Genomic DNA, 115,343 nt, shown 5'->3' on the forward strand with positions numbered 1-115,343 from the left:
GTTCCTGTTCAAATGCAATATCACTCTTAATCAGACGATCTACCAGCTGATAATCTCCGCTAATTCGATCTACTGTATATGTGGTCTTATAAAATGGATTTCCTTCTTTCTTTGGCGTTACTTTTAACTGGCTGTCTGTAACTTTTACACTCTTTACCTGATCCTTATCCAGCATTGTCACAAACCTGTCATACGATATGGTCGTCTCTGTTCCATTTCTCCATTTTGCAATAATTTGATTAAAGAAAAATGTTACAAGAATGGAAATCACAAGGAAAATTGCCAGCATTCTCGCATTCTTCTTTTTATTGTCTTTATCATTTTTATTATTTTGTTGATTATTTTCCAAGTCTCTTCCTCCTTTGATTCATAAACACCATTATATGTTTTCTGTCTTTATAAATCAATAAAACATCTCTAAACTTTTTATAATTTTTTAACGGAACACCGTATCTTTTTCATAAAATTGACTTTTCAGCACAAGATACGGATATGATATTCCCTCTTTTTGTTCCTCTTTCGTCACTCCGATCAATGTGGTGTCAATGTAGATGTGACTCTCATCCATTGTAAATTCTCTGACCTTAATTTTGTAATGCTGCCCCGGCTGCTCTCCATATCCAATCACATAATAAGTATATTCTTTGGTAGAATAAGTGAAATGAAACGCCTCTTTTTTCTCTTCCTCAATCAGCTTCCTCAGTTCCCTTGGAATCACATTCTTTTTACAGACCGCATAGGTAATTTTCTCGTGCTCTCCCTCGCGGTTTTCCCCGACACACCCCGAAAGAAGGATGCTCCAAAGCAGGCAGACGCCCAACATCACAGCAACTTTTTTCATATTCTAAATCCTGTTTTTTAAGACTATTGTATGCGTTTAAGACGAAATTAAGACATCATAGATCATCGGCTGCTTTTCAGGCTTTTCCTGCATAATATGATAATGTTTCATGAAATGCTCCTCTGCCGTCTGCATCTTTTGGAGATCATTGCCGTAAAGCCGGGCAAGAACTTCTCCTCTCTGTACAAAATCACCGACTTTTTTTCGGAGAACCAGCCCAACCGCCGGATCTATCACACTGTCTTTGGTTTCTCTTCCGCCCCCCAGCATAAGAGAGCACGTTCCCATTTCCTCTGTATCAATTTTGCCCACAAATCCCTTTGTATCGGCACATATTTCCTTCCTTTCCTTTGCCTTGGGAAGCCGTTTTAAGATGGATTCCAAATCTCCTATGACGCCCTGAGCTCTCAGAAATTCCAGAAACTTCTCCATAGCTTTTCCGCTTTGGATGACTTCCCGAACCTTTTGGATTCCAACTTCCACCCTGGTTTCCTTCGTTCCCATCATAAACATATAAGCGCCCAAAGTTTCAACAAGCTCCTGAAAGTCTTTGGGTCCGCTGCCTTTTAAAGTGTCCATCGCCTCACGGACTTCCAACGCATTCCCTATGGCGCACCCAAGAGGCTGATCCATATTGGATATCACTGCCGTCATTTGTTTTCCCGCTTTCTCTCCGATGCGTACCATTTCTTCTGCAAGCCTTCTGGCATCTGCAACCTCTTTCATAAAAGCTCCGCTTCCTGTTTTTACATCCAGAAGAACCGCATCCGAACCTGCCGCCAGCTTCTTACTCATAATACTGCTGGCAATCAGCGAGATCTGATCCACCGTCGCCGTTACATCCCGCAGAGCATACAGTCGTTTATCTGCCGGTGCCAAATCCTGCGTCTGTCCCATAATCGCAATACCAATCTCATTTACCTGATTCATAAACTGCCGTTTTGACAGTTCTGTAGAAAATCCCGGAATACTCTCAAGCTTGTCAATCGTTCCTCCGGTATGACCAAGTCCTCTGCCGGACATTTTCGCAACCGGAATATCAAGCGCTGCCACAACCGGAGCCAACACAAGAGAAGTCTTATCTCCCACGCCTCCGGTACTGTGTTTATCCACTTTCCTTCCATGAATTCCTGACAAATCCAGAATTTCTCCACTCTCTGCCATTGCCATCGTCCAATGATATGTTTCATCTCTGGATAATCCCTGAAAACAAATTGCCATTAGCATTGCAGACATCTGGTAATCCGGAATCTCTTCTTGTGTGTATTTCTCAATCATCCATGCGATCTCTTCTTTCGTCAGAGGATGCCCGTTTCTTTTTTTTAAAATCAGATCATACATCCGCATTTTCGCTCCTCCTTTGCTCGATTCTTTCTGTTCTTAGTATATCACAACACTATAAAAACCACACCGAAAAAGCTTTTGATTTTATGTATTTTTGTCCAGAAATGGTACATACTATCAAAGTTTCAAAAGAATCCATTGACAGAATTTATTTTATCTGTTAAATTAAAATAGTAATCATTCCTATTTAAGAAAAGGAGGGTATTTATGCCAGAATTAAAAGGAACAAAAACTGAAGCAAATTTAATGGCTGCATTCGCAGGGGAATCTCAGGCAAGAAACAAATATGACTTTTATGCCAGTAAAGCAAAAAGCGACGGATATGTACAATTTGCCAATATTTTTGCCGAGACTGCATTAAATGAAAAAGAACATGCTAAAATTTGGTTTAAACTGCTTCACGGAGGAAGCGTGCCATCCACCGTGGAAAACTTAAAAGATGCTGCTGCCGGAGAGAATTTTGAATGGACTGATATGTATCCTACATTCGCAAAAGAAGCGAAAGAAGAAGGATTCGATGAAATTGCCAATCTGTTTTCTATGGTTGCCGAGATCGAAAAACATCACGATGAACGTTATCAGCAGTTATCTGCAAATTTAGCCGATGATATTGTATACAAAAGAGATGTGGAAGTTGCCTGGATCTGCACAAACTGCGGACATGTTCACTATGGAAAAGAAGCTCCAAAAGAATGTCCTGTCTGTGCTCATCCACAAAAATTCTTCCAGCTGGACGGAAAAAACTATTAAAAATTTTTCCACTAAGAAAAAGGTCAGATAAGAAATCATGACCTTTTTCTTTTGCATAAAAATTACAGTTCTATTTTTGCTTCTTTTTCGGATGTTTTTTTCTAAGCAATGCCACAAAACCAACGATCACAAGGACATCTGCAACAAACAGCAATTTTCTCCGAATCCCGGAGCCTGCACTCTCCCATGTCTGATCTCCTATTTTGGATTTTCGATCCATCGCCTTTAATTTCTCTGAGTTTCTGATTTCCTCAATTGTTAAATATTTCTTCATATTCCACCTCGCATCGTAAATCTTTTGGGTTTTATAGTACATTTTATTTTGCTTATCATCAGAAGAAAAATCTTTCATTTTCCCATCGGAATTTATAAAGTACTTTAATTTTAATTTGGAAAGATCCATATTTTTTTCTAAGGGCGTCAAGGAAAGTGTTTGAAACTGATCGGTATTTACCTGATAAATTCCATTGGCAACCTGCCATGCTCCATTCTTTTTTCTGAGAGAAGCCACGACATGATCCCCTTCCTCCACCGTCTGTTTTCCGTAATATGAGGAATTATAAACAGGTTTCTTTTTCCCGGTCAGAACATATCGGTGATTTTTCTCTCTTTTCGCTATGGTTTCCGATGTGGACTCCGCAGCAATATAATCAGTAACCTTTAACACAACATAGTCGTCGGAAATATGTGAGACATTTCCAACAAACAGCACATCCTGACGAAAGTTCTCCATGATAGCCTCCGTTTTATCTTCAGCCGAAATCGAAACGCGTCCGCCCATTATAATCGCCAACAAACAAATCATCCACACAATCCTCTGCCTCATCCTTTCCACCTCCCTACTGCTTTTTTCATTATAGCGAAAAAACAGCTTCGATTTCTGACAAAAAGTCTGAAAAATTCTTACTTTTTCCTTAATGGTATATTGCATTTATTTCATTTTTATGAAGAAATTTCGTATATCACAAAAAGAGACGAATCTCCCATTGGATTCGTCTCTTTTTACAGGATCGAGCCTCCTCTTATATTTTTTTGTATTCTTCAATTACTTTTTTGGCTATTGGATTCTCTCGTTCCAGCCCGGTATATTTATAGACCGCTTCCTCAATGCCAATTTGCCTGATATCCTCCTGGAGAAGCTGAGCATTCTGGTCTCTGGGCTCTGAATAGGCAAATCCTGCCGCCATCGCTTTTGCAATGGCTGTATATTCTACCCCATGTTTTAAACACAGCTGCGCAGAACCGGTCAGACGATCTCCTTTTGACAGCTTTCGTATCGGATCATAGGCAACACGATAAATGGAATCCGGCAAAATTCCTTTTGCTGGTGCAAAATATGTCAAATTATGGAGCTCTTCTTCTGTAATAGGATACTCTTTCATTACGGCTTCGGTCAATTCACCGGCAGCCTGCCTGGTGATTTCTGCAATTTCCGGATCTGCTTCTGCTTCCGGAATGGTTTTTAATCCTTTTTGCCATCCCAGAAACGCCAGAGTTGCATGAGGACCATTTACTACAAATACTTTGATATCTTTTAACATCTCAATTTTATCCGTAACCTCCATCCATTCGACATCCTGGAAATCATTATAAATCGGTCCTTGAATCAACAGAGAATTCACTGCAACCGTATCAATCTCTGTGGATACATTACTCTGTGCATCTGTACTTCTGCGTATAATAGAATCTCTCACCGCCACGTTCTGATCAAACCATATTTGGGCTCCCTCTGATAAGAACGCCTTAAAGTCTCTTATGATTCCCGGAATCAGGTAATTTTTGTTGGTAATACATATCATCGTCAATTTTCGTTCCGGATGCACCTTATAAAACTTTTCAAAACACTGCGCCAAATACTTTCCTGCCTCGGCAAAATCCACCGGATACAGCGGAAGGACAATCACATCTGTCTCAAGAAAATCTTCCATTACAGAACATTGGGAATCACAGGTATATGCCTTAAAATTTTTTATTGTTCTGTTTTGAATCTCTTCAACTCTATGGACCTTCACATGGTAACATCCCTTTTTGTTAAGCTCCTCTGCAACCTTCGGATCCTTATCCAAAAATACCAAGTCCCATCCCGCCTGGTCAAATGTCTCTCCGACAAATCCTTTTCCTAATCTTCCTGCTCCTACAATCAACACTTTTTTCATTTCATTCTCCCATCTAAGCGAGAGAACTTTTCGTCTCTTTGATTTCATCCGTTTCATCGGTAATCATATACGTTAGATCACTGGTCTTGCAAACTACATAATTTGATACCGAACCTATTTTTTCCCTAGTAACAAGCGCTGCTGTCTGCGAGGAAACTGATAACATTTTCTGTTTCAGCTGACATTCATTCATTGCCGAATGCGTCACACCAACCTCGTCGCTGATGCTGTAAATTCCCATAAAATACAAGTCCGGATGAATGGTATCCAGCTGCTTGATTGTTTCATAGCCTAAATTCGCCATCGATGCTTTAAATAGGTTTCCGCCCAGAGTAATTACCTGAACATTCGGATAAGTTTCCAATAAATTGATAATCGGAATGCTGTTGGTAATAATGGTACAGGATATTCTCTGATCCAATTGATTGACCAGCTGGTAATTCGTTGTTCCGTCATCAATCAAAATGACAGATTCAGGTTCAATCAATGCCGCTCCTTTCTTGGCAATGCGTATTTTTTCATCCAAATCCAATTCCATTCTCTGATAAAATCTGGTTTTTGCGGGTCCGGTCTTCACTGCCCCGCTGTGAACTTTTTTCAAAAGACCTTTCTGATCTAATTCCTTAATATCTCTCCGAATCGTATCCTCAGAGACTCCGAGTCTCACACTCATTTCACTTGCTATAATCTTCTTTTCCATCGACAGGATGTCAAGAATTTTATCCTGCCGTTCTGCCTTTAGCAGCTTCATAATCGCACCTTTCCTTTCCTACTTCATCTCTCTGTGACTTCTGGAACTTTTTCCAATCTTACCCTATTTCATGATGATATTATTATAGCGAATCCATAGAAAAAGAAAAAGTGTTCTCTAAATATTCTTTAAAATATCCAAAATCTCTTTTTTATTCTGTGCATACCGCATTTTCTCAATATTTTCCTCATTTGCACAAATCAGAGCAATATTGCTTAGCATATTTAAATGCGTTCCGTCTTTTCCCGCGATTCCGATGACCACATATGCTATATTCCCTTCTCCGAAGTCCACTCCTTCCGGTACCTGCAGTACAGATAATCCGGAAGTATAAATTTCCTGATCGGAGCTCTCAATCCCATGAGGAATCGCAAGATGATTTCCGATGTACACAGAAAATCTCCGCTCTCTCTCCTGCATGTGCTCAATATATTTCGGCGTTGTATATCCAAGATCTGCCAGAACCTGTCCCGCCTGCCGGATTGCTTCCTCCTTGGTCTTAACCTTCACATTCAGACAAATATTATCTTCCGTCAGGATTGGCTTGACAAACTCTTCATGATTTTTTTCCTTCACAATCCGAAGCGCTTCATCGTAATCCGATTCTTTTAAAAAGTTTTCCACAATCAGAAATGCCTTTCCTTCCGGGTTTACACTCATTTTGGCCCGCTCCATTAATCCTTCCAGCGTAATGATCATATCCGCCTCCGGATCAATCTGTCCTGCTGCTGAATTTACAACTTTGATATCCTCAAATCCTTCTTTTCGCAGACGATTCTTCAAGACCGATGCTCCCATAGCACTGGACCCCATTCCTGAATCACATGCCACCACAATATACTTGACCCCTTCTTGAAGCGCTGTTTTGTGCGCAGATGAACGCTCTGCTTTTTTCATCTTTCCTGCTGTAGAAATTCCGGCTACAGATAAATCCGCTTCTTCCTCCGGTGATCCGATTGTTTTCAGAAGAAATGCTCCAATTAAAAATGCTGCGCAAAATCCTGCCGCAATTGCTATAAAGTTTGCCACAGCCGCATCCTTTGGCGTCATAAGCGCAATATTAATTAAACTTCCAGGAGATGGCATTCCAACCAGTCCTCCGCCTAAAATGACCAGTAGGAATAGGGATATCGCAAGACCTCCCATGGTAGCAAAAATCATAATCGGATTTGCTAAAACAAACGGGAAATATACCTCGCCAATTCCGGCAATTCCGGCAATAAACATTGCCATCGGAGCTGTTTCCTTCGCTTTTCCTCTTCCAAAGAAAGAAATAGAGCACAGCGTTCCAAGCAGCGGACCACAGTTTGAATCCAGCAAAAACATCAGGGATTTTCCTGCCTCCGAAGCCTGCGCATAGGCAATCGGTGAAATAATTCCGTGATTTACCGCATTGTTTAAAAACAAAACCTGTGCCGGACACATAAAAACTGCCAGAAGCGGAATCAGCTTCTTTGTAATTAAAAAGTTAATTCCCGCGGTGAGCACCGCAATAATTACATTTACCACCGGACCGATAATAAAATATCCCAGAATAGCCAGTGCAAATCCTAAAATTCCAAGACTGAAATTATTTACAAACATTTCAAATCCCGGCTTAATTTTTCCTTCTACAGCGCGATCAAATTTTCTTAAAAGCCAGGAGGATAACGGACCCATAATCATTGCTCCACTGAACATTGTAACATCTGATCCCACAATGACTCCCATCGTTGTAAATGCTCCGATCACACCTCCCCTCTGCCCATGAATATTATAGCCGGCTGTATATCCGATCAATATCGGCAGAAGATAATTTAAAATTGGAGATACCATCTCATTGAGCTTTTCGTTTGGTATCCATCCGGTAGGAATGAATAATGCAGCCAGAAGCCCCCATCCTACAAAGGCGCCGAGATTCGGCATAACCATGCCGCTCATATGTCCGCCGAATTTCCGGATCTTATCTAAGGTTTTTACATTTCCCATATCGCATCCTCCTATGTTTTTATTGAATCATCCATCCTATGATTTTCAGGTTTGATTATCTGGTAGATTTTGCTCCACTGATATTAATGGTTGTTCCTGATATATAGCTGGCTCTGTCTGACAGCAGATAGCAGATTAAATCCGCAACTTCATCTAATTTCCCGGCTCTTCCCATCGGAATAATTTTTTCATAGTCTGAAGACACATTGTTTGGATCCTGTCCTCTTGTATACGCCAGCGCTGCAAATGCCTCGTCATTATTCATCGGGGTTCTCTCATTGATCGAAGGTGCAACGCCGACCACCCGGATATTATATGGTCCCAGCTCTTTTGCCCACGACATCGTATAGGATAATACGGCTCCCTTCGTTCCAGAATAGCAGCTTTGTCCCTTTGAACCTGCCTGCCCTGCCTCAGATGACATATTTACAATGACGCCGCTTTTTGCCTGAATCATATGCCTTGCAACTGCCTGAGAACATAAGAACACACCTTTTTGATTTACATTTACCATAAAGTCAAAGTCTTCTTCCGTTAACTCATATTCCGGTTTTTCTCCATAATAATCTACCAGCAGTCTGGGGCGGCTCACGCCTGCATTATTTAACAATCCGTCAATCTGCCCATATCGCTCCATCACCTGAGCTACCATGGCGTCCACACTGTTCTTCTCTGCGACATTGCATTTCACAAAGAAAACTTTTTCATCCTTTGCAAATTCCGGATTTTCTGTCAGATCTGCAATTACAACGACGGCTCCATTGCTGCGAAGTGTCTTTACAACATGTTCCCCAATTCCCTGGCTTCCTCCTGTTACAATGATTACTTTTCCTGTTAAATCCATCCACTGCTTCATCACACTTCTCCTTTTCTTGTCTCGCACACTCATGCATATATTCTGCGCGTTTTTGCTTTTTATTCTTGTTATAGCCTTATAATACCAGCATAAAATTGCATTGTCAAGCGTTGTATGTGCATTTTTTTGCCTGTTTACATTTTTATTTTTCATTTCCATGCAAATACGCGCAAAGCGTTTTATACTATAGGAAAGTATGTAATATAGGAAAGTCAGAACTTTCCTAATTATAAAAAAGGTATCTCCTAAACGTTTAGGAAATACCTTCTCACTCTTTTTTATTTATATGAAATTTTTAATTCTGACGCGGCTCTGCTACTTTACAGATAAAATCTGCATGTTCGCCTGACCTTCCAGCGCTCCGTAGGTAAAGGAAATTTTGCTTCCCTCTCCTTTTTTATTCAATGCTGCCTTCACATCTTCATCCTCTACAAAAAAGGTCTGATAATCGCCGTTTGACATCTGAATCTCTACAGAATTTGAATCTGCCCATCCACTGAATGTTCCGCTTGCGCTTTTCGGCTTTGCCTTCTCGTCTTCTTTTGTGGCAGTGTCATTCTCTTTTACCGCCTCGGTTGTCGCTGTAGTCTGTTTTTCCGTCGCTACTGTGCTTGCCTCTGTCTCTTCCTGAGATGATGTATCCTCTGTGGATGCCTCGGTTGTCGCTCCGGATTCCGGACTGCTCGGGCTCTTTTTGCCGCATGCAGCCAGCGAAACAGCTCCGATTAATAATATACTTGCAATTAATAAAAATCTTTTCCTCATGATTCATACTCCTTTCTGAGATATGTTTAAGTATATCCTATTTTGCCGCCGCTGGCAAGTTGGTATCATATTCCTTTCCTTTCTCTCATATCATTAGAGGTAGAATATTGAGGAGGATATATGTTGAACGAAAAGTATCAAATGCTGTTAGACCAATATGATCTTGATGTCGATTATGTCCGGCGCGGGCGCGGCGGTCTGCTGTGTCATACCAATCGAGGCATCTATGCCCTGGCGCAGACATCACTGTCAGAAGAACGGCTACAGACCGTGGCTCAATGGACCAAAGAATTAAAAGCAGCACATTTTTCCAATGTAGATCAGTATATTTTGAACAAAAACGGCTGTTTTCTTTCTTATGATAAATATTATGAATCCTATGCTCTGAGAAAAACCTTCTCTGGAACAGAATGTGACATCCATTCCCTGAAGGATTTAAAAATTGCTGCCTCAAATCTGGGGACATTTCACCGCTGCTGTCAAAATATTGCCTTTTCATCTGAAAATCTGAGAACTTATGACTCTATTTCCGGACGATATCAGCAAAAATATTCACAGTTAAAGAGCATTGCACGTTACATACGCAGCCGCAAAAACAAAGGAACCTTTGAGTATTTATTCTTAGAACAGACAAAAGATTTCTGGGATCATGCACAACAATCCCTTACATTGCTTCAATCCTCATCGCCTTCCCAAAAAGGATGGTGCCATGGCGCTTATAATCACCATAATATCATCTTAACCGAAAGTTATCCGGCAACCATCCATTTTGAACACTTTTTTTATGGATATCCGATTTTAGATCTTTATTATTTTTTAAGAAAAGTGCTGGAGAAAAACGACTACTGCTTTGCGTACTGTGATACACTGCTTTCCAGTTATGAGAAAGAGACTTCGCTCTCCAAAGAGGATCTTCACTGTCTTTATGCCCTGCTTTTATTCCCGGAGAAATTTTGGAAAATTTCAAATCAGTACATGGGACATAAAAAACACTGGGTTTCTCCGCGCTATATTGACAAATTGGAGGAATTTGTCCATTCCAAAGACCTCCGTGCATTTTTTCTCGAAAAATATGTACAAATTTATAATGTTTTTTTATGAATTTTAAGATATAATTAAACAAAGGCATTTTTTAAATAACTTTAAGGAGGAGTAATTTATGAACTACAAAGAAACTTATCAAGAATGGCTTTCTAATCCGTATTTCGATGATGACACAAAAAATGAATTAAAAGCCATTGAACATGACGAAAACGAAATCAAAGAACGTTTTTATGCTGATCTTGCATTCGGAACCGCCGGACTGCGCGGTATCATCGGCGCAGGAATCAACCGAATGAACATTTATGTTGTCAGAAAGGCAACACAGGGTCTGGCAGATTACATTCTGGAACAGAACACAGATAAAAAACGGGTTGCCATCGCGTTTGATTCCAGACATATGTCTCCCGAATTTGCAGATGAAGCGGCACGATGTCTTGCGGCAAATGGGATTAAAGCTTATATTTTTGAATCCCTTCGTCCTACTCCTGAATTATCCTTCGCCGTAAGATTTCTGGATTGTATTGCAGGAATCAACGTTACAGCAAGCCACAATCCGCCTGCTTATAACGGATATAAAGTATACTGGGAGGACGGCGCTCAGTTCACCGATCCTCATGCCTTTGGAGTTACAGCAAAAGTAAATGCAATTACTGATATTTCTACCTGTAAAACCATGTCAAAAGAAGATGCCGTAACTGCCAGTTTATATGAAGTCATCGGAAAGGAAGTTGATGATGCTTATATCGCCGAAGTGGAAAAACAAGTTATGAATCAGGCTTCGATTGATGAGATGGCTTCCAAATTAAAGATTGTTTACACTCCTCTCCACGGTACAGGAAACCTTCCGGTTCGACGTGTTCTTGCGGATCTTGGATTCCAGCATGTCTATGTTGTACCGGAACAGGAGATGCCGGACGGTAACTTCCCAACCGTCAGCTATCCAAATCCAGAAGCAAAAGAAGCTTTTGAACTGGGTCTTGCACTGGCAAAAGAAAAGGATGCAGATCTTGTTCTCGCAACAGACCCGGATGCCGATCGTCTCGGAGTCTATGTAAAGGACGCCAAAAGCGGAGAATATATTCCTTTGACAGGAAATATGTCCGGTTCTCTTCTCTGCGAATATGTATTAAGCCAGAAGAAAGCAAAAGCCGGTTCTCTTCCGGAAGACGGAGCTGTGATCAAATCCATTGTAACAACGAATCTGGTGGATGCTGTCGCCAAGGAATACGGCGTTCAGCTCATTGAAGTTTTGACCGGATTTAAGTGGATCGGAAAAGAAATTCTCGGATTTGAACAAAACGAAAACGGTACCTATCTGTTTGGTTTAGAAGAAAGCTATGGATGTCTGATCGGAACTTATGCCAGAGATAAAGACGCCGTCTCCGCAACCGTGGCTCTCTGTGAAGCCGCAGCCTACTATGCAACTCAGGGCAAAACACTCTGGGATGTTATGATCGAAATGTATGAAAAATACGGATATTATTTAGACCGTATTACCGCCATGGACTTCCCCGGACTGGAAGGTATGGATAAGATGAAAGCTATGCTCACAAATTTCCGTGAAAATCCTCCAAAAGAAATTGCAGGGTTTAAGGTAGTAAAAGTTCGCGATTATGCCAATGATACTATTCTTGATCTTGCCAGCGGAGATACCACTCCAATCGGTCTTCCAAAATCTGATGTTCTATATTATGATCTGGAAGGAGGCTCCTGGCTGTGTGTTCGTCCATCCGGTACAGAACCAAAAATCAAATTTTACTATGGCGTAAAAGCCGACACTATGGAAGCTGCACAGACGGACAGTGATAAACTTGACGCCTGGGCAAAAGCACAAGCTTAGTTTTTCCTAATATTTTGCAGTATTTTTTGTTACAATGAGAAGAGGGTCGTGAAAGCATGGAAGCTCACGGCCCTCTTCAACTATACACTGAAATTTATTTTCCTCTCATCTTTCAGAGCAGCCCCATATCTTCCAGAGCTCCCTCTAAAAAATCCTGATTATAAGGACAATGGCTCTCTCCCAATTGGATGGACGGCTTTGTTTTTCCATGAAAATCACTTCCACAGGTAACGAGAATTCCATACTCCCGCCCTTTTTGATAAAAGTATTCTGCCGTTTCCTTCTCATGATAATTGCTAAACGCCTCTACTCCATCCATGGGCTCCTCGCGCATCATCCGATCAAAATATTCAAACTTTCCCTTCAAATTTGCCCCCGGATGGGCTAACACAGCTTTTCCGCCATATTGATGTATCTTTTTTACAATCTCCGCATAGGCAGGATATATAACTTTTGTATCACAAGGTTTCCCCTGTGAAAAATAATCCCAATAAAAATTCACGTATGGATTATCACCGCGTTTTTCCCCTGCGCGATAAGGCTTTAGGATCGGATGCTCCCGATACTCTTCCTTTGCCAGCAGAAGCTCACCAAACATTTCTCCGGTATAGACGCCATTTTCAGACAACGCATCCAGTTCTTCTTTGCTTACCTGAAATCCAAGTTTTTTCACCAGCTCAATCTTTTTCTCGGACAATTTCACTTCCTGCTCATAAATTCGATCATTGAGCTGCTGAAAATATGTCTCATCCTCCGGAATTCCATATCCGAGCATATGCAGATTTACATCCTGATAGGTGCAGTCAATTTCAATTGCCGAGATATACTGCATGCCAAGTTCCTTTGCTTTCTCTCTGCCTTCCCTGACACCTTTCACAAGATTATGATCCGCAATTGCCATAATCCGAATCCCTTTTTTATGGCACATCTCCACCAGTTCTGACGGTGAAAATTCCCCGTCATCACTGTATTGACTATGCATGTGAAGATCAATATAATTTTTCATGCTTTAAATCCTCTTGACTTCTTCCATTTTTAAATGATTTCTTCCGGCATTCACCGCCGCTTCCATCAGCCCTTCAAAAACATACGGCTACAAAAATGCACCCCCTCTTAAATGCCCTACCTCTCCGGCAAATGTTGCATTCCCCCGATGCAGTTGATGATTTAACATAATTCCACAACCGCTGTAACGCGCTTTCGGCTGATAAAGAAACACCAGACTATTTTCTTCTGTATGATATCCTACTGCCGCTAAATACACATCATTTTCCCCCACGATCTCGACGCCATAGCGTTCTTTCAGCAAAACCGTACATGTTGTCTTTGAAATTTCCGTATCTTCGGATAATCTATTTTTACTGGCTTTCTTCTCACAATAAAAATAATCTTTTATTTTTTGTACATTCATTTGTTTTAATTGATCTGCTTTCATGACGCTCCTTCCACTTTCATCGACTATCGTCAAAACAAGAATACCATAGACCGTCCATTTCTCCAACAAAAAAAGAGAAACGATGATCCTTTATGAAAATCCTTTCTCTTTTTAAGCTTGATCTCTCTAAATGAAAACTGCCGTCTCCACACCTATTATTTATTTTTTATATTTGACCTGATAAGCCCCTGTAGTACTCTTGCTTAATTTGTACACCTTTATATAGTATGTGCCCTTTTTGGCTTTTCCATAGAAGCGAATACCATTTTTAATCCTCTTAGACTTCATTCTGCTCTTACCGGACATCTGTGCCCAAATTGTTCCGGAACTTCCTAACGTTGTAATATCAATATAGGTAGAACGCTTCTTGGAAACCTTTACTTTATACCAATGTGCTTTCTTTGTACTATCTGTCGGCAGGAATGTCTGCTTTTTGTATTTCTTGCGCTTAATAGTCTTTGCTTTTTTCTTCTTTGTTCCATAGGAGCTATTCGCTGTAGAAGCTTTAAAGCGAAGCACCAGTACATTATTATCTGGACTCTTTAATGCCAGACGATAAGTTCCTGCACTTAAACCTACATATTGCCATGCATTGGAAGAGGAATATTTTTTCTTTTGTACAGTTTTCCATTGTTTTCCGCTTTTTTTCTGAACCGTATATTCTGTACCATATGGTCCCCCATAGTATGCTTCTCTTTGAAGCGCCAGTTTTGCCACACCGCGTTTCTTCACTTTAAAATACTGATAAGAAGTTCCGCGATTTCCCCCAACAACAATTCCGCTACTATTCAGATAACGTCCGTTTGCATTTGGAACGATCGCAGATGAGAATCCTGCATTTACCAAAGTATTGACATACTGTGTATATGAAGTATAGAGACGATAAGTCCCTGCTGGAACATTGGTTGCCCAAAGTTGACGCTTGTTACCAGTTCCTGTATTACTCTGTGTCACTCCGGAAATGGCTGTTCCATTTGTATTCAGCAATTTCAAAGTTGACTCAGACTGATACCCGCTGGAACTTGTAGTATAGCAATAGTATTTCACCATAACCGTTCCTGCTCTGCCAACCCGCACAGTGCCGACCGGAATAATTCCGCTATTACTAACGTAACCATATTCCCCATTTTGAGCTTTTGTATTTGTCTGGAAACTGTTAAATCTTGATATCGTATCTGCATAAACCGCATTCACTACATCGTATCCGCCTCTGGCAATCGATTTGGCTTTTTCCGACTTTACTTTCTCCAGCGAAGTGACCTGCGTTTGAACAGATGCCTTTGAGTTTTCACCACTTATCTTGTCTTTTGTACTCTTGTGCTGCGATGCCCCGACCATCGCGCCGCCCAATGCCATGGACAGTGACAATGCGGCACACAATGTCCCCTTTAAAAATCTTTTTACCATACTCTTTCTCCTTTATGATTATAAAAAGTTAATAGAAGCCTCTCATCGGTTATCAATCTTCTCCGGATACAGATCATGATTGGACAGTCGATTCCACGCAACTTCCTCCCACTTTGTTCCCGGTTTACCATAATTGCAGTACGGATCAATGGAAATACCGCCCCGCGGAGTAAATTTCCCCCAAACCTCAATATATTTCGGTTCCATCAAAGAAATAAGATCTTTCATAATAATATTTACACAATCCTCATGAAAATCTCCATGATTTCGGAAACTATATAAGTATAATTTTAGAGACTTACTCTCCACCATCCGTTCTGCCGGAACATATGAAATATAAATCGTCGCAAAATCCGGCTGTCCCGTCATAGGACAAAGACTCGTAAACTCCGGCGCATTAAATTTCACAAAATAATCATTTCCCTGATGCTTATTCTCAAACGTCTCCAGAACCTCCGGCGCATAGTCATCCGGATATTTGGTTCCCTGATTGCCCAGCAATGTAATTCCCTCTAATTCTTCATTTTTTCTGCCGCTCATGCCTTTCCTCCCGTCCAAACTCACTTATATTATACCTTATCGGACGAAGTCCGTCCAGTGCGAAGCACTATGCATTTACGCATGCCCTGCTTCTTTTTCCATCAATGTTTCATATTCTGAAATGGGCATCGGTTTTGCAAACCAATATCCCTGAATTTCATCACATCCTGCACTTCTTAAAAACTCTACCTGTTCTTGCGTTTCCACTCCTTCACATACAATACGATAGCCCAGTTCCCGAATCATATGAATCATCTGTTTTAAGAAACTGGTTCCCTTTTGACTGATGGTACAGCTGTTCATAAACCCTCGATCAATTTTAATGATATCAACCGGCAAATCTACAATGGTATTTAAAACAGAGTAGCCGCTTCCAAAATCATCCAATGCTATTTGAATGCCTTCTTTTTTTAGCTCCGAAAACATTTGCCGGATTGTTTCGTAATCCTTCACCAAAGCCGTTTCCGTCAATTCAATCTCAATAAACTTCGGATCAATCTCATATTTTTTCAGAACGGACAGATACTTCTGCACAGCTTTTGAATCTTTGGCATACAAACTGGATACATTGACAGAAATCGGAACCTGCTTTTTTCCTTTCTTTTTATTTTCAGCAAGAAATGCCGCAACCTGCTCAAAAATATAAAGATCCAAATCTAAAATCTGACCATGCTCTTCGTAAATCGAAATAAACGAGTTAGGAAACAGGAATTCCCCATCTTCTCTCTCCCATCGCACCAACGCCTCCGCTCCGGATACCGTCCCCTCGCTTAAAGAATACTTCGGCTGAAAATATACTTTAAACTGCTGCTGTTCGATGGCATGCTGCATATCATTGATAATTTTACTCTCTAAATGCTGTTGATCTCTCATTTCATCATTGTAGAATCGAATGGGAGACTTTTCATTGTTTTTAATCTGCCGTCTGGCATAATTTGCTGCATCCATTGCAAAGGATGCACTGGTACATTCCGAGGTAATATAAAAAATTCCGGCACGAACTCGCAGCGAAGCCTGCGGAAATTTCCCCTGATATTTTTCCGTAAATTTTAAAATCGCTTCTTTGATTCCTATATTCTCATACTCCACTTCTTCCGGAGAATACCTGGTCGGTTTCAACAGTAAAAACTGATCTGCCACCACTCTTGTAAAGTAAACCTCCGGCTGTCCCTCAACACTTCGTATGATATGATTACAAAATTCTTTTAAAACCTGATCTCCGATCTCATAGCCATATCGGTAATTAAAATACTTAAAGTTCTGGAAATCCATGTATAGCATTACAAATTGAGACTCTTGATTTCCGACAATCATACGCTCCGCTTCCTCATGAAATCTGTGAAACGAGATCAGTCCGGTAAGCGGATCGTGCTCTAACTGAGAGAAGGTTCCCTGATAGACATGATTCATCATTTGATTTTTTGCTAAATGTGCGGAGATAATTTTCGTAACTTCCGAAAGCTGTTTTAACTTTTCCTTTGACCAATAGCGTTTTTTGTTACATACCACATAGGAAATGGCGCCAGTATACTGTCCCTCACAGTACATTGCCGCATAAACTACCGTTTTTGCTTCCCCCTGCATTAAAAGCCTTGCCGCCTGTTCTGAGTACATTCCCATCTGGTCATGCTGCAATACCGTTGTTCCGTATTCATCATAACTATGAAATAACGTAAGAAAATCTTCCTTCTGGAACGAATCGTTTGTTTTTAACACCTCAGGTGCTCTCGGAGATCTCCACTGGTAATTTTTCCCGACTTCTTTATCTTTGACATTGGTCTGCACAATGGTAATTCGGTCCAAATAAAATCTCGCGCCAATCACCTTCATTAAAAGCTCCACAGCCACTTCAAAACTGTGAGTTTTCTCGAAAATTTCAAATGCAGTGGATACGATATCATTGCGAAAGTATCTGGCGTCAATTTCCGAACCATGAATTCCTCTTTCACCTTCTGCCAGCTCAAACTTCTGAAGATTATCACAAAAAACATAGCAATTTCTTCCTTTTTCCTTTGCCTGATATAATGCCCAATCTGCATTCTCAAACAACTGATTGTACGTATACCCTGAAATATTCTGCGGAAGATAGCAAATCCCCACACTGCATGTCATCGTATAATCATTCTCAGGAAAGCGGGCGCTGCGAATTTTATCCATTAACTTTACAATCTTGCGAACCAGCTCAATGTTCGTAATCCTTGGAAAGAAAATAACGAACTCATCTCCACCTACGCGAAGAATGATTTCTTTTTGCCCCTGAAATTCTTCCTTCATAATCTGAGCAAGTTCCCTTAAGACCTGATCCCCAAACAGATGACCATACGTATCATTTACTGATTTAAAATAATCCACATCAAGAATCACCAATCCACAGGAATCATATGGATCTTTTGAACTCAGATATTTATCAATCAGACGGCTTCCTTCTCCATGGTGATACAAGGATGTTAATGCATCTCTCTTTGCCCGGTCTTTCAATAATTCTTCTTTTTGTCTCTGGAGGGTAACATCCCTTACACTTCCAATCAGAATGTTTCTTCCCCTCTCCGGCTCTTTCATTGGAATCAGTTCCACAATCTTTCTCCGAATGCTCCCGTCTTCTTCCTGCTCGTGAATTTCAATGGGTCCCTTTAAGTTTCCCTCATATAATTCTTTCGCTTTCTGCCGGTCCTGCGGACAAATCCTGCTTTTTGAGGAAATATATGATTTTATATAATCATGTACTCTGTCTAAAACCTGCAGATTATGATCATATACAATCAGCTCATCACACTCGATGTCGTACTCAAACACCGAGATTCCAATACTTTCTAAAACCGCTGCCAGCTTTTCTAATTTTCGCTCTTTTTTCTGCAGTTGCAACATGATTTACTCCTTCATGGGCTCTTCGCTTTTTATGTTCCGGTTCCTAAGTCTTTGTTATAGTTTAATATACAATGAAATCAAGAAAAATACAAGAAAATTCCCCTTTCTGCCTGATAGCTTTCATTGACTTTTTTGCGATATCGTTTATAATAAAAAACAGAAAGAAGCATTCATTCTGAAGCCAAGAATTTTCTGAAGCCAAGATTGATCTTATATATCTTTACCTGCCCTTATTGTGAGGGTTTCTTTGGGCAGATTTTATATTGGATGATTTGGCATATTCAGAATTCTGAATGTGCTTTTTTGTAATATAGGAGATTTCTGACTTTCCTATATTACAAAACGCTTTGTTTTGATAGTGATGAGCCAAGTCCGAGCTTGCCCGAGACCTTTGCGAACATTTACAATTCCGGAAGCTGCCTTCCGGCACTTCCGGTGATTGTTTGATCAGGAAACTGCCAATAGGAGAAAAGAATGGAAACCGAAACAAGAATTGCACTCATTGGAATTTTAATTGAAGAAGAACAATCTGTGCAGCCTGTGAATCAAATCTTACATGATTACAGAAAGCACATTGTCGGACGCATGGGGATTCCTTACCGTCAAAAAGATGTGAATATTATCTCTGTCGTTTTGGATGCCCCGGCAAATATCATCAGTACATTATCTGGAAAGCTCGGAATGATTCCGGGAATTACAGTCAAATCTATGTTTACAAAGAAAAAATAAAGGAGAGTCCTATGTATCAACCAGAATCCAGCATTGCAGAGGAGTTTATCGACGATCAGGAAATCAAAGATACTCTTGCGTATGCAGATGCCAATAAAGACAACCAAAAATTAATTTTAGAAATTATTGAAAAAGCAAAGAATTTAAAAGGTCTTTCCCACAGGGAAGCCTCCGTGCTGCTTGCCTGTGAGGATCCGGATCTCATGCAGCAAGTTTTTGATCTTGCGATGAAAATTAAAGAAAAGTTTTACGGCAACCGCATTGTCATGTTTGCCCCTCTTTACCTTGCCAACTATTGCGTCAACGGATGTACTTACTGTCCATACCATTATAAGAATCAGCATATTCGACGAAAAAAATTAACTCAGGATGAAATAAAAAAAGAAGTCATTGCTTTACAGGATATGGGGCACAAGCGACTGGCTCTGGAAACCGGAGAAGACCCTGTCAATATTCCAATCGAATATGTACTGGAAAGCATTAAAACCATTTACAGCATTAAACATAAAAACGGAGCAATTCGCCGTGTCAACGTGAATATTGCCGCAACAACCGTAGAAAACTATAAGAAGCTAAAGGATGTAGGAATCGGAACTTATATTCTCTTTCAGGAAACATATCATAAAGACAATTACGAAATTCTCCATCCGACAGGACCCAAGCACGATTATGCATATCACACGGAAGCTATGGACCGCGCGATGACTGCGGGAATTGACGATGTAGGAATCGGTGTATTATTCGGTCTTGATCTGTACCGCTATGATTTTGCCGGTCTTTTGATGCACGCAGAACATCTGGAAGCAAAATTCGGAGTCGGACCTCACACCATCAGTGTTCCGAGAATCCGTCCTGCAGACGACATTAACCCGGAAGATTTTGAGAATGCCATCAATGATGATGTTTTTGAAAAGATTGTCGCTATTTTGCGCATTGCGGTTCCTTACACCGGAATCATTGTTTCCACCCGCGAGACACAGGAATCCAGAGAACGAGTTTTAAAAGTCGGAGTCTCACAGATCAGCGGAGCTTCTTCCACCAGTGTCGGCGGCTACGCCGAAAAAGAAAAACCGGAAGATAATTCTGCTCAATTTGAAAAAAATGACGAACGTACTCTGGATGAAATTATCGGATGGCTCATGGATCTGGGGCATATCCCGAGTTTCTGTACTGCCTGCTATCGGGAGGGACGAACGGGAGATCGTTTTATGAGTCTTGTAAAATCCGGGCAGATTGCCAACTGCTGCGCCCCAAATGCCTTGATGACATTAAAAGAATATCTGGAGGATTATGCCTCTGATGAAGTAAAAGAAAAAGGAGAACGGTTAATTCAAGAGGCACTTCAAAAGATTCCAAATCCTGTTGTCAAAGAAAAGGCAAAACAATATATTGAAAATATTCACGAAGGAAAACGTGATTTCAGATTCTAGGAGAAACTATGTTTGAACAGTTAAAACACCACAGACCAGCACGGATCCAACAGGAAAAAGAACGGGTGTCCGCGGTTCTGGTTCCTCTGATTTCAAAAAGCGACGGATACCATATTCTATTTGAGGTTCGTTCCCCTAAATTAAACCATCAGCCCGGTGAAATTTGTTTCCCCGGCGGTCGCATGGAGCCCGGGGAAACCTCTCTGGAAACAGCCGTTCGCGAAACAAAAGAAGAACTTCTCCTGGAGGATCGTCATGTAACGGTTTATGGTCCGATGGATTATTTCCTCTCACCTGCAGGTCTTCGGGTAGAACCCTTTCTTGGAGAACTCTCTGATTATCAGGGACAATATAGTCCTGACGAAGTATCGTCGGTCTTTACAGTTCCTCTGAATTTTTTTCTGGAAACTCCACCGGAGCTCTATTATAACTCCATTGATTTTCGCCCCGGGGAGGTTTTTCCATATAAGGATATTCCCGGAGGGAAAAATTATCCTTGGGCAAAAGGAACGTATGAAGTTGCATTTTATCGCTATCAAACGTATATTATCTGGGGAATGACTGCCAAGCTTTTATACCATAATTTAAAATATATAAAACCCGTTTCGGAAAAAAACGGTCAAGAATGACAAAACATTCTTGACCGTTTTTTTAGTTCTGAAAAGCATTGAGCACATTCGGCACCATCTGTTTTTTTCTGGACATAACGCCCGGAAGAACCGCAACTTTCCCATCGGATTCTACCTCAAACGCGCGCTCAATAATATCCTGACTTCCGTCTCCGCACATCAGAAGATGTGTGGTCTCCTCTAAAATATTCGTCAGCATAAAGAATACCATCTCCAGTCCCTGTTCTTCTCTTACGGAATCCATATAAGCAAGAATCGGTTCTTTGATGGCATCCAATTCTCCCTGATCCATGGAAGTAATCTGTCCCACACCAAAGTCGATGGTATCTGCATTAAATTTCTTGTAATCCTGATAGAATATCTCATTTGGTGTCTTTCCGCTTAAATCGCTTCCGGCACGGAACATTGCTTTGGCATGTTCCTCCACGTCAATTCCTGCAATCTGCGCAAGCTCTCTTGCCGTCTGTTCATCGATCGGAGTACAGGTTGGAGAACGGAACATTAAAGTATCTGATAAAATCGCAGAACACATCAGCCCTGCCATCTCTCTGGTAATCTCAATTCCCTGTTCACGGTACATCTGCGCAACAATCGTTCCGGTACATCCAACCGGCTGATTTCTAAAATATACCGGTGATACCGTCTCAAGGCTTCCGATTCTATGATGGTCAATGATTTCTAAAATCTCACATTCTTCCAGACCTTCCACAGCCTGCGATAATTCATTGTGATCCACGAGAATCATCTGTTTTTTATCAAATTCCAGCAAACGACGTCTGGATACAAAGCCCAGAAATTCGTGATCGCAATTTAACACCGGGAAATAACGGAAACGCTTTTTCGTCATCTCTTCTTTCACATCATCAATGTAATCATTAATGTTAAAGGAGACAATGGTATCTGTCGCCATCACATGGGAAACCGGAATAGACTGGCAGATCAAACGGCTTGCTGTAAATGTATCATACGGCGTTGTAATAATGCGGCAATTTTTTTCTTTGGCAAGCTTTAAAACTTCTTCATTTACTGCGGTATCCATACAGACAACCATACACTGAACCCCGGTTTTAATAGCCCCCAGCTGTGCTTTTCTCCGGTTTGCCACAATCACAATATCCTTCGCTGTAACAAACTCTTCCATGGTATCCACACTTGCCGCAGATACTGTGAGCTTGCCTTCACTGATGATTCCTTCCTCATCTCCGGTCTGTAAGGTGCCATCCAGAGTCTGAATCACATTTTTATACGGCGTTTTTGCCTTGGCAAGTATTTCGTTATCATAAACATCCATGGTAGCATTCATGATATCGCTGATCGCAACCAGACCGATCATCTTCTTTCCTTCCAACACAGGGAGAGACACTATTTTTTGTTTCTGCATCATATCACGGGCAGCTTTCAAAGAATCGTCTTTAGAAACTCCCGCAATGGCATTCAGATTCAGATCTGTAAGCCTCGGTCTTACATCGCTGACATAGATTGGCTCCTCTACACCAAAAGTATCCAGCACATATCTCGTCTCGCCGTTTACATTTCCGGCGCGGTATGCCTGATACCCTCCTCCTTCTGCCTCATTTTTCAGATTTGCGTAAGCCAGTGCAGAACAAATAGAATCTGTATCTGGATTACGATGTCCAATTACGTATACTGTTTTCATGATTCCTCCTTTTTTCTTGGCAGCCTTATGGTGAATGTCGTATACTCATTCCGGCTGGCTGCTTCAATCGTTCCACTATGAAGCTCAATAATCTCTCTGGCAATGGCAAGTCCAAGTCCTGCTCCGCCGGTCTCAGAAGATCGCGCCTCATCTAATCTGTAAAATTTTTCAAATAAACTGTTCAGCTGATGCTCCGGAATGGTCTTTCCTTGATTGCGAACGGAAATTTTTGCGTTGCTGCCTTCGATCACACCGTAAACCTCCACCAGCGAATTGTGATAGCAGTAAGAAACTGCATTCCGCAAAAGATTCTCAAACACACGGGCAAGCCGATCCGGATCACCGCAAATTAAAATTTTATCATCTACCTCAATCTTCCACTGAAGCCCTTTGCTTTTAAACACCGGCGCAAAGGAATCCATCACCTGCTCCAGCAGAACATAGAGGTAAAATTCTTTTTTATCCAATGTAATATTCTGAAGATTATATCTGGTAATCTCAAAAAATTCATTGATCAATTTCCCCAGGCGCTTTGCCTTCTCCAACGAAATACCTGTATATTTTGCCCGCTGCTTCGCCGATAATTCCGGACTTTCATGCAGCAGACTCAAATATGCAATAATCGATGTCAGCGGGGTCTTTAAGTCATGAGCAAGATATACAATCAAATCATTTTTGCGCTGTTCGCTTTCTTCTGCAATCCTGCGCTGTTCCTTGAGCGTCCCTTTGATCTCATTCAACTTATTTTCCAGCGGAGTCAGCTCCTGCGGCAAGGAAATCTTATCCTTCGATTCATTTAAAATCATCTGAATTCCCGATTCCACCTGTCTTAAATATGTGGTGAACTTTGACATTCCAAGATAAAAACTAAGCAAAAAAAGTCCGAAAAAACCTATCCCGACAATCAATGACTTATTTTGCCAAAAAATAAGACGATATAACCGAATCGCTTCCACTTCATCCATGCCGATTCTCTCAAATATATAGACGATGGTTTTCGCAAAAGGATCCTGCAAAACGCCATCCACAAAGATATCTAAAATGAAGTATCCGATCAAGCCGACAATAATACTGATCCCCAGAGTCTGTATCATAATTCTTATCTTTAGACTTCGATATTTACTCCTCAACTTTGTATCCAACTCCCCAAACAGTCTTAATTAATTCCTTATGCCCCATGACCTCTCCGAGCTTTTCTCTCAGATGCCGGATATGGACCATAACCGTATTATTATTGTTCTTAAAATACTTTTCCTTCCATACCTGTTCAAAAAGATTTTCCGAACTGATTACTTTTCCCCGGTTCTTTGTCAAAATCCAGAGAATGGAAAATTCCAACGGGGTCAGCGTTACTTCTTCTTCCCCATACAGGCATTGATGGGTTGCCCGATTCAAAATCAGCCCGCTGATCTCCTGTGTATCCTCCTGACTGCTGCCCGTTCCGTCATTGTATCTTATAAAACGGCGAAGCTGCGCTTTGACCCTTGCCATCAGCTCCAACGGTTCAAACGGTTTTTCAATATAGTCATCTGCCCCCAGTGTTAATCCATTAATCTTATCCATGGATGACACCTTTGCCGTAAGCATAATCACCGGAAACGTATATTGAAGACGAATTTGCTTTAAAATCTCAAATCCATCAATATCCGGAAGCATCACATCCAAAATGGCCAAATCAATACTTTCGTGTTCCACACAGGCGAGAGCATCGGTTCCATTATAAAACTTAAACACATTATAATTTTCATTTTTAAGATATAATTCAATGAAATCTGCAATTTCTTTTTCATCGTCAACTACTAACACTGTTGATTGCTTCATCTCTTCCTCCTTAGCGTTTTCCTCCGTCAATCACCAAAAACCGGGGTTCCCGCTTTTGCTGCAATTCTTTTCTTGTGTATCCCTTTTGCCCGAACACAGGCACAGTATCATAAATTCTGCGAATCAGTTGATTCCATTCCTTTTGCTCCGCTGTGGAATCTTCCGCAAGAAATTTTGTATATTCCAGAATAATATCCAAATAAGATATTCCATTTTGTATCATCAGCACAATGGATTTTACAATCATCATTGCCTGATATTTATCGTCTTCCATCTTTTCCTGAATAAATGTAAACAATTCCGGAATCCCTTCCCAGCGAATGACCCCGTTGCTCACTGCAAGTTCCTCATATTCCTCCTGCGTCAGCTCCTTCAAAGGCAGGTCTGCATTCTGATTCCACTGGTCGAACACTCTGTTTCGATCCATAACCTCACGGCTCGCCATAAACAAACGCATATCCTGCTGACTTCTGAGAAGAACTCCCGCTCTCCAAAAGATCATACGGAGCATCAAAAATTCTTCCATCTCCTGATACCGGACTTCATCCTCCGTCACCTTTTTAAAAATAGTATAACAAGCATATACGTCAAGAATTCCATATAGAAACAACATTCCGAACATAATCCGTTCCCATCTGGTATACTTTTCCATCATCGGTTTAAGTCTGCGACTTTTCAGCACAAAGAAAAATAAATCCTTTGCCTCCATATTTACCATCAGAGCATCGTCTTCTAAAGACAAAAATCCAAGATAATGGAGCTGCTGAAGCTCCCCCGGATGTAATTCTGCCGCAAACGTTTCACCTTCCATGCCCCACAGCTGAACCAATAAGCAAATCGCATCCTGCTGCACCATCTTTGCAATCAATTCCGGCATATCCACAAGCTTTTGAGCTATTTTTACCGCCATCTGCACCGGCTCGTCTTCATCCTCAAAGTCCAAAAACAGGCGCTCGCACATTACCATAAGATTCCTGGTCTGGTTGGTTGCCAATTCGTCTATATAGTTTCGATCTGAAACCAGTATCTTTGCCACTGCCGTCACCTCTTTTCCACAGGACTTTATAAACTTCTATTTTTATTATACCTTATCGGACGAAGTCCGTCCAGCCGCAAGGCTATGAATTCACGCATGCCCTGCGGGTATACCTTATCGGACGAAGTCCGCCCAACCGCAAGGCTGTGAATTCACGCATGCCCTGCTTCTGACTTTCCTGGATTGCAAAATAACTCTCGGATTGCCCCAATTCGTTCTTTTGTCATACGATATCCCATATCGTAAGTACTCTTTAACACATCAATATCTTTTTCCAGACTGTCAATCGGATACTCCGGGCGCAAAATCACAGCTTTCCCTTCCCGCTCCAGGCGCTCACAAAATGACACCGTATAATTATAATTTCTATGACGCATGCAAATCCTCTCAGATAATCTCGGATATTTCCTGCGAAATGCAATGGCAGCCGCCCGGTTGCTGGTACTTAATTTCTTTTGATAGCCTTTGGGCTGTGTCAAAACAATCAAATGTTTCTCATAGCCGTCTCTCATCGCTTTGCGAACCGGAATCGGGTCAGAAACACCTCCGTCAAAGTAAGGAATTCCATCCATATAGATCGGCGGAAAAATCAGCGGGAGCGCACAGGTTGCACGAAGCATGGTACATTTTTTATCCAGTCTGCGCCCGTTCTTATATTCAATCTGTCCTGTATATCCATTGGTCACACCTACCAGAATCTTTCCTTTATATTGATAAAAGGTATCCCAATCAAACGGATACAACTTATTGGGCATAATATTGTAGACAAAGTCCAGTCCAAACAGGCTCTTCTCCCTCCAAAGATTCCTTTTTCCAATGTATCTCGGATCATTCCGATGATTCATTAACATCTGAAGATTCCGTCCCTTTTGTTTGGATACGTAAGAAAATCCATCGCAGATTCCAGCTGATACACCGATCACATACGGAAACATTAAATCTTCCTCTAATAAAGCATCTAAAACACCTGCGCTGAAAATCGGCCGGAAGGTTCCTCCCTCTAAAATTAAACTTGGCATTCTCTTCTTCTCCTTCAGTTTTCCCTTGAAATCTTATTATATCACGTTTTTAGCATTTAAAATACCATTTCTGTCTTATTTAGTTGCGAATGTGGATTTTCAATGCTACAATGTTAGGGTAACTAAAATGGGAGCTGAAAAGGTAATATCCTTAGCTGAGAGGAAGCGAAGACTTCGACCATGGACCTGATGCGGGTAATGCCGCCGTAGGGATTTGGATGCTTTGAATTATTGAAGAGTCTCCCAAAATTTCTATTTTTGGAGGTTAAAATTATGACTTACACAACACAGATGAACGCAGCACGACAGGGAATCGTCACAAAAGAAATGGAAGCTGTGGCTTCCTATGAGGGAATGGATCCACAAGAACTTATGAAAGAAGTTGCCGCGGGAACCATTGTGATCCCTGCCAACAAAAATCACACCTGTCTGAAACCTTTTGGAATCGGGAACTCTTTAAAAACAAAGATTAATGTGAATCTTGGAACATCCAGAGATTGTCTGGACCTGGATGTAGAGATGGAAAAAGTAAAGAGTGCTGTCAACATGGGCGCCGAAGCCATTATGGACCTGTCTTCTTTCGGAGATACCCATACCTTTCGAAAAAAACTGGTGCGGGAATGCCCTGCCATTCTCGGTACGGTTCCGATTTATGATGCCATTGTATATTATAATAAAGCGTTAAAATCTATTACATCCAGAGAATGGATTGACGTCTTCCGCATGCATGCAGAGGACGGTGTGGATTTTATGACCATCCACTGCGGTATAAACCGCAATACTGCCGATCGTTTCAAAGCAATGAAACGTAAAATGAACATTGTATCTCGCGGCGGATCTTTAATTTTTGCGTGGATGGAAGCAACCGGAAATGAAAATCCGTTCTTTGAATACTATGATGAAATTCTTGATATTTGCAATGAATATGACGTTACTTTAAGCCTTGGAGATGCCTGCCGTCCGGGATGCCTTGCCGATGCCAGTGATATTTCACAGATTGAAGAACTTGTCACCTTAGGCGAACTGACTGCCCGTGCATGGAAACGCGACGTACAGGTTATGATTGAAGGACCGGGACATATGCCGATGGATCAAATTCAGGCAAATATGAAGATTCAGCAAACCATCTGCCATGGCGCTCCATTTTATGTTCTGGGACCGATTGTCACGGATGTCGCTCCAGGATATGATCACATTACATCTGCCATCGGAGGCGCAATTGCCGCTGCTTCCGGAGCAAGCTTTTTATGCTATGTAACCCCTGCCGAGCATCTCCGTCTCCCGAATGTGGAGGATGTGAAAGAAGGGATTATGGCTTCTAAAATTGCTGCCCATGCCGCAGATATTGCCAAAGGCATCAAGGGTGCAATTGACTGGGACAACCAAATGGCTGAGGCAAGACAAAAACTTGACTGGAACAGGCAATTTGAGCTGGCTCTTGATCCGGAAAAAGCAAAACGCTATCGTGCAGAGTCAACGCCCGAACGAGAAGATACTTGTACGATGTGCGGAAAGATGTGCTCTGTCCGCAATATGAACGCCGTCCTTGCCGGAGAGGACGTCGACGTTATTTAAGAAAAAATATATGAAAGAAGGTAATCATTTATGTCACATGAGAGAAGCGGATTCTCAAGCCGCATTGGATTCGTTCTTGCGACCGCAGGATCCGCCGTAGGGCTTGGAAATATATGGAGATTTCCATACCTGGCAGCCAAATACGGCGGCGGAAGTTTTCTGTTAATTTACTTAATCTTAACTTTAACGTTTGGATTTACTTTGATGATCACAGAGGTCGCTCTGGGAAGAAAGGCGGGAACCAGCGCCTTGGAGGCATTCGGACATTTCCGTAAAAAATATGCTTTTATTGGTTTTCTGACGACTTTTATCCCTTTTATCATCTTCCCTTATTACTGCGTCATCGGAGGATGGGTTACCAAATATACTTTGGTATCTCTTCAGGGCAAAATTCACGCTGCGGCTTCGGATACATTTTTTACTGAATTTATCGGGAAGTCTGCAGAGCCTATGATATTTTTAACACTCTTCCTCCTTGTCACAACCGTGATTGTTGCTTTCGGAGTCAAAAGCGGAATTGAGCGCGTCAGTACTTTTATGATGCCAATTCTCATTGTACTGCTGATTGGAGTTTCTGTTTTCTGTATTACAAGACCCGGCGCTTTGGAAGGTGTCATTTATTATTTAAAACCAAACCTAAAGGATTTTGGACCTACAACTTTCCTTGCCGCTTTAGGACAGCTTTTTTATTCCATGTCCCTGGCCATGGGTATCATGATTACATTCGGTTCTTATATGCCGAAAAATTCAGATTTAGAAAAATCTGTCACTCAGGTGGAATGCTTTGATACAGGCGTTGCCTTTCTGGCAGGTCTGATGATCGTTCCTGCAGTCTTTGTATTTTCCAACGGAGACGCCTCTATGCTTGCCAAAGGACCATCGCTGATGTTTGTCATGCTTCCAAAAGTTTTTGACAGTATGGCATTCAGCAACGGCATCGGCGCTGTCTTCTTTATTCTTGTTTTATTTGCGGCGCTGACCTCCTCCATCTCTTTGCTGGAGACACTGGTAGCAGTCGTAACAGATCGTTTCCATATGAAACGAATTACCGCATGCATCTTACTATTTGTCATCGCGCTGCTTATGGCAGTACCGTCCTCCCTTGGATTCGGTGTTTGGGGACATATTAAGATTCTCGGATTTACTTTCCTGGATTTCTTCGATTTCCTGAGCAACAGTGTTTTAATGCCGATCGCAGCATTTTTAACCTGCATCTTTGCAGCTTATATTATAAAACCGCAAATGATTATCGACGAAGTAGAAAGCTCTGGAAAATTTCATCGAAAATCCCTGTTTTTAGTAATGATTCGATACATTGCCCCAATTTGTATTCTTGCAATTCTTGCATTCTCTATTCTGGAGGGAATGGGCTTCATTACTGTATAAAGGAATCCTTCCTTCAGGATTCTGCGCCTGTGGCGGAATCTGCCAAACGGTTTTTGCCTGCCACACAAAAAGGATGGCACAAAACGAAAATGTTTTGTGTCATCCTTTATTTTTACATCATTTTCTTTTGAAGGAACTGTTCAAATTCCTCTTCTTTCCCTTTTGAAAAACAACCCTTTTTTACTAACACTGCCTGATTTGGCATCATCACCAGCGCATAGATCTCAGGAAGACTGTAAATTTTCTTCAGGTTTCGATACTCATATGCTGCCTCTGCAGATCCCTGCTTCCATTGAATGCCATCTTCTGTAAAATCAATCACACATTCCGGCAGATCTCTGCCCTCAGACTCTTTCATCTGACGCTTCATAACCTTTAGAATCACAATATAATAACTGTAAATGAGCAGTCCCCCCAGAAAGCACAGAATAAACAAGAGACTTTCTGACCATGAACTTCCAATCCCCAGACTGACTGCAAGCGCCCCTGCGGAAACAATCATCAAAATTATTCCCAAAATTCTGGTAGATCTGCAAAACACATATTTGGCATATTGTTTCATGACTTTCAAATCTATATCATAGCAGTTCTGAAATCTGATTTCATCCTTCATTCCAACGGTACCAAATTCTTTAATGAAATATCCATAATCGGCGCTGAGTGGGTCAGAGCACCGCAGGATACATAATCCACGCCAATCTCCCGAATCGCCGCAAGCCGTTCTTTTGTGACATTTCCGGAGCATTCCGTCTCGGCTCTTCCGTCAATCATCTTCACGGCTTCTCTCATAGTTTCATCATCCATATTATCCAGCATGATAATATCTGCACCTGCCTCCAACGCCTCATTCACCATCGAGAGATTCTCCGTCTCCACCTCAATTTTCCGGACAAACGGTGCATATTCTCTTGCCATATAAACAGCCTGACGAATTCCGCCGGCTGCTCCGATATGATTGTCCTTTAACATCACACCATCGGATAAATTGTAACGATGGTTGTATCCGCCTCCCACAGTCACTGCATATTTTTCAAACGGCCGCATATTCGGCGTTGTTTTTCTGGTATCTAAAAGTTTTGTTCCAGAACCCTCCAGTTCTTTGGACAGCTGACGTGTCATCGTCGCAATACCGCTCATCCTCTGAAGATAATTCAATGCGACCCGCTCCCCGGACAGCAACGCGCGGATATCTCCGGTCAGCACTCCCATCAAATCGCCTTTTTTTACTTCATCCCCGTCTTTTAAATCAGTTTCAAAAACCACCTGATCGTCCAAAAGCTGAAACACTCTCTGAAAAACTTCCAGACCGCAGATGACGCCATCTTCTTTGCAGATGAGATCCACTTTTCCTTGTTTGGACTCCGGCATCACGGCATTGGTACTTACATCTTCTCCGGTAATATCCTCTTTCAGTGCATTCATCAAGTACTCATCGACATTAATTCTCATCGTTACACCATTGATCATAAAAACTCCTGTCCTTTCTTTTAATTTCATCCAGAACTAACTTACGATTTTCTTCCTTTACCTTCTCCTGATCTCTGTCGTAGTCTCCCAGATCTGGAGAGATCCACTGAAAAGGTTCCGGATGAGCTTGGATATCCTTTGCCGCCGCCTTCGCGAACACCAACGCTTCCAGCAAAGAATTGCTTGCCAGACGATTCTTTCCGTGAACCCCATTACAGCTTGTCTCTCCTACTGCATAGAGATGATCCATAGACGTTTTGCTGTCAAGATTCACTTTAATTCCACCCATAAAATAGTGCTGAGCAGGCGTGACCGGAATCGGCTCTCTTGTCATATCATAACCTTCCTCTAAACACTGCTTATAAATATTCGGAAATCGCTGTTTCACTCTCTCTCCATCTAAATGCGTCACCGAAAGATATACATGATCGTCTCCGTCTTTCTCCATCTGCCGGCGAATTGCTGCTGTTACAACGTCTCTCGGTTTTAACTCATCGGTAAAACGATTCCCGGTTTTATCCAAAAGATACGCCCCTTCTCCACGAACCGATTCTGAGATCAGAAATCTTCTCCCGGGTTTCCTGGAATAAAAGGTCGTGGGGTGAATTTGTATATAATTTATATTTTCCAATCGAATCCCATGACGCAGACAGATTGCCAGACTGTCTGCTGTGAGATGCGGAAAGTTCGTTGAGTTTTTAAACAGTCCTCCCAATCCCCCTGTGGCAAGAACTGTATTGGAAGCCTGAATTGCATTGATGTCGCCCTGCTTGTCCTGATAAACAATTCCTTTACAGACTCCGTCTTTCTCAAGGATATCAATCATCGCACAATGCGTCATAATTTGGATATTGCCGCGCCGCTTCACCTTTTCATATAAATGGCTGGTAATTTCCCGCCCCGTCATATCTTCATGGTGCAAAATCCGAAACGTAGAATGTCCGCCTTCTCTTGTAAACTCAATTTCTCCGTCTTTCAGATCAAACTGCACGCCGTAATCTTTTAAATCCTGTATAATTTCCGGTGATTCCAGAATCATTTTTTTCACAGCATCTTTATCATTCTCATAATGACCGGCCTTCATCGTATCTTCAAAATACGCCTCATAATCCTGCTCATTCTTCAGCGCCGAAATACCGCCCTGTGCCAAAAACGAGTCACTGTCCTCCACCTCTTTTTTTGTAATCATAATAACTTTGTAATCCTGCGGAAGAAATAGGGCATGGAATAATCCGGCTGCACCGGTTCCCACAATGACTACATCTGCTGATTTCATAATCTCTTTGTCCCTTTCTTAGGCCTTCTATTCCTTTTTATCCCGCGATGCGAAGCATCTCATCCAATGCTTTTTTCGCATTCAGGCGCAGTTCTTCCGGAAGTTCTACCTGATTTTTTAAATCTCTTAGTGTATCGCGTACATTTTCCAAAGTAATTCTTTTCATATTCGGACAAAATTGACGATGTCCTACTGAATAAAAAATTTTATCCGGATTCTTTTGTTTTAATTCATAAAGAACCCCCATCTCTGTACAAATAATAAATACCTTATTCTTTGACGCAGTCGCATAGTCAATAATCCCGGACGTACTGCCCACATAATCCGCCAATGCCACCACATCCGGAGTACATTCCGGATGTACCAGAATTTCTGCTTCTTTATGTACTTCTTTTGCCTTCAAAACATTTTCTTTTGTAATACTCTTATGTACATGGCAGAATCCGTCATTATAAATAAAATTCTTTTCTGGAAGCTGGCTTCCCACATATCTTCCGAGATTCTCATCCGGCACAAAGAAAATGTTCTTCTGCGGCAGCGCTTTCACAACCTTTAATGCATTGGATGATGTCACACAGACATCGGAATGAGCTTTAATTTCCGCTGTGGAATTAATGTAACAAACCACTGCCAGATCCTCATATTCCTTTCGGACCGCTTCAATTTTCTCAACGTCTACCATATGTGCCATCGGACAGTCTGCCTTCTGATCCGGCATAATCACTGTTCGGTCAGGATTTAAAATTTTAGCGCTCTCCCCCATAAAGTTTACTCCTGCAAAGCAAATTACATCTTTCGACTCCTTCAGGGCAATCTTTGCCAGATAATAGGAATCACCTACATAATCGGCAATCGCCTGAACTTCATCATCTACATAATAATGGGCAAGCAGCACCGCATTTTTCTCGTTTTTTAGTTGCTCAATTTCTTTCTTTAAATTTTCCATCTTTCTCTCCTTGCTATTAATGTTTAATATACCACTTCAACCACTTTGATTCAAGTATTTATGCGGTTTTTTCCATGGTTTCCGAATCAGTTGTGCCCTGTGGAAATGATCAGAGACAGAGATACACAAGAACGCCCCGATCAATGTGTCTGATTTTCATTGATCGGGACGTTTTTCACAACTAGATATTTTTTTTACAAAATTCAATCAGCTCCGAAGCCGATAAATCTTCGTCTTCTCCCTCGATTGTAAACATTACTTCCGCTCCCTGATAAGCCCTCAGGGTTAACAGCTCCATCACATTCTTCGCATTGACTGTTTTTCCCTTATAAGAAACATCGATTCTGCTCTGATACATGGAGGCTTTCTGTGCCAGGATCATGGCCGGCCGCGCGTGAAGTCCTACCGACGCCCGGACAATATATTGAAATTGTCTCACCTGATTTCCCTCCTTTACTCCTCAGATTCTGTTTTGAGCCGGTCAAGTTCTTCCTTAATTTTCTGTGCAAACTGGTAGGACTGACGAAATGCATAGCTCTTGATCCGCACTGGATTGGCAATTAAAACAATCTCCGCCGGTTTCGACTTTCCCCGGACTCCAATCACAACTTTTAAGCTCTGTACCGTGCCTTCCTGCCGCTTCTTCACTTTTTCCTCCAGCTCCTCCAACGACTGTTTTGGACGTACCGCAATCTCACAGGATTCTATCGCATCCACCCCATAGAATTCCGGGAGAGCCGCTTCTTTTTTTATCATTCGATTATTGGGGAGACAGATTTTTTTCTGTGTCTCATCGACTAATAAAAAATTCCCGATCTTTCCGGTAATCTGGAATTCTTCTTCCTGCGTCTCTTCATATGCCTGACAAAGCTTTACAATTTCCGGAAGACTCTTTTTTACAATGGTTTCTGTAAAGTGCCCGCTGGCCTTTTTATAACACTCCTTACAAATATATCCATCTGCGTAGCGAAATTTATGAAACATTCCCAAGGTTTTTTTACATACATCACAAGTCTTCATTGTTCTTCCTCCCGGTATATACACTGAAGCGCCTCATACACCTTTAAATATTTTTTATATTTTTTTGCATATAAATGTACATTGTACTTTCTTGGCGCAAAAACTTCTTTAACAGAAACGGTATGCTGAATCATTTCTCCCATTGATTGTTGATTTTCACAAGCCGCTGCCAAAGCTATGCCATATCCGGCTCCTGATCCACTCTGAAGCTGGCAGACTTCGGTATCTAATACATCGGCAAGGATTTGCATCCAAACCTTATTTTGTGATCCGCCTCCGGTTACTCTAAGCTTTGTCAAGTCCTCTTTAGGAATCCGCATCACTTCCACAAGCTGTTTCACCGCAAAGGCAATTCCCTCCATCACTGCGACAGTCATATCCTTTCTTGTAACATCGGTTCCGATTCCCAAAAAAGCTCCTCGCAGCTTTGGATTTTGATAAATGGTCTTATCACCAACCAGATGGGGATAAAAAATCAGACTGCTTTCTCCCAGATGAGACAGCTCCGTTTCTCCGGCCTCCGCTGAAAAATCAGCAACATTCAATATATGTTTTATCCACCATGCAAGACTGCTTCCTGTTGATTGTACCACACCCTGTACAAGAATAAAAATATCTTTTCCATCCATAGAAAACAAGATATTCTTCCCTTTCGATGAGAAATCCATCTTCCTTCTTGGATACATAAGAACCCCCGAGGTGCCCAGCGACAATACCGGTTCGTTTCCTGCAAAACACCCTGTAGAAATTGCCGCTGCCGGATTATCTCCGGTTCCGACTAAGACTCTGACACCCTCTCTCAAATGATATCGTTTTTGCCATTCCTCCGTTACATATCCTGCTGTTTCGCAGCTTCCATGAATCTCCGGATAAATTTCTTCCGGAAATCCAAGCAGATTTCGCATCTCTTCTGACCAGGCTCCCGTTTTTAAATCACACAAGGATGATGTGGATGCCTCACAGTAATCTGTCTGTATCTGTCCGGTCAGACGAAACACAAGATAATCCGGTCCGATTAAAAATTTATGTATTTTTTCAAAATGAGCCGGTTCATTTTCTTTCAGCCAGAAAAGATTCGCCGCCGGACTTCCGGTGGAAATAATATTGGAAATATAGGAAACTTCCTGACAGTTCCCAATTTGCTGCTTTAATGCCGGAATCATATCTGCTGTTCTCGTATCGTTCCACATCAGCGCAGGGCGAACATACTTCCCATTTTGATTTAAAACAACCAGAGTGTGCATTTGGCCGGTCACCCCGATGGCTTCTACCATCTGTGGATCTATTTCTTTCAAAAGCTCTGTTAACGCCTGATCCAATCCGTTCATCCAAATTTCCGGGTCAATCTCTTTCCACCCGGACCTTGGTTCTTGTATTTCATATTCACTGCTTTTTTCACAAAAAAGTTCCCCTGTCTCCTGAATGCATGTTACTTTTACAGAAGAAGTTCCCATATCAATTCCAATATAGTATTTCATCGGCTATTCTCCAAATTTCAAAATCACTTTATAAGTATCTGATTTTGATGCGGCTGTAATTGCCTGATCAAAATCTTTATAATCATAAATCGCTTCTGTCAGAACCGTCGGATCAATCAGCCCTTTTCCAATCATTTGTACTGCCTGATGGAATGATGCAATGGTGGGACTGACTGCCCCTGTAATGGTTTTTTGATAGGAATGAACAGCCCCCATATCCACCGGCACCGGCTCATTTGGATGAATGGAGCTAAACATCACAGTTGTCCCGGTCGGCGCCGTCATTTCCACTGCCTGTCCTGCAATTGCGGGAATTGCCGTCGTATTAAACACAAACAAAGCGCCTCTTCCTTCTGTCAGATTTCTCACCGCTTTTACCGCATCCTCCTGAATCGGATCAATGACATCGTCACATCCAAGATGAAGGGCCTTCTCCCTGCGCTCTTTCAGCGGCTCGCTTAATATAACTCTCGCTCCTCTTTGCTTCAGCAGCATGACGTGCAAAAGCCCCATTATTCCGCCTCCGATGACAACCACATCATCTCCAAATTGAATGTCCGTACGGTTAATGCTGTTAATCACACAAGCCAGCGGCTCGGTAAACGCCATTTTCTCAAAAGAGGTATCCTTTGGATAAAGAAACAAATCTTCGGCTTTTGCCGCAACATATTCCCCAAATCCGCCATAGCCGGATAGTCCATCAGGATTTTGAAAAATTTTGCTTTTGGCATGTTCCTCACAAATATTTTCATCTCCGTGTTTGCAGAAAAAACATTCCTTACAGTCATCAATAATGTACTGTACCGCTTTCTGCCCCACATGAAAGCGCTCTTTGGAAACTCCGGCGCCTATCTTTTCAATGACACCTCCATACTCATGACCGCCGATTCTGGGATAGCTGTAGCTGCAGTCTCCGTTAAAATCCCTTACATCGTTGGTACAAATTCCAGATGCCCGAACTCTCAGCAAAACTTCATCTTCTCCAACCTGCGGCTGTTCTATTTCTTTTATTTCAAAATCTTTTGGCTGATTTAAAACAATTGCTTTCATAATTCCCACACTTCTTTCTTTTTTAGAAAGGGGAAGCTTCCTCGCCTCCCCTTTGTGTTCTACAGCTTAAGAATAAGCTAAAATTCCTGTAACGCCTCCCACGATTCCAATGACAATAATCAATCCGATAATCTTTAAAGAAGACCATCTCCGTTTGTTCATCAGATAGTAAACCAGCATGGTCACTGCCAAAGGAAGAAGACTCGGACAAACCTGATCTAAGAAATTTTCCTGAATACTGTAAGTTGTCGTAGAGCTTACGATTTTCAATCCGCACTCTGCTTTTACATAATTTACGACCAGACCGCCCATTACCATACATCCCATAATGGATGCGCCTTTGATCAGTTTGTTTAAGATTCCTTTCTCAAGGAAATCCATGATCGCTTCACTTCCGGCTTTATATCCAAACATAAAATTCCAGTAACTTAAGGCATAAGCAGCCGCTACAATGACAACGGCATAGAGAATTGCTCCCCAGACATTTCCGTCCCCGGAACGTGTCAGGTCAATACACACTGCCAAGAGAATCGGGATGACCACACCCTGCCAGATCGTATCTCCCATTCCTGCCAGAGGTCCCATAAGAGAGGTCTTTAAATTGGTAATAAATTCACCGGGTATTTCCTCTCCCATGGCTTTTTGTTCTTCCAGAGCCACTGCCATACCAAGAATACATGCTCCAAACTCAATATGCACATTAAAGAACTCGATTTCACGCTTCATAACTTCCTTGCGCTTCGCAGGATCTTCTTTATACAAAAATTGAATGATTGCAGAGAACATATGAGCAACTACCTGTCCCATCATTCTCTCATAGTTATAACATGTCTGCGGAAATGTCTCCCAAATGAGCCAGGCTTTGATTAAGGCGGCTTTCGGGATTAAACTTTTCTTCTTTTCTTCCATCTTAATCGTCCTCCTCGTCATCTTCATCATCATAACCTGCACCTGCTGCTGCCGGTTTTGCTGCAGAAGTTGCCTGAACATATACAATCGCCACCAAAAGCGCTATAATCCCTAACGTCAGCAACGGCAATTTTGAATACACTGCCAGCAAAAATCCCGCAAACAGAAACACTCTGGACTCTCCTTTAAAGATATACTGCAGCGTAATCGCAATTCCAAGCGCCGGCATTAAACCACCGATAATCTGGAAGACAGTCAGTACCTTACCACTTAACATATTTAAGATTCCCTGAATATAGTTTGATCCAAAATACGCTGCCAGCGCACAAGGAATTGCGGTCATGCAAAAGCACATAATCTGCGGAAGCAATACATTTGCAATCCATATCTTATTGTACTGTTCTTTCTCAATATATTTATCTGCAACGTGAACAAAGAAACAGTCAAAGGTCATACGTCCTGCCCATACCAGAGTTCCGAGAATACCAATCGGAACTGCAAGCGCCAAAGCAGTATCGGTATCCAGTCCTCCGACGATGGCATAAGCTGTTCCCAGCACACCTGCCAGGCCCATATCTGCCGGCATACTTCCTCCGGCTGACATAAATCCAAGATACACAAGGTTAATTGTTGCGCCAATCACTGCTCCCTGTACCAGATGTCCCAGAATTAAACCAGTAATCATTCCGCATACCAACGGTCTTTGCAGTGACCAAAGTCCTACAAACGGCAGGTTTCCAACGGCAAGCCAGTAAACGACTCCACATAGAATTGCCTGTACAATGGTCATTTCCATATAAATCTCCTCCTTTTATTTGTCCAAGTATCCATCCACTTCAATTACCTGTTGTTCCGGTACCAGCTGATAATAGACATGAACATTTTTTTCTCTTAAGTTTTTAATTGCTGTAATCTCATCTGGAGAACAAGCGACATTTTTGATAAACGGCGTTCTCTCTCCTCGAAGTCCCATCCCCCCCAAATTGACATCATTTAATTTCAACCCGAGGTCTGCCATTTTATCATAAGTGATTGGAGTTTTTGTAAGAATCATAACTCTCTCGTTGGGATCTTTGGAATCCCTCTGAAGAATATCCGCCCCTTTTTCTGTTCCGTATACATTGACTTTTACTCCGTTGGGAGCCAGTGCCTTGATAACACGTTTATTAAACTTATCTGCCGCCACCTCATCATCCACCACAATGATTCGATTCACGTTAAGACTCGGCGTCCAAACAGAAACAACTTCCCCGTGAATTAAACGATCATCCACTCTTGCTAACACAACATTTTTCATTCTTCGTCCTCCTCTTCCTCTTCAAATAGCTGATTTACGTACTTCACTGTGTCCGGCGCTGCTTTAAGAATTTCCCGGCAAATTTCTTCTGCGCCTTTGTCCGCATATCGTCCCATCATAACTTCCACTGCCAATGGGATGTTAATTCCCGTAATATGATGAAACTGATGATTTCTCATTAAAGAGACGACTGCGTTAAACGGACTTCCATGGAATAAATCTGTTAGAAACAAGATTTCTTCCCCGTCCGGAGTCTGCTCTACTTCCTTTTCCAGCTGCTCTGTCAAGGCTGCAACCGTCTGCTCCGGAAATAAACCATATGCCACAAAATTCTCCTGCTCTCCTACCAGCATCTGCACACTATCTAAAAGCCCTTTGGAATAACTTCCGTGAGATACCGCGATGACCTTCATTACTCTTCCTCCTTTTTTCCATCTTTTGATCTGCCATCTTTGATGTGATTTCAGTATAGCATGGGTTCTGGGGATTTTTTCATAAACATTTGCACCATCAATGCCGCATTTTCCATCAGCTGATTGCATGATTCATTACGCAATTCTTTGTGCATTTTTTCTTTGAAAATTCAAATCCAATTGCGTAAAGAACACTGCAATAAATAAAACTTCCCAACGAGAAATTCTATATATAATGAAAGCAAGCTCAGTACGTACAGACAGCAGCAAATATCCAATCACTGATTATTATGAATAAAAAGGAGGAAACGGCTTACAGCAGCCGCAACAAAAAGAAATGAAAATTGTAAATGGATTTGATTTAATGAAATACGCACAAAAACATCATTATATGCTTCCTGCATTTAATACCACCAATCTGGAAATGACTTATGCGATTGCGAAGGGATTAAACAGAGCGTCCCTACCTGGTTATATTCAGATCTCCTCTAATAACCTGAGATTATCTGATCCGGAGGCCATCGTATATTTAACCCGAAAAGCTCTGGCAGACAGCGATGTACCGATCGGGCTCCATTTGGATCACGGAAAATCTTACGAGGATGTAAAAGCATGTGTCAATGCCGGCTTTACTTCCATTATGATTGATGCCTCACATCTTCCTTTTGAAGAAAACATCGAAGAGGTCAAAAGAGCTGTAGAATATTGCCATTTCTATAACGTTCCGGTGGAGGCAGAGCTTGGATGTCTTCAGGGAAAAGAAGAAGATATTGTAAATGAAGCCGACGCGAAAACGGATCCGGATATGGTAGCTGATTTCGTGGCGCAAACCGGTTGTGATCTCCTTGCCGTTGCCGTAGGAAATGTTCATGGTCTTGATATTGAGCCGAAAGTCGATCTTGCGTTGTTGGAAAAGATCTCCAAAATCTCTCCGGTTCCTCTGGTTATGCACGGAGGCTCCGGAATCCCGTTTGATACCATAAGAAAGGCAAAGGAATTTAACTTGTTAAAGGTAAACTACGGTTCCGATCTCAGAAAAGCTTTTATTTCCACTTTCGGAGAGGCTTATGAACAGAACCACAACGAGGTGAATGTCATTGGACTAAGTCTCCAGTCTATAAAAAATGTCAGTAATAAGGCGGTGGAACTGGTATCCATCATTAATGAATAATCCCTTTTAGATATTTTCTTATATGAAAAAACATCGATTCAGTTGAATTGAACCGATGTTTTTTTCATATTTTGGCTTATGTGCCCCGCTCTTATCTTTATATGGTTTCTGTCTTATGAATTCCAGCCTCCAGAGCTTCCTTCATCAAATTCATAAAATGATCGTAACTCGGATTCTCCAAAAGCTTTTCTACCAGCATTTTATCTGCGAAAATCTTAGATATATAATCCCACAGCTGAAATGCCTGGTTATTATTTTTTCCAATATGCATCAACATCACTAAATGGACTTCATTTTTTTCCTCGTCCCATACAACCGGCTGACTTGCTACGCAGACCGAGATAAAAGTATCAGATGAAACCGCATACATTGGATGAGGCACTGCAATCTGCTTACTAAAAAAAGTACTCCCAATCTCCTCCCTTTTAAAAACCTGTGAGTGCAGTCCCTCAATCTGAAAATAATCCGAAGATTTATCGCAGAGAGTCTTTAAAATCTTTTCTTTCGTAGACACTTTGACCTGATCAAACAACTCAGGATGAAAAATATCTAAAATATCCTCAATCTTTTTAAATCCATCCAAATTCAGTTTTATATTCATATAATCATGCTGATTCGGAAATGCATCCACATACATTGCCAGCCCTTTTTCAAAGAAATCCTCTTTTTCTGTCGTCAAAAAAATCTCATATTCATCCAGCGCCTCTTCTGTGACATCCATAGCGTTCATAAAATCTACGGCTTTTACCCGATCCGAAAACCAGCGCAGAAGCGTCTGTTTTAACAACAACGTCATACTGTTTTTGAGAGACGAGATCACCAAAATTTTCACCTTATCGGATCGCTGATTTAATTCCAAAAGACTGCTGTAAAAATGAACCGCCAAAAGGGCAACTTCATCTTCTGTGACCTTCTCTCCGTACTTCTGGGATAACAGAAATCCAAAGTACGCTCCGATATCATATCCAAGAGGAAAGGTCTCTCTAATATAATCCAGCATATCATTCTTCATCTGCATATTGTACTGAAGACGGATGCTCAAAGAAACACAATGAAGCGCCAGAGTAATTCTCAGGTTAATATTATCGGTAAAATCCATACCAAAATTTTTACGAATGGATTCCAGCGATTCTGAGATAAACTCATTCATTTCCGGCGTAATTGTCTCCGAATCTCTGTTGTTCCCCTGTCCCTTCAAGTATAATGCAAAATAAAGAATTTCTTCCTCTGTAATCTTAATAAAAAAACGCCGTCCGATCTTTTCAAAGACATCCTTTGCAATGACATACTCGCCGCCCAGCTGCGCCTCTGTAATGGAAAGCTCATTGGGCTGAATATAAAATCCGTCTCCTGCACGGCAAATGGAAATATTCAAAAACAAAATGGCATTGTTAAAATCGGTATCCATAATGTGAAATTTGTGCTCCACAAACTCTTCCGTCAGAATATTTTTAATTTTTGCCAGCTGGCGCTCATCAATGTAAGACATCCCTCGTTCATTTTTTATATGGGCAAGATATAGATCCTGCTCTGCAAGACAGCGCCGTTTATTGATTTCAAATCCGTCCACCATAACCTTATTACTGCCTTTCATTAGCTCCAGATGAAACCTGTCCAAAATTTCTTCTACTTTCCGAAGGTCATTCTGCAGCGTGGATTTGGACACAAAAAATTTCTCCTCCATCTCTGAAAGAGTCACAGCCCGGTGCCGGTTCAAAAGAAGCAGCAGGATTTTGCTGATGCGGCTGGTAGGGTAATTCAGCGAAACCGTTGTATATTGCTGATACAACGAATTTACAAAAGCTGAAAATTCGTCGGAATCTTTCACCTCAATACAACTTCCTTTGGAAGCCTTTGACACAATACACGCGCAGGATTCTTCCTCTAATTCCTGTTTGATCGCCTTCATATCTCCCTGAACCGTTCTTAAACTTACACTTAACTTATCCGCAAAATACGAAGCTGTTAGATATTCCTCCGTATGATTGCAAAATTCTAATAATATTTCAATTTGACGCTGATTTAACATTCTGACTCTCCTAAAAGATATCTTTTAATGCCGGATACAACTTCCGGAATTTCTGATATTTTTTTTCATATTTTAATACCAGTTCTGGGTCTGGGTCCACAGTATCCACAACATTTATCAGCTGCTTGGCCGCCTCCCGGACATTCCGATATGCCCCGCATCCCACTGCCGCCAGCATTGCGGCTCCATATCCTGGTCCTTCTTCACTCTCAATGACATCCACCTTTAAATTCATCACATTGGCAATAATTTTCTTCCAAAGAGGGCTCTTGGCTCCTCCTCCGCAAATTTTCGTCCGCTCGATATCAATTCCGAGACTTCTGGCAACCTCCAGCGAATCTCGAAGCCCAAAGGCAACGCCTTCCAGCACTGCCTGCGTCATATCTTTTCTTGTGGTATCCATGGTCATTCCCAAAAAGACAGCTCTTGCCTTTGGATCGTTATGCGGAGAACGCTCTCCCATCAGATACGGAAGATAGAATACATCATTTTCTCCCAGCCTTTCAATTCCTTCCTGCTCTTCTTGATACTCGGCGGTTTTTAAAATTTCCTCCATCCACCATTTATTGCAGGATGCCGCGCTGAGCATACAGCCCATCAAGTGATAGTATCCATCCGCATGATCAAAAGAGTGCAGAGCATTATTTTGATCCACACCGAAGGTTGTGCTGGAAATAAAAATTGTTCCAGAAGTTCCCAGAGAAATATTGCACATCCCCTCTCCAACCGTTCCGGTTCCCACTGCGGCAGCGGCATTATCTCCGGCTCCCGCAACTACTTTTACATTTTCTGATAATCCAAGTCTCTCTGCCATCTCAGCTCTGAGAGTTCCTACCACTTCATAACTCTCGTACAGCTTTGGAAGCTGAGCTTCCCTGATCCCGCAGATTTCCAGCATCTCCTTTGACCAGCATTTATGCTCCACATCCAATAAAAGCATCCCTGAGGCATCCGAATAATCTGTGCAAAAGCTTCCCGACATCTGATATGCAAGATAATCTTTGGGCAGCATAATCTTTGCTATTTTTGCAAAGTTTTCCGGTTCCTCTTTTTTCATCCACAAAATTTTAGGAGCTGTAAATCCCGCAAATGCAATGTTTGCCGTATATTTTGATAATTGTTCTTTTCCAATGTCTTCATTGAGGTATTTTGTCTGTTCCTGTGTTCGTCCGTCATTCCATAAAATTGCCGGACGGATCACCTGATCTTTTTCATCTAATACAACCAAACCATGCATTTGACCCCCAAAGCTGATCCCGGCAATCTGACTCTTATCGCAGTCCTTCGTCAGTTCCAAAATCCCTTCGATGGTTTGTGCAAGCCAATCCTCCGGTCTCTGCTCTGACCAGCCGGGATGAGGAAACTGTAATTCATATTCTTTTGATACAATCTTATATATTTTCCCTTTCTCATCCATTAATAATAGTTTTACAGCGGACGTCCCAAGGTCTGCTCCTATGAATAACATGCAAACTCTCCTTTCTGAAACTTAAGCCCACGGGTTTTCTGTCGGATAACGTACGCCTGCCGGCTGATTATAACCAATCTCATCCACAGGAACTCCGATATATTTGAATACTTCAAACAAACTTTTTCCAAAATTTCCAAAAGCAACCGCTCCATGATGAGGGAAATTTTTTTCGATTAATACATGCCGGTAGAATCTTCCCATCTCGGGAATTGCAAATACTCCAATAGCACCAAAGGATTTTGTTGCAACCGGAAGGACCTCTCCCTGTGCAATATAAGCCCTCAGTTTACAATCCGCAGTGCTTTGAAGCCGGAAGAATGTAATATCTCCCGGAATAATATCACCTTCTAATGTCCCCTGTGTACTCTCCTCCGGCAAGGTTCGTGTCATAATCAGCTGATTCTTCATCTCACAAAAAGACAGCTTGCTTTTCGCGGTATTTCCGCAATGAAATCCCATAAAAGTATCTCTGTGCCCATAGTCATAGACGCCACGGATGCTTTCCTCATACATATCGTCCGGCACAGTATTATTAATATCTAAAAGAGTAACTGTATCATCGCTGACCGCGGTTCCGATAAACTCACTGAGTGCTCCGTAGATATCCACCTCACAGGACACCACAATTCCCTGATCGGTCAGGCGGCTGTTTACATAGCAAGGAACAAATCCAAATTGTGTTTGGAATGCCGGCCAGCATTTTCCCGCCACAGCTACATATTTTCGATAGCCCTTATGCTCTTCGATCCAGTCCTTTAATGTAAGCTCATATTGAGCCAGCTTCGGCAAAATCTGAGGCTTTTTATTTCCTTCTCCAAGCTCTGATTCCATTTCCTCAACGATCTCAGGAATTCGCGGGTCTCCCTCATGCTTTTTAAATGCCTCAAATAAATCCAACTCGGAGTTCTCTTCAATCTCCACTCCCAAATGATATAATTGCTGAATCGGAGCATTGCATGCAAGAAAATTCAGCGGACGCGGTCCGAAACTGATAATTTTTAAATTCTGCAATCCAATGACAGCTCTTGCAATCGGAACAAAGTCATGAATCATATCGGCACATTCTGATGCAGTCCCTACCGGATTCTCCGGGATATAAGCTTTTACTCCGCGCAGCTTCAGATTGTAGCTTGCATTCAGCATACCACAGTATGCATCTCCTCTTCCATCTACCAAATCATTCTGTGTCTCTTCTGCCGCTGCCAGAAACATTTTCGGTCCTTTAAAATGTTTTGCCAGAAGAGTCTCCGCAATCTCCGGACCGAAATTCCCAAGATACACGGCCAGAGCATTACATCCTGCCTGCTGAATGTCCTCCAGCGCCTGCACCATATGAAGCTCACTTTCCACGATACAAACCGGACATTCGTAAATGTCTGTTTCATTATATTGGGTCCGATAGGCTTTGACCAGCGCCTTTCTGCGTTCCACCGACAAAGCCTCCGGAAAACAATCTCTGCTGACTGCAACTACTCCAATTTTCACCTCTGGAATATTATTCATATGAATCTCCTTCCTAAAAATCTGATACACTGTTTATGATTCTATTATACTGCTTTTCCCTTTTAAACTCCATTGCTTTTTCTGTACACTGGACGGACTTCGTCCGATCAGGTATACTATTATCAGAAGTTAAACATACGGAGGTATTATTTTTAAATGAAAAAACCAGCTTTAGTCATTCTTGCTGCCGGAATGGGCAGCCGCTACGGCGGCTTAAAACAAATGGATCCTATGGACCCTATGGGGCACGCGATTATTGATTATTCCATCTACGACGCAAAACGTGCAGGCTTTGGAAAGGTTATTTTCGTCATAAAAAAATCCATCGAAAAGGACTTTCGAGAAACTGTCGGCAGCCGGGTTCCTGATGATCTGGAAATATGCTACGCATTTCAGGAGATTGACAGCCTGCCTGATGGTTTTGTTCTGCCGGAAGGCCGTATCAAGCCCTGGGGAACTGCTCATGCTGTTCTTTGTGCAAAGTCGTTTATTCAAGAACCCTTTGCTGTCATTAACGCTGACGATTACTACGGCGTTCATGCCTTCCAAACTATGGCAGATTTTCTTACCAAACCATCCGCTGACCATCCTGCGGCTTTTGCTATGGTCGGATACCACCTCGGCAACACCGTCACTGAAAACGGCTCTGTATCCAGAGGAATCTGCGAAATTGATGACAAACAGCAGCTCATCTCCATTACGGAACGGACGCATATTGAAAAAAGAGGCGATCATGCAGAATATACAGAAGATAATGGAGCCTCATGGCACACGCTCTCCTTTGAGACCTTGGTTTCTATGAATTTCTTCGGATTCCAGCCAATGATTATGGATGCGTTAGAAGCAGGATTTCCTGAATTTTTAAGAACATCTTTGCCGGAAAATCCTTTAAAATGTGAATATTTTATTCCAAGTGCAGCCAGCGATCTGGTGCATCAGGGCAAAGCTGCCATGAAAGTCCTTATCTCAAAGGATCAATGGTACGGCGTTACTTATCCCGAAGATAAGCAAAATGTCATGAACGCACTGGCACAATTTCGTTTGGACGGCGTTTATCCACAGAACTTTTAAATGCTCTGCTGGTACCATGGTTCAGCGCAGAAAAAATCCCCGGGAGATTACAATCTCCACAGGGATTTTTCTGTGATCTAGGTGTATGTATAATTCCACAGCTGTGGAATTATTTTTTAATTTTATAGACTTTGACTCCGGTTTTTCTTCCAAAGCGTTTTGTCTTTTTATGAGACTTAAAGTATACATCAATGTGCTTGCCTTTGACTCCGCCTCCGACATCTTCTGCCACGTAAGTCTTTCCGTTGATTCTTACCTTTGTTCCCAATTTAATCTTTCTCTTATCGACTGCAATGGTTCTGCCCTGCTTTGCCCTTTTACCGGAAGCTGTACGGTTTCCCCATTTCCCGCTGCATTTTCTGCATCCGCAGTATGCCGTTAATTTGTATTTTCCCAAGTACTCCACTTTCTTTGCTTTTGCATCTGTTGAAGTTGATCCGGTCATCAGGAATCCAGAAGCTGTCACCAGCATCATAATCAAGATCAGAACTTTCTTCTTCATCGCTTTCAACATAAAAACCTCTTTTCATTCTTTTACTAGTTCTTAAAATTTGAAATATTTTTGTAACATTTCTGAAATGTATGTTACAATCTTATCCCGAATTGTTTCATTTGTCAACCTTTGTACGCAAAAAAATACAACGGATTTCCAGTATTTTCCAACAACATATTTCAATTCTCTCTGCACATCGTGTGCATCCCGCAAAGCGTTTTGTGATATGAGAAAGTTAGAACTTTCCTATTATCACAAAAAAGAGAAACAGTTCTCCGGGCTGTTTCTCCATTGGTTCCAATACATATATCTGCAGTTTTTAAAGCACCTCTATAAAATTTCCATAACTCCATCCAGATAAATCTCTTCTGCGTCCTCAATCAATCCACTGTCACAGGCCTGTGTCAGTTTTGGATCAATTGGAAGTTTCCCTAATACGGGAACCTGATATTTCTCTGCAATCTCATCAATATGGCTCTCTCCAAAGACTTTGATCTCTTTTCCGCAATCCGGGCATTTTATATAGCTCATATTTTCAATCAAACCCAACACCGGAACATCCATCATCTTTGCCATATTCACTGCCTTCTCCACGATCATTCCCACCAATTCCTGAGGGGTTGCCACGACAATAATTCCATCCAGAGGAACTGATTGAAACACTGTTAAAGGCACCTCTCCGGTACCCGGAGGCATATCCACGAACATAACATCAATATCCCGCCATAATGTTTTTCCCCAGAATTGTTTTACGACATCTGACACTACCGGTCCTCGCCAGATTACCGGCTGTGTCTCTTCTTCCAGCATTAAATTCAGCGAAACCACATCAATTCCAAAATTGGTCATTGCCGGCAAAATAATCCCTTCTGAATTGCCGAGCAGCCGCTCATGGAGTCCGAATGCCTGTGGAATAGACGGTCCTGTGACATCTGCGTCCAAAATGCCCACGTGAAGTCCTTTTCTCATTGCCGCCACTGCCAGCAATGATGTTGTCATAGACTTTCCAACGCCGCCTTTTCCGCTGACAACTCCGATCACTTTTTTTACATTGCTTTCTCTATACAAAGGCTCTAAAAAATTGGTCTGTTCTTCTGTTCTGCTTCCGCAGTTTGCACTGCAGCTGCTGCAGTCATGGCTACAATCACTCATGATCTAATCCTCCATTGCTCCCATAATATTTTTTACATTTTCTGTAATATTTCCATTATAAACTGCGGAACCTGCCACAAAAATATTTGCTCCGCATTCCTTTACATGGGCGACGTTATCTGCAGAGATTCCTCCGTCCACCTGAATATCAATCTTCAATCCACGATCGGTAATCAAAGCTCTGAGATCCCGAATTTTCTGATCCATCGCCGGAATATAAGCCTGTCCTCCATATCCCGGATTTACCGTCATAATTAAGACCATATCCAACTCTTCCAAAACATAGTCTAAAACAGACAGAGGCGTTGCAGGGTTTAATGCAGCCCCAACTTTCAGACCCTTTGCCTTTACCTGCTGAATTGCCCTATGAAGATGTTTCGTTGATTCCGGATGAAGGGTAATCAAATCGGCTCCCGCCTGTGCAAATTCATCAATATACCTTCCCGGTTCCTCAATCATTAAATGTACGTCAAAAAACTTATCGCTCATCTTGCGAAGAGATTTCATGACAGGAAATCCCAAAGAAATATTCGGCACAAACATACCGTCCATGACATCAATATGAACCCATTGTGCTCCTGCATCCGCAGCTTCCTTCACATCGGCTCCCAGTTTCGCAAAATCTGCCGATAAAATCGACGGGGATAAAATATACTCCATAGCTACTCTCCTTTGTTCTTACAATTTTTCTCTAATATCCATTATAACATAGCTTATCAAAAAAGCGAGGAGAATCCTCTTTCCTCTGGATTCTCCTCACTTTTTTCTTTCTAAATGAAACGCCTATCCACGCTCAATAATCTTGGCCATCTGTTTGGCTACATTCCATGTATGATCCCCGACACGTTCAAAGTCTGTCAGCATTTCAGAAAAGATAATACATGCCTCGTCGTTGCATTCTCCCTTTGTAATTCGTTCCAAATGTTTCTCATAAAATTCTTCGGTCTTCTGATCAATAAAGTTCTCAGAATCATGCACCTTCTGAAGCCATCCCTTGGTATCCTCCGGAGCCTTGGAAATTGCCTCAAACATTTTCACACAGATCCGGCGCATTTCCTCCATTTCCTTTTTTGCGGATTCTGAAAACTGAATGTCGTTCTCCTCAATCAGCTTTGTGTAATCACAAATATTTACGGCATGGTCACCGATTCGCTCAATGTTGCTTGTCATATCCAGATAGGAACCGATATTTTTTGATACTTTTACATTGGTTTCGTGTACCATCATCTTGCTGGCAGCTCTTGAAATTTCTTTGTTCAAATAATCAATATATTCTTCTCTCTTCTCGACCTCTGCCAGCGACTTGCTCTTGCCGCTTAAAAATGCCAGGAAACTTTCATCTACATTTTGTCTTGCCATTTCCAGCATTCTCTTTATTTCATTTCTCAGACTCTCCATGTTAATGGCTGTTGTACCGATATTTGCATCTACCGTAGTATCCACGGATTTAATATATTTCAGATGCTTATGCTGCTCTTTTTCTTCTTCTTTCTCCGGAAGAATCATCGTCGCAAATTTCGCCAGATAATTTCCAAACGGAATCAACAGAATCGTTGTGGTAACGTTAAACAATGTATGCATGTTGGCAATCTGTCTGGAAATATTGCTTCCGCTGTAATCTGCCACATAGCTGCTCAGCGGCGTCAAGAGGCAGACAACTGTAAAAATCACCGTTCCGATAATATTAAATGATAAATGGATAATCGTCGTACGCTTTGCGCTTCTTTCCGTTCCAATTGCCGCCAGAATCGCTGTGATACAGGTTCCGATATTCTGTCCGAACAATACAAAAACTGCATCATGGAAACTAATCACTCCGCTTAACGCTAACGCCTGCAAGATTCCCACAGAGGCAGAGGAAGACTGAATAATTGCAGTAAAGATCATACCTGCAAAAATTCCAACCAGAGGATTGGAAAATCTCGTCATCAGATTAATAAACGGCGGGTAATCACGAAGAGGAATCATAGCGTCGCCCATCATATTCATTCCTACAAATAAAATACCCAGTCCCGCGATAATTTCACCAATAAACTGAATTCTCTCATTTTTTGCAAACATTACCAGAGCCACACCTATAAATGCAATTAACGGTGCAATTGCTCCAATATCTAAAGCAATCAACTGACCTGTAATCGTTGTACCGATATTGGCACCCATAATAATCCAGACCGCTTGATTTAATTTCATCATACCGGAATTCACAAATCCCACAACCATTACCGTGGTAGCAGACGAAGACTGAATGACTGCTGTAATAATTGCTCCTACTGCCACACCTAAAAAGCGATTGGACGTCAGTTTTTCCAGAATACTTTTCATCTTATTTCCGGCTACAGACTCCAAACCGGCACTCATCATCTGCATTCCATAGAGGAATAACGCAAGACCTCCCAACAGACCTAAAATGTTTGTACTGCTCACTCTTTCTTTCTCCTTTTGTACTTTACATGTTTTTCACTTATATTTTACAACTCTTTTATTTTAACTTATTTCTTGCCGCAGCAATGTTAAATTTATGTAAAATCTTTGCCTCTTCCATAAACCGTAAAATGAGTTTTTATATTTTTTAGTAAATAAATTGACAAATACTGTTTTTTTCAAAAATACTGCCGTACGTTGTGAACCTCACATCCATACGGCAGTATCAAAGTCTTGTTATTCCAAATTCAGTTTTTTTGTTAAAATAAATTCTGTTATAATATGATAGATTACAACTTCCACAATGGTGATCGTCAACGTTGCCCATTCATTCATATGATTCATAATCGGAATTTCCAGAATACTAAATACAATTGCCAAGGCTACATATGCTGCAAATGCAAAAATCATTCGATTTTTATTGCTGAGCTGACCAATCGCCATAGCAGCATATATGTGATAAATGGAATTTAAGAGTGCAAAGACCCCAAATACAACTCCGTAAACGGACCATTTCACAACGAAAGAATTAATCTCAATATGTTTGACTGCCGTCTGGACTGCATGCAGATCCAGTCCCTGCATTGCGATAATCAACGACACCAAAATTGTTAAAATTACAATCGTTCCCAGACTTATGAGAAAAGAACTGATCAGTTTTGATAGAATCAAACTTCTTGTCGTCACCGGAAGAGTAAACATCAGGTACCCCTCCTCCTTTAAAATTCCTTTCCAAAACCTTTGAACGATCACGATGATATTCATGGCGAAAACCGCCATCACCAACATTACAAAAATCAGTACAACAATCACAAATCCCGTCTCTCCTCCGAGAAAATGAATCGAAATAATATCCCGAAGCCTCATCTGCATGCCCCAGAGAACTCCTACCGCAAATAATGCAATCCAAAAGGGTACCATGATTTTCCCCATTGCCTTTAAATCATATTTCAGTAATTTCCTTAACATGCCTGCTCCCCTCCTTTATAAGCATCTGCGTGAAACATTTCACGGAATAATGCATCAATGGATTTTCCGCTTTCTTCTCTCAAATCATCCGCCGCAACATGTTTTAAAATCGTTCCCTCTTTTATAAAAATAACTTCATCCATAATTTTTTCAATATCTGCAATTAAATGTGTAGAAATTAAGACAGTTCCCTCTTCGTTGTAGTTATTCAATATGGTATCTAAAATAAAATCTCGTGCCGCCGGATCTACCCCCGCAATCGGTTCATCCAATAAGTAAAGCTGTGCTTTACGGTTCATTACCAAAATCAACTGTACTTTTTCCTTATTTCCCTTAGACAGCTTTTTCATTTTATCTTTTGGAGAAATTCCCAGCATCATACACATTTCTTCGGCTCTTTTTCGATCAAAATCTCCATAAAAGTCTTCAAAGAAGTCCAGCAAGTCGGATACTTTCATCCAGTCTGCAAAATACATTTTGTCCGGAAGATAGCTGATAACCCTTTTGCTGTCAATTCCCGGCTGCTTCCCCTGAATCAAAATTTCACCCTCATTGGGCTGCAGTAACCCATTGAGCAATTTCAATAATGTCGTTTTGCCTGAACCATTTGGTCCAAGAAGTCCGATAATTTTTCCCTTTCCAATCTGCAAATTAATGTCTCTCAGCGCCTCCTTTTTTCCATAAGATTTTTGTAAATGACTGCATGTAATTAAATCTTTCATAACTATTTTCCCTCCTCAATCAGCCTTACTGCATCTTGTCTGGTGTATCCCAATTCCTCTAAACTATTTAAATATTGTTTTACAATTTTTTTTGCCATCCACAGCCGGTATTCTTCTATTTTGTGTCGATCTTCCGTTACACAGCGCCCGCTGGTACGGTTTGTGGCACTGAATTCCTCCTGATCCAGAGCCTGCAGCGCTCTTTGCATTGTATTGGGATTTACCCCTGCCTCACTTGCCAGCTCCCGAACACTTGGAAGTTTTTCTCCGCTTTGATACACACCGGCAACAATTCTTAGAATCATCTGATCCTTTAGCTGAATCCAAATTGGACGACCATCATCAATTTTCCACCCCATAGCTCTCCTTTCCATTTCTATATTTGTATTATTGTATTACTTCCTTAGTACAATAATATCATAGTACATTTTTTCCCCTTTGTCAAGAAAAAAACGTTTTTCATCTTTTTTTAAAAGGAAAACTTTCCTAATATCAAAAAAAATCCCACATGAGTGCAAGCACTCTGCGGGATTTTTTTATCTGAATTTGCACGGCTCATTGCCAACGTGACTATTTGTCGGACATTTCTTTCAAGTGTGCATATTTTGCTTCTGCATTTGCTTTTGCCTGTGCAAACAGTTCTTTTGCTCTTTCCGGATTCTGACGAGACAGAGCATTGTAACGAACTTCACCCATGATGAAGTCTTCAAATTCTGTTGTAGGCGCTTTAGAATCTAAGTGGAATGGATTCTTTCCTTCTTCTGCTAATGCAGGATTGAATCTAAACAGATTCCAGTATCCAGAAGTTACTGCTTTCTTCTCTTCTGTCTGTGCAATCTTCATTCCGCCCTTGATACCGTGGTTGATACATGGAGCGTATCCGATAATCAATGATGGTCCCGGATATGCTTCCGCTTCTGCTATTGCTTTGACTGTCTGATTGTAATCAGCACCCATTGCGATCTGTGCCACATATACATAACCATAGCTCATTGCAATCGCTGCAAGATCTTTCTTCTTTGTTCCTTTACCAGCTGCCTGGAACTGTGCAATGGCACCAACGTTTGTAGCTTTGGAAGCCTGACCACCTGTGTTAGAGTAAACTTCTGTATCGAATACGAATACATTTACGTCTTCTCCGGATGCCAGTACATGGTCAACACCGCCAAATCCGATGTCGTATGCCCATCCGTCACCACCGAAGATCCACTGAGATTTCTTAGATAAGTAATCTTTCTTCGCAAGGATCTCTTTTGCTGCATCACATCCGCAAGCTTCTAATGCTGCAACTAATTTTTCTGTTGCTGCTCCGTTCTTGCTTCCGTCTGTATATGTGTCTAAGTATTCTGCTGCTGCTGCTTTCACATCTGCATTGTCTGTAGATTCAGCTAATGCTACAACTTTTTCTTTTGTCTGTTCTCTTAAAGTATTCTGTCCTGTGAACATACCTAAACCAAACTCAGCATTATCTTCAAACAATGAGTTTGCCCATGCAGGTCCCTGTCCTTTTACGTTTGTTGTGTATGGTGTTGCAGGTGCAGATCCACCCCAGATAGAAGAACATCCAGTTGCGTTTGCAATGTACATTCTGTCACCAAATAACTGAGTGATCAGTTTTGCATAAGGTGTTTCACCACAACCAGCACAAGCTCCTGAGTACTCAAGTAATGGCTGTCTGAACTGACTTCCTTTTACAGAATCTACCTTGAATTTCTCTAAGACAGCTTCTTTTGCAGGTAATTTCTGACCATAGTTAAATACTTCCTGCTGATCTCTCTGCGTATCTAAACCAGCCATTGTAAGAGCTTTTTCACCCTTCTTGCCTGGGCAGACATTGACACAAGATCCACATCCCAAACAGTCAAGAACGGTAACTGTCATAGCGAATTTGTATCCTGGCATTCCAGTCATATCCACAGTTTTTGTACCTGCCGGAGCTGCCGCCGCCTCTTCTTCTGTCATTACAACCGGACGGATTGTAGCATGTGGACATACATAAGAACAGAAGTTACACTGGATACAGTTATCTGGATTCCAAGAAGGAACGTCCACTGCTACTCCACGTTTTTCATAAGCAGATGCGCCATGAGGCATATGTCCGTCAACATATGGAAGTAAATCGCTGACTTTCAGTGCATTACCTTCCTGTCCATTGACATAATTCTGTACATTGTTGATATAGTCAACTAATTCTTTTCTTCCTTCTTTTGCTTCTACGAATAAGCTTTCTGCTTCAGCACCTGCCCACTCTGCCGGAACAGGAACTTCAACGATTGCTTTTGCACCGGCATCAATGGCATCATGGTTCATCTTAACGATGTGATCACCTTTCTTGCTGTAAGAAGCTGTCGCTGCATCTTTCATATATTTGATTGCATCTTCTTCAGGAATGATTCCTGATAATTTGAAGAATGCAGACTGAAGTACCGTATTGATACGTCCGCCAAGTCCGATTTCTTTACCAATCTTGATACCGTCAATAATATAGAATTTAATATTATGTTCTGCAAGGTAAGCTTTTACCTGTCCTGGTAAATGATCGCCAACCTCTTCCGGAGACCAGCTGCAGTTTAACAGGAACGTTCCGCCGTCTTTTAAGTCCTGAACCATATTGTATTTTGTCAAATATGGTGCACAGTGACATGCAACAAAGTCAGCCTTGTTGATTAAGTATGTAGATTTGATTGGGTCATCTCCGAAACGTAAGTGGGACATTGTAACACCACCGGATTTCTTAGAATCATAATCAAAGTATGCCTGAGCATATTTATCTGTATGGTCACCAATGATCTTGATAGAGTTCTTGTTTGCACCAACGGTACCGTCTGCTCCAAGACCCCAGAATTTACATGCTACGATGCTGTCCGGAGCTGTAACAGGTGCTTCTCCTCTTTCCAGAGACAGATTTGTCACATCATCCACAATGGATAATGTAAATTCATTTTTATCTACATTTTCAAATGTTGCAATGATATCTGCAGGAGTTGTATCTTTAGAACCTAATCCGTAGCGTCCGCCGTTGATTGTGCAGCTTTCAAATTTTGTTCCTCTTAAAGCATTCACTACATCCAAGTATAATGGCTCTCTTGCTCCAGGTTCTTTTGATCTGTCTAAAACATTGATAACTTTTGCTGTGTCAGGAATTGCTTCCACTAATTTCTCAGCAACAAATGGTCTGTAAAGACGAACTTTTACAACACCGACTTTTTTGCCCTGTTTCATTAAGTAATCAATGGTCTCGTCAATTGTTTCGCAAACAGATCCCATAGCGACGATAACGCTCTCAGCGTCTTCAGCACCATAGTAGTTGAATAATTTATAGTCTGTTCCGATCTTAGCATTTACCTGATTCATGTAATCTTCAACGATTGCAGGGAATGCATTGTAAGTTGAGTTACTAGCTTCTCTAGCCTGGAAGAAGATATCTGGATTCTGAGCTGTACCGCGAAGAACCGGATGTTCTGGATTTAATGCTTCCGCTCTGAATTTTTCAATTGCATCATAATCAACCATATCCGCAAGATCTTCATTATCCCACATTTCGATCTTCTGAATTTCATGAGAAGTTCTGAATCCATCAAAGAAATGTAATACAGGAACTCTTCCTTTAATTGTTGATAAATGAGCAACAGCTCCAAGGTCCATTACTTCCTGAACGCTTGAACTGCACAGCATAGCAAAACCAGTCTGACGACATGCATATACGTCTGAGTGGTCTCCAAAAATATTTAATGCATGAGATGCAAGTGCACGAGCAGATACATCAAATACGCACGGCATCTGTTCACCGGCAATCTTATACATATTCGGGATCATAAGCAGCAGACCCTGAGATGCTGTGTAAGTTGTTGTCAATGCACCGGCTGCCAAAGAACCGTGAACTGTTCCGGCTGCTCCTGCTTCAGACTGCATTTCAACTAATTTTACAGGATGTCCGAAAATATTTTTCTTTCCCTGTGTTGCCCACTGGTCAGTTGCTTCTGCCATTGGTGAGGATGGTGTAATCGGATAAATTGCAGCTGTCTCTGTAAATGCATAGGATACGTGTGCAGCGGCTGTGTTACCATCCATGGTTTTCATTTTTCTTGCCATGTTTCTCTTCCTCCTAAAAAATCTTGCATGACTCACATCATACATTGGTTAATCTTCTCCTGCCCTCTCAGGCATGAGAATATCACAACAACTTTTGCAAGTTGCTTAAAACATAAACAAAGCTGTATACTTACTGTATACAGCTTTATTCTACAATACTTGCACAAATTTTTAAAGGTATTTTCAAGATTTTTCGGTATTTTTTTTTGTACGTTATAAAAATAACAATCCCGCTGGAATCCCTTAAAATAGTCTGTTTTATTACTTCTTCTCTGCCGCGCTCTGATGTTCTTTAAAAGTCTTAGTAAAAACATGGGTTCCTTTTTTTGTGTTATCGGTCCGATAATAGAAGTACTCATGCTTTGACGGATTCATCGCTGCCTTAATTGCGGTGACGGACGGGCTGCAGATCGGACCGATCGGCAGCCCCTGATTTACATAGGTATTGTATGCTGATTGGACTTTCAAATCCTTATAATATACTTTTTTCGCATTATATAATCCGTCTGTCGTTGTATAGAGTACCGTCGGATCAATCTGCAGCTTCATTTTTTTTGCCAGACGATTTTCAATGACTCCTGCAATCACCGGACGTTCTTTTTCTACCTTAGCTTCCCGTTCAATCATAGATGCCATCGTAATCAGTTCCTGCATTGAACGTCTGCTCTTATTGTTCTTTTTTGCTTCTGTATATTTCTTTTCAAAATTATCCAGCATTTTCTGAATGAGCTCTTCCGGTTTTGCATTTTTGTAAATATTATAGGTATCCGGATATAAGTAACCTTCCAGTTGATATTTCATTCCTTTTTTCATGGGAAGTTTTTTCACCCAATCATTATGGTACTGATCTGTCTTCTTAACCGCCGCAAGAAATTCTTCTGCCTGAAAAATCTTCTGATCTTCCAAACGTTTTGCCATCATATTAATAGAATATCCTTCCGGAAACATCACCGTTACGGTCTTTTTTGCTTCTGCCAGTTTTCTGGCTTTCTCTGCCTGTTCCTGACGATATGCCGCATACTTTCTTCCGAAATATATGCCTCCGCCGATCACCGCAATCAATAACAGAAAAATTCCAATGATCACCGGTTTTCTGGATTTCCGATTTCTCCGGCGTCGTCTTTGCCTCCTGCGTCTGGAACGATTATCGTAATCTAAATATAAATCCATGATTTCCTCCAAAATTTCCTCATTTGATTTAACAGGTTTCAGAATCCTGCGCTTTCTGTGCGGACACAGCAGCGCCAACCCTTTCGCTTCCTGATATCCTGTTATTATACTCGGATTTTTCAGAAAGTACATCCCTTTTATTAAATTTTGTTCATAATCTTAACGCTTTTGTAACTTTTATAACAGATGTTATTCTGTACTTTTCTAATATTTTCTATTATAATCAAAATGAATTTTATTTTGGAAAGGAATGAATGATTATGGCAAATCCAATGATCACAATCACCATGGAAAATGGTGATGTAATGAAAGCAGAACTATATCCGGAAATTGCTCCGATCACTGTTGAAAACTTTGTAAATCTCGTAAAAGATGGATTTTACAATGGACTCACCTTCCATCGGGTTATTGAAGGGTTTATGATTCAGGGCGGATGCCCGTTAGGCAATGGTACCGGAGGTCCCGGACATACCATCAAGGGAGAATTCAGCGGAAACGGGGTTCCAAATCACCTCAAACATACTCCGGGAGTTCTCTCTATGGCTCGTTCTATGATGCCGGACTCCGCCGGATCTCAATTTTTTATTATGCATAAAACTTCCCCGCATCTTGACGGTCAATATGCAGCTTTTGGAAAAATTATTGAGGGAATGGACGTTGTGAATAAAATTGCGGAAACTGCAACCGATTATTCTGACAAACCATTGGAACCTCAGGTAATGAAAACTGTGACTGTGGAAGAATAAGATTCAAAAGAGAAATGAGGGCAAATCATGAGTGGTAAATTGATTTTTGTTGATGTTGATGAGACGCTGTACAGTAAAAACACAAGATCTGTTCCGGAATCTGCGGTCCATGCACTGCACCAGGCACAGCGAAACGGTCATAAAATTTTTATTAATACCGGTCGTCCTTTTGCATATTTTGAAAAAGAAATTCTTGACATCGGATTTGACGGACTTCTGTGCTGCAATGGAATCCATTTGGTGATCGGCGGCGAAACCGTCTATCACAAAACGATTCCGACGGATACCATGCATGCAATTATGAATTCCTGTAAAAAATATGGAATTTTTGGAACTATGGAAGGTGCCAAAGGCTCCTATTTCCGCAATCACGACGTTGACTTTCACCCACATTACGGGTTTATGATTCAGGCATTTGATCTGGCGCCTTACATGCCGCATGAATTTTCCTGGGACCATGCGGATGAATGTGACAAATTTATTGTATTCGGAGGAGAAGGAAGTGACATGCGCGGCTTTCTGAATGATCTTGACGCCATGGATGATATTATGGACTATGTAAGAATCGACGATACCCAGTATGAACTTTTGCTGAAACACCATGACAAAGGCACTGCCCTCATGTTTACTGCCGACTACTTTGGAACAACTGCCGAAGACTGCTATGCCTTTGGCGACAGTAACAATGATACGTCCATGTTTCAAAAGGCCGGCTGCAGCATTGCCATGGGCAATGCCTGTGAAGAACTAAAAAAACATGCCGATTATATTACGGCAGATATTGATGAAGACGGTCTTTCTCTGGGTCTGAAACATTATGGTCTTATTTGAGCGCACTTGCAAATAAACACCCCGAAACGGATATCCATCCGTTCCGGGGTGTTTTATTATGTTTACGCCCTATTATTTTCCGGCAATTACTGGATTCCCTGTTTCCAATGTTCCCCCAATCCTTTTTTTCATTCTTATACGATAGAATAAAATGGTTGCCAGGGTAGATACAATTAAGATTCCTGCAAAGACAGCCACGTCTCTTCCGATCTGGCCATCCATAGAGAGCGTATGGCGAAATGCCTCTACGGTATAGCTAAACGGCATATATTTGTGAAGGACCGTGTAAAAATGAGGCGCCATATCAAGCGGATAGGTTCCTCCGGCAGCTCCTAACTGCACAACCATAAATACCAACATCACAAAACTGCCAATTCGATTTAACAGCATCTCTCCAAAGCAGATTAACGCCATAAATGCCATCGATGCAAGTACTGCCATTCCAAAGGTTTTCCCTACATAGTTTGGCTCCAATCCATTGATTTTTATCAGAACTCCAACCATGATCAATGCCTGCAGGACAGATACCACAGCCATAACCGTAACCTTGCTGAGCCACCACTGCAAACCGCTGTGTACTTCTTCGTTTTTCTCCATCAAAGGATACATTAGCGTAAACGCCATACATGCCACAAATAATCCTACAGACATCATATACGGCGCCATCGCATGACCATTATTTTGAACATGTGAATATTCTACATTCACGGCTTTTACAGGCGCGGCAAACATTTTGTTTGTCTGATCGGTTGTCTTTACGCTATTTACCTGATCTGCACCGTCCTGCAGAGAATCTTTCAACGTCTTACTTCCGTCCTGCAGCGCAGTAATTCCATCGCCTAACGTCGCAGAGCCTGCTGCTAATTGACCGGAGCCGTCTGCGATCTGACCGGCTCCATCTGCAAGCTGTCCCGCCCCTGCGTTTAGAGTGCTGTTATTCGCCGTCAGTGTCTGGGTTCCATTTTTCAGCGACTGGGTTCCTGCATATAACTGACCGGAACCTGTTTCTAGTTTTTTACTTCCTGCGTATAACTGATTCGTTCCTGCCTGGAATTGCGGAAGCTTACTTCCAACCTGATCTATGCCGCTGTTTAGTTGTGCAGCTCCACTGTTCAGCGACTTTGAATTTCCGCTGATCTGCGTAAGTCCGCTGTCCAGTTTATCTACTCCGGCAGTATAATTCCTAATTCCAATGCTGAGTCCATTCTCTGTACTGTTAATTCCGGATTCTAAAGATTCCATTCCCGTCTGTACCTTTGCGGCTCCACCCTTTAAAATTTCCAGAGCCTGTATCATTCCCATCGTATCCTGTGTGGTGCCCTTTTGATCCAAACCTTCTTTTACCGCCTGAAGTCCTCCGTACATCTGATTAACCGCAGTTTTTCCTTTTGGAAGCACTGCATTGGAAGCAGCCGCAAGCTTCTGAACCTGCGCTTTCACTTCTTTTAATGTATCCTCGGCAGAAGCCGCAGAACGAACCTTTGTCGTCGTCGTAGTGCGGGATGCTTCCTTCGCATTTTGGTAAGTTTCATCTACATCACCTTCCACGGCAGATGCCGCGCTTTCAACCTCACCAATTTCAGATAAAAGCTTCTGTTTTTCTTCCTCAGAAAGTTTGTCAAACACAGAAGAATTCTTTAAATTTTTGATCTTCTGCTGCATCACACTGACATGCGTTTTTGCTTCCGCCGCGCTGTCCTTTGCACGTTTTCCGGCTTCATTTTCTGTGGTGGTTGTCGTTGTCGTCTTCTCAGAAGCAGAGGCAGTACCCTGCAGCGTTTGATTCAGAGACCGAATTTCTTGATTAAGTCCTTCCATTCCCTGAGTTAGTTGTTCTATTTCACTATTCTGTGGCATCGAATTGCCCAGTTGAGTGGACGTTTGATTCGCAGCCTTTAAAACTCCATCAATTCCTGCTGTTAATGACTGACTTCCTGTTTTTAACTCCTTACTTCCATCAGAAAGTGTTTTGACCCCCTGATTTAAAGCTGCATTATTCGCCTTTAAAGCTGCACTTCCGGATTTTGCCTGATCCACTCCGGCTGTATAGGCTGCAATTCCTATTTTCAAGGAAGAAGCTCCTGTCTGCAGCTGTTTTGCACCGTTTTGTAATGCACCCGTTCCGTCCTTTAATGACTTCACTCCACTTTTTAAAGACTTCGTTCCGGATGCTAACGTCTTCGCTCCCGACTTTAAATCAGATGCACCGTCATCCAACTGCGCGGCCCCGTCAGTATAGCTTTTCAATCCTACAGATAAGGTCTTTGCTCCGTTTTGGAATGTCAGGCTGCTGGATGCCAATTTTTTAAGGTTTTTCTCAATGGTATTGTTTCCATCTTTTAATTTAACAGCTCCGTCTTCTATTTTTCCTGCTCCGTCTGCAGCCTCTGAAAATCCGCTCCCGGCTTCCTTCACCTGATCAAAAACAGTTTCCGCATAAGTTTTTGTAACCTCCTCAGAAACCGTTTTTTCAATTTTTGCCATGGCACTGTCATCCATCTTTGACGCTACATAATTGGTTCCCGGATTGGTCTTATAGATCAGCTTCATCTTCTTTGGTTTCTCATCCATCAATGTAGTAGCATTTTTGGAGAAATTTTCAGGAATAGAAATGATCATATAATATTTTCCGCTTTTTAATCCTGATTCCGCTTTTTTTTCACTGACAAAATGAAAGTCCAAAGCCTTGGACTTCTTTAAATTTTTTACCAGCTCATCTCCAACTTCTAATGTTTTCCCTTCATAAGATACCTTTTGATCCCGGTTGATCACAGCCACCGGCAGCTCATCTGCATCCCCATAAGGATCCCACATAGATCCCAGAAACACAGATGTGTAAATTGCCGGAATTATCATAATTGCAATCAAAATCAAGATCATCCAGGGATTTTTTAAAATTTTCTTCCATTCTTGTTTCATACCATCAAGCTCCTTTCCCTTAATTTAATATAGAAGATCTTTCTTCCGCTGTTTTTACACACTCCGCAGAAGTCCCCCTGCCTCATATCACAATTTCTATTTAAAGACATCTGTTATCTATAAATCATTGGTTATTATATGCACTTTCAGTGCAAATGTCAACCTTAAATTGAACATTGGTCATTTTAATTCAAGACTAGACGAACTGCTTTTCCTAGAGTATGATAAAGATACTATATGAAAGGAGTGGAACTTCTTATGAAAAGTAAAAAAAGCTTAGAGCAGGGAATTTGTATTCTTTTAATCATTGCGCATGCCCCCTCCGACCAGTGTATTACCAGTGAATATTTAAGCCGGCGTCTTGGAGTCTCTGATTCCTACCTGAAAAAAATTACCAGACTTTTAGTTCTTGCCGGCCTCATTGAATCCAATTCCGGCAAAAGAGGCGGATTTACCATGCATCGAAGACCTGAGAAAATTTCTCTTTATGATATTTTTCATGCCATCGAGGGAGCCGGGCCCTTTGTAAATGCCACGGGATTGGTTGAAAAAGTATTCTATCATAATCAGACATTCGCTCAGGAAAAAGAAAAAGAAGTCCTGCAAATCTTTTATGATGCAGAACTTCTCTATAAAGAACATTTAAAATCATTTACTTTGGATCAATTTTTAGAAGATATCAGCAATTATCCAATTTAACTGATTGACATTCCCATATGCTCCATCAACTTCTGAATTTTTTCGGAATCCGCAATCTCATAATGATCTTCTAATTCCCCTTCATAAACTGCATAAGACACCTTATCTCCAACGGTTGCAGCATCTCTTCCCCATCCTTTGCAGGAGCTGTGAATTTGCTTGATCCCGGTCTCCTCCATAATCCTTTTCGCATTGGTTTCATTGATTCCGCAGCCAGCAAGAATTTCAATCTTATTTCCATAGCTTTTCTGTAATTCTCTCAAAAGCGGTATTCCCTGTTCTGCCGTCTCCTCTTGTCCGCTGGTTAAGACTCGGTCTACGCCCAGATCAATCAGCTGCTCCATTGCTTCTGCTGAATCCCGGACACAGTCAAAGGCTCTGTGAAAGACTGCCTTTCTTCCTTCTGCATGAATGCATTCAACAAATTCTCTGGTTCTGTTTTGATCTATGGTCCGATCCTCTTTTAAAAACCCAAACACAATGGCATCTGTTCCATAGGCCAACAAAAGTTTCATATCTTCCACCATCTGTTCAAACTGATAATTGGTATAACAAAATCCTGCTGCCCGGACACGCACCATAGATGCCACCTCTAAATCCGTATATTGTTTGGTCATAATCAGGCTCCCTAAAGACGGGGTCAATCCCCCCAGGCTTAACGCACTGTTTAACTCAATGCGTTTTACTCCGCACTCATAGGCAGCCATGGCATCTTCAAAACTTCCGCAGCATATTTCTAACATATTTCTATTCTCCTATCATTTTTGTATTCTATTTATTGTAACAAGTTCCCTGGAAAAAGGCAAAGCTGCGTACAGATGATAAAATAATCTGTACACAGCTTCTCTATCAACAAAATTTCATCCCTTTTGACTGCCAGGTATATTTAAAAATTAAATCCTCTTAAAGTTGCGAAGTAATCTTCCGGTGTCTCCGCGCGACGAATCATCTCTGTTGTTCCATCTTCTTTTAATAAAATTTCCGCTGATTTCAGCTTTCCGTTATAGTTATATCCCATAGCAAAACCATGAGCGCCTGTGTCATGAATGACCAGAAGATCCCCCCGATCAATCTTTGGCAGCCTGCGGTCAATGGCAAACTTATCATTATTTTCACAGAGAGAACCTGTAATATCATAAACCTGATCTGCCGGCTGATCTTCCTTTCCCATGACCGTAATATGATGATATGCTCCGTACATTGCCGGACGCATCAGATTGACCGCGCAAGCATCCACACCAATATATTCTTTATGCGTATGTTTTTCATGAATTGCCTTTGTTACAAGGTGACCGTTTGGAGCCAGCATATAACGTCCAAGCTCTGTAAAGATCTTCACATCTCCCATTCCTGCCGGAACTAAGACTTCATCAAATGCCTTGTGTACTCCCTCGCCAATTGCGGCAATATCATTTCCTTCCTGATCCGGAAGATAAGGGACTCCAACTCCCCCGGATAAATTAATAAATCCAATATGCACGTCCACTTTTTCTTTCAACTGCACCGCCAGCTCAAACAGCTGTCTAGCCAATGTCGGATAATATTCATTGGTTACCGTATTACTTGCCAGGAAAGAATGGATTCCGAATTCTTTCACTCCAAGCTCTTTCAGCCGAGCAAAAGCTTCAAACATCTGCTCTGTTGTCATTCCATATTTTGCATCTCCCGGGTTATCCATAATATCTGTACCGAGAGCAAATACCCCGCCCGGATTATAGCGGCAGGAAATGGTTTCCGGTATTCCTGCCGTTTCCTTTAGGAATTCAATATGTGTAATATCATCTAAATTAATCGTTGCGCCAAGCTGTTTTGCCAGAATAAACTCTTCTGCCGGTGTGTCATTGGAGGAAAACATAATCTCGTCACCCGAAAAACCACATTTGTCAGACATCATCAGTTCTGTCAGAGACGAACAGTCTGTTCCACAGCCTTCTTCTCTTAAAATTCTTAAAATCGTCGGGTTTGGAGTTGCTTTGACCGCAAAATATTCTTTAAATCCTTTATTCCATGAAAATGCCTTGTATAATCCTCTTGCAGTTTCCCGGATCCCCTTCTCATCATATATATGAAACGGAGTCGGGTATTTTTTTGTAATCTCATCTAACTGTTCTTTCGTTACAAATGGTTTCTTTGCCATGTTCATTCTTTCCTTTCATTTTTAATAATTGTATTTCATTGGCTAAAGCATCTTTAAACACTTCCACCAGATTCTGATTACTGGAATATAGACAAGTTGCCTCATATTGATTGGCAATCTCTCCGGTTAAAACATCGCTGGAATCGGTAATCAAACGAATCTGCCCTTTTCGGCATTCCGTTAAATAGACTGTCGCTCCGGACAGCTCGAAAGGTTCGTTGGTAATAATCACAACTTTTTTCCCTTCCCAGGTCATTTTCTCAAGATATTTCCGAAACATTTCCAGCCTTTCATTATAGATCGACACATAAGCCCTCTCTTTTGCATGAGATAACATATCAATAATTTTATCACAGATATGCTCTTCTCCTCTGATTGTCAGATACCCGCCATTATTTTTTCTCTTGGCTGGCAGCTCTGCAAGCAATGCCTTTTTTTGATTTTTCATATGCCGAATCTTATTGCTGCAAAACTCTTCTACCGGAACCGGTATATATTTTACAGTATCTTCTTCCTGCATGCAGGCAGCGCCTTTCTCTGCGAGACCTGCCAATGCGCTGTAGGCATTGGAGCGCGAAATACCGCTTAACTTTGCTGCCTCATAGCCATTCAATGCGCCCTCCAACACAAGAAGAACATAGAGATTTGCCTCATGACGGGTCAGTCCAAACTCCATCAGACGTTCCACATTATCCATAACATCACCTCGTGTTCCTATCTAGGAATACTATAGTTGAGATAAAAAAGAATGTCAAGACATTCTTGACATTCTAAGAAATTTTATCACTTCAATTCTATTCCGCTTTTCCGTCAGATCCGAATAATTTAATCTTTGTAATAACCATATCCTTGATTGCTTCTGTTCCAGGCGCTAATAATTTACGAGGATCAAATCCTTTTCCTTCCTGATCTTTTCCTGCTTCAATATAGTCACGTGTCGCCTCAGCAAATGCAATCTGGCATTCTGTATTTACATTGATTTTAGCTACTCCCAGAGAAATTGCCTTTTTAATCATATCATCCGGAATTCCTGTACCGCCATGTAATACCAACGGCATATCTCCTGTTAATTTCTGAATTGCATCTAAAGTTTCAAAGCTTAAGCCTTCCCAGTTTTCCGGATATTTTCCATGAATGTTTCCGATTCCGGCTGCAAGCATTGTAACACCAAGATCTGCAACAGCTTTACATTCCTCTGGATCTGCGCATTCACCTTTTCCAATGACTCCGTCTTCCTCTCCGCCAATGGATCCGACTTCCGCCTCGATGGACATTCCTTTTCCTCTTGTTACTTTCACAAGCTCTTTTGTTTTTTCAACATTTTCTTCAATTGGATAATGAGATCCGTCAAACATTACAGAAGAAAATCCTGCTTCGATACATTTATAACATCCTTCATAAGATCCATGATCTAAATGAAGCGCTACAGGTACGGAAATGTTCAGCTCTTCTAACATTCCATTTACCATACCTACAACAGTTTTATATCCTGTCATATATTTTCCGGCGCCTTCGGAAACACCAAGAATCACCGGAGATCTTGTCTCTTCTGCTGCTAACAAAATAGCTTTTGTCCATTCCAGGTTATTGATGTTAAACTGTCCAACTGCATAATGTCCGGCTTTCGCCTTATTTAACATTTCTTTTGCTGATACTAACATAGTTTGTCCTCCATATAATTCGTTAACTTTTTCACATCATTCTTATTATACTCTATTTAAAGGTTGGTTGCAAGATCCGGCGCAAGTGTTTTCAGAAGGTATTTTTCCGCTTCCTCGCACCAGACATTGTTGTTTGTCTGGCAAATTTTTGCAAGCTGCGCGAACATCGGCTGCTCCTCTCCCAATGCTTCAAAATCTGTAATTGCAGTCAATGGCATCTTGATATGGGGATAAATAAGCTTCTTTCCTCCAGAAAGCGTTGGAAGGTTCAAAATCGTATCCGGTGCTGCGTCAATCCCCCCAATGTGAGTAATCATGTAGGAAGGATTGATTTTGCCTGCCGCCGATAATTCTAAGGATTCCACCATATCCGCCGGCGCTCCTCCTGAAGTTCCGCAAATATGAGTTCCCTCATAATGAACATTATAGAAATTATAATTTGCCTTGAAATCATTCTCTGTGGGACCCGCAAAGAAATTCAGGCATCCATCATTTCCCAGAAGGTCATCTCCCATCTCGATCAATGCTCTGACCGGTGCAAATACAAAAACCTCATCATAGCCCTTTCCGCCATTTAACTCTTTCATTTCTTCCACTGGATTTTCCTTGTCTGCAGTGTTGATATAATGAAGCTCCACGCCGTATTTTGCCGCATCCTCCAGTGGAATTAAAGCTTTTGCGCGCTGTAATCTTTCTTCGTCGATATCTGTCACAACGATTCTCTTTGAATGATATGGCCCATGCACAGCATAATCAATTGCTCCGATTCCCATCGGTCCCGCGCATCCAAGCAGCGCTACGCTTCCGCCATCTTTCAGCCCCATCTTATGCTCATAAACATAAGGGGTTGTATGATACGTTGCATGAAAAGCTCCAATAATACAAGACATAGGTTCTGCCAGCGAAGCATTGGCAAAATAGTCGCCCTCATACGGAAGTACACAGCCCAAATCAATGGATACTTTGGGTATAATACAGTATGTTGCATTGCCGCCATAGTATTCATAGCTGTATCCGGCAGAATACCCGCTCGGCAGTCCCATTGCCGGCTGTAAAACGAATTTTTCTCCTTCACTGAATTGATCCTTTAATTTTTCTCCCACTCGAACAATATATCCGCCAAATTCATGTCCTGTAATTGTTGGATGCTCCGGACTGATATCATCCGGCACACGTTTGTGGTCTGCCCCGCGGATGGCTGCTTTATAAGTTGACAAACAAACACTATTCGATACGATCTTTACCAAAAGTTCTTCTTCCCCGAGCTCCGGTAATTCTATTTCTTTTACATATACCTGATTTTTCCCTGCTAAGACTGCCGCTGTTGACTTCATAACATTTCCTCCTGAATCATTGAATAATCATTATCCTCCTCTACCTGCATTATGCTGTCTCCATTCATAGATGTATCTAAAACCCTCTTTACATTGATGCGGTCACTTTGAACATACCAGTTTTGTGCTTCTTCTGGCGTAAAACCTCCTTTTATTTTCCGACCGATCAAACGCTCTTTGAGCATTTCCTCGTTGGAGCGAATTAAAATTGTATAATCAGCAAATTTTACCATTGATTTCCATGGCTCTTCCTTTAACAGCAGCCAATTTCCTTCAATCAAAATAATATCTTTTGAAACCTCTACGGCGTCTTCCACAACATCGTGAATTGTTCGATCATAGATCGGCCATAGGACCGTCTCCCGTCCAAGCGCTGCAAGCTTTTTTTGAAGTTTTTTCGTATCATACGTTTCCGGACACCCCTTTACCTTTTTCATCGGAACTTCTTTTCCAAAAACGATCGCACTGTGAGCGCGGATGTAAGCATCATGATAATGAAATCCATCCAGACCAATGGATTGTATCTCTGTCAATTCCTCCCGGTCTCTGGATAAATGCTCTAAAAATTGACATAACGTTGTTTTTCCAACCGCAGGCGGAGCTGCCATAAATACCACCAAACGTCTTTTCTCGGCTTTTTGCATTGCAGTCAGCTTCCGAAGCAAGGGCAGGAATATCTGTTTTATCGTATCCTCATTATATACTGCCTCCATCTCTAATCCATTGACCTTAAATAAATATTTTCTCCAATGTTTCATTGGACCTCCTTTTTCCGTTTTTGTTGCTTTTTTGTTTATGTGTTAGATTTTATGTTTTTATTTTTGTTTTGTCAAGTAATATTTTTGATTTTGTTGTTTTATTTGACTTTTTAAGTTTTTTCCATTAAACTAAATTCCAAACTGTTCAACCGGAGTCTGTCCGCTTTCTTCATCTTTGAATTCACGGCTGCTCCATAGAATATCAAATATTTTACAAAAATTGCGGAGGGAAAAATATGTCCAAACTTCTGGCAAAAGAACGTCAAAAAGAGATTATTGAATATATTCATGTTTCTGGCAGCGCTAAAATTACGGAACTTGCCGAACATTTCCATGTTACAAAAGAAACCATCCGAAGAGATCTGACCCAGCTGCAGAAAACCGGTAAAATTGAGCGAAGCCACGGCGGAGCCACATTAACATCCAGCTTTGCTCCCATTCCAATTGAATCACGAACAGATGAAAACCGCTCTCTCAAACTCGCTCTGTGCGAAAAAGCATTGGAATTCATTCCTGAGCAGGCTGTTATCTACCTGGATGCCGGAAGTACCATCCAGTGCATGGCGCAGCTTCTCAGTCAAAGAAGTGGTTATACCATCGTTACGAATTCTATCAATACCATGTATTTTTTAAATAACAACCGAAATACTGTAATTCTCACCGGAGGACAATTAAATCCCAATAATATGTCCACAGAAGGATTTCAAACGACCAATCTTATCAACAATACCAAAGTTGATATTGCCTTTTTGGGAACCAGCGGATTTGAGGGACACAATGGTCCCGCTGTTACTGAATTTACAGATGCTCAGGTAAAACAGGCAATTCTTCCTCAGGCAAAAACTGTAGTTGTCATTTCTGACAGTTCCAAGGCAAAGCAGTGCTCCATGGTTCAATATGCCAGTTGGCGGGATATTGACTATTTTATTTCTGATCAAAATCTTCCTGAAGATTCTTACCGACTGATTTCGGAATCCACAGAGCTTCTTCTTGTGAAGGAGTAACACCGTGCTCTCCGCATATCTCTAAAAGAATTTATGTAATCCAATAAGACGTATCGAAAGAAAACCTTTACTGTAATCAAAACAAAGAGGAGCAAGTCTCTCAAAAATTGAGGGACTTGCTCCTCTTTGTGAGCCGATGGATATCTGCAAAAGCATCCTTCCATATGCCTTTTTACTGTTTATGACCGATCAGGTTTCCTTCTTAGAAATTTTTTAAATACTCTGCCGCTTCCTCCTGTGTTTGAAAGGACTTGGTGCTGCCGGTAATATAATTTACGGCTTTCTCCCATTCCTGCACATCATATTGCCGGACATTTATTTTTTGAAGTGCATCACCAAGGAAATGAACCTGTGCAAAACCTCTTAAATCAGAAATAAAAGCGCACCCTGTCTGAATACGCAGTGCCTCCAATAATTCCATACTTTCTCCCTTCCTTCGCGACTAAATACGTATGAACCAGCTAAAAATAAAGATTGTTCACATGCTTATTTTCCCGGCTTTCCTTATATACAGCGACCGCTCCTCCTAAGTTTTACAGCAATCCAGTCAAGCCTCCCTACGGATGCACATAAATCCATCGTACTTTTCGCTTCAATGATCTTGCCCGATAAGGCAGACTTTAACGTTCTGACATGATATACTATCAAATATCATAATTTTCAACATATATTATCTTATCTGTTAAGAACATAAATGGAAAATATAGATATAAACGACAAAAACAGCGACCGATATTTCCTACATTTTCCTGATCCTATCCTACTTGCCATGAACCCATCGTAAAAAAGTATCCTGTGCAATGGAGAGCCTGCGGGCGGCTTCCCGAGAAGTAATTTTTTTATTTTCCCACTCCGATTTCAACTGCCAGAACAGCTCCGGCACAGGCTTTCTCGGGCGTCCAAACTGCACGCCCCGCAGCTTTGCCGCTGCAATTCCCTCCATTTGTCTTTGGTGAATATTCTCACGTTCTGTCTGAGCCACATAGGATAAAACTTGCAAGACCAAATCAGCCACAAACGTGCCTGTCAAATCATTTCCTGACTTTCTCGTATCCAGAAGAGGCATATCCAGCACAACGATATCCGCCTGCTTTTCCTTGGTAAGATTCCTCCACTGCAATAGAATTTCTTCATAATTCCGCCCCAGACGGTCAATGGATTTTACTACCAGAAGATCTCCGGGCTGAATTCTTTTCAACAGCTCCTGATATTGGGGTCTATTGAAATCTTTCCCGCTGAGTTTATCCGTATAAATGTTTTTCCTTGATACCGGAAAGGTCTGCAGCGCAATCAGCTGACGATCTTCCTTTTGTTCTCTTGTGGACACACGAACATATCCATAAATAGTACGTTTCATAAAAAACCTCCTTAAAATTGTATTGATATCATTCCCAATACAATTTTAAAGGAGGTTTCACTCACTCTACAAATTAAGTTTTCTTTGAGCTTTCCACACAGCTCCTTCCGACAAATTCTTTACAGCAGATCTCCAAGATAATCGTATCCAAACTGATACACCATCACATTGCGCAAAACTGCAAATCCAAAAAACAGCACAACGCCCGCCAGCAGCATCCAGACTCCCGGCTTCAAAAATCCAATTGATTTTCCCGTCGTTCTCTGTATGATTTTCCATATCAGACACCATAGAATCACAACGGCTCCGTAGACAACTGTGGGATTGCAAAAAAATGCCCGCTCAATCTCTAAGCACAGCATAGCCTTCACTGCACGAGTCCCGCCGCACGCCGGACAGTAAAGATGTGTTACTTCCTTAAAAAAACAGGGCATCTTCTGCCATATGCTAAAAACTTTCATTATACTGCTGTTCATAATAACTGTCATTAAATTCCTTATGAAACTCATTCTGAAATTCATCAGATAACAAGATATTGAAAATAAATATAATCATCAACAGCATCGAACCAATCACTGCAATGATACCGCAAATTAATCCAGCCAATGCCTTTTGTCCCCTGCCATCTGCATTTTTAGGAGATACAGCGAAACAGATAATAGCCGCAATTCCTGTAATAATCGCAATGGGAGAACAGCAGCAGCTAATCATCAGGACAATGGAGACAATTCCCAGAATCATTGCTGCCAGAGCCATTCCGCTGTTTGAATTTTCTTTTTTCTCATAAGGATCAAAATGATTTGCTTCCTTTTCTCCCTCCCTGCCGCACTCATATCCGGTATATGGATCATACCTTTTCTCACTCATCTCTCTTTACTCCTTTCTTTGGAAACTCATTCTTTTCCATCCGTTTCACCTTTGATATATCGTATCATTCCGGGTCCGAGGCGCTTCGTCGGTCTGGAAATAAACCCATGTTTTTGATAAAATGGCTCGCGTCCAACAGCACACATTAAATCCAACATGATCTCTGTATTTTCCTCACATATGCCCTGAACATACTGTATCAGGTCCTCAATGATTGCTCCGCCGATTCCGCAATGTTGAAATTCAGGATGTATCATAAGATCCTGAATATAGCAGACCACTGCTCCGTCTCCAACCAAACGTCCCATTCCTACAATCTGTGCATCCATATATGCGCAGACAATATAGAGACTGTGATCCAGCGCTTTCTTTGCCTGTGACCGGGACAAAGGCTTAAATCCTACCGCCTTCCTCAATTCCAAATATGTATCTGCTCCCATATGATTTGAAATTAGTGTTACCGCTTCCATTCTTCTCTTCCTTTGTTCTTCTGTCTATACTCTAATTCGGCTATCATCTTATCATGAATTTCCAAAGAAATGAACCATTATTTTGAAATTTTAAGATTTTATACATTTTCACAAACAAATCCGAGGAGTTTGCATTCTGCAGGTCGTTTTATGATATCCGAACTTGAAAACTTTTTTCCTATCATAAAAACAGAGTATACACAATTCCATCTGCCTTGCATATACTCTGCCTTCTCCCCTTTTTATCTTTGCTGTCTAATCCTGAAGCGCTTCCACATCTGTCTCTCCGGTGCGGATTCTCACAACATTCCGAACTTCATAACTGAAAATTTTTCCGTCGCCAACCTCTCCGGTAAATGCCGCCTCCTGAATTGCTTTGATGGTTCTTTTCTCCCATTCCTCAGAAGAAACAACAATCTCAAACTTAATTTTAGGACGCATCATCAGATCAACCTTCGTTCCCCGAACCACCTCTGTGAGGCCCTTTTGTGCGCCGCACCCCATAACCTGAGACACCGTAATCCCATTAACTCCGATTTTATTTAAAGCCGTCTTCACATCTTCCAGTTTTTCTTCTCTTACAATAGCATTTATTTTAATCATCATTTCTATCACCTCCGCCTTTTGATTAATCCAGACCATTAAAGCTCGGATATGCATTCTCTCCATGTTCTGCAATATCCAGACCAATCTTCTCATCTTTTTCATCCACCCTCAGCGGAGTGAATATTTTTACAGCCGCAGCACAAATCAGAGTTCCTATCACTGCAACTGCAATGGATACTGCAATTCCAATGATCTGCGCCGTAAACAGTCCGGTTTCTCCGAATGCCAGACCATTCCACTGAGCTACATCATTGACAGAGGTTAGCCCAAACAGTCCTGTGGCAATTCCACCCCAGATACCTCCTATTCCGTGGCATCCGAACGCGTCCAGTGCGTCATCAATTTTTAATTTTCCTTTGACCAATTTCACACCAAAATAGCAGATCGGGCTGACAAGAAGACCAATGATCAAAGATGCCCAAATCGGAACAAATCCGGCTCCCGGTGTGATTGCTACCAATCCGATCACCAATCCGGTGGAAGCTCCTATCAATGTAACCTTTCCCTCTGCAAAGGCTTCAATCAGCATCCATGATACCAGCCCTGCCGCCGCAGAAACAGACGTTGTCATAAACGCATGTGCTGCCAGTCCATCGGCTGCCAGAGCGCTTCCTGCATTAAATCCATACCACCCAAACCAAAGCATGGCTGCTCCGAGAAATACAAACGGAGTATTGTGCACATGGTAAGCGCCCTGATCATAGCCATGTCGTTTCCCAAGCAGCAGAGCAAGAACCAAACCGCTGACACCGGAAGTAATATGTACAACATTTCCTCCTGCAAAATCCACAGAGCCGATGGATGCCAGAAATCCTCCTTCTCCCCACACCATATGTGCCATTGGATAATAAACAATCAGCGACCATAAAATGATAAAAAGAACAATGGCCTTAAATCTCATTCTTCCAACCACAGACCCTGTGATCAAGGCCGGTGTAATCATCGCAAACATCATCTGAAAAGCCGCAAAGGCGAGATTCGGAATTGTATCCGCATAGGGACCTGCTTCCATTCCCACTCCCTGAAATCCAAACCATTTTGCTCCTCCTATGATTCCTCCATGATTTCCTCCAAAAGAAAGCGCATAGCCGAATAAAATCCACATTACAATGGAAATTCCCATAATAAATACACACTGCATCATCGTATTCCCGACATTTTTTCTTCTGACCAGACCTCCATAGAAAAAAGCAAGCCCCGGCGTCATAAAGAATACAAAAGCCGCACAAAGTAAAATAAATCCTGTATCTCCTGCGTTCATAATTCTGTCCTCCATTTCCATTATGTCATTATATTTATGTTACTCCCAAAATGAAAGATAACCTTGCTCCGCCTTGCGCGCCGATATTTGGAACATTTGGGTCTGACAGAAAATTTCCCGGTGTTTTCTGTCAGATAAAGAAAAAAAGAGGTCAAAGCAAATTTTGCTCTGACCTCTTCGTCACGTTTATCGTACCAGAAGTTTTTCCCAATTGCAAGTTCTTTTTTGTTCTTTTCCTAAGACAATTCGTTTTCCAGCATTCGATATCCGACTCCGACCTCCGTAAAAATATATTGAGGAACTGCCGGATTCTCCTCTATTTTCCGCCGAATATTCGCCATATTCACTCTTAAAATCCGGTTGTTGGTATCTGCATAAGGTCCCCATATGTTTTTTATAATAAATTCATAAGTAATGACCTTTCCGGAATTCTCCGCCAGAAGCGAAACCAATTTATATTCTATCTGCGTCAGCCGAACCTCTGTCTCTCCCAAGAACACTCTGCGTTTCTCAAAGTTGATTTTCAGCCGTCCGGCGCGGTAAACCGGCGCTCCCGTATCTGCCTCCACCGGCTGTCTCCGATGGCAAAGGGCTGTACGGATTCTTGCCAACAGCTCACGATTTCCGAATGGTTTGGTAATATAATCATCGGCTCCCGCATCTAAAGCCTTCACCTTCTCGGATTCCAGATTTCTGGCAGAAAGAATAATGATCGGAGTTACTGCCCAACTTCTGATTTCACGAAGTACTTCCATTCCGTCAATATCCGGAAGTCCCAGATCCAGCAAAATCACATCCGGGCAATAAGATTCTGCACATTGTATTCCCTGCTGACCGGTACTACATAAAATCGGCTTATATCCGCTGCTTTTTAAAATAGCAGACATAAAATTCCCAATATTCTCTTCATCTTCAATAATCAGCACCGTTGATTTTAACTCTGTCATGCGTTTTTATCCTCCGTCGCCTCATCCAATGGCAGGCTAAAATAAAATTCCGCCCCGTTCTCATAATTTCTTGCGTGAATTTCTCCCTGATGGGCCAAAACAATGGTCTTACAAATTGTGAGTCCAATGCCCATTCCTTTGCGGCTTTCATGGTCCTTTGCCCCGGCACATCCGTCAAACAAATGCGCCATTCGATCCGGTTCAATTCCATCCCCGTGATCCCGCACATAAAATACTACATTTCTGCCTTCCTGCCGAATTCTGAAATCCACCAGCTCCTTTTCTCCCGAATGGACCCATGCATTTTCCAAAAGATTCATAATCACCTGTTCAATTAAGGTCGGATCCATTGGAACCATCAGAAATTCATCGGGAATTTTTACTTCTACCTTACTCTCGGGATATCTCTTATGAAATCGATGCATCGCCTCGGCAACCACCTCCTCCAGCGGCTCCGGGACTTTTTTCACGGATGTTTCCGCGCCTTCCCCGTCATTTTGAATTCTCGTAATACTCAACAGATTTTCCACCATATTTAACAGCCAGTGGGCATCCTCCTGAATGCCCAGCACCAGCTGATCCTTTGCCTCCTCATCCAGATAATCTTTTGCTTCCAGATAAGTAGAACTGGCGCCAATCATGCCGGTCAACGGCGTGCGCAGATCATGAGAAATTGCCCGCAGCAAATTTGCCCTCATCTTTTCCTTTTCTTTGTCAATGGTCAGACGGTTAATTTCCCGATTATATTCATTCAGTTTCGCAAGCTCTTTTTCCCGGCTGACCGCCGCTTCCTTTTCCCGATTTAAGCTGGTTGTCGTCATATTGGTAATCACGGAAATCAGCAGAATACCGATAAACGTCATAGGATACCCCTCAATTAAGAAATTGAGTTTAAAGTATGGATAAGTAAATCTCCAATTAATAAACAATACGCTGAAAATCGAAGACCCGATTCCCCACCAGTATCCTTTCGTATACCTTGATATAAAGAAGGCTGCCAGCATATAAATCATGGACACATTAATCGTATGATCTGTTTGAAGAAAAAATACATGTGCAATGATGGTCGCTGAAATTAAAAGAACGATGGAAATAATCAGGTCTTTTTCCCATTGCTTCATACGTTTTAACATCACACTCCATTTGGACGAATCTGAACGTCAATCTTACACTTTGACACATGGTCCGCATTAATTGTTAAATTATAATCCACCTGCAGATCCATCTGGTTTTCCTCTTCTCTCAATTTAATTTCACTTGTATTGATTCCCATCAGCAGACTGCCAAACGGGGTGTCATAATACGAAAGATTCTCCTTCCCTTTCTCGAATACCATGTGAGAACCACTTCCGCCTTTTCTTGTTAACTCCACTGTTTTGGGGCCTATTTTCAAAATATTTTTTACAACCTCATGATCATCGGAAATTTCGTCATATAAAATATAATGCTTTCCATTTTTTAAATAATAGGCTCCGGTTGTCATCATCTCCACCGGGGTATCGGCATCTATATCCAGCTGAAGCCCCGAAATATGAATTAAAATATCTTTTGTCATAATCGTTCACTCTCTAATATTTCTCAATTTCTACCGGCTGCACCTGATCCACACGGCAAGGCAGTACTCGGTCTGCAAAGGTCATAAATTGGTCTGCCATATCGCTGACGTAATATTCATATGCCGCCGCATGCCCTTTTTCAGCCATCATATTTTGTTTCTCAAGCATCTGTTTCAGAGATTTTGCCACCTCGTAGGCAGGATTTACCAAAACCACCTGATCCCCCATAAAGTTTTGAATAGGATTCATCAGCAGCGGATAGTGGGTACATCCAAGAATCAGAGAATCAATATGATACTGCCGAAACTCTGTTAAATATCTTGATACCATATCCTCTGTGATTCGGTCGTCAATCAGACCTTCTTCCACCAGTGGAACAAACATCGGACAAGCCTTGGCCACTACCGTCACCTGAGGATCTATCTTTCTCAAATACGTTCCGTACTGACCACTTTTGATTGTGGCATTGGTACCGATAATTCCAATGTTTTTATTTTTGGTTGCCTTCATTGCCGCAACAGCTCCGGGCTGTACCATACCTACAATCGGTATCATATAATCTCTTTGAAGTTCTGACAATGCAAGCGCACTTGCTGTGTTGCAGGCAATCACAACGGCTTTTACACCTTTGCTTAAAAGAAAATTAACAATCTGCCTGGAATACCTGAGAATAGTTTCTTTGGATTTGGTTCCATACGGTACTCTCGCAGTATCTCCAAAATAGATCATGCTCTCTTCCGGAAGCTGGCGCATAATTTCCCTGGCAACGGTCAATCCGCCAATTCCGGAATCAAACACACCAATGGGTGCATTCATATTCTTCCCCCTAACGATATCTTGTCATTGCCTGTTCCACCAATGTATCAATCAGTTCCGGTGTATTTAACCCGCAGGCTTTCCAAAGCATCGGATACATGCTGATGGATGTAAATCCCGGAAGGGTATTAATTTCATTAAACACAACTCTTCCGGATGCTTCCAGAAAGAAATCCACTCTGGAGAGTCCAAATCCATCCACTGCCTGAAAGATTTTTCTTGCATCTTCCCTGATTTTTACTTTGGATTCCTCCGGCATTTCAGGATCTATCACGGTCTTTGATTCCTGATTATTATATTTGGCGTCAAAATCATAAAAATCTGCCGCCGCAAGAATTTCTCCGACACAGGTACTCTTCACCTCTTTGCGGTCTCCCAGAACCGCACATTCTACTTCCCTTCCGACGATGGTTTCCTCCACCAGAATATTGCGGTCATGCTTTACCGCCTCATATAACGCTGTCTCCAGTTCTCTACGGTTTTCTGCTTTGGAAACTCCCTTGGATGAGCCCGCACAGGATGGTTTTACAAACACCGGATAAGGGATTTCTTTTTCTACGCGGTCCATAGCCTGATCCAGATCGTCAAAATCGCTTTCTCTGATATGCACAAATCTTGCCTGATCGATTCCAAGCCGGTCCACAATTATTTTTGTATAGACTTTATCCATGGAAACAGCTGATGCCAGAACACCACATCCCACATACGGAATTTTTGATAATTCAAAAAGTCCCTGGATGGTTCCGTCCTCTCCGTTCATACCATGGAGTACCGGGAAAATCACATCGACTTTTTGAAGCTTATAGGTTCCTTCTGCCAAAATCACCAAAGAACGGGTCGTAGTATCCGGTGAAATAAACGCCTTTACTTCTCCATCTCTCCAGCTTCCGTCTTCTATATCTTTCAGTCGATCAACCAGCAGCCACTCGCCCTGTTTGGTGATCCCGACCAAAATAATATTATATTTTTCGGAATCCATATTCTGAATCACAGTTGCCGCCGACATGCAGGAAATATCATGCTCAGAAGAATCTCCTCCAAATATTACTACTACATTTTTCTTCATTCTATCATCTCCTTTATCATCACAGGATACGCCCATTATATCATAAATTTTTCAAAAATAAATCCTTGAAAGTATGGTTGATTCTTTTTATATTCTTTTTTCTCCCGGAAGGTCCATCCATAAATGGGAATTTTATAAAATTTCCGGCATATTTTCAAAGGAAGACAATCTTTGTATCGATAATGATATGCAATAAAATCCGGTTTTGTAAGAAAATTCGTCAGCAGATTTTTCATAATAAAATACGCCGGTATATGTTTCCATTCCTTCTCTTTAAAGAACTGCTCTGAAAGCTGTCCGCGAATGATCTCCGGACGATGCTTTTGAAACCAGAGCAGCGCGTACGGATGAAAACTTTCAATACAGAACAAACCCTCATAATGATCCAGAGTCTTTGCCAGCAGCCTGCAGAGATGCTGATCGCAGGTTTCCATTTTTAACTCAATTAACAGCGGAACTACCCCGTCAATTTCCCGCAGCACATCTACCAGTCTGGGAATCCTCTCGTCGGTTCCCATGAGCCGGTACCTGCTTAGCTGTGCATAGGTCAGATCACAAATATAATGCTCTGCACCGCAGGTACGTTTCAAATGGTAATCATGATGAACCACCATTACATGATCCTTCGTAAGCTGCACATCCAATTCGATTCCGTACCCAAGCTCTTTGGCTCTTTGAAATGCCGCCATTGAATTTTCGGGAATGCCATCCAGTCCATGGAATCCCCGATGTGCAAAATGTTTTACCTGCAGTACCGGATGTCTGCGTTTTTTCCCCGGATTTATCATCCCCATATACAAAAGAAACACAACAAAAAAAATCATCAAAATCATAGCTCCGGCTCTCTCCTTTTTTCTTTGACCATTTTCATCAGGTTCTCTTTTGTGTTCCACAAAGGATTCTCAAGAACTTGTTCCAGAAGCCAATGCAGCAGCTCTCCGATTTCTTTTCCCTGAGGAATCCCCTCTTCCATCAGATCTCTTCCGCTGACTTCTAAATCTTTCACAGACAAAGCATCTTTTGTCTCCAAAATTTCCAGATACAGGCGGCAGGTTTCTGAAAGAATCGCCTCTTTCTCCCGAATATGATAATCACTTTGTGCAAAGATATCCGCCTTCTGGATTTTCATCAGCTTCAAAAACAGCTCCGGTGTCAGTTCACTTACCCATCTTCTGACTGTTTTTTTGTTAATTTCCTTTATTTCTCCAAATCTGCGGTCATGCCACAAGACCAATTTTTTCACTTGCTTCACTGTCTGGTTATCAAATTTTAATCTGCGCAAAACTTTTCCCGCAATCTCTTCACCTATGACAGGATGCATTTTAAAATGGTCTTTATCCGGTCCCTGTACCCGCGCCGCAGGCTTTCCTACATCATGCAGCAGCATTGTCCACCGCAGAATATGCTCCGGCTCAATAGCTTTCATTGCTTCCACAGTGTGGATCCCCACACTGTATTTGTGATGTGGATTCCTCTGAGGTGTTTCCATCATAAGATCAAATTCCGGCAATATGATCTTTGTCACACCAAGCTTATATGCATTGATCAGCACCTCCGGATGATCTGATGTAATCAGTTTTTCCAGTTCCACCTGAATCCGCTCAGCGCTGATCTCCTTTAGAAAACGTGCCTGCCTCTCAATTGCCCGACTGGTTTCTTCTTCGATTTCAAAGCCAAGCTGCGCCTGAAATCTCAATGCACGCAGAATCCTCAGGGCATCCTCGTCAAAGCGCTGCTGTGCATCTCCAACGCATCGAATGATTCCGTTTTTCAGATCTTTTTTCCCTTCATATAAATCAATGAGTCCTTGTCCGGGATTATATGCCATGGCATTGATCGTAAAATCCCGACGAAGCAAATCTTCTTTTAATGACTTTGTAAACTGAACCTGATTGGGACGTCTATGATCTTCGTAGGTTCCGTCTACACGATATGTCGTCACTTCAAAGGGTTGATACTCCATCATCACCGTAACCGTTCCATGTTCAATTCCCGTGTCAATGGTATAAGGAAAAATTTCCTTGATATTCTGCGGCGATGCAGAAGTTGTAATATCCCAGTCCCCCGGTTTCCTGGACAGAAGACAATCTCTTACACATCCTCCCACAATATAAGCCTCAAAACCGGATTTCTCCAGTGTTTCAATAATTTTCTCTGCCTGCCTCGGCATTTCAATCCTCAATCAGATCACCTCTTTTCACAAAGAATTGCCGGAAACAACATGTCCCGGCAATTTTCTTAATATGCTTTTCCAAAATAAACCATTTTTTTAGCTGGTTTTCCGCAATGAATGCACACATCAGAAAGCTTTTCCTGTTCAAATGGCATACATCTTGTGGTAGCCGTTGTCTCATCCTTAATGGCTTCCTCACACTGTGTCTCTCCACACCACATGGCTTTTACAAAACCATCCTGTTTTTCAATATGGTCTTTAAACTCATCCCATGTCCGAGCCTCTACCGTATGGTCTTTCAAATGCTCTTTTGCTCTCTCAAGCATATCAGACTGCATCTGTTCCAGTACTTCTCCCAATTTGTTCTCGATCTCATCCAAAGAAACAACGATCTTCTCTCTTGTATCACGACGCACAATCACCGCCTGATTCTTCTCAATATCTTTCGGTCCGATCTCAATTCTCGTCGGGATTCCGCGAACCTCCTGTTCGCTGAATTTCCATCCCGGGCTCTTATCCGAATCATCAACCTTCACTTTATATGCGCCTGTCAGCTTCTGTCTGATCTCCTCCGCTTTCTCAAGAACGCCCTCTTTCTTTTGCATAATCGGAACAATCATCGTCTGCACCGGAGCAATTCTCGGCGGGAGTACAAGCCCGGAGTCGTCTCCATGAACCATAATAATCGCTCCGATAATTCTTGTTGACATTCCCCAAGAAGTCTGATGTACATATTGAAGCTTATTTTCTTTATCTGTGTACTGAATATCAAATGCTTTCGCAAATCCGTCTCCGAAATTATGGCTTGTACCGGACTGTAGCGCTTTTCCATCGTGCATCAGCGCCTCAATGGTATAGGTTGAATGTGCTCCCGCAAATTTCTCTTTCTCTGTTTTCTGTCCTTTGACCACCGGAATTGCCAGATACTGCTCGCAAAAATCTGCATACATATTTAACATTTGAACCGTACGTTCTTGTGCTTCCTCAGCCGTAGCATGTGCTGTATGCCCTTCCTGCCAATAAAATTCGGATGTTCGAAGGAACGGTCTTGTGGTCTTTTCCCATCTCACAACAGACACCCACTGATTATATAGCTTCGGCAAATCTCTATGTGACTGAATAATTTTAGAATAAAAATCGCAAAACAATGTCTCCGAAGTCGGTCTGACACAAAGCCTCTCCTGAAGCTTTTTATCTCCTCCGTGGGTAACCCATGCAACCTCCGGCGCAAACCCTTCCACGTGATCCTCCTCTTTCTTTAACAGACTTTCCGGAATAAACATCGGCATTGCCACGTTTTCCACACCGGTCTCCTTAAACATTGCATCTAATGTATTTTGTATATTCTCCCAGATGGCATATCCGTTGGGACGCAAGATCATGCATCCCCGAACACTTGAGTATTCTACAAGCTCTGCTTTCTTAACAACATCGGTATACCACTGCGCAAAATCATCTTCCATTGCAGTGATGGCTTCTACTAATTTTTTTTCTTTTGCCATTGCAAACCCTTCTCCTTTTCTATCTTCTCTGCCCCATCGGCAGCCATTCTTTATCGGATCAGACCTTTTGACCCTAATACCCTAATATTACTGTAAATATGTATATTTTTCAAGGTGTGTTTCACTGGATTGTTCTTCAATGAAAACAGGCAGATCAGATTTCCGGCATTCTGAACTGCCTGCTTTGATTTTTCTGTTTCATATTACCAATGATACTTATGCAATTGCCCTTCTTTCTGAAAATTTTGAAATCCCTGATGACGCAATACCTCATATGCGGCAATCGCCACTGAATTTGATAGATTTAACGAGCGAATATGCGGAAGCATCGGAATTCTAATACTGGTTTCCTCATAATCCAAAAGAATCTCTTCCGGTATTCCCGCACTCTCTTTTCCAAACATCAGATAGACGTCCCGATCGTTTTCATAAGCAGGATCTGAATAGACATGTTTTGCTTTTGTTGTTGCCATGTAAATTTTCGGATGTCCATTCTTTTCCAGAAAATCTTCAAAATTAACATATGTACGAACATCTAAATGATCCCAGTAATCCAGTCCTGCCCTCTTAATCATTTTTTCGCTGAGACGAAAGCCAAGGGGTTCAATCAGGTGCAGCACTGCTCCGCAGGCAACACAGGTTCTTCCGATATTGCCGGTATTGGCAGGCATCTCCGGTTCATGTAATACAATGTGAAGCATTTAATTCTCCAATCTCTTTATAAATCGTTTAAGCCTTCCCAAGGCCTCTTTCAGTTCCTCAATGGAATAGGCATACGATACTCTTAAGTATCCTTCCCCACAGGCTCCGAATGCTGTCCCCGGGACAATGGCAACCTTTTCTTCGTTTAATAATCTTGCAGCAAATTCTTCAGACGTCATTCCGAATTTTTTGATGGATGGGAAGATATAAAAAGCCCCCTCCGGTTCAAAACAGTCCAGATGCATCCGTCGGAACTCATGGACCAAAAACCTTCTCCGCTGGTTATACGCCGTCCTCATCTCCTGCACCTCTTCTTCACAGGAACGCATTGCCTCAATCGCAGCATATTGACTAGTTGTCGGAGCCGCCATAATACAGAACTGATGCACCTTTACCATCTGCTCCATCAAATCTCTCGGCGCCGCCGCATACCCCAATCTCCATCCGGTCATGGCAAACGCTTTGGAAAATCCGTTAATAACGATACAGCGGTCTTTCATTTCCGGCAGGGAAGCAATGCTCACATGTTCCCGCCCATACGTCAGTTCAGAATAAATCTCATCGGAAATGATCAAAAGATCATGTTCATGTGCAAATTCTGCAATCGGCTCCAATTCTTCTCTGGTCATAATCGCTCCGGTGGGATTATTGGGAAACGAAAAAATCACTGCTTTTGTTTTTTCCGTGACCGCCTGTTCCAATTGTTCCTTTCGCAGCTTAAATTTATCTTCCTCGCATAAGTTCACAATCACCGGAGTTCCTCCCGCCATCACAACACATGCAGCATAAGATACAAAGCAAGGCTGCACCACAATGACCTCATCTCCCGGATTCAAAATTGTGCGCATTGCCACATCAATTCCCTCACTGCCTCCAACGGTCACAAGGATTTCATGACACGGATGATAGACAAGACGATACTTTCGCTCCAGATACTCACTGATCTCATACCTTAATTCCTTTAACCCCGCATTGGAGGTATAGAAAGTTTTTCCTCTCTCCAGAGAATATATTCCTTCCTCTCGAACTCTCCACGGAGTATCAAAATCCGGTTCCCCAACGCCAAGAGAGATCGCATCCGGCATTTCGCTTACAATATCAAAAAATTTCCGAATTCCCGAAGGCTCCAGCTCCGCAACTCGATCTGATACAAACTTCCTCATTATGGCGTCACCACCTGTCTCTCATCTGTCTTTTTTGCTTCCAGCACCGTTCCGTGATCTTTATATTTTTTCAAAACAAAATGCGTGACTGTACTGACCACAGACTCCAAAGGCGCAAGCTTTGATGATGTAAACAACGAGATTTCTTTCATTGTTTTTCCTTCCAGCATAACCATAAAATCATATCCGCCGGACATCAGATACACAGCTTTTACCTCAGGGAAATTATAAATTCGCTCTGCAATCCGGTCAAAGCCCTGCCCCCGCTGAGGCGTAACTTTCACTTCAATCATTGCAGTTAATTGATCTTTGCTTGTATTTTCCCAATTAATCAGAGTATGATACCCGCAGATAATATGCTCTTTCTCCATATCTGCAATCTCATTTGCCGCTTCCTCCTCCGACACATCCAGCATCACTGCCAGATCATGAAGATCTAAACGGCTGTTTTTCTCAATTAACTTTAAAATCAATTCCCTAAGCTCTGTGTTCATACCATATCCTCCATTTATTCTGAATAAATTTTATATAATTCATCCTGTTTCGGCGCCTCCAGATTGGCAGCCTTTCCCTGACGATAAATTAATTTCTCTCTGGAATCTGTTGTATGACCAATGATCGTTGCCTTGATGCCTTCCTGTTCCAATCGTTTGACCAATTCTCTCCCGCGGTCTGTGGTCATTAGCATGGAACCGCTGGAAATCAACTGATATGGATTCAAATCATATTTTTCGCATAATTCTATTGTATGCTGGCGAATCGGAATATCTTCAATGGTAACTTCCAAACCAACTCCGGAAGCTTTTGATATTTCCCATAATGCACCGTAAATGCCGCCTTCTGTGACATCATGCATACAAGATACATATTCCCGCGCCAACAGCCCTTCCGGTACCACGGATATTTCATTCAAAAACTCCTTTGCTTCCTTTATAAAGTTTTTGGAAAACCACTGTGATAATTCTCTTTCTTTTTCACCGGCAATAATTCCGGTCCCTTCCATTCCAATATATTTGGTCAGAATGATATCCTGTCCTGGCTTCGCACCGCTTGATAAGATCAATTGATCTTCCCTTACTTTTCCAATTCCGGTGACAGACAATACGGAACGATTCACCGCATCCGTAATTTCCGTATGTCCCCCAAGAACCATAATTGACATTTTCTCACATTCCTGGTTCATCTCAGAAATGATCTGGCGAATCTGTGACTCTTTGACTGTCGGCGGAAATAACGCCGTAACCATAAGACCTATGGTCTGTGCTCCGGCAGAGGCAAGGTCATTGGCAGTGACATGCACTGCCAAACGCCCAAGATCGTTCTCCGTTCCGGTGATCGGATCCGTCGAAGTCACAAAAATTTCTCCCGGCTCCAATTTCAAGGCTGCGCAGTCCTCTCCAATTCCGGGACCAGCCAGAACCTCATCTCGGTTTACACTTAATTGTTCCAATATCACTCTCTGCAAAGCAGCTTCTGATAATTTTCCTATCTTCATTGATTCTTTCCTGTTGTTTTCTCTGTTGTTTTTGCAGATGATTTTTGGGCTGCCGTGGTTTCTTTCTTCTGCGCTGTGGTCTTCTTTTTCTCTGTTTTTTCATCTGCCGTTGTCTTTTTATCTTTTTTATCGTCTTTCTTATCATCCTTCTTTTTTGTGCCTACACGGTACACCGACGCCGTTGCCATATAAGAAGAATTATTAAATACTTTTTTCTCCACCTGTTTTCCTTTGACCTTTACAATCTTCCACAACCGGGCTGTATAGCCGGTATGTCCGGATGATTCCAAAACCTTCTGACCTTCCGGCAGCGTCGGGTCCTTAATAATCTTTTCTCCCGCACTGGCTTTTACAGATGTTGTCTCCGACATAAATTCTACCGTGCGATCCGGATCCGGATCTTCTCCATATACCGTAAATGTAATGGTTGATCCGTTGGCGGATCCTTCAATATAGATTGGAACATCATACGGATTCTTAAATTTTAAATCCTTATAGGTTCCGGCAATGGCAGCATCTGCAGATCTCGGCACATAACTAACTGTCATAGAGTGCGGATAGCGTTCTTTAATCTCTAATTCTGCACGAATTACAGCATTATACAATGTGGTAGACACCTGACAGATCCCGCCGCCGTAGCTTTGTACCGTCTGTCCGTTTTCATAAGATCCCGCCAGAGCATAGCCATTTTCTTTCGTAAACGGAGACACCGCCTCATAAACGGAAAATGTCTCACCCGGATAAACTACGCTGCCGTTGATTTTATTGGCGCCTCTTGCCACATTTACCTTTCTTCCGTAGGCGGAGCTTCCATAGTACGTAGAATATGTCCCCAGTTTGTCTTTGATTTTTTCCATATCCTTCGATGTATATTTTGCTTTTTTTCTGGTGACCGCAAGCTTTGCCTGTTTTTCCCCTGCTTCCAAAGCTTTCTTAAAATTCCGGAATGTCTGATCCATCTTTAAGTCATACCCGATTTTTTCTTTTATCACGACAAACGTTCCGTTGGAACGCTTTACACTGGCATTCTTCGGTTCAGAAATAAGGTTCTTTGTTTTCTTTTTTATTTGATTCTCAAATACTTTTTTGTCATAGGAACGATAAATATTTACCGAATGCTTTGTCTCCTTTACGTCCGAATATTTCTCAAAAATACTTCCGCTTCTTCCGATTTGATAGGCTTCCTCCACTGTCTGATCTGCGTCTGCTTTCGCTCCCAAATCTTCTATCTTAACGGAGATTTCCTCATCATCCACATAAAATTTTATCTTTTCCCGATGAATTCCTTTTATATAATCCTCAACTGCCTCTTTTGCTTCTTCTTTTGTCATTCCTCCGAGGGAAATGCCATGGCACTCCACCCCCTCAAGAATTCTTCCGTCTTTCACTGCCCCGCTTACCGATTGCGTTAGATAAACAAATCCTCCGACAATCAACACCAGAACAACCGCTGCTGCAATCCCTATTTTTTTCTTCATTAAAATCCCATCTCCTCAACTGCTACATCATAAGTGATCCGACCACTGTCGTACCAACCATCACAATAATTAAAACCAACGCCATAATTGTTACTATCAATTTTCGTTTCTTCATTTCTTCATCACCCCATAATTTCGTATAATACTGTCAATTTTTTTCGATGCCTCACTCTGAGTCATCGTATCTACATTTACGTTATCCTTTATTGTATGATATTTCATCAGTTCCTTCAAGTAGCGTTTTTGTTTTTCTGTCATCGGCCGCTCTTTTCGCACACGATATTGAAGCTGCCTCGGTAAAAATACATCCTGCTCTTGCGGAAATTCTTTTTTCATTTGTTCAAAAACCACTGCCGTCGCCAATGCGTCATCATAAGCCCTGTGGGCAGCCTGGTTTATGTAGTGATAATGAGAACAAAGCGTCTCCAGCTTCTTATTCGGAAGCTGTTTCAGAAGTCTTTTTGCTGCCGTCAAAGTATCCACCCCGTTTTTTTCAAAAGAAAAGGAAAAAGAATCTGCTGCCGTTTTCATAAAACGATAGTCGAATTGAACGTTATGTCCAAGTACCGGAAACGAATCACAAAAATTTAAGAATCCCTCTACGCCTTCCCGCAGCGGTATCCCCTGATCCAGCATCTCTCGATTGATCCCTGTAAGCTCCATAATAAAATTACTTACCGGAACTTCCGGATACAAAATACAGTTGTATTTTCCTATAATTCTGGTATCTTTAATTTTCACAGCTCCAATCTCTATGATCTGATCATGTTCCGGTGATAACCCTGTTGTTTCCAAATCAAATGCAACATATTCTCTCATTTGTTAAACCTCACAAGATGGACAAACAGACTGCAATGTGCATTCCGCACACTTTGGTCTCCTTGCTATACAAATTTTTCTTCCGTGTGTAATTATCTGAATGTTGTAAAGAATCCACTGCTCTTCGGGCAAAATTTTCATGAGATCCTGTTCAATTTTCACCGGATCTTCATTCTTTGTCAGATATAACAGTCTGGAAATTCTTTTTACATGAGTATCCACCACAATACTCGGTTCGTGAAAAATATTTCCTCGTATCACATTGGCAGTCTTTCTCCCGACGCCGGCAAGACCTGTCAGCGCATCAAGATCTTTGGGAACCTCTCCTTGGTATTGATCCAATAATTGATTGGCGCACGCAATTAAATTTTTTGCCTTGTTTTTATAAAATCCTGTGGAATAAATGTCCCGTTCCATCTGCTTCTGGTCTGCCCGGGCAAAGGAGCCGAGATCCGGATACTTTACAAACAGCGTTTTGGTTACCTGATTTACCCTCTCATCGGTACATTGCGCACTGAGCATTGTGGCAAATAACAGCTGCCACGGTGTTTCATAGTTTAAGTAGCACTTATATTCCTTTGAGTAGGTATCATTTAACAGGTCACAGATTTTCTGAACCCTTGCTTTCGTAATCCGCTTTGACACTTTCGCCATAGTAAAAACTCCTTACACGTTTATCTACTTATTATACACAATGCCTGATCTGCGCTCAAGAGAGTTTTTCCTATATTTTTCGACCCTTTTATGGTACCATACACTTATATACTCATTCAAACTATCGGAAAGTTTGTCTCACAAGGAGGATACAAAATGATCCATTTTATCGTTTCAGATCTAGACGGAACACTATTAAATGAAAAACGGCAATTATCCCGTCGGACAATCCAGGCAATTCAGCAAATTCAGCAAAAAGGAATCCGTCTTCTGGTGAACACGGAATTGGATTATTCCGAAGCACGAACGATTCTGGATTCAGCAAAAATCTGCTGCGACATTGCCTGCTGTGGCGGTGCCTGCATCTTCCACGCCAATGGAGAAAAATATCATGCCGCTTACCTTCCGCTGAAATCCGTTCCGGAAATGCTTCGGCTTTTTGGAAAATACCGTACATTTTATGAGATCCAGAGCACCGAAGGACTCTGTATTTTGGGCTCCACACAAGGTTATTATAACTATTTAAAGCAAGAGGCAGCTCCTCTCCTGATGAAGGAACAGCACTCCCCGTTATCTGTCTCCGAGTGGATCAGCCGCCGAATGTCTCAAGCACAATTTTATGATACTGCAAACCGGCTTTTTCAGGAGCATACCGAGATTATTAAAATTTCTTCTCACTCTAAAGACCAGGAAAAACTCTCTGCTTTAACAAAAGAACTGCATCTGCAGGTTCCGGAATTTGCAGTCTCTGGATATGACAGCTGCCGAATTGACGTAACATCCGTGGAGGCATTAAAAGGCGCAGCATTAAAATTCTATGCCAAGACAGAACATTTTTCGTTAAAGAATACCTTAGTCATCGGCGATAGTAAAAACGATTATTCTATGCTGGCGCTTCCATATGTAGAAAGTGTGGCAATGGGCAACGCAGACCCTTTGATTCAGGAAATTTGTCTCCATCACACCTCCTCCAATGCGGAGGATGGCGCTGCGCTTGTTCTGGAGCAGGTTTTATATAACAAATCTTTAACATAATCCTCATCAAAACTTCTTATTTGAATGCTAGACTATGCTTATCATTGGGAGATATAAGAAGAAATACGGATTTGTCCGCTATATTCCATTCAAAAAGGAGGATTTCTTATGATTCGTTTTATCGCATCCGATATGGACGGCACATTGCTCAACAGCGCAGGATATATTACAAAACGCACCGCAGACACCATCCGAAAAATCCAGCAAAGCGGCATGGAATTCATTGTAAATACAGGGCGCGAATATCAAAGCGCCAAATCCGAGCTCCTCGCAGCATCCATTTGTTGTGACATGATCTGCTGCAATGGAGCGTGCACTTACGATCGTCTTGGAAATCCTTATCATATGTTCCCAATTCCGAAAAGCACCGCTCAGGCAATTCTTGAAATCTTTGCACATCATGATGCCTTTGCCGATATTTCAACCGAGTATGGAAAATCTTCAATTTCCACTCCAGAGCACCTGCTCTCCTATTACAATCACCATGTCTTGCCTGCAGCAAAGCTTGAAAATAAAGTCTATTTCAAAACACAGGCAGATTTTGATGATATGGCTTCCCATGTCCGCTACTTTACAGACATGCAGAGCCTGCTGGGCAGTGAAACCCCCATTTATAAGATTTCTACGACTTTTATCAGCCCCGATAAAATACAATACCTCAGAAAAGAAATCGAAACCTTAACTGATCTTCATATCGCTTCCACTGCCCCAACAAACCTTGAAGTCACGCACGCCAGAGCTCAGAAAGGTTATGCTCTGCTTCAATATGCACAGACAAAATCCATACTTCCCTCTGAAATTCTGGCTGTGGGTGATAGTGAAAATGACTTGTCAATGCTGTCATTGGATCTTGGAATCACTGCTGCAATGGCAAATGCTCCGGCAAAGATTAAAAATGTATGCTCTACTATTGCCCCCTCCAACGATCAGGATGGAGTTGCCGCACTGATGGAATCTCTTCTTTATGAGCGCTGTTTTTACGAAACCAAGTATTCTCGCTCACCACTTTCTCTCCTGTCCGATCTCAGTTAATTCACTGGTCTTATTTTTGATTCCTCCACTTTTTATTGATGTTTTCTTTGAAAATATGGTACTATAAATATAGACTTGTTATGCGGCAAATATGACCGCAATCCCAAAGGAGGTTGTTTCTATATGATACGTTTAATTTCATCGGACATGGATGGCACGCTGCTTGACAGCTATCGCCAGATTACAAAGGTAAATGTTGACGCCATCCGCAAACTTCAGGAAAATGGCATTGAATTTATTATCAATACCGGTCGTGAATACCCAAATGTTGTCGGCATTTTAAAAGAAGCCGGACTGAAATGCGATATGATTTGCTGCAATGGCTCCTGTGGTTTTGATAAATCCGGTCATCTATTGTTTGAACACACAATCCCAAAGGAGACTGTCCGAAAAATCTTCGATACATTCCGACGTTTCGGTATGGTCCCTTCTATTTTTACAAAAGACGGCCGCATTTCTCTGCTTCCGCAAGAAGAACGGGAAACATACACACGTGAGGTTTTGGTTCCGGCAATTCAGATCAATCATCCAGATTTTAAATATACCGAAGAAGAATTCCGTCATCTCATTGACGAGGTTATTTATGTGGATGGAGAAGACACACTGCTTGAAAGTTCTCATCGTATTTTAAAAATAACGTCCAACTCCACAGAAGTTGAAACACTCAAAGCGCTCCGCGCCGAATTGGAAAATATCCCCGGTCTCGCAGTGGTATCCACAGTTTCCACGGATATTGAAATTACCTCCGAAGATGCACAGAAGGGAATTGCTCTTTTACAATATGCCAAACAATTCGGATATCGCCCGGAAGAAATGGTCGCCATCGGAGACAGTGAAAATGACTATTCCATGCTTTCGATTCCGGGAATTCATTCCGTTGCTATGGAAAATGCCTCCGATGCCATCCGCAATATTTGCGTCTATCAAACCCGTGCCAACACACGAGATGGCATTGCATATATTATCAGTTGTATTCTTGCAGACCGCGAAAACTTTAAATTATAAACAAATATTCAAAACTTTCCCATATTACAAGAAACCAAAAGGAGTCAAACTTATCGTTGACTCCTTTTAATCGTTTTCACCTGTCTTCCCCGACAGAACTTTCCGTATTTTCCTCAATAAATTCCTGCATCCAATTTTTTTCTCTTAAGTATCCCTGAGCACTTTCTCCCGTTTCCCTGAGAACCTTGATTGCCTCTGCCGGATATTTCCCCTGCGCCGTTTCGCCGGTCAGCATCACCGCAGATGCCCCCTGTTTTACCGCATGATAAATATCACTGACCTCTGCTCTTGTAGGATACGGATGCTCCATCATCGAATTTAACATCTGAGTTACGATTAAAAATTTTCGGCTGCCATTTCTGCAAACCTCCGCAATATAATCCTGAACACACGGAAGCTTCGACAGGGGAACGGCATTTCCCAAATCTCCTCGGGCAACTACCATATAATCACAGTGAGGAATCAGCTCTTCCAAATGCCGAACACCCTGTATATTCTCTATTTTTGCAAACACTCGAAGCCTCCCGCACCCCAAAGACCGAAGTGTCTCCCGAAGACAAATCAAATCCTGTGCATTTCGCACAAATGGCAGCATAACATCCGTCACTCCATATTTTACCGCATCCGACAGATTGCAAAAATCTTGTTTTGTTAAGACGGGTGTCTCTACGTGACATCCCGGCAGCGCAATGCTTTTTTTGGAAGTCAGCTTCCCTCCCCGAAGCACCCTGGCACCCCATCTACCATCGCATCCCGTCTTCTGCACGGTCATTTGAATCTTCCCGTCATCCAATAAAATCAACTGTCCCGGCGATAATTTTAAAAGCGCTTCTTTTGGCATCGGAATTCCTTCTTCCCCAAGAATCAACTGCTGCCCCTTTTTCAGCTCCAGCTCTTTTTTCAACTTACCGATCCGCAGTTCCGGTCCCATCAAATCTATCATAAACCTGGGCTTACAGTTCACCTCACGCGCAGCGCGAAAATAATTTTGAATCCACAATGCACTCTCCTTTAGAGAAGTATGTGATAAATTCAGACGAATTCCGGTCATACCGTTTTCCAGCATCTTTTTTAAGGTATCCTGCCTGCAGCATGCCGGTCCAAGCGTCCCATAATACTCCATATTGTCCTCCCATCTCCTGTCCCCTGAGGGGCATGCGTTATTTTTACTGTACTCCACCGTCATTTTCTCGTCAATTCCTATTTTTCTGCATATATTAATAAGAACCCGTAAAAGGAGTCGCATTATGTGTACTGCAATGATGACAACCTCTCAGTCCGACAACATCTTCTTCGGAAGAACCATGGATTATTCTTATCCTCTCGACCCTGAGTTTTTTCTAGTTCCCCGAGAATGCAAATGGTCTCTTCACTCTGGCTCACATAAGATCACGCAGCGATATTCTGTACTGGGAATCGGTCACTCGCTTCTCCATCAAATTCAAATCGTTGGTTTCAAAAATCCTGTTACCGATTCCGTCGCTCCTTTACACTGGATCATCGGAGACTCCAGCGGGCGCTGCATGACCATTGAAAAAACGCAGGACGGTCTGCATATTCTCGAAAATTCAATTGGAATTTTATCAAACAGCCCTGATTTTTTTCCCACCTTCCAGATTTGTACGCCGCGCATATTTGAAAAGCCATACCTTCTTTCCAGAACAACCGTCCGAAGCTTTATCTGCATGCTTTCACATTATGGAAAATCTCAGCATTCCAAAGGGTGTCGTTATGGCGCAGCGAGAAACTTCAGATTACACACAATATACCGCTTTCATCTAACGCATCCGTCTTACTTTTACGGAACTTATGATAACAGCCAAATCCTCCATGTCTCTTTTCCGCCGCACAGCGCTTTGAGAGCTCAGATTCATTCTCTTGGAAAACTAATCTCTTCAGAACACTGATAAATTCACAGAGCTTCGCCGGAAATCGCAGTTCCCCTGTTTTTTGCCTGTAAAATTTCGAGCCGTCCATTTCGGACGGCTCTTTTCATGCTCTAAAGACAAAGGAAGCTGACAGCGGACCCGATCTTTTGCCGCTATCTTTTTTCTACTCCCAGAGTCACATTCTCTCCATTAATTTTCCATTCTTTTGAATATCCGCTGCTTTCTCCTGCTTTTACTTCATCGGCAAGAACATCTCCGGCAATGACAGCCTCATTTTGTTCGATTACTTTTTCTGCCTTCTCGCTTCCCTCATAGGAAAGTGTTATATGGTCCGTCACTTCAAATCCCGCCTCTTTTCTCATAGACTGGACTTTGCTGACAATCTCACGAACAAACCCTTCTTCTAACAGTTCCGGTGTCAGATTCGTATCCAAAACAACCGTTACGCCATGATCTGCTTCGGTTACAAAGCCTTCCTGCTTCACCATCTCAATCAAAAGGTCTTCTTCTGCCAATTCCACAGGTGTTCCATCCATTTCAAATGCCAAAACGCCCTTGGAATCCAGTTCTGATTTGGCCGTATTTCCGTCGACATTGGCAAGATAATTTCTGATTCCTCCGACCAGCTTTCCATATTTCGGTCCCACGGTCTTTAACTGTGGTTTAAAATTGTAGGTTGTAAATTCAGAAACATCGTCGGTAAATGTCAGCGCTTTGACATTTAACTCATCTAAAATAATCTCCTGATCATACTCCGGAAGCTCTCTGTCTGCTTTCACATACATCTGACCGATCGGCTGGCGGTTTTTAATTGCCGCGCCGTTCCGGCAAGCACGTCCCAACACAACGATCTTTAATACCATATCCATATCTGCTTCTAATGTCTCGTCAACCTGTTCACTGCAGTACACAGGGAAATCACATAAATGGATACTTTCCGGTGCGCAGGCATCAACACTCTTTACAAGATTTTGATAAATTTCTTCGGTCATAAACGGAACCATTGGTGCAGCTGCCTTACATACTGTCACCAGCGCAGTATAAAGTGTCATATAGGCGTTGATTTTATCCTGCTCCATTCCTTTTGCCCAGAAACGGTCCCGGCATCGTCTGACATACCAGTTGCTCATATCATCGACAAACTCCTGCAGCGCTCTGGCAGCTTCCGGAATCCGGTAATCTCCCAGGTTTTCATCCACGGATTTAACCATCGTATTCATCTTGGACAACAGCCATTTATCCATTACGGATAACTGATCGTACTTTAATTCATATTTTGTCGGATCAAACTGATCAATTTCTGCATACAGCACATAAAATGCGTAGGTATTCCACAGCGTTCCCATAAATTTACGCTGTCCTTCTGTCACCGCTTTTGCATGGAAACGATTCGGAAGCCATGGTGCGCTGTTGGTATAGAAATACCACCGGATTGCATCTGCGCCATGCTCTTCCAAAGCCTCGAACGGATCCACGGCATTTCCTTTGGACTTACTCATTTTCTGCCCGTTTTCGTCCTGCACATGTCCTAATACGACGACATTTTTATATGGCGCTTTGTTAAACAACAGCGTTGAAATTGCCATCAAAGAATAAAACCATCCCCGCGTCTGATCCACTGCCTCTGAAATAAAGTTGGCAGGGAAATTATCCTCAAAAATTTCTTTATTCTCAAATGGATAATGCCACTGTGCAAACGGCATGGATCCGGAATCAAACCAGCAGTCGATGACTTCTTCTACCCGATGCATCGGCTTTCCGCAATGCGGACACTTTAAGGTTACTTGATCAATATACGGGCGATGCAGTTCAATTTCTTCCGGACAATTATCGGACATACTCTTTAATTCTTCGATGGAACCAATCGAATGCTGGTGCCCACACTCATCACACTCCCAGATATTCAAAGGAGTTCCCCAGTAACGGTTTCTGGAAATTCCCCAATCCTGTACATTTTCCAGCCAGTCTCCAAAACGGCCTTTCCCAATATTTTCCGGCACCCAGTTTACTGTATGATTATTGGCAATTAAGTCCTCCTTGACCTCTGTCATTTTAATAAACCATGATTCTCTTGCATAATAAATCAATGGTGTATCACAGCGCCAGCAGTGTGGGTAACTGTGCTCAAATTTTGGAGCATCATATAACAATCCTCTGGACTCCAAATCTTTTAATACTTCCGGATCTGCCTTTTTCACAAACAGCCCTGCAAACGGAGTTTCCGATGACATATTTCCACTTTCATCGACCAGCTGTACAAACGGCATATCGTATTTTCGCCCGACCTTCGCGTCATCCTCACCGAATGCCGGCGCAATATGAACAATTCCCGTACCATCGGTTAATGTCACGTATCCGTCACAGGTTACATAAAAGGCTTTTTTGCGTTGCTTTTCAGCCACTTTTGCGGCGCAGTCATAGAGTGGTTCATACGCTTTATATTCCAAGTCTTTTCCTTTATAAGTTTCCAAAACTTCATAAGCGGCAATTCCCGCTTCCTCATCTGCCAGTCTGCCAAGAACCGTATCCAGCAGTGCTTCTGCCAAATAGTAAACATGTCCGTCTGCCGCCTTTACTTTCGCATAAACCTCCTGTGGATTCACACAAAGTCCAATATTCGACGGCAAGGTCCACGGTGTTGTGGTCCATGCTAAGAAATAAGCATCTTCATCCGCCACTTTAAAACGCACGATTGCAGAACGCTCTTTTACATCCTTATATCCCTGTGCCACTTCCTGAGCAGACAGCGGGGTTCCGCAGCGAGGGCAGTAAGGTACAATTTTAAATCCTTTATACAGGAGCCCCTTATCCCAAATCTGTTTCAATGCCCACCAGACAGACTCAATAAAATTGTTGTCGTAAGTTACATATGGATCATCCATATCTGCCCAGAATCCAACGGTATTGGAAAAGTCTTCCCACATCCCCTTGTATTTCCAGACACTTTCCTTACATTTCTTGATAAACGGCTCCATGCCATATTCCTCAATCTGTTCTTTTCCATCCAGCCCCAGCAGTTTTTCTACTTCCAGCTCTACCGGCAAACCGTGGGTATCCCAGCCCGCCTTACGAATAATTTTATGACCTTTCATCGTCTGATAGCGCGGGATCATATCTTTAATGACACGCGTCAGCACATGCCCGATATGAGGCTTTCCATTGGCAGTCGGCGGTCCGTCATAAAATGTGTAAGTCGGATCATCCTTGCGTTCTTCAATACTCTTTTCAAAAATCTGATGTTCCTTCCAAAATTTCACGGTTTCTTTTTCACGATCTACAAAATTCAGATCAGAAGACACTTTTTGATACATGATTCATTCTCCTTCTATAAAACTAATATCAGACCCGCCAATGTGCGGAGCGTTTATGCTATAGGTAAGTGAGAACTTCCCGATAGCATAATCACCGGAAGTGCCAAAAGGCACATTCCGGGATTGTAAGCGGTCGCCAAGGTCTCGGGCAAGCCCGGACTTTGGCTCATCGCTATCACAAAAAAGGCGCTGTCCCAAAATAGGACAACACCGTTGCTTACTACCACCTATTTCACATACTATCATATGTTATCCCATTAACGGAGGATACCGGCACAGCTTACTTTCTTCAGCCTGCAGCTTCGGAGTGATTTTCTCTATACCTTACTCATATCCGGCTCACACCGTCCCGGACTCGCTCATATTTTCAAAATATAAATACTGTCTCCATCATCGCTTTTCTATATGGATTTATATTAACACTCCGCCAACGGTTTCGTCAATATGGATTTGAAAAACTTTTGATGGTTGTCATTTTTTACATTTTCTTTACCTAGTCTTCTATTTTCTTTTTCCTTTTTGTGATAAAATATAGAATAGTTTTTATCCGATAAGGATACTTTAACAAAATCAAAAGATTTGGAGGTACAACGTCCATGTTGCGAATTGGATTATTAACAAGCGGCGGCGACTGCCAGGCGCTGAATGCTGCGATGCGCGGCGTCATCAAAGGATTGAGCTCAACAAGAGATGATCTTGAAATCTATGGATTTCAAGATGGCTATAAAGGATTAATTTATGGAAATGCAAAGCCAATGACACCAGATGATTTTTCGGGAATTCTCACCCGCGGCGGTACAATTCTCGGAACATCCAGACAACCTTTTAAGCGAATGCGGATTCCAGACGAAAACGGTTTGGATAAGGTTGAGGCAATGAAGCAAAACTATGCAAAATATAACCTTGACTGCCTGATTATTTTGGGTGGAAACGGAACCCACAAGACAGCCAACCTTCTCCGTGAAGAAGGACTGAATGTGATCACACTTCCTAAGACCATTGATAATGATTTATGGGGCACCGATATGACCTTCGGATTCCAGAGCGCTGTAGATATTGCCACAGATACCATTGATCGGATTCATACGACAGCCTCTTCCCACAGCCGGGTCTTTATCATTGAGGTTATGGGACACAAAGTGGGGCATGTAACTCTTCAGGCCGGAATCGCAGGCGGAGCTGATGTGATTTTGCTTCCGGAAATTCCTTATGATATAGATAATGTTGCCGAAGTCATAAAGAAGCGAACAGACGCCGGAAAATCATTTACAATTCTTGCGGTTGCCGAAGGTGCTATTTCCAAAGAAGATGCTTTGTTAAAGAAAAAACAGTACAAAGCAAAGCTCGCAGAGCGGAAATATCCGTCCATTGCTTACCAAATTGCAGCGGAAATCGAAGAAAAGCTTGAAAAGGAAGTCCGAGTCACCGTTCCGGGTCATACACAACGAGGCGGATCTCCCTGTGCATATGACAGAGTCATTGCAAGCAGAGTCGGAGCCGCAGCGGCAAAATTAATTTTAAAGAAAGAATACGGCTATATGATTGCCATCAAAAATGGAGATACACAAAAAGTTCCTCTGGAAGAAGTTGCCGGGAAATTAAAATATGTGGACCCAAACTGTAAACTGATTCAAGAGGCAAGAAGGATGGGAATCAGTTTCGGAGACTGATTCCCTTCCTGTCACAAAATCAAGGGTCTGCGGCACTAACTTTCAGTGCGACAGACCCTTGAAAAAAATTCAAATACAACACTTCTAAAATATTACTTCAATTTAATCGGGAAATAAACTTCTGTCTCCCATTCTTCCGGAGATAAGCTGTCAAATTGAGATTTTGTATAAAATTCAAAGGGCGCTCCATTCCACTCATACCCATTTTCTGCAATCCATGCTGTCAATGCCCCATAAGCATCAGAGAGAGAAGAATATGGTCCTTTATGCACCGTCACGGCACACTGTCCGGCATCCAGAATTTTATCTGCTTTGTCTTTTTCACGAATCCCGACAATGAGCTCAATATCGCTGCATTCATGATGAAATTCCTGATCATAGTAAACTGCCCCCACCAGGCCATCGGGAGTCACCCGTTCTTTTGGCACTCGCTCATATAAAGTACTATAATATTTCCCAAACTCATCCACTCCCATCATCTTACGGCAGGCAAGAACATTTCTTGCCGGAGTTTCTTTTACCTGAATTTCATAGCCTTTTTGATACGCCATCAAATCACCTGTCCTTTCAAAATTATAAAGATGCGATGTTAATTCACCTATCACAATCTCCATTTCCAGTTTTTTCTTCTTAATTTTTTCTCGTTGTTTCTGTAATTTTAAAAAGAGCTCTTCCTGATCTGTTTCCTCCAGAAATGATTTGACTTCTTCCAAAGAAAATCCATACCGCTTTAGTCGTTGAATCAGCAGCATTTTCTGCATTTGTTCTTCACTATAATAACGATAGCCGTTCTGCGGTTCCGTATAAACCGGTTTTAACAGATTGATCTTATCATAGTAATATAATGTCTTCACTGTCACCTGACATATTTTTGAAAATTTTCCAATGGAAATCATCTTTTCGTCTCCTTCTTTCTCTTCTTTGATCCGAATCTAAATCTAGTATAAGGTCTGACCTCAGGGGGGAGTCAAGCGCCAAACGATATTTTTCTTTCTTCGGCATAAAATACCCCCAGACAGAGTTTTACTTTCCGCCCTGCGAACGTTAAAAACATGTTGGATTTTTGAAAGCTATTTTTACAGCATGTAAAATCGCACGCATCCTGGGAAGCGTTTTTATGGGATAGGAAATCGGGGTGAATTTCCTATCCCATAAAAAATACACCTCCTTGAAACAAACAGTTTTATTCCCTCAACTGTCTTTTCCAAGGAGGAGTATCTCATTTGCTGAACAATATTTTTTTCTGCCTGATCAGACGTCCTATCTCAATTTTACTGCCTCGCCTTTTTCCAGACTTTCATGAACTGCCTCTGCAATTAATTCTGCCTGTAATCCATCATTTCCATCCGCGATAAACGGCAAATCATTCTGTAAACAATAGATAAAATCGTTGATTGGCTCAATTCCGAATCCACTTGGTCTTCCGTTATTATTCAAAATAAAATAAGAGTTCGGTGTGCGCTGTTTCTGATCATTAAACATTTCAACGCCCCGGTTCTGTGAATCAATACGGAACATTGCATTTTCACAGAGAATCTGTGTTCTTCCATCGTTGTTTTTTGCAAATCCTTTCGGAAGAATCCAAGAGTTCTCCACAGTCCAATAGCATCCGTTTTCCATCTTTAACGTTGCCTGAATAGAGTCGTAGGTGTCAATTCCCTTGCTCTTTAACAGTCTTTTGCTTCCCACTGCATATACTTCTTCAACTTCACATCCCATATACCAACGGATCTGATCATAGCAATGGGTTCCGAGGAAATGTACCGGACTTGATTTGTCCGCCCAGTTAAACCATTCTGTCGGCACATCAATAATATCATCCATACTCATGTAGCCTCTGATCGGCGCTCCGGACGCTTCCTTCATAACTTCATTTCTTACATTGATTGCTGCCGGGTCCCATCTTTTATGATAATCTACCGCAACCCGCACATGATATTTTTCTGCTTCTTCCAGAATTTTCTTTGCATCCTCAGAAGTTGTTGCCAGCGGCTTCTCCACCAAAATCGGTTTCCCATGACGAATTGCAGAAAGCGCCGGAGCCATATGAAATGCATCCGGTGTTGCAATGGAAACGGCATCAATATCCTCATGATCCAACATTTCATCTACATCATTATATGTTTTTACGTTGTACTCCTGTGCAATTTTATCTGTAATTTCTTTGTTCAGATCACAAACCGCAACCAGATTTGTATTTGGATTCCATGTATACGCATTCACATGATTGATTCCATAAATTCCTGCTCCGACAACTGCCACATTCATAACTTTCATTTTAAAATCTCCTTCTATCACTTAACTCTATCCTAAAAGATACCAAAGAACGCAAATACAATGGAAACTGCAATAATTCCTAAAACAATCTTTCCGGTTCCTACTTTTTTATTTCTTACCAGCCAGTAAATTAAGAACAATACGATCAGAGGGAAAATGTTCGGGAAGATGGAATCTAATTTTTCCTGCACATTTACGGTACTGATTTTTAATGTTGTTTTCAGTGTTACCATAGACGCGGTCATTGCCCCCATCATAAACATTGCCAGTACATTTGCGCCGGAAATTACATCCTGCATCAGTCCGGATCCCATAATGGATTTAATAGACTCACGACCTTTTTTATAGGTCATATTGGTTGTTAAAATCAGCTCTCCGATACAGTACCCTACAAATAGCAGAAGCACCACCAACGCCAAAGGATTTCCTGCCGCAGCCAGCGTTGCAGCCGCAATTTTCATTAACGTTCCGATAATTCCCCAGTCAAAACTGTCTCCAAGCGCCGCTACCGGTCCCATTAATCCTGTCTTTAATCCTGTAATAGCCTCCGCCGGCATTCTGGACGGATCCTGTGCTCTCTGTTCCTCCATGGCTATGGTTGTCCCGAGAATTAATCCTCCTGCTGTTACATTGCAGTTATAGAGAAGTAAATGACGCTTTAAAGCATCCGCCAGATCCTCTTTCGTAGTATATAATTTCTTTAATATATGTGAAATACTTCCGCAAAATGCAATGCCCTGCATATTTTCAAAATTCAGAGGCATTTCGGCTGACATATACCAGCGGAACATCGCTTTGTTTAAATCCTTCTGAGTCAGCACACTATTTTCCTTTGTGTTTGTTTCGTTACTCATATTATTCTACCTCCTCTGCCATTTCTCTTTTCTGGAATACAGTGATAAATGCAATACAAATTGCGATGATACCGGCAGTCAGTGAATTGACTCCTCCGACAGCAACCACAATATATCCTAAGAATACATATGGAATCAGTTTGTTCTTTCCGATCATATTCATAATTAAGGCAAATCCCAACGCCGGAAGAACACCTCCCGCAACCTCAAGTCCATGTGTTACAAACTTTGGAAGGGCGTTCATAACATTGACTACAACATCCTGTCCTACCATATTAATGATAAATACCGGAAGGAACAATAATGGAAGCGCTAAAAGCGCCGGATAAAGTGTTGCACATCTCCAAATTGCTTCTGCCTCGCCTTTCTCCGCATGTGCATTGGCTTTGCTGACAAAATAGGTATTGATTACTTTTCTTAGGTTTGTTACAAAAGAACCCAGAAGTCCAACCGGTACCGCCAGCGCAATCGCAGTGGTAGCGCTCATTCCGGAACCAATGGCAATCGGAATTACACAAGTTGCCGCCAGACATTCGTCTGTCGGAAGATTGGCGCCCGGAGCAAAAATTCCGGCAAATACCAGCGCAATTCCACCGCCGATTACCAAACCTTCCATTGGCTGTCCCATCAAAAGTCCTGCTACCAGACCAACCGTTACCGGACTGGAAATGAACAGAAATCCAAAATAAGATAAGATCATTCCCCGGCACCACCAGTACATAATTCCCATAACAATTGCAATAACTACAGTATTCATATATTTTTACCCCCTTCTACATTTTTCGTTTGACGGTCTCAAAGTTCAGAGCTGAAATCTCAGGCATCGGCTGAACCGTAACTTCCACTCCTTTTCCCTGAATTTCCTCTAAAATGTCTAATTCCTCTTTTGAAATTGCAACCCCGGTTGTAATCAGCTTTCTTCCTGCTTCATTTGGAACCGCCCCTACATTCACTGCCGGAATTTCAATTCCTTTTTCCATGAGCTTCTTACACGTTTCAATGTCTTTAAAAATTAAAAATACCGTGTCGTCCGTCTGATCTAAAACTTCTTTCGCCCTGTCAATGGTCACAATATCAACTGCCGTTCCCTTTGGAACTGCCATTTTATAAATGTCACTCATGAACTCGTCATTTCCAAGAACATCATCTACCAATACAATTCTTCTTACCGGGCTTACTTTCAGCCAGCGCGCTACAACCTGTCCGTGAATCAGTCGATAATCAACTCTTACCAATTTAATTTCCGCCATTTGTTTTCCTCCGTTCCTTCATAATCTTTGTTGGGCTCACAATTCCTACTTTTCCGGCATCTCTGCAGCTTTCAATTAACTGGTCTAAAGTTTTGTCTTCCCTCTCTGTAATAAACTGAATCATCATTTGAAGATTCACTCCCGTCAATGTTTCTACATTTTTTCTCACTGCAATTTTCAATGATAAATTGGAAGGGGTCCCTCCAAAAAGATCTGCCATTACCAGAACGCCATCACCTGTATCCAGCTCATCAACATATTGTTCCATCAGCTTTTCCCCCTGCTCAATATCATCTCCCGGATTCAGGGTCCACGCCCGGCATTGATTCAGCGGTCCCGAAAACATTTCCGCCGCTTTCATCAGCTCTTCACTGACATTGCTGTGAGTCGCAATTACTAATCCGACCATTGTTCCTCCTTTTCATTTAGAAATTCTTTATTTGTGTACACAGTCTTAAATTTAAGATCTTTTGTGTCCTCGCTTATTAATAAAGCAAAAGCCGTGCCACTTTTTCATTTTTATTTCAAATAAAAAAAGCTTGAATCTGCTTTTTTCGCATAAATTCAAGCTTTTTTCGCATTTTTATTTTTTAAATATTTTCTGCCAAATGATAAATCATTAAGATTTCCCGATCGTTCATCGACACATTATACTTGTGTTCTATGACAGAAAAGCTTTCTTTCAGGTTTTTTACAAAACTTTCCCGACACTTTATCTCTTGTGTCAACTCTGAATCTGAAAGCTGTCCTTTTTCTAAAATTAAACGCTCCACCATTACACACATATGGATATACAACATCTTTCTTAAGTCCATTGGGTAGTGGGTTCCCTCTAAAATTTCAAGCCTTGCCACCACATCTTCCACGTCCGCCATAATTTTATCAGGATTTAGAATGGTTAATTGCCCGATTAAATTCCGAATGGTAAAACTCCTGACGATATTCTCTATAAAATGCTGTATTTTTTCTTTCTCAAAGTATTTTCCTATTGTAGAATATATGACCTTCTCTCCACGTTCATCAATCAGCTCATTCAACATCAGTGTCATCATACCGCCTAATTCCAGCTTTGTTGTCGTGACGACAAACTGTACATCATATTTGCAGAACACCTCGCAGTGACTCCCTTTTTCTTTCAGCTCTGCATACGGAATCTCTGCTACACTGATCTCCATGCCCTCCAGGCATTCTTCCAGAAGGATCTTCATCTTATTTGTAGTTCCAAGCCCCGTTGTACAGCACAAAACAATCGCCTTGGCTTTTTGTCTGCTTGGAATGTAACACTTCTTGGTCACATGGTGTTCTAAAATCTTGTCCATAAGATCCTGAAGATCTTCATGTGCAAGAATCCTCTCTGCCGCCTCCAGCGCCATTTCTGTTGTAATATTATTGACAATCCCAAGATCCCCCTCCACTGCATCTTTTAAATCTTCGGAAATATCCAGCAAAGAGCCCATATCTACAAAAATCAAAAGCCCCTTAGAGGTATTTGTATTTTTCAGATACGTTTTAATTCTGGCTGCAACTTCTTTTTTTGGAGTGTCATAGGTCATATCGAACGCTTCAAACACATAGGTTTCAAACACCTTGTTCACTGTACTGGCAATACTGGAGGCAGTTGCCGGACCGTGAGAGACAATAATCGCATTGGTATAATCCATATCATCCCGGGCAATGCTGTAAAAATACAGGGTTGAAAACACTCTCACAAACCATGGATTTGTCTCATAATCTACTGCCTGATGAATTAATTCATAAAAAATCAGTCCCATTTTATAACTTCGATACATGACTGTCTGCAGCTGTTCTGCGATTTTTTCATATTTCTTATCATCCAGGCTGCGGTCCTGATTATTCAAAACATAAAGAAGCTTTACAAATACCATCTCCATCACTCCATTATGTTTCAATCCATAATTATCCCGCAGGTAAATTAAAATCTTGTTGATCGCCTGACTATACAAATTCTCAATATAGGGATGAATCTCCTGACTGATGACCAGATCAGAAACGCGGTTTACTTCATTATAAATGGTCTGGCGGAATTTCCCTGTGGAGACGTCCTTTTTTAAATATTTTGCGACCATACTGACAACAATTTCATCTGAAAAGTCAATTTCACTCTGCTCACAGGCTGATAATTTTACGCCGCTATTTTGTGTCGGGGAGATCTCAATGCTTTGATTTACATAGGGTATAAATTCATTTCCTTCACGGAAAAACTGTGTCTGTGATAAATGACTGAGACGCACCGGAATCTTCTCCTCTCCCGGCTTTTTTTCATTATAAGCTTTTGCGCAAGTCAACCGAAGAATATTCTTTAAAGTTCCGATATTTCCCTGTCCCTGAAACGTCAGCACCCGATTCAGCACATTGCTGCTGACCGAAAAATGGCAGTTCATTGTCACTGCCTCCTGATGAATCAAAAACAAAATCAACTGGTACTTTTCCTCCAAAGTCCGTTCCTGAAACGTCGGCAGCGTCACATCCACCGGAATTCTTCTTAAAAAAGTTCCCAGCATCGTCTCTCTTCCCTCTGTGGTCGCAAAAATCAGCCGGACATTTAATTGGACGTTTTGTCCGCTGTCCCCCATTCTTGATACGATTCCCTTATCCATATAACGAAATAATTTTTCCTGCCCTTCCGGGGACAGACGATGAACCTCATCCAAAAATAAATATCCGGAATCAGCCTCTTCAATCAGCCCTTTTGTATCCTTATTTGCTCCGGTAAACGTTCCTTTTTTATATCCGAATAACACCGAAGAAAGCAGTTCTTTATTGTTGGCATAATCTGCACAGTTCAATACAACAAACGGCGCATCCTTTGGAATTGCTCCGATAAATTTCGCGTATTTGTAAATATACTCTGCCAAAAGACTCTTTCCGACGCCGCTGTCTCCGAAAATCAAGATCGGCATCCCTCTCTTGGGATATGCGGCGGACAGTTTGCATTTTTCTACCGCGTCCTTTAAACTCTGATCCGCCCCGATCAGTCCGTAGAACGGGTCGTTGATTTGCCGACTTCGATTTTGCTGCAAAGAAAACCGGACCGGTCTGGTCTTTTCTTTCCACACCTTTCCCTCTCGTGCCAGATCATTTAAAATTCCACTTGCTGTATTCCTCTGAATTCCAAGATTTTGTGCTATCTCTTCCGCAGTTCTTTTTTGATCATTCTCGTGTAGAAGCTGTAAAATTCTTTCTCTATTGCTCTGCTTTGCCACGATCTCTCTTCCTCCTTCGCTTTTCCCCGCATTTTGAAACTCAATTGGCCGCTTTCTTTTTTAAATATGTCTGCATAATTTTATTCAACTGCATGAAATCAATCGGCTTTGGTATATGATCGTTCATCCCCGCCGCCCTTGCATTTTTAACATCCTCCGCAAACGCATTTGCCGTCATAGCGACAATGGGAAGCTTCTCCACGTCCTCCCGCTGCAAGCACCGAATTTCCTTTGCCGCCTGATAGCCGTTCATAATCGGCATTTGAATATCCATAAAAATCATATCATACTCATTTTCTTTCGATTCCCTTATCATCTTTACAGCTGCTTCCCCATTCTGAACCCAATCGGTATGCGCACCGAGTGTTTTAAAAATTTCCATTGCAATCTCTGCATTTAATTCATTGTCTTCTGCCAAGAGCAAACGGCATCCCTTATAGTCGTTCTCCCAATGAAACAACGGCTCCTGCCGATCTTCCATTTCGACTTTTTCAGGATTTGAAATCTCAAGAAAGCTCGTTACCAATCGGCTTTTAAACAGTGGTTTTGTAAGAAATTTCGACACCCCCGCCGCTCTTGCTTCAGATTCAATTTCGCTCCAGTCATAAGCCGTCAGGAAAATAATCGGAATCTTTTCTCCCGCCTGTTTTCGGATTTCTTTTGCCGTTGCAATTCCATCCATTCCCGGCATTTTCCAATCCAAAATTACTGCAAAATAATTCTCCTTTTGCTTTTTCCTGAACAACACCTTTGTTACAGCTTCTTCTCCGGTCTGACACCATTCTCCCTGCATTCCAAGACTTCGCAAGACCTCACAGGTACACATACAGACATCTCGATCGTTGTCTACCACCAAAACAGGAAGATCTTTCCATTGATAAAGCTCTCTTTCTTCCCGTTCCTGAATCTTTAGATGAAGAATAACTGTAAATTTAGACCCTTTTCCCAATTTCGATTCCACATAAATATTTCCATTCATCAAATGAACTAAATTTTTTGTGATTGCCATACCTAATCCAGTCCCTGTCACATTTTCCAAACGATGATCTTCTGCTCTCGTAAAGGGTTCAAATAAAATTTCCTGAAATTCTTCACTCATTCCGATTCCATTATCTTCAAAGCAAATCTCATATTCTCCGTAATGCTTCATCCGAGTCAGACGCTCCTTCACGGAAATTTTAATTTCTCCCCCATCGGGAGTATATTTGATTGCATTGGAAATGAGATTTACAAAAATCTGCTGAATTCTTACACTATCACCTATCACGTGTTCGTGATTTAAGTCTGTGATATCAATTTTCAGGTCATGATGTTTGCCCTGGATTTGCGGAAGAATCATCGTAATCATATCATCCATCAAATCTGCAAGATGGAACTTTTCCTCCTGCAGCTTTATATTTTCAGATTCAATTTTGCTCATATCCAGGACTTCATTGATTAATCCCAATAAATGTCTGGACGCCGCCGTAATTTTTTCCAGACATTCTTTGACACGATCTGGTTCTCCTAAATTTGCCCCTGCAATTGCAGTCATTCCGATAATTGCATTCATTGGCGTCCGAATGTCGTGACTCATTCTGGACAGAAAATCCGTTTTTGCAGAACTTGCCTGTTCCGCCAGCTGGTATGCCTCCCTGAGCGCCTGCTGCTGCATCAGCCGCTCCGCCTTTTGCCGATCAATATCCGACTGAAATAAAACCACCCGCACCGGAATGCCATCTTTAAATTCTGAAACCTGAAAAGTACTTCTTTGCCACTTTCTTTTTTTGCCGCAGGTCATAAACTCATATTCTACTCTGCGTTCCGTTTTCAATCTTTCCTGCAAATACTTTATATCACAAAACTCCTGAAATTCCTCTGCATATTCCGGCGCAACCAACTCTTCCTTCGCCTTTCTTAACAGCTCGCTGTATAATCCCTGGACCGGAATCTCATAAGATGGAGCTGGATCATAAGAAAGCGTTGTGTACTGTCCACTTAAAAAATTAATTTCAAAAATTCCGATATATTCATTTTTCAGGCTGCCGAGAACTCTTTCTAATTTTTGATATGCAATTTCCTGATCCTTTAAATCGGTAATATCATAGATTGACCCAAAAACACTTTGCACCCGGCCGTTTTCTTTCACAACGGAACCGCTGATTCCATACCAGCGCATCTGTTGATTATGTACATTCTTCATTTGCACCTGTACCATCTGCTTGGAACCGTTTTGAAAAAACTCATGTAATATCATCTGGTCTTTTTTAGGGCAGACGTCAGCAGTGGAAATTCGCTCCAAAAAGTTTTCAAAATCTTCACACTGTTCTTCTGTTCCGTTTTTTGACGGCGCAAAAACAAGAAACCGGTCTTGAAGCGCATCATATTGAAACGTATACATCTGAGAAGAAAGGATCACCTGCTGATACCGCTGTTGATTTAATTCTTTCATATACCGTTTTGTGATTTCCCGGTATACTCCAACCGCAATTTGAGTTGGAGTTCCATCCTTATTTAGAATTGCCTGCATTTTTAAATCCTGGACCGAAATACTGCCATCCGCCTGCACCAGCTTCACAATGCCTCCGGCTTCTTTCTCTCCGCGCATCATCGCCTCATGGATCTGAATATAGATATCCTTTGTGTCTTCGGTTACAATTCCGCGGCGCACCATATCATAAGGAATTCCTGCCTGTACCGTTGAAACTCCAAAAGCCTGCGCAGTCTGCTCGTCTACAAAAATTTCCTGTTTTTCAACATCATAAGTAAATACGAGACTCCCGGATTCCTTGGCGGCAATCTGAAAGGCTTTCATGCTGATATAGAACCTTTCATCCACATCTCTTAATCTCTGATAAGTTTCTTCTGGTTTGTCCAACTTCTTAATTTCCATTCCGTGTTTCCCTTCTGGCTTCCCATGCGCAGTTTCTCTGTTGTTTATATCATACCATATAACACTGGTAAATTGCCTTAGAATTTGTTAAGATAGATTCATCAATTTTAGAAACAGCCTATGACAGGAGATCCCTATGACACTCTATGATATTCTATTTAATTTTTTTATCTATGGCTTTCTCGGATGGTGCGCAGAAGTTGCATTCGCAGCCTTCCGACAACAAACCTTTGTAAACCGGGGCTTTTTAAACGGACCCATCTGCCCCATTTACGGAATTGGAGTAACACTGGTTGTTGCCGCTTTGCAGCCGTATCTCCATCATCCGCTTTATCTATATTTTGCGTCTGCCGTTCTCGTAACCGTTTTGGAACTTCTTACGGGCATTTTGCTGGAAAAACTGTTTCACCATAAATGGTGGGATTACTCTGATATGCCGCTGAATATCGGCGGTTATGTATGTCCCCTCTTCTCGCTGATCTGGGGCGCTGGATGTGTCGTGATTGTAAAGCTGATTTATCCACTGACCACAAAATTAATTTCTCTGTTTCCCTTATGGATAGGACAGCTTTTTCTTTTGATTTTGTGCACTGCACTGCTGGCAGATTTATACATTACGGTTCAGGCAATTTTAAAATTCAATCAACGACTTGCCCTGATGGATGAAATTGCCAGAGAACTTCACAATATCTCTGATCAGATCGGGGAAAATATTTATCAAAATATGATGGACGGATTTGAAGCGCAGGATAAATTAAAAGAAAAAATAGAAGAAATGAAACAGAATGTGGATGATTTGAAACAGAAAATGAATGACCTAAAACAGCGTCCGGAAGAACTTTATGTAAAATACATTTCTTTATTAAAAAATCCGTCTCGAACTTCAAAAAGGCTCATGAAAGCCTTTCCGAAAATGAAACCTCAAATTTACAAAAAACAATTCCGTAACCTGAAAGATTTTATGAAACGCACCAAAGATAAATACCGTAAGCCGGATTAAAGTTTCTCCTTCTCGTCCTGAAAATTTGCCGCCCGTAAGAAGCATAAGTCTTCATGGGAGTCAATGACACCGACAGCCTGAAGGTAAGCATATATGATCGTTGTTCCCACAAATTTCATTCCTCTTGCTTTTAAGTCTTTTGATATCCGATCAGAAAGTTCAGAGTGACTAAGCCCTGTTTCACGGATGACCTTCCCGTCGGTAAATTCCCAAAGATATTTTGAAAAACTTCCAAACTCTTTTTGAATTTCCTTAAAAATCCCAGCATTTATAACCGCCGCCTGAATTTTGCGGCGGTTTCGGATAATTCCCGGATTTTGCCTCAGCTTCTCCATAGAAACCTCATCATAGGAGCTCACCCGGTCTATATCAAAACCATCAAAAGCCTCTCTGAAATTTTCTCTTTTATTTAAAACACATTCCCATGAAAGCCCTGCCTGAAATCCTTCCAATATGAGCATCTCAAATAATTTTTGATCATCATATACCGGAATTCCCCACTCTGTATCATGATAGCGAATATAATTTTCATTGTTGGGATTTGCCCAGCAGCATCTTATTTTTCCATCCTTCCATTCCATTTCTATCCCTCCCTACTGATATCGGATTTGCTGTGTTTGTTCCATTGGTTTTCTAATTAAGTCTCTGCCTTTCCAGTCTTCCCGGTACATATCCACCGCCGTAATCTGTCGATTGCCATATGTGGTATAGTAATAAATTCCCTTATTCGCGTTGCAGCAGCTTGAATACATCGTAATATCATATTGCTTCTGTCCCAGATCACAACACCCTCTCGGAAACTCAACAGCACCTAAAATATGAAAAAACTGTCCCACACTCCCTGCTTCTGAGCAGTCTGAAACAGAATTTTCTTTGATAAAAGCTGCTCTTACAAATCTTGATTGTGAGGAGAGGTCTCCTGGCAGTCCCAACGCCCCCATTCCGCGGCTGGGAATTGAAAAGGAGAGTCTCTTTGAAAATCGATTCTCCGGATCTTTCGCTGATAGCTGCATATATTGATTGAAGTTCGTAAGCTGCATTGGAAACGGAGGATTATTGGTCAAAACGCCCACCGGATTCCTGTAGAAATGCAGTCCGTCTTTCACGGCTTCTATGGTGGCAGCTTCCTGTCGGTCTGCCACAATCCAATGTAACTGCGCGGGAGGTACGGTTTCCTCAAAAGACTCATTGGTCAGATGAAGCCCGGACAATAAGCTTCGGACCTGGGCAACAGAGTCACATTGACCTAAAATCCACGGAATCAATTCAAAGGATGCAATGTTGGTATGTCCCTTCTTCAAAGGACGATACACTGCATTCCCCACAAAATTCAGCCCTGCCATTCCAAGTCCTGCCTCATTCACAGCATCATAATACAGCGGAACTCCATGACGCACACAGGCTGTTCCGATCATTGCATAGTGCATTCGCTGATCCTTTTCATGCCGGAATCTTAATGGAAATTTTCTTGGAGTTATCACAACTTCTTCTCCATAAGAAGTCATATAATCAAGATTCCGTCCGAAATAAAAATCTTTCGTCTGATACGTGATTGCAGTACACATAAAAAAGTCCTCCTTATGTTTCCATCCTCCCATCAACGCTCTGCTATGATCTATATTCTTTATCATACCACCGACGAATGCTTTTTACTACATTTCTTTCTGCCTTTACAATTTTTCAAAAATTCGTATGGCATCCAAAATATGATACGGTTTTGTCTGATGATTTCCTTCCGCCTTTCCGGTAACCAAAAGATACTCTCTGCCTTTGATCTTTGCCAGACTCGCAAGGCAAAGACCCGCTTCATCGGTATATCCCGTTTTTCCTCTAAGATACCTTCCATTGGACAGCCTCAATTTTTCTCTATACGGAAACAAGGTACTATAAAGCGTTCGATTCGATGCCGATAAATTCGTTTGAGAAACCTGATATGTCATACTGGTAAAAATTTTCCTGAATTTCTCATTTTTTAGTGCATAATCCAGCAAGATTGCCATATCTTTTGCCGTGGTATAATGATTCTCCTCAAAAAGTCCTGTGGCATTGGAAAAATGCGTATGATTCATGCCAAGTTCTTTGGCTTTTCGATTCATCCGCTCTGCAAATTTTAATTCCGATCCATCCAGATATTTCGCAATCCGATAGCAGCACTCTGCGCCGGAAGGCAGCATAATTCCATAAAGCAGGTCTTTTATTGTCACAATCTCTCCCCCGAAAAAACCCGCCGTTGACGCCCTCTGGCTCTTTGCTCTGGAAACCAGCTCTGCCGGGATTACTACTTTTTTTTGATCGTCAGAAATTTCTTCTGCCGCAATCAAGGCTGTCATAATTTTTGTCATAGACGCGGGATACATTTTTTCTTCCCCTTTTTTGGAAGCAATGATCTTGTGTCCGGAACGTTCCATCAATACAAGATACCGACTGTATGTATTTGACACCAATTTTCTTTCTGTGAAATAATTCCCGATGGCTGTAATTCCAAGCAAAAAAACGACAGCTGCAATCAGCCGTTTTACTTTCTTCATAAGACTCTCCTTCCCCTTATTGCATCTCTATGATTTGTCTCATATAATAAAAATGAATTCTGTTGACAGAGTTCTCCGCCTCGATGTTCTAAATCATAAAAAAAATGAAATTATGAGGCAATGGCTGTGCCTTAAAAAAACAACTTTTGGCTTAAACGTTGAAAGCGATGGTTTTTTCAGGACAGTCCTTTCGTTTTCAGGAATTATTCTGGATTTTTCCATTGCTTTTTCTTATGATTGTTTATATTCTAATACCTACAAAGGAGCGTATTATGTTAAAAATTATTCTTTGCGATGATGACCCTTTTATTTTAAAAATCATGCAGCAGCAAATTGAAGAAGTTTTATCCAATTATCATCTTGACGGTCAGATTGTATGTATCACATCCAACTACAAAGATTTATTCATTTATGTAAAAAAGCATCCTGGAGATTTTCTCTTTTTTTTGGATTTGGACTTTGGAAGCAACGAATTTAATGGCATTGATATTGCCAAACAAATCAGAAAAAACTCCCCGTCATCTAAAATTGTCTTTGTAACCAATCATTATGAACTTGCTCTGGATGTCTTAAAATCCGGCATTGAGCCATTTGGTTTTATTGAAAAGACGACCGATCTTGCCAAAATGAATCAATCCTGTTACCAGTATATTTATTTAGCCCAAAGAATGCTGGCTCCGCCAAAAGAGAGCGCCCCTCAAAAAAGCATTCCCTTAAAGCCGGGACTTGATGACGAAATTTTACTGCCCATCTCTGATATTGTGTATGTAGAGGCTGTGAAAACAAAATCTCATTGTATCTGCTACCACACCGTCAACGGTTCTTCCATTACCGTCAGAGAATCCATTGAACATGCTTTATCGCAATTAGGCGATGATTTTATTCAAAGCCACCGCTCCGTCATTGTCCACAAACATCATATGATCGGAATGAATGACGGAATCATTCAATTTATGAACGGGGCACAGGCCCCCTGCTCATTCCGTCTGCGAAATAAAATAAAAGGAGTTATCTATGGAGATGAAAAATAATACACAACGCTGGTATCACTTTCTGATTTTGTTCTTCCTCATTTGGATCAGTCTGTATCATCCGCTTTTGAAAATGACCGGAACTACATTTATGCAAAATATCGTAATCAGTCTTACCAGTGTCATCTCCATCCGCATTTTAAATTTCCTTGACTTTCGTTTTTTTGATTACGGTATTTTGTTCTGCGGAATCTTTGTTTCCATTACTACTTCATTTTCTCAGATGAATACTACAAACTTTTTCATATTTTTGCTCTTTTTCGGAATTAGCCTCTGGAGAAGAGAACTGCAGAAGGGAAAAGTATTATTTACCTGGATGGCGTTCCTCTCCTACATCGTCAACCGGCTTTTTCTCTCTGCCATTTACCATTTTTCCATGCCTGCTTACTATGATCTCACCCGTGGGCTTCCTGCATCTTCCTTTATAAAAATTTTCCTGTTCGGCTTCCTTTCCGCAGCGGTACTTGCATTGGATGCACTGCTGGTCTGGTGCCTAAACCATTTCTTCGGAAAATTTTTTCAGCAGGTATCTCAGCTGGAACTTTCCTATCCGCCTATTGCCCGATATTTTATACTGACATCTCTGCTGATATTTTTTCTGGTCTTCTTTGTGCAGTCTGAATTGTTAAATGTCTTATTTGATTCCTCGGCAGACTATCTTGCCAAAGCAGACGCGGAAGCTTTTCAGCTTACGATGTTTGATCTCTATATGCTCATTACCAACGTCCTATCCACCGGCGTCATTTTCTTTCAGTTTTTTATTTTAATTATTTTGCTGAAATTCTCAAAATACCGGCTGACTCTGGACGCCCAGCGAAGGTACAAAGAAGATCTTCTTTTGTATAACCATAATTTAGAAGAAAATTTGACCGAAATCCGGAATTTGAAACACGATATGAAAAATATTTTGTTTACTCTAAGCCACTTTATCGAACACAGCCAGGATCGGCAGCTAAAAGAATACTTTCAAAAAACTGTCAATCCATATTTTCAAAAAGAGCTGAAAAAGAATGATTTGTACACAAATTTGCAAAGAATTGAAGATGAACAACTAAAAGCCTTTTTATATTATAAATTGACCTCCGGGTTATATGACGATTTAACACTCCGTTTCTCTATGGAAAAAAATTTCAATGAGAATATGTTTATTCATGGAATTGAATTTTTAGATTTTGTACGTATTCTGGGAATTTTTCTGGACAATGCCATGGAGGAGGCCCGTCAGACAGCCGAAAAGAAATTGGAAGTTTCTTTTGCAGAAGCATCCGGTAATTATGAAATTAAAATCTGCAATTCTATTCGCGCAAATCAAAAAGTTATCCCAGGCCTTTCTGACAAAGGACTGGGACGCGGAAATGGTTTATTTATTGTTGAAAGTAT

General features: G+C 41.7%; 108 protein-coding genes, 1 pseudogene and 1 riboswitch (2 of these 110 only partly in view). Of the genes and pseudogenes, 23 read left to right on the top strand and 86 right to left on the bottom strand.

All coding sequences use genetic code 11. From position 1 onward, the window contains the following. The 3 genes from ftsH to AC27EF_RS04455 form a co-directional block, all read right to left on the bottom strand. Positions 1–289, bottom strand: the 5' portion of a protein-coding gene (gene ftsH / locus AC27EF_RS04445) for an ATP-dependent zinc metalloprotease FtsH (protein WP_487109422.1). Its footprint begins 1,610 nt before the window's first position; only the first 289 of its 1,899 coding nucleotides appear in the window; it begins with the start codon at positions 287–289; its stop codon lies off the left edge, out of view. 147 nt (positions 290–436) lie between these two features. Then, a complete protein-coding gene (locus AC27EF_RS04450; RefSeq protein ID WP_487109155.1) occupies positions 437–841 on the bottom strand; it encodes a protease complex subunit PrcB family protein in 405 nt (134 codons plus the stop codon). Between the two features lie 36 nt (positions 842–877). Next, positions 878–2,188 (bottom strand): pyrimidine-nucleoside phosphorylase, encoded by a 1,311-nt coding sequence (locus tag AC27EF_RS04455; protein WP_487109156.1) that lies wholly within the window; start codon positions 2,186–2,188, stop codon positions 878–880. A 204-nt stretch (positions 2,189–2,392) separates the two neighbouring features. Here AC27EF_RS04455 and rbr point away from each other — a divergent pair, with 204 nt between their 5' ends. Then, entirely contained in the window at positions 2,393–2,935 is a 543-nt protein-coding gene (gene rbr / locus AC27EF_RS04460) for a rubrerythrin (RefSeq protein WP_487109158.1), read from the top strand. A 70-nt stretch (positions 2,936–3,005) separates the two neighbouring features. On the opposite strand, the gene AC27EF_RS04465 is transcribed toward rbr, so the two are convergent. From AC27EF_RS04465 to AC27EF_RS04490, 6 genes are all read right to left on the bottom strand, one after another. Further along, the gene (locus AC27EF_RS04465; RefSeq protein ID WP_487109160.1) at positions 3,006–3,761 is read right to left on the bottom strand and encodes a hypothetical protein; all 756 of its coding nucleotides are present in this window, start codon (positions 3,759–3,761) and stop codon (positions 3,006–3,008) included. A gap of 196 nt (positions 3,762–3,957) precedes the next feature. Then, positions 3,958–5,091: a mannitol dehydrogenase family protein gene (locus AC27EF_RS04470; RefSeq protein ID WP_487109162.1), complete on the bottom strand. Its 1,134-nt coding sequence runs from the start codon at positions 5,089–5,091 to the stop codon at positions 3,958–3,960. 13 nt (positions 5,092–5,104) lie between these two features. Beyond that, the gene (locus tag AC27EF_RS04475; protein ID WP_487109164.1) at positions 5,105–5,842 is read right to left on the bottom strand and encodes a DeoR/GlpR family DNA-binding transcription regulator; all 738 of its coding nucleotides are present in this window, start codon (positions 5,840–5,842) and stop codon (positions 5,105–5,107) included. 117 nt (positions 5,843–5,959) lie between these two features. Beyond that, positions 5,960–7,810, bottom strand: a complete 1,851-nt coding sequence (locus tag AC27EF_RS04480; protein ID WP_487109166.1) for a PTS mannitol transporter subunit IICBA — start codon at positions 7,808–7,810, stop codon at positions 5,960–5,962. Between the two features lie 55 nt (positions 7,811–7,865). After that, complete coding sequence (locus AC27EF_RS04485; protein ID WP_487109168.1) at positions 7,866–8,666, bottom strand: SDR family oxidoreductase; 801 nt, start codon at positions 8,664–8,666, stop codon at positions 7,866–7,868. Positions 8,667–8,981: 315 nt separating this feature from the next. Then, a complete protein-coding gene (locus tag AC27EF_RS04490) occupies positions 8,982–9,431 on the bottom strand; it encodes a nucleolar protein 3 (RefSeq protein ID WP_487109169.1) in 450 nt (149 codons plus the stop codon). 120 nt (positions 9,432–9,551) lie between these two features. Between AC27EF_RS04490 and AC27EF_RS04495 the strand changes: the two genes are divergently transcribed. After that, positions 9,552–10,532 (top strand): YutH/CotS family kinase-like spore coat protein, encoded by a 981-nt coding sequence (locus AC27EF_RS04495; RefSeq protein WP_487109170.1) that lies wholly within the window; start codon positions 9,552–9,554, stop codon positions 10,530–10,532. A gap of 58 nt (positions 10,533–10,590) precedes the next feature. Continuing rightward, positions 10,591–12,315 carry a phospho-sugar mutase gene (locus AC27EF_RS04500; protein WP_487109172.1) on the top strand — a complete coding sequence of 575 codons (1,725 nt, stop codon included), beginning with the start codon at positions 10,591–10,593 and terminating at the stop codon, positions 12,313–12,315. A 112-nt stretch (positions 12,316–12,427) separates the two neighbouring features. Here the strand turns inward: AC27EF_RS04500 and AC27EF_RS04505 are convergent, their stop codons facing one another. The 5 genes from AC27EF_RS04505 to AC27EF_RS04525 form a co-directional block, all read right to left on the bottom strand. Continuing rightward, positions 12,428–13,321 (bottom strand): PHP domain-containing protein, encoded by an 894-nt coding sequence (locus AC27EF_RS04505; RefSeq protein WP_487109174.1) that lies wholly within the window; start codon positions 13,319–13,321, stop codon positions 12,428–12,430. An 87-nt stretch (positions 13,322–13,408) separates the two neighbouring features. After that, positions 13,409–13,750, bottom strand: coding sequence for an ROK family protein (locus tag AC27EF_RS04510; RefSeq protein ID WP_487109176.1), 342 nt, complete (start codon positions 13,748–13,750; stop codon positions 13,409–13,411). Between the two features lie 159 nt (positions 13,751–13,909). Beyond that, complete coding sequence (locus AC27EF_RS04515) at positions 13,910–15,157, bottom strand: hypothetical protein (protein ID WP_487109177.1); 1,248 nt, start codon at positions 15,155–15,157, stop codon at positions 13,910–13,912. Positions 15,158–15,199: 42 nt separating this feature from the next. Then, entirely contained in the window at positions 15,200–15,697 is a 498-nt protein-coding gene (gene queF, locus AC27EF_RS04520; protein WP_487109178.1) for a preQ(1) synthase, read from the bottom strand. 75 nt (positions 15,698–15,772) lie between these two features. Beyond that, positions 15,773–18,562: a bifunctional diguanylate cyclase/phosphodiesterase gene (locus AC27EF_RS04525; protein WP_487109179.1), complete on the bottom strand. Its 2,790-nt coding sequence runs from the start codon at positions 18,560–18,562 to the stop codon at positions 15,773–15,775. A gap of 474 nt (positions 18,563–19,036) precedes the next feature. Between AC27EF_RS04525 and AC27EF_RS04530 the strand changes: the two genes are divergently transcribed. The 3 genes from AC27EF_RS04530 to AC27EF_RS04540 are packed head-to-tail and all read left to right on the top strand — an operon-like array spanning position 19,037 to position 21,350. Then, positions 19,037–19,291 (top strand): TM1266 family iron-only hydrogenase system putative regulator, encoded by a 255-nt coding sequence (locus tag AC27EF_RS04530; protein WP_487109180.1) that lies wholly within the window; start codon positions 19,037–19,039, stop codon positions 19,289–19,291. An 11-nt stretch (positions 19,292–19,302) separates the two neighbouring features. Continuing rightward, a complete protein-coding gene (hydG, locus tag AC27EF_RS04535) occupies positions 19,303–20,721 on the top strand; it encodes a [FeFe] hydrogenase H-cluster radical SAM maturase HydG (RefSeq protein WP_487109181.1) in 1,419 nt (472 codons plus the stop codon). Between the two features lie 8 nt (positions 20,722–20,729). Beyond that, the gene (locus tag AC27EF_RS04540; RefSeq protein ID WP_487109182.1) at positions 20,730–21,350 is read left to right on the top strand and encodes an NUDIX hydrolase; all 621 of its coding nucleotides are present in this window, start codon (positions 20,730–20,732) and stop codon (positions 21,348–21,350) included. 22 nt (positions 21,351–21,372) lie between these two features. Here AC27EF_RS04540 and AC27EF_RS04545 read toward each other — a convergent pair whose 3' ends face one another. From AC27EF_RS04545 to AC27EF_RS04565, 5 genes are all read right to left on the bottom strand, one after another. Continuing rightward, positions 21,373–23,007, bottom strand: coding sequence for a putative manganese-dependent inorganic diphosphatase (locus tag AC27EF_RS04545; RefSeq protein ID WP_487109183.1), 1,635 nt, complete (start codon positions 23,005–23,007; stop codon positions 21,373–21,375). Beyond that, the gene (locus AC27EF_RS04550; protein WP_487109185.1) at positions 23,004–24,101 is read right to left on the bottom strand and encodes a sensor histidine kinase; all 1,098 of its coding nucleotides are present in this window, start codon (positions 24,099–24,101) and stop codon (positions 23,004–23,006) included. Before AC27EF_RS04550 ends, AC27EF_RS04545 begins: the two co-directional genes overlap by 4 nt. A 25-nt stretch (positions 24,102–24,126) precedes the next feature. Continuing rightward, complete coding sequence (gene vanR / locus AC27EF_RS04555) at positions 24,127–24,828, bottom strand: VanR-ABDEGLN family response regulator transcription factor (protein WP_487109186.1); 702 nt, start codon at positions 24,826–24,828, stop codon at positions 24,127–24,129. A 10-nt stretch (positions 24,829–24,838) separates the two neighbouring features. After that, positions 24,839–25,864, bottom strand: a complete 1,026-nt coding sequence (locus AC27EF_RS04560) for a hypothetical protein (RefSeq protein WP_487109188.1) — start codon at positions 25,862–25,864, stop codon at positions 24,839–24,841. Positions 25,865–26,016: 152 nt separating this feature from the next. Next, the gene (locus AC27EF_RS04565) at positions 26,017–26,883 is read right to left on the bottom strand and encodes a patatin-like phospholipase family protein (RefSeq protein WP_487109189.1); all 867 of its coding nucleotides are present in this window, start codon (positions 26,881–26,883) and stop codon (positions 26,017–26,019) included. 117 nt (positions 26,884–27,000) lie between these two features. Further along, positions 27,001–27,113: riboswitch (TPP riboswitch) on the top strand. A 43-nt stretch (positions 27,114–27,156) separates the two neighbouring features. Between AC27EF_RS04565 and thiC the strand changes: the two genes are divergently transcribed. Together thiC and AC27EF_RS04575 are read left to right on the top strand one after the other, a co-directional pair. Then, complete coding sequence (thiC, locus tag AC27EF_RS04570) at positions 27,157–28,458, top strand: phosphomethylpyrimidine synthase ThiC (protein WP_487109190.1); 1,302 nt, start codon at positions 27,157–27,159, stop codon at positions 28,456–28,458. A gap of 30 nt (positions 28,459–28,488) precedes the next feature. Next, a complete protein-coding gene (locus tag AC27EF_RS04575) occupies positions 28,489–29,844 on the top strand; it encodes a sodium-dependent transporter (RefSeq protein WP_487109192.1) in 1,356 nt (451 codons plus the stop codon). A 112-nt stretch (positions 29,845–29,956) separates the two neighbouring features. Here the strand turns inward: AC27EF_RS04575 and AC27EF_RS04580 are convergent, their stop codons facing one another. The 12 genes from AC27EF_RS04580 to AC27EF_RS04635 form a co-directional block, all read right to left on the bottom strand. Next, positions 29,957–30,457: a YcxB family protein gene (locus AC27EF_RS04580; protein ID WP_487109193.1), complete on the bottom strand. Its 501-nt coding sequence runs from the start codon at positions 30,455–30,457 to the stop codon at positions 29,957–29,959. Continuing rightward, the gene (gene nadC, locus AC27EF_RS04585) at positions 30,454–31,308 is read right to left on the bottom strand and encodes a carboxylating nicotinate-nucleotide diphosphorylase (RefSeq protein WP_487109424.1); all 855 of its coding nucleotides are present in this window, start codon (positions 31,306–31,308) and stop codon (positions 30,454–30,456) included. Before nadC ends, AC27EF_RS04580 begins: the two co-directional genes overlap by 4 nt. Beyond that, a complete protein-coding gene (locus AC27EF_RS04590; protein WP_487109194.1) occupies positions 31,283–32,587 on the bottom strand; it encodes an L-aspartate oxidase in 1,305 nt (434 codons plus the stop codon). The genes nadC and AC27EF_RS04590 overlap by 26 nt, the downstream gene beginning before the upstream one ends. 37 nt (positions 32,588–32,624) lie before the next feature. Beyond that, positions 32,625–33,533: a quinolinate synthase NadA gene (nadA, locus tag AC27EF_RS04595; protein ID WP_487109195.1), complete on the bottom strand. Its 909-nt coding sequence runs from the start codon at positions 33,531–33,533 to the stop codon at positions 32,625–32,627. A gap of 181 nt (positions 33,534–33,714) precedes the next feature. Beyond that, positions 33,715–33,972 (bottom strand): HPr family phosphocarrier protein, encoded by a 258-nt coding sequence (locus AC27EF_RS04600; protein ID WP_487109196.1) that lies wholly within the window; start codon positions 33,970–33,972, stop codon positions 33,715–33,717. 14 nt (positions 33,973–33,986) lie between these two features. Continuing rightward, positions 33,987–34,553, bottom strand: a complete 567-nt coding sequence (locus AC27EF_RS04605) for a DUF4428 domain-containing protein (RefSeq protein ID WP_487109198.1) — start codon at positions 34,551–34,553, stop codon at positions 33,987–33,989. After that, a complete protein-coding gene (gene xylB, locus AC27EF_RS04610; protein WP_487109199.1) occupies positions 34,550–36,031 on the bottom strand; it encodes a xylulokinase in 1,482 nt (493 codons plus the stop codon). The genes AC27EF_RS04605 and xylB (AC27EF_RS04610) overlap by 4 nt, the downstream gene beginning before the upstream one ends. 3 nt (positions 36,032–36,034) lie before the next feature. After that, positions 36,035–37,081 carry a zinc-dependent alcohol dehydrogenase gene (locus tag AC27EF_RS04615; protein WP_487109200.1) on the bottom strand — a complete coding sequence of 349 codons (1,047 nt, stop codon included), beginning with the start codon at positions 37,079–37,081 and terminating at the stop codon, positions 36,035–36,037. 66 nt (positions 37,082–37,147) lie between these two features. Beyond that, positions 37,148–37,990 (bottom strand): PTS system mannose/fructose/sorbose family transporter subunit IID, encoded by an 843-nt coding sequence (locus tag AC27EF_RS04620; protein WP_487109202.1) that lies wholly within the window; start codon positions 37,988–37,990, stop codon positions 37,148–37,150. 1 nt (position 37,991) lies between these two features. Then, positions 37,992–38,786 (bottom strand): PTS mannose/fructose/sorbose/N-acetylgalactosamine transporter subunit IIC, encoded by a 795-nt coding sequence (locus AC27EF_RS04625; protein WP_487109204.1) that lies wholly within the window; start codon positions 38,784–38,786, stop codon positions 37,992–37,994. A 15-nt stretch (positions 38,787–38,801) separates the two neighbouring features. Next, positions 38,802–39,287 (bottom strand): PTS sugar transporter subunit IIB, encoded by a 486-nt coding sequence (locus tag AC27EF_RS04630; protein WP_487109206.1) that lies wholly within the window; start codon positions 39,285–39,287, stop codon positions 38,802–38,804. Further along, positions 39,284–39,700 (bottom strand): PTS sugar transporter subunit IIA, encoded by a 417-nt coding sequence (locus tag AC27EF_RS04635; protein WP_487109208.1) that lies wholly within the window; start codon positions 39,698–39,700, stop codon positions 39,284–39,286. The genes AC27EF_RS04630 and AC27EF_RS04635 overlap by 4 nt, the downstream gene beginning before the upstream one ends. A 337-nt stretch (positions 39,701–40,037) precedes the next feature. Here AC27EF_RS04635 and AC27EF_RS04640 point away from each other — a divergent pair, with 337 nt between their 5' ends. Further along, on the top strand, positions 40,038–40,871 hold the full coding sequence (locus AC27EF_RS04640; RefSeq protein ID WP_487109210.1) for a class II aldolase: 834 nt from the start codon (positions 40,038–40,040) through the stop codon (positions 40,869–40,871). Between the two features lie 97 nt (positions 40,872–40,968). On the opposite strand, the gene AC27EF_RS04645 is transcribed toward AC27EF_RS04640, so the two are convergent. From AC27EF_RS04645 to AC27EF_RS04655, 3 genes are read right to left on the bottom strand one after another with little or no spacing between them, the layout of a single operon-like run. Beyond that, entirely contained in the window at positions 40,969–42,900 is a 1,932-nt protein-coding gene (locus AC27EF_RS04645; protein WP_487109212.1) for a BglG family transcription antiterminator, read from the bottom strand. A gap of 10 nt (positions 42,901–42,910) precedes the next feature. Then, positions 42,911–44,368 (bottom strand): xylulokinase, encoded by a 1,458-nt coding sequence (gene xylB / locus AC27EF_RS04650; RefSeq protein WP_487109213.1) that lies wholly within the window; start codon positions 44,366–44,368, stop codon positions 42,911–42,913. A gap of 21 nt (positions 44,369–44,389) precedes the next feature. Continuing rightward, on the bottom strand, positions 44,390–45,874 hold the full coding sequence (locus tag AC27EF_RS04655; protein ID WP_487109215.1) for an L-fucose/L-arabinose isomerase family protein: 1,485 nt from the start codon (positions 45,872–45,874) through the stop codon (positions 44,390–44,392). A 156-nt stretch (positions 45,875–46,030) separates the two neighbouring features. On the opposite strand from AC27EF_RS04655, the gene AC27EF_RS04660 reads away from it, so the two are divergent. Beyond that, positions 46,031–46,945 carry a nucleotidyltransferase family protein gene (locus tag AC27EF_RS04660; RefSeq protein WP_487109216.1) on the top strand — a complete coding sequence of 305 codons (915 nt, stop codon included), beginning with the start codon at positions 46,031–46,033 and terminating at the stop codon, positions 46,943–46,945. Between the two features lie 109 nt (positions 46,946–47,054). Here AC27EF_RS04660 and AC27EF_RS04665 read toward each other — a convergent pair whose 3' ends face one another. The 9 genes from AC27EF_RS04665 to mltG form a co-directional block, all read right to left on the bottom strand. Further along, complete coding sequence (locus tag AC27EF_RS04665; protein ID WP_487109217.1) at positions 47,055–47,459, bottom strand: 3D domain-containing protein; 405 nt, start codon at positions 47,457–47,459, stop codon at positions 47,055–47,057. A 309-nt stretch (positions 47,460–47,768) separates the two neighbouring features. Further along, positions 47,769–48,590 carry a P-loop NTPase gene (locus AC27EF_RS04670; RefSeq protein ID WP_487109218.1) on the bottom strand — a complete coding sequence of 274 codons (822 nt, stop codon included), beginning with the start codon at positions 48,588–48,590 and terminating at the stop codon, positions 47,769–47,771. Between the two features lie 3 nt (positions 48,591–48,593). Next, positions 48,594–49,250: a ribulose-phosphate 3-epimerase gene (rpe, locus tag AC27EF_RS04675; RefSeq protein ID WP_487109219.1), complete on the bottom strand. Its 657-nt coding sequence runs from the start codon at positions 49,248–49,250 to the stop codon at positions 48,594–48,596. A 123-nt stretch (positions 49,251–49,373) separates the two neighbouring features. After that, entirely contained in the window at positions 49,374–51,014 is a 1,641-nt protein-coding gene (locus AC27EF_RS04680; RefSeq protein ID WP_487109220.1) for a Na/Pi cotransporter family protein, read from the bottom strand. A 234-nt stretch (positions 51,015–51,248) separates the two neighbouring features. Further along, entirely contained in the window at positions 51,249–51,980 is a 732-nt protein-coding gene (locus tag AC27EF_RS04685) for a hypothetical protein (protein WP_487109221.1), read from the bottom strand. Next, the gene (locus tag AC27EF_RS04690; RefSeq protein WP_487109223.1) at positions 51,974–52,702 is read right to left on the bottom strand and encodes an ABC transporter ATP-binding protein; all 729 of its coding nucleotides are present in this window, start codon (positions 52,700–52,702) and stop codon (positions 51,974–51,976) included. Before AC27EF_RS04690 ends, AC27EF_RS04685 begins: the two co-directional genes overlap by 7 nt. A gap of 2 nt (positions 52,703–52,704) precedes the next feature. Then, positions 52,705–53,061 (bottom strand): GntR family transcriptional regulator, encoded by a 357-nt coding sequence (locus AC27EF_RS04695; RefSeq protein ID WP_487109224.1) that lies wholly within the window; start codon positions 53,059–53,061, stop codon positions 52,705–52,707. 211 nt (positions 53,062–53,272) lie between these two features. Further along, positions 53,273–56,794: a pyruvate:ferredoxin (flavodoxin) oxidoreductase gene (gene nifJ, locus AC27EF_RS04700; protein ID WP_487109225.1), complete on the bottom strand. Its 3,522-nt coding sequence runs from the start codon at positions 56,792–56,794 to the stop codon at positions 53,273–53,275. Between the two features lie 261 nt (positions 56,795–57,055). Next, positions 57,056–57,964 (bottom strand): endolytic transglycosylase MltG, encoded by a 909-nt coding sequence (gene mltG / locus AC27EF_RS04705; RefSeq protein WP_487109227.1) that lies wholly within the window; start codon positions 57,962–57,964, stop codon positions 57,056–57,058. Positions 57,965–58,224: 260 nt separating this feature from the next. On the opposite strand from mltG, the gene AC27EF_RS04710 reads away from it, so the two are divergent. After that, positions 58,225–58,710, top strand: coding sequence for a peptidylprolyl isomerase (locus tag AC27EF_RS04710; protein WP_487109229.1), 486 nt, complete (start codon positions 58,225–58,227; stop codon positions 58,708–58,710). 27 nt (positions 58,711–58,737) lie between these two features. Continuing rightward, positions 58,738–59,541: a Cof-type HAD-IIB family hydrolase gene (locus AC27EF_RS04715; RefSeq protein WP_487109230.1), complete on the top strand. Its 804-nt coding sequence runs from the start codon at positions 58,738–58,740 to the stop codon at positions 59,539–59,541. A 72-nt stretch (positions 59,542–59,613) separates the two neighbouring features. Here AC27EF_RS04715 and AC27EF_RS04720 read toward each other — a convergent pair whose 3' ends face one another. Further along, entirely contained in the window at positions 59,614–62,460 is a 2,847-nt protein-coding gene (locus tag AC27EF_RS04720) for a YhgE/Pip family protein (protein ID WP_487109231.1), read from the bottom strand. A gap of 258 nt (positions 62,461–62,718) precedes the next feature. Between AC27EF_RS04720 and AC27EF_RS04725 the strand changes: the two genes are divergently transcribed. Then, on the top strand, positions 62,719–63,159 hold the full coding sequence (locus AC27EF_RS04725) for an RrF2 family transcriptional regulator (protein WP_487109232.1): 441 nt from the start codon (positions 62,719–62,721) through the stop codon (positions 63,157–63,159). Here the strand turns inward: AC27EF_RS04725 and AC27EF_RS04730 are convergent. The 6 genes from AC27EF_RS04730 to AC27EF_RS04755 form a co-directional block, all read right to left on the bottom strand. Then, positions 63,156–63,902, bottom strand: a complete 747-nt coding sequence (locus tag AC27EF_RS04730) for a copper homeostasis protein CutC (RefSeq protein WP_487109234.1) — start codon at positions 63,900–63,902, stop codon at positions 63,156–63,158. The two genes, AC27EF_RS04725 and AC27EF_RS04730, sit on opposite strands and share 4 nt — an antisense overlap. Before the next feature lie 143 nt (positions 63,903–64,045). Then, positions 64,046–65,296 carry a diaminopimelate decarboxylase gene (locus AC27EF_RS04735; protein ID WP_487109236.1) on the bottom strand — a complete coding sequence of 417 codons (1,251 nt, stop codon included), beginning with the start codon at positions 65,294–65,296 and terminating at the stop codon, positions 64,046–64,048. Then, positions 65,256–65,993 (bottom strand): TrmB family transcriptional regulator, encoded by a 738-nt coding sequence (locus AC27EF_RS04740; protein ID WP_487109237.1) that lies wholly within the window; start codon positions 65,991–65,993, stop codon positions 65,256–65,258. The genes AC27EF_RS04735 and AC27EF_RS04740 overlap by 41 nt, the downstream gene beginning before the upstream one ends. A 97-nt stretch (positions 65,994–66,090) precedes the next feature. Then, positions 66,091–66,957: a class II fructose-1,6-bisphosphate aldolase gene (fba, locus tag AC27EF_RS04745; protein ID WP_487109239.1), complete on the bottom strand. Its 867-nt coding sequence runs from the start codon at positions 66,955–66,957 to the stop codon at positions 66,091–66,093. Positions 66,958–67,013: 56 nt separating this feature from the next. Continuing rightward, positions 67,014–68,291 (bottom strand): zinc-binding dehydrogenase, encoded by a 1,278-nt coding sequence (locus tag AC27EF_RS04750; protein WP_487109240.1) that lies wholly within the window; start codon positions 68,289–68,291, stop codon positions 67,014–67,016. Beyond that, on the bottom strand, positions 68,288–69,049 hold the full coding sequence (locus tag AC27EF_RS04755; RefSeq protein WP_487109242.1) for a nucleoside/nucleotide kinase family protein: 762 nt from the start codon (positions 69,047–69,049) through the stop codon (positions 68,288–68,290). Before AC27EF_RS04755 ends, AC27EF_RS04750 begins: the two co-directional genes overlap by 4 nt. Positions 69,050–69,285: 236 nt before the next feature. Between AC27EF_RS04755 and AC27EF_RS04760 the strand changes: the two genes are divergently transcribed. Next, a complete protein-coding gene (locus tag AC27EF_RS04760) occupies positions 69,286–70,053 on the top strand; it encodes a DeoR/GlpR family DNA-binding transcription regulator (protein WP_487109243.1) in 768 nt (255 codons plus the stop codon). Positions 70,054–70,255: 202 nt separating this feature from the next. On the opposite strand, the gene AC27EF_RS04765 is transcribed toward AC27EF_RS04760, so the two are convergent. From AC27EF_RS04765 to nth, 22 genes are all read right to left on the bottom strand, one after another. Further along, the gene (locus AC27EF_RS04765) at positions 70,256–70,474 is read right to left on the bottom strand and encodes a hypothetical protein (RefSeq protein WP_487109244.1); all 219 of its coding nucleotides are present in this window, start codon (positions 70,472–70,474) and stop codon (positions 70,256–70,258) included. A gap of 339 nt (positions 70,475–70,813) precedes the next feature. Then, positions 70,814–71,410: a recombinase family protein gene (locus AC27EF_RS04770; RefSeq protein WP_487109246.1), complete on the bottom strand. Its 597-nt coding sequence runs from the start codon at positions 71,408–71,410 to the stop codon at positions 70,814–70,816. Between the two features lie 119 nt (positions 71,411–71,529). Then, the gene (locus AC27EF_RS04775) at positions 71,530–71,871 is read right to left on the bottom strand and encodes a DUF2752 domain-containing protein (RefSeq protein WP_487109248.1); all 342 of its coding nucleotides are present in this window, start codon (positions 71,869–71,871) and stop codon (positions 71,530–71,532) included. Then, the gene (locus tag AC27EF_RS04780) at positions 71,858–72,277 is read right to left on the bottom strand and encodes a DUF4190 domain-containing protein (protein ID WP_487109250.1); all 420 of its coding nucleotides are present in this window, start codon (positions 72,275–72,277) and stop codon (positions 71,858–71,860) included. The genes AC27EF_RS04775 and AC27EF_RS04780 overlap by 14 nt, the downstream gene beginning before the upstream one ends. Before the next feature lie 26 nt (positions 72,278–72,303). Then, entirely contained in the window at positions 72,304–72,747 is a 444-nt protein-coding gene (locus AC27EF_RS04785) for a GNAT family N-acetyltransferase (RefSeq protein WP_487109252.1), read from the bottom strand. Positions 72,748–73,002: 255 nt separating this feature from the next. Continuing rightward, a complete protein-coding gene (locus tag AC27EF_RS04790; protein ID WP_487109254.1) occupies positions 73,003–73,353 on the bottom strand; it encodes a P-II family nitrogen regulator in 351 nt (116 codons plus the stop codon). A 22-nt stretch (positions 73,354–73,375) separates the two neighbouring features. Then, positions 73,376–74,614: an ammonium transporter gene (locus tag AC27EF_RS04795; RefSeq protein WP_487109256.1), complete on the bottom strand. Its 1,239-nt coding sequence runs from the start codon at positions 74,612–74,614 to the stop codon at positions 73,376–73,378. 236 nt (positions 74,615–74,850) lie between these two features. Next, the gene (locus AC27EF_RS04800) at positions 74,851–75,561 is read right to left on the bottom strand and encodes a response regulator (protein ID WP_487109258.1); all 711 of its coding nucleotides are present in this window, start codon (positions 75,559–75,561) and stop codon (positions 74,851–74,853) included. After that, complete coding sequence (locus AC27EF_RS04805) at positions 75,558–76,694, bottom strand: sensor histidine kinase (RefSeq protein ID WP_487109260.1); 1,137 nt, start codon at positions 76,692–76,694, stop codon at positions 75,558–75,560. Before AC27EF_RS04805 ends, AC27EF_RS04800 begins: the two co-directional genes overlap by 4 nt. After that, the gene (locus AC27EF_RS04810; RefSeq protein ID WP_487109262.1) at positions 76,694–77,116 is read right to left on the bottom strand and encodes a YwiB family protein; all 423 of its coding nucleotides are present in this window, start codon (positions 77,114–77,116) and stop codon (positions 76,694–76,696) included. The genes AC27EF_RS04805 and AC27EF_RS04810 overlap by 1 nt, the downstream gene beginning before the upstream one ends. Positions 77,117–77,129: 13 nt before the next feature. Then, complete coding sequence (gene murI / locus AC27EF_RS04815; protein WP_487109264.1) at positions 77,130–77,933, bottom strand: glutamate racemase; 804 nt, start codon at positions 77,931–77,933, stop codon at positions 77,130–77,132. A gap of 10 nt (positions 77,934–77,943) precedes the next feature. Further along, entirely contained in the window at positions 77,944–78,999 is a 1,056-nt protein-coding gene (locus AC27EF_RS04820) for a D-alanine--D-alanine ligase family protein (RefSeq protein ID WP_487109266.1), read from the bottom strand. A gap of 35 nt (positions 79,000–79,034) precedes the next feature. Further along, entirely contained in the window at positions 79,035–79,832 is a 798-nt protein-coding gene (locus AC27EF_RS04825) for a glycerophosphodiester phosphodiesterase family protein (protein WP_487109268.1), read from the bottom strand. Then, positions 79,829–81,181, bottom strand: a complete 1,353-nt coding sequence (locus AC27EF_RS04830) for a CCA tRNA nucleotidyltransferase (protein ID WP_487109270.1) — start codon at positions 81,179–81,181, stop codon at positions 79,829–79,831. Before AC27EF_RS04830 ends, AC27EF_RS04825 begins: the two co-directional genes overlap by 4 nt. A 56-nt stretch (positions 81,182–81,237) precedes the next feature. Beyond that, positions 81,238–82,674 carry a proline--tRNA ligase gene (gene proS / locus AC27EF_RS04835; RefSeq protein ID WP_487109272.1) on the bottom strand — a complete coding sequence of 479 codons (1,437 nt, stop codon included), beginning with the start codon at positions 82,672–82,674 and terminating at the stop codon, positions 81,238–81,240. Positions 82,675–82,877: 203 nt separating this feature from the next. Continuing rightward, a complete protein-coding gene (locus tag AC27EF_RS04840) occupies positions 82,878–83,375 on the bottom strand; it encodes a tRNA (cytidine(34)-2'-O)-methyltransferase (RefSeq protein WP_487109274.1) in 498 nt (165 codons plus the stop codon). Next, positions 83,376–84,539 carry an aminotransferase class I/II-fold pyridoxal phosphate-dependent enzyme gene (locus tag AC27EF_RS04845; RefSeq protein WP_487109276.1) on the bottom strand — a complete coding sequence of 388 codons (1,164 nt, stop codon included), beginning with the start codon at positions 84,537–84,539 and terminating at the stop codon, positions 83,376–83,378. After that, a complete protein-coding gene (locus tag AC27EF_RS04850; RefSeq protein WP_487109278.1) occupies positions 84,539–85,033 on the bottom strand; it encodes an Lrp/AsnC family transcriptional regulator in 495 nt (164 codons plus the stop codon). Before AC27EF_RS04850 ends, AC27EF_RS04845 begins: the two co-directional genes overlap by 1 nt. Before the next feature lie 14 nt (positions 85,034–85,047). Continuing rightward, a complete protein-coding gene (locus AC27EF_RS04855; RefSeq protein ID WP_487109280.1) occupies positions 85,048–86,034 on the bottom strand; it encodes an AIR synthase family protein in 987 nt (328 codons plus the stop codon). Beyond that, positions 86,031–87,512, bottom strand: a complete 1,482-nt coding sequence (locus tag AC27EF_RS04860) for a VanW family protein (protein ID WP_487109282.1) — start codon at positions 87,510–87,512, stop codon at positions 86,031–86,033. Before AC27EF_RS04860 ends, AC27EF_RS04855 begins: the two co-directional genes overlap by 4 nt. Positions 87,513–87,623: 111 nt before the next feature. Further along, a complete protein-coding gene (locus AC27EF_RS04865; protein WP_487109284.1) occupies positions 87,624–88,331 on the bottom strand; it encodes a 3'-5' exonuclease in 708 nt (235 codons plus the stop codon). 3 nt (positions 88,332–88,334) lie between these two features. Further along, complete coding sequence (nth, locus tag AC27EF_RS04870; RefSeq protein ID WP_487109286.1) at positions 88,335–88,985, bottom strand: endonuclease III; 651 nt, start codon at positions 88,983–88,985, stop codon at positions 88,335–88,337. A gap of 156 nt (positions 88,986–89,141) precedes the next feature. On the opposite strand from nth, the gene AC27EF_RS04875 reads away from it, so the two are divergent. The 3 genes from AC27EF_RS04875 to AC27EF_RS04885 all read left to right on the top strand — a co-directional run bounded on the left by AC27EF_RS04875 (position 89,142) and on the right by AC27EF_RS04885 (position 92,057). After that, positions 89,142–90,020, top strand: coding sequence for an HAD-IIB family hydrolase (locus tag AC27EF_RS04875; protein ID WP_487109288.1), 879 nt, complete (start codon positions 89,142–89,144; stop codon positions 90,018–90,020). Between the two features lie 108 nt (positions 90,021–90,128). Beyond that, positions 90,129–91,052 carry an HAD family hydrolase gene (locus AC27EF_RS04880; RefSeq protein WP_487109290.1) on the top strand — a complete coding sequence of 308 codons (924 nt, stop codon included), beginning with the start codon at positions 90,129–90,131 and terminating at the stop codon, positions 91,050–91,052. A 123-nt stretch (positions 91,053–91,175) separates the two neighbouring features. Next, entirely contained in the window at positions 91,176–92,057 is an 882-nt protein-coding gene (locus tag AC27EF_RS04885) for a Cof-type HAD-IIB family hydrolase (RefSeq protein WP_487109292.1), read from the top strand. Between the two features lie 76 nt (positions 92,058–92,133). Here AC27EF_RS04885 and pyk read toward each other — a convergent pair whose 3' ends face one another. Continuing rightward, on the bottom strand, positions 92,134–93,180 hold the full coding sequence (gene pyk, locus AC27EF_RS04890) for a pyruvate kinase (protein ID WP_487109294.1): 1,047 nt from the start codon (positions 93,178–93,180) through the stop codon (positions 92,134–92,136). A gap of 139 nt (positions 93,181–93,319) precedes the next feature. Between pyk and AC27EF_RS04895 the strand changes: the two are divergent. Continuing rightward, positions 93,320–93,598, top strand: a pseudogene (locus AC27EF_RS04895) (linear amide C-N hydrolase); the annotation flags it as partial. Here AC27EF_RS04895 and AC27EF_RS04900 read toward each other — a convergent pair. After that, positions 93,499–93,744: a hypothetical protein gene (locus tag AC27EF_RS04900; RefSeq protein WP_487109430.1), complete on the bottom strand. Its 246-nt coding sequence runs from the start codon at positions 93,742–93,744 to the stop codon at positions 93,499–93,501. The pseudogene AC27EF_RS04895 and the gene AC27EF_RS04900 sit on opposite strands and share 100 nt — an antisense overlap. On the opposite strand from AC27EF_RS04900, the gene AC27EF_RS04905 reads away from it, so the two are divergent. Next, a complete protein-coding gene (locus AC27EF_RS04905; RefSeq protein WP_487109425.1) occupies positions 93,693–93,839 on the top strand; it encodes a linear amide C-N hydrolase in 147 nt (48 codons plus the stop codon). The genes AC27EF_RS04900 and AC27EF_RS04905 overlap by 52 nt on opposite strands. A 259-nt stretch (positions 93,840–94,098) precedes the next feature. Here AC27EF_RS04905 and ileS read toward each other — a convergent pair whose 3' ends face one another. Then, positions 94,099–97,257, bottom strand: a complete 3,159-nt coding sequence (gene ileS, locus AC27EF_RS04910) for an isoleucine--tRNA ligase (RefSeq protein WP_487109296.1) — start codon at positions 97,255–97,257, stop codon at positions 94,099–94,101. 596 nt (positions 97,258–97,853) lie between these two features. On the opposite strand from ileS, the gene AC27EF_RS04915 reads away from it, so the two are divergent. Next, positions 97,854–98,927 carry a 6-phosphofructokinase gene (locus AC27EF_RS04915; RefSeq protein ID WP_487109298.1) on the top strand — a complete coding sequence of 358 codons (1,074 nt, stop codon included), beginning with the start codon at positions 97,854–97,856 and terminating at the stop codon, positions 98,925–98,927. A gap of 92 nt (positions 98,928–99,019) precedes the next feature. Here AC27EF_RS04915 and AC27EF_RS04920 read toward each other — a convergent pair whose 3' ends face one another. The 8 genes from AC27EF_RS04920 to AC27EF_RS04955 form a co-directional block, all read right to left on the bottom strand. After that, positions 99,020–99,823 (bottom strand): MerR family transcriptional regulator, encoded by an 804-nt coding sequence (locus AC27EF_RS04920; protein ID WP_487109300.1) that lies wholly within the window; start codon positions 99,821–99,823, stop codon positions 99,020–99,022. 364 nt (positions 99,824–100,187) lie between these two features. Then, on the bottom strand, positions 100,188–101,204 hold the full coding sequence (locus AC27EF_RS04925) for a Gfo/Idh/MocA family protein (RefSeq protein ID WP_487109302.1): 1,017 nt from the start codon (positions 101,202–101,204) through the stop codon (positions 100,188–100,190). A gap of 32 nt (positions 101,205–101,236) precedes the next feature. Next, positions 101,237–102,058 carry a PTS system mannose/fructose/sorbose family transporter subunit IID gene (locus AC27EF_RS04930; RefSeq protein ID WP_487109304.1) on the bottom strand — a complete coding sequence of 274 codons (822 nt, stop codon included), beginning with the start codon at positions 102,056–102,058 and terminating at the stop codon, positions 101,237–101,239. A gap of 1 nt (position 102,059) precedes the next feature. Continuing rightward, on the bottom strand, positions 102,060–102,815 hold the full coding sequence (locus tag AC27EF_RS04935) for a PTS mannose/fructose/sorbose/N-acetylgalactosamine transporter subunit IIC (protein ID WP_487109306.1): 756 nt from the start codon (positions 102,813–102,815) through the stop codon (positions 102,060–102,062). Positions 102,816–102,831: 16 nt separating this feature from the next. Next, complete coding sequence (locus AC27EF_RS04940) at positions 102,832–103,308, bottom strand: PTS sugar transporter subunit IIB (RefSeq protein WP_487109308.1); 477 nt, start codon at positions 103,306–103,308, stop codon at positions 102,832–102,834. Further along, positions 103,295–103,717, bottom strand: a complete 423-nt coding sequence (locus tag AC27EF_RS04945; protein ID WP_487109310.1) for a PTS sugar transporter subunit IIA — start codon at positions 103,715–103,717, stop codon at positions 103,295–103,297. Before AC27EF_RS04945 ends, AC27EF_RS04940 begins: the two co-directional genes overlap by 14 nt. A 181-nt stretch (positions 103,718–103,898) precedes the next feature. After that, positions 103,899–106,532, bottom strand: coding sequence for a sigma 54-interacting transcriptional regulator (locus AC27EF_RS04950; protein ID WP_487109312.1), 2,634 nt, complete (start codon positions 106,530–106,532; stop codon positions 103,899–103,901). Positions 106,533–106,572: 40 nt separating this feature from the next. Next, positions 106,573–109,404, bottom strand: a complete 2,832-nt coding sequence (locus AC27EF_RS04955) for a PAS domain-containing hybrid sensor histidine kinase/response regulator (RefSeq protein WP_487109314.1) — start codon at positions 109,402–109,404, stop codon at positions 106,573–106,575. A gap of 136 nt (positions 109,405–109,540) precedes the next feature. On the opposite strand from AC27EF_RS04955, the gene AC27EF_RS04960 reads away from it, so the two are divergent. After that, positions 109,541–110,404: a putative ABC transporter permease gene (locus AC27EF_RS04960; RefSeq protein ID WP_487109316.1), complete on the top strand. Its 864-nt coding sequence runs from the start codon at positions 109,541–109,543 to the stop codon at positions 110,402–110,404. On the opposite strand, the gene AC27EF_RS04965 is transcribed toward AC27EF_RS04960, so the two are convergent. From AC27EF_RS04965 to AC27EF_RS04975, 3 genes are all read right to left on the bottom strand, one after another. Further along, positions 110,401–110,985 carry a DNA-3-methyladenine glycosylase I gene (locus AC27EF_RS04965; RefSeq protein ID WP_487109318.1) on the bottom strand — a complete coding sequence of 195 codons (585 nt, stop codon included), beginning with the start codon at positions 110,983–110,985 and terminating at the stop codon, positions 110,401–110,403. The genes AC27EF_RS04960 and AC27EF_RS04965 overlap by 4 nt on opposite strands. Before the next feature lie 12 nt (positions 110,986–110,997). After that, on the bottom strand, positions 110,998–111,969 hold the full coding sequence (bsh, locus tag AC27EF_RS04970; RefSeq protein ID WP_487109319.1) for a choloylglycine hydrolase: 972 nt from the start codon (positions 111,967–111,969) through the stop codon (positions 110,998–111,000). A gap of 105 nt (positions 111,970–112,074) precedes the next feature. Beyond that, on the bottom strand, positions 112,075–112,932 hold the full coding sequence (locus AC27EF_RS04975; protein ID WP_487109321.1) for a D-alanyl-D-alanine carboxypeptidase family protein: 858 nt from the start codon (positions 112,930–112,932) through the stop codon (positions 112,075–112,077). A 272-nt stretch (positions 112,933–113,204) separates the two neighbouring features. Between AC27EF_RS04975 and AC27EF_RS04980 the strand changes: the two genes are divergently transcribed. Next, entirely contained in the window at positions 113,205–113,963 is a 759-nt protein-coding gene (locus tag AC27EF_RS04980) for a LytR/AlgR family response regulator transcription factor (protein ID WP_487109322.1), read from the top strand. Beyond that, positions 113,947–115,343, top strand: the 5' portion of a protein-coding gene (locus AC27EF_RS04985; RefSeq protein WP_487109324.1) for a GHKL domain-containing protein. The gene runs 76 nt beyond the window's last position; the window shows 1,397 of its 1,473 coding nt (coding positions 1–1,397); it begins with the start codon at positions 113,947–113,949; its stop codon lies beyond the right edge, outside the window. Before AC27EF_RS04980 ends, AC27EF_RS04985 begins: the two co-directional genes overlap by 17 nt.

It is taken from the genome of Anaerostipes stercorihominis (assembly GCF_057535655.1).

Coding starts and splice junctions, on each gene's coding strand:
- AC27EF_RS04450 (WP_487109155.1), bottom strand. CDS start 841: ATGAAAAAAGTTGCTGTGATGTTGGGCGTCTGCCTGCTTTGGAGCATC.
- AC27EF_RS04455 (WP_487109156.1), bottom strand. CDS start 2,188: ATGCGGATGTATGATCTGATTTTAAAAAAAAGAAACGGGCATCCTCTG.
- rbr (WP_487109158.1), top strand. CDS start 2,393: ATGCCAGAATTAAAAGGAACAAAAACTGAAGCAAATTTAATGGCTGCA.
- AC27EF_RS04465 (WP_487109160.1), bottom strand. CDS start 3,761: ATGAGGCAGAGGATTGTGTGGATGATTTGTTTGTTGGCGATTATAATG.
- AC27EF_RS04470 (WP_487109162.1), bottom strand. CDS start 5,091: ATGAAAAAAGTGTTGATTGTAGGAGCAGGAAGATTAGGAAAAGGATTT.
- AC27EF_RS04475 (WP_487109164.1), bottom strand. CDS start 5,842: ATGAAGCTGCTAAAGGCAGAACGGCAGGATAAAATTCTTGACATCCTG.
- AC27EF_RS04480 (WP_487109166.1), bottom strand. CDS start 7,810: ATGGGAAATGTAAAAACCTTAGATAAGATCCGGAAATTCGGCGGACAT.
- AC27EF_RS04485 (WP_487109168.1), bottom strand. CDS start 8,666: ATGAAGCAGTGGATGGATTTAACAGGAAAAGTAATCATTGTAACAGGA.
- AC27EF_RS04490 (WP_487109169.1), bottom strand. CDS start 9,431: ATGAGGAAAAGATTTTTATTAATTGCAAGTATATTATTAATCGGAGCT.
- AC27EF_RS04495 (WP_487109170.1), top strand. CDS start 9,552: ATGTTGAACGAAAAGTATCAAATGCTGTTAGACCAATATGATCTTGAT.
- AC27EF_RS04500 (WP_487109172.1), top strand. CDS start 10,591: ATGAACTACAAAGAAACTTATCAAGAATGGCTTTCTAATCCGTATTTC.
- AC27EF_RS04505 (WP_487109174.1), bottom strand. CDS start 13,321: ATGAAAAATTATATTGATCTTCACATGCATAGTCAATACAGTGATGAC.
- AC27EF_RS04510 (WP_487109176.1), bottom strand. CDS start 13,750: ATGAAAGCAGATCAATTAAAACAAATGAATGTACAAAAAATAAAAGAT.
- AC27EF_RS04515 (WP_487109177.1), bottom strand. CDS start 15,157: ATGGTAAAAAGATTTTTAAAGGGGACATTGTGTGCCGCATTGTCACTG.
- queF (WP_487109178.1), bottom strand. CDS start 15,697: ATGAGCGGCAGAAAAAATGAAGAATTAGAGGGAATTACATTGCTGGGC.
- AC27EF_RS04525 (WP_487109179.1), bottom strand. CDS start 18,562: ATGTTGCAACTGCAGAAAAAAGAGCGAAAATTAGAAAAGCTGGCAGCG.
- AC27EF_RS04530 (WP_487109180.1), top strand. CDS start 19,037: ATGGAAACCGAAACAAGAATTGCACTCATTGGAATTTTAATTGAAGAA.
- hydG (WP_487109181.1), top strand. CDS start 19,303: ATGTATCAACCAGAATCCAGCATTGCAGAGGAGTTTATCGACGATCAG.
- AC27EF_RS04540 (WP_487109182.1), top strand. CDS start 20,730: ATGTTTGAACAGTTAAAACACCACAGACCAGCACGGATCCAACAGGAA.
- AC27EF_RS04545 (WP_487109183.1), bottom strand. CDS start 23,007: ATGAAAACAGTATACGTAATTGGACATCGTAATCCAGATACAGATTCT.
- AC27EF_RS04550 (WP_487109185.1), bottom strand. CDS start 24,101: ATGATACAGACTCTGGGGATCAGTATTATTGTCGGCTTGATCGGATAC.
- vanR (WP_487109186.1), bottom strand. CDS start 24,828: ATGAAGCAATCAACAGTGTTAGTAGTTGACGATGAAAAAGAAATTGCA.
- AC27EF_RS04565 (WP_487109189.1), bottom strand. CDS start 26,883: ATGCCAAGTTTAATTTTAGAGGGAGGAACCTTCCGGCCGATTTTCAGC.
- thiC (WP_487109190.1), top strand. CDS start 27,157: ATGACTTACACAACACAGATGAACGCAGCACGACAGGGAATCGTCACA.
- AC27EF_RS04575 (WP_487109192.1), top strand. CDS start 28,489: ATGTCACATGAGAGAAGCGGATTCTCAAGCCGCATTGGATTCGTTCTT.
- AC27EF_RS04580 (WP_487109193.1), bottom strand. CDS start 30,457: ATGAAGGATGAAATCAGATTTCAGAACTGCTATGATATAGATTTGAAA.
- AC27EF_RS04590 (WP_487109194.1), bottom strand. CDS start 32,587: ATGAAATCAGCAGATGTAGTCATTGTGGGAACCGGTGCAGCCGGATTA.
- nadA (WP_487109195.1), bottom strand. CDS start 33,533: ATGGAAAATTTAAAGAAAGAAATTGAGCAACTAAAAAACGAGAAAAAT.
- AC27EF_RS04605 (WP_487109198.1), bottom strand. CDS start 34,553: ATGAAGACTTGTGATGTATGTAAAAAAACCTTGGGAATGTTTCATAAA.
- xylB (WP_487109199.1), bottom strand. CDS start 36,031: ATGAAATACTATATTGGAATTGATATGGGAACTTCTTCTGTAAAAGTA.
- AC27EF_RS04615 (WP_487109200.1), bottom strand. CDS start 37,081: ATGAAAGCAATTGTTTTAAATCAGCCAAAAGATTTTGAAATAAAAGAA.
- AC27EF_RS04620 (WP_487109202.1), bottom strand. CDS start 37,990: ATGGAAGAAAAGAAGAAAAGTTTAATCCCGAAAGCCGCCTTAATCAAA.
- AC27EF_RS04625 (WP_487109204.1), bottom strand. CDS start 38,786: ATGGAAATGACCATTGTACAGGCAATTCTATGTGGAGTCGTTTACTGG.
- AC27EF_RS04630 (WP_487109206.1), bottom strand. CDS start 39,287: ATGAAAAATGTTGTGTTAGCAAGAGTGGATGATCGTTTAATTCACGGG.
- AC27EF_RS04635 (WP_487109208.1), bottom strand. CDS start 39,700: ATGAAGGTCATCGCGGTATCTCACGGAAGTTATTCCAAAGGGCTTTTA.
- AC27EF_RS04640 (WP_487109210.1), top strand. CDS start 40,038: ATGAAAATTGTAAATGGATTTGATTTAATGAAATACGCACAAAAACAT.
- AC27EF_RS04645 (WP_487109212.1), bottom strand. CDS start 42,900: ATGTTAAATCAGCGTCAAATTGAAATATTATTAGAATTTTGCAATCAT.
- xylB (WP_487109213.1), bottom strand. CDS start 44,368: ATGTTATTCATAGGAGCAGACCTTGGGACGTCCGCTGTAAAACTATTA.
- AC27EF_RS04655 (WP_487109215.1), bottom strand. CDS start 45,874: ATGAATAATATTCCAGAGGTGAAAATTGGAGTAGTTGCAGTCAGCAGA.
- AC27EF_RS04660 (WP_487109216.1), top strand. CDS start 46,031: ATGAAAAAACCAGCTTTAGTCATTCTTGCTGCCGGAATGGGCAGCCGC.
- AC27EF_RS04665 (WP_487109217.1), bottom strand. CDS start 47,459: ATGTTGAAAGCGATGAAGAAGAAAGTTCTGATCTTGATTATGATGCTG.
- AC27EF_RS04670 (WP_487109218.1), bottom strand. CDS start 48,590: ATGAGTGATTGTAGCCATGACTGCAGCAGCTGCAGTGCAAACTGCGGA.
- rpe (WP_487109219.1), bottom strand. CDS start 49,250: ATGGAGTATATTTTATCCCCGTCGATTTTATCGGCAGATTTTGCGAAA.
- AC27EF_RS04685 (WP_487109221.1), bottom strand. CDS start 51,980: ATGTTAAGGAAATTACTGAAATATGATTTAAAGGCAATGGGGAAAATC.
- AC27EF_RS04690 (WP_487109223.1), bottom strand. CDS start 52,702: ATGAAAGATTTAATTACATGCAGTCATTTACAAAAATCTTATGGAAAA.
- AC27EF_RS04695 (WP_487109224.1), bottom strand. CDS start 53,061: ATGGGGTGGAAAATTGATGATGGTCGTCCAATTTGGATTCAGCTAAAG.
- nifJ (WP_487109225.1), bottom strand. CDS start 56,794: ATGGCAAGAAAAATGAAAACCATGGATGGTAACACAGCCGCTGCACAC.
- mltG (WP_487109227.1), bottom strand. CDS start 57,964: ATGGATTTATATTTAGATTACGATAATCGTTCCAGACGCAGGAGGCAA.
- AC27EF_RS04710 (WP_487109229.1), top strand. CDS start 58,225: ATGGCAAATCCAATGATCACAATCACCATGGAAAATGGTGATGTAATG.
- AC27EF_RS04715 (WP_487109230.1), top strand. CDS start 58,738: ATGAGTGGTAAATTGATTTTTGTTGATGTTGATGAGACGCTGTACAGT.
- AC27EF_RS04720 (WP_487109231.1), bottom strand. CDS start 62,460: ATGAAACAAGAATGGAAGAAAATTTTAAAAAATCCCTGGATGATCTTG.
- AC27EF_RS04725 (WP_487109232.1), top strand. CDS start 62,719: ATGAAAAGTAAAAAAAGCTTAGAGCAGGGAATTTGTATTCTTTTAATC.
- AC27EF_RS04730 (WP_487109234.1), bottom strand. CDS start 63,902: ATGTTAGAAATATGCTGCGGAAGTTTTGAAGATGCCATGGCTGCCTAT.
- AC27EF_RS04735 (WP_487109236.1), bottom strand. CDS start 65,296: ATGGCAAAGAAACCATTTGTAACGAAAGAACAGTTAGATGAGATTACA.
- AC27EF_RS04740 (WP_487109237.1), bottom strand. CDS start 65,993: ATGGATAATGTGGAACGTCTGATGGAGTTTGGACTGACCCGTCATGAG.
- fba (WP_487109239.1), bottom strand. CDS start 66,957: ATGTTAGTATCAGCAAAAGAAATGTTAAATAAGGCGAAAGCCGGACAT.
- AC27EF_RS04750 (WP_487109240.1), bottom strand. CDS start 68,291: ATGAAGTCAACAGCGGCAGTCTTAGCAGGGAAAAATCAGGTATATGTA.
- AC27EF_RS04755 (WP_487109242.1), bottom strand. CDS start 69,049: ATGAAACATTGGAGAAAATATTTATTTAAGGTCAATGGATTAGAGATG.
- AC27EF_RS04760 (WP_487109243.1), top strand. CDS start 69,286: ATGTCCAAACTTCTGGCAAAAGAACGTCAAAAAGAGATTATTGAATAT.
- AC27EF_RS04765 (WP_487109244.1), bottom strand. CDS start 70,474: ATGGAATTATTGGAGGCACTGCGTATTCAGACAGGGTGCGCTTTTATT.
- AC27EF_RS04770 (WP_487109246.1), bottom strand. CDS start 71,410: ATGAAACGTACTATTTATGGATATGTTCGTGTGTCCACAAGAGAACAA.
- AC27EF_RS04775 (WP_487109248.1), bottom strand. CDS start 71,871: ATGAAAGTTTTTAGCATATGGCAGAAGATGCCCTGTTTTTTTAAGGAA.
- AC27EF_RS04780 (WP_487109250.1), bottom strand. CDS start 72,277: ATGAGTGAGAAAAGGTATGATCCATATACCGGATATGAGTGCGGCAGG.
- AC27EF_RS04785 (WP_487109252.1), bottom strand. CDS start 72,747: ATGGAAGCGGTAACACTAATTTCAAATCATATGGGAGCAGATACATAT.
- AC27EF_RS04790 (WP_487109254.1), bottom strand. CDS start 73,353: ATGATGATTAAAATAAATGCTATTGTAAGAGAAGAAAAACTGGAAGAT.
- AC27EF_RS04795 (WP_487109256.1), bottom strand. CDS start 74,614: ATGAACGCAGGAGATACAGGATTTATTTTACTTTGTGCGGCTTTTGTA.
- AC27EF_RS04800 (WP_487109258.1), bottom strand. CDS start 75,561: ATGACAGAGTTAAAATCAACGGTGCTGATTATTGAAGATGAAGAGAAT.
- AC27EF_RS04805 (WP_487109260.1), bottom strand. CDS start 76,694: ATGTTAAAACGTATGAAGCAATGGGAAAAAGACCTGATTATTTCCATC.
- AC27EF_RS04810 (WP_487109262.1), bottom strand. CDS start 77,116: ATGACAAAAGATATTTTAATTCATATTTCGGGGCTTCAGCTGGATATA.
- murI (WP_487109264.1), bottom strand. CDS start 77,933: ATGAATGCACCCATTGGTGTGTTTGATTCCGGAATTGGCGGATTGACC.
- AC27EF_RS04820 (WP_487109266.1), bottom strand. CDS start 78,999: ATGAAGAAAAATGTAGTAGTAATATTTGGAGGAGATTCTTCTGAGCAT.
- AC27EF_RS04825 (WP_487109268.1), bottom strand. CDS start 79,832: ATGATTTTGATGATTTTTTTTGTTGTGTTTCTTTTGTATATGGGGATG.
- proS (WP_487109272.1), bottom strand. CDS start 82,674: ATGGCAAAAGAAAAAAAATTAGTAGAAGCCATCACTGCAATGGAAGAT.
- AC27EF_RS04840 (WP_487109274.1), bottom strand. CDS start 83,375: ATGCTTCACATTGTATTACATGAACCGGAGATGCCTGCCAATACCGGC.
- AC27EF_RS04845 (WP_487109276.1), bottom strand. CDS start 84,539: ATGAGGAAGTTTGTATCAGATCGAGTTGCGGAGCTGGAGCCTTCGGGA.
- AC27EF_RS04850 (WP_487109278.1), bottom strand. CDS start 85,033: ATGAACACAGAGCTTAGGGAATTGATTTTAAAGTTAATTGAGAAAAAC.
- AC27EF_RS04855 (WP_487109280.1), bottom strand. CDS start 86,034: ATGAAGATAGGAAAATTATCAGAAGCTGCTTTGCAGAGAGTGATATTG.
- AC27EF_RS04860 (WP_487109282.1), bottom strand. CDS start 87,512: ATGAAGAAAAAAATAGGGATTGCAGCAGCGGTTGTTCTGGTGTTGATT.
- AC27EF_RS04865 (WP_487109284.1), bottom strand. CDS start 88,331: ATGAGAGAATATGTTGCATTTGATTTGGAAACAACAGGGTTATCACCG.
- nth (WP_487109286.1), bottom strand. CDS start 88,985: ATGGCGAAAGTGTCAAAGCGGATTACGAAAGCAAGGGTTCAGAAAATC.
- AC27EF_RS04875 (WP_487109288.1), top strand. CDS start 89,142: ATGATCCATTTTATCGTTTCAGATCTAGACGGAACACTATTAAATGAA.
- AC27EF_RS04880 (WP_487109290.1), top strand. CDS start 90,129: ATGATTCGTTTTATCGCATCCGATATGGACGGCACATTGCTCAACAGC.
- AC27EF_RS04885 (WP_487109292.1), top strand. CDS start 91,176: ATGATACGTTTAATTTCATCGGACATGGATGGCACGCTGCTTGACAGC.
- pyk (WP_487109294.1), bottom strand. CDS start 93,180: ATGGAGTATTATGGGACGCTTGGACCGGCATGCTGCAGGCAGGATACC.
- AC27EF_RS04900 (WP_487109430.1), bottom strand. CDS start 93,744: ATGCAGATAAAGCTTCGGACGGTTGTTCTGGAAAGAAGGTATGGCTTT.
- ileS (WP_487109296.1), bottom strand. CDS start 97,257: ATGTATCAAAAAGTGTCTTCTGATCTGAATTTTGTAGATCGTGAAAAA.
- AC27EF_RS04915 (WP_487109298.1), top strand. CDS start 97,854: ATGTTGCGAATTGGATTATTAACAAGCGGCGGCGACTGCCAGGCGCTG.
- AC27EF_RS04920 (WP_487109300.1), bottom strand. CDS start 99,823: ATGATTTCCATTGGAAAATTTTCAAAAATATGTCAGGTGACAGTGAAG.
- AC27EF_RS04925 (WP_487109302.1), bottom strand. CDS start 101,204: ATGAAAGTTATGAATGTGGCAGTTGTCGGAGCAGGAATTTATGGAATC.
- AC27EF_RS04930 (WP_487109304.1), bottom strand. CDS start 102,058: ATGAGTAACGAAACAAACACAAAGGAAAATAGTGTGCTGACTCAGAAG.
- AC27EF_RS04935 (WP_487109306.1), bottom strand. CDS start 102,815: ATGAATACTGTAGTTATTGCAATTGTTATGGGAATTATGTACTGGTGG.
- AC27EF_RS04940 (WP_487109308.1), bottom strand. CDS start 103,308: ATGGCGGAAATTAAATTGGTAAGAGTTGATTATCGACTGATTCACGGA.
- AC27EF_RS04945 (WP_487109310.1), bottom strand. CDS start 103,717: ATGGTCGGATTAGTAATTGCGACTCACAGCAATGTCAGTGAAGAGCTG.
- AC27EF_RS04955 (WP_487109314.1), bottom strand. CDS start 109,404: ATGGAAATTAAGAAGTTGGACAAACCAGAAGAAACTTATCAGAGATTA.
- AC27EF_RS04960 (WP_487109316.1), top strand. CDS start 109,541: ATGACACTCTATGATATTCTATTTAATTTTTTTATCTATGGCTTTCTC.
- AC27EF_RS04965 (WP_487109318.1), bottom strand. CDS start 110,985: ATGGAATGGAAGGATGGAAAAATAAGATGCTGCTGGGCAAATCCCAAC.
- bsh (WP_487109319.1), bottom strand. CDS start 111,969: ATGTGTACTGCAATCACGTATCAGACGAAAGATTTTTATTTCGGACGG.
- AC27EF_RS04975 (WP_487109321.1), bottom strand. CDS start 112,932: ATGAAGAAAGTAAAACGGCTGATTGCAGCTGTCGTTTTTTTGCTTGGA.
- AC27EF_RS04980 (WP_487109322.1), top strand. CDS start 113,205: ATGTTAAAAATTATTCTTTGCGATGATGACCCTTTTATTTTAAAAATC.